This window comes from Parabacteroides sp. PFB2-10, assembly GCF_029893085.1.
In the GTDB taxonomy this organism is placed as follows: Bacteria; Bacteroidota; Bacteroidia; order Bacteroidales; family Tannerellaceae; genus QVMG01.
The window spans coordinates 1-115,343 of sequence record NZ_JARXWI010000002.1 but is presented as its reverse complement, the minus strand read 5'-3'; the positions used below and the strand labels follow the sequence as shown (position 1 = coordinate 115,343).

General features: G+C 45.2%; 88 protein-coding genes, 3 tRNA genes and 2 pseudogenes. 53 read left to right on the top strand and 40 right to left on the bottom strand.

The features are described 5' to 3' along the window. Positions 1–253: 253 nt before the first annotated feature. Genes M2137_RS02315 through M2137_RS02305 form a run of 3 tightly spaced genes read left to right on the top strand, consistent with a single transcriptional unit; the run spans position 254 to position 4,791 of the window. Positions 254–2,191 (top strand): glycogen debranching enzyme N-terminal domain-containing protein, encoded by a 1,938-nt coding sequence (locus M2137_RS02315; RefSeq protein WP_280764848.1) that lies wholly within the window; start codon positions 254–256, stop codon positions 2,189–2,191. A 16-nt stretch (positions 2,192–2,207) separates the two neighbouring features. Then, positions 2,208–3,473, top strand: a complete 1,266-nt coding sequence (locus M2137_RS02310) for a glycosyltransferase (RefSeq protein WP_280764847.1) — start codon at positions 2,208–2,210, stop codon at positions 3,471–3,473. A 22-nt stretch (positions 3,474–3,495) separates the two neighbouring features. After that, complete coding sequence (locus M2137_RS02305; protein ID WP_280764846.1) at positions 3,496–4,791, top strand: glycoside hydrolase family 57 protein; 1,296 nt, start codon at positions 3,496–3,498, stop codon at positions 4,789–4,791. 229 nt (positions 4,792–5,020) lie between these two features. Here M2137_RS02305 and rpmA read toward each other — a convergent pair whose 3' ends face one another. From rpmA to M2137_RS02265, 8 genes are all read right to left on the bottom strand, one after another. Continuing rightward, positions 5,021–5,287, bottom strand: coding sequence for a 50S ribosomal protein L27 (gene rpmA, locus M2137_RS02300; RefSeq protein WP_280764845.1), 267 nt, complete (start codon positions 5,285–5,287; stop codon positions 5,021–5,023). A 21-nt stretch (positions 5,288–5,308) separates the two neighbouring features. Beyond that, the gene (gene rplU / locus M2137_RS02295; RefSeq protein WP_280764844.1) at positions 5,309–5,626 is read right to left on the bottom strand and encodes a 50S ribosomal protein L21; all 318 of its coding nucleotides are present in this window, start codon (positions 5,624–5,626) and stop codon (positions 5,309–5,311) included. 143 nt (positions 5,627–5,769) lie between these two features. Next, positions 5,770–6,537 carry a DUF6599 family protein gene (locus M2137_RS02290; RefSeq protein WP_280764843.1) on the bottom strand — a complete coding sequence of 256 codons (768 nt, stop codon included), beginning with the start codon at positions 6,535–6,537 and terminating at the stop codon, positions 5,770–5,772. A 26-nt stretch (positions 6,538–6,563) separates the two neighbouring features. Continuing rightward, positions 6,564–7,718: a DUF362 domain-containing protein gene (locus M2137_RS02285; RefSeq protein ID WP_280764842.1), complete on the bottom strand. Its 1,155-nt coding sequence runs from the start codon at positions 7,716–7,718 to the stop codon at positions 6,564–6,566. A 130-nt stretch (positions 7,719–7,848) separates the two neighbouring features. Continuing rightward, the gene (locus tag M2137_RS02280) at positions 7,849–8,376 is read right to left on the bottom strand and encodes a DUF3868 domain-containing protein (protein WP_280764841.1); all 528 of its coding nucleotides are present in this window, start codon (positions 8,374–8,376) and stop codon (positions 7,849–7,851) included. 8 nt (positions 8,377–8,384) lie between these two features. Beyond that, a complete protein-coding gene (locus tag M2137_RS02275) occupies positions 8,385–8,948 on the bottom strand; it encodes a DUF3575 domain-containing protein (RefSeq protein ID WP_280764840.1) in 564 nt (187 codons plus the stop codon). 94 nt (positions 8,949–9,042) lie between these two features. Next, a complete protein-coding gene (lepA, locus tag M2137_RS02270; protein WP_280764839.1) occupies positions 9,043–10,830 on the bottom strand; it encodes a translation elongation factor 4 in 1,788 nt (595 codons plus the stop codon). A 105-nt stretch (positions 10,831–10,935) separates the two neighbouring features. Further along, the gene (locus M2137_RS02265) at positions 10,936–11,424 is read right to left on the bottom strand and encodes a helix-turn-helix transcriptional regulator (RefSeq protein WP_280764838.1); all 489 of its coding nucleotides are present in this window, start codon (positions 11,422–11,424) and stop codon (positions 10,936–10,938) included. 512 nt (positions 11,425–11,936) lie between these two features. On the opposite strand from M2137_RS02265, the gene rpsA reads away from it, so the two are divergent. Both rpsA and M2137_RS02255 read left to right on the top strand, forming a co-directional pair. Then, complete coding sequence (rpsA, locus tag M2137_RS02260) at positions 11,937–13,727, top strand: 30S ribosomal protein S1 (RefSeq protein WP_280764837.1); 1,791 nt, start codon at positions 11,937–11,939, stop codon at positions 13,725–13,727. A 137-nt stretch (positions 13,728–13,864) separates the two neighbouring features. Further along, a complete protein-coding gene (locus M2137_RS02255) occupies positions 13,865–14,266 on the top strand; it encodes a rhodanese-like domain-containing protein (RefSeq protein ID WP_280764836.1) in 402 nt (133 codons plus the stop codon). Between the two features lie 12 nt (positions 14,267–14,278). Here M2137_RS02255 and M2137_RS02250 read toward each other — a convergent pair whose 3' ends face one another. Both M2137_RS02250 and M2137_RS02245 read right to left on the bottom strand, forming a co-directional pair. Then, positions 14,279–14,860, bottom strand: coding sequence for a TlpA disulfide reductase family protein (locus M2137_RS02250; RefSeq protein ID WP_280764835.1), 582 nt, complete (start codon positions 14,858–14,860; stop codon positions 14,279–14,281). Positions 14,861–14,942: 82 nt separating this feature from the next. After that, the gene (locus M2137_RS02245; RefSeq protein WP_280764834.1) at positions 14,943–15,203 is read right to left on the bottom strand and encodes a hypothetical protein; all 261 of its coding nucleotides are present in this window, start codon (positions 15,201–15,203) and stop codon (positions 14,943–14,945) included. 147 nt (positions 15,204–15,350) lie between these two features. Between M2137_RS02245 and M2137_RS02240 the strand changes: the two genes are divergently transcribed. The 3 genes from M2137_RS02240 to M2137_RS02230 all read left to right on the top strand — a co-directional run bounded on the left by M2137_RS02240 (position 15,351) and on the right by M2137_RS02230 (position 17,944). After that, positions 15,351–16,001 (top strand): HAD family hydrolase, encoded by a 651-nt coding sequence (locus M2137_RS02240; protein WP_280764833.1) that lies wholly within the window; start codon positions 15,351–15,353, stop codon positions 15,999–16,001. Between the two features lie 394 nt (positions 16,002–16,395). Further along, on the top strand, positions 16,396–17,145 hold the full coding sequence (locus M2137_RS02235) for a nitroreductase family protein (RefSeq protein WP_280764832.1): 750 nt from the start codon (positions 16,396–16,398) through the stop codon (positions 17,143–17,145). Positions 17,146–17,155: 10 nt separating this feature from the next. Beyond that, the gene (locus M2137_RS02230) at positions 17,156–17,944 is read left to right on the top strand and encodes an EFR1 family ferrodoxin (RefSeq protein WP_280764831.1); all 789 of its coding nucleotides are present in this window, start codon (positions 17,156–17,158) and stop codon (positions 17,942–17,944) included. Here the strand turns inward: M2137_RS02230 and M2137_RS02225 are convergent. From M2137_RS02225 to M2137_RS02215, 3 genes are all read right to left on the bottom strand, one after another. Then, positions 17,931–20,246 carry an ABC transporter permease gene (locus M2137_RS02225; protein WP_280764830.1) on the bottom strand — a complete coding sequence of 772 codons (2,316 nt, stop codon included), beginning with the start codon at positions 20,244–20,246 and terminating at the stop codon, positions 17,931–17,933. The two genes, M2137_RS02230 and M2137_RS02225, sit on opposite strands and share 14 nt — an antisense overlap. Before the next feature lie 35 nt (positions 20,247–20,281). Beyond that, positions 20,282–22,627 carry an FtsX-like permease family protein gene (locus M2137_RS02220; protein WP_280764829.1) on the bottom strand — a complete coding sequence of 782 codons (2,346 nt, stop codon included), beginning with the start codon at positions 22,625–22,627 and terminating at the stop codon, positions 20,282–20,284. A 142-nt stretch (positions 22,628–22,769) separates the two neighbouring features. Then, a complete protein-coding gene (locus tag M2137_RS02215; RefSeq protein WP_280764828.1) occupies positions 22,770–23,261 on the bottom strand; it encodes a 3'-5' exonuclease in 492 nt (163 codons plus the stop codon). Positions 23,262–23,405: 144 nt separating this feature from the next. Here M2137_RS02215 and M2137_RS02210 point away from each other — a divergent pair, with 144 nt between their 5' ends. After that, positions 23,406–24,527 carry a DUF362 domain-containing protein gene (locus M2137_RS02210; protein ID WP_280764827.1) on the top strand — a complete coding sequence of 374 codons (1,122 nt, stop codon included), beginning with the start codon at positions 23,406–23,408 and terminating at the stop codon, positions 24,525–24,527. 57 nt (positions 24,528–24,584) lie between these two features. Here M2137_RS02210 and M2137_RS02205 read toward each other — a convergent pair whose 3' ends face one another. After that, on the bottom strand, positions 24,585–25,703 hold the full coding sequence (locus M2137_RS02205; RefSeq protein WP_280764826.1) for a peptidoglycan bridge formation glycyltransferase FemA/FemB family protein: 1,119 nt from the start codon (positions 25,701–25,703) through the stop codon (positions 24,585–24,587). Between the two features lie 278 nt (positions 25,704–25,981). Here M2137_RS02205 and M2137_RS02200 point away from each other — a divergent pair, with 278 nt between their 5' ends. Genes M2137_RS02200 through cls form a run of 3 tightly spaced genes read left to right on the top strand, consistent with a single transcriptional unit; the run spans position 25,982 to position 29,304 of the window. Next, the gene (locus M2137_RS02200; protein WP_280764825.1) at positions 25,982–26,809 is read left to right on the top strand and encodes a 1-acyl-sn-glycerol-3-phosphate acyltransferase; all 828 of its coding nucleotides are present in this window, start codon (positions 25,982–25,984) and stop codon (positions 26,807–26,809) included. A gap of 34 nt (positions 26,810–26,843) precedes the next feature. Then, the gene (locus tag M2137_RS02195) at positions 26,844–27,809 is read left to right on the top strand and encodes a GNAT family N-acetyltransferase (RefSeq protein ID WP_280765048.1); all 966 of its coding nucleotides are present in this window, start codon (positions 26,844–26,846) and stop codon (positions 27,807–27,809) included. A gap of 55 nt (positions 27,810–27,864) precedes the next feature. Then, on the top strand, positions 27,865–29,304 hold the full coding sequence (gene cls, locus M2137_RS02190; protein ID WP_280764824.1) for a cardiolipin synthase: 1,440 nt from the start codon (positions 27,865–27,867) through the stop codon (positions 29,302–29,304). Between the two features lie 87 nt (positions 29,305–29,391). On the opposite strand, the gene M2137_RS02185 is transcribed toward cls, so the two are convergent. From M2137_RS02185 to M2137_RS02170, 4 genes are read right to left on the bottom strand one after another with little or no spacing between them, the layout of a single operon-like run. After that, positions 29,392–30,972: a peptide chain release factor 3 gene (locus tag M2137_RS02185; RefSeq protein ID WP_280764823.1), complete on the bottom strand. Its 1,581-nt coding sequence runs from the start codon at positions 30,970–30,972 to the stop codon at positions 29,392–29,394. Then, the gene (gene rfbD / locus M2137_RS02180) at positions 30,948–31,820 is read right to left on the bottom strand and encodes a dTDP-4-dehydrorhamnose reductase (RefSeq protein WP_280764822.1); all 873 of its coding nucleotides are present in this window, start codon (positions 31,818–31,820) and stop codon (positions 30,948–30,950) included. The genes M2137_RS02185 and rfbD overlap by 25 nt, the downstream gene beginning before the upstream one ends. A gap of 3 nt (positions 31,821–31,823) precedes the next feature. Then, positions 31,824–32,375: a DUF4924 family protein gene (locus M2137_RS02175; RefSeq protein ID WP_280764821.1), complete on the bottom strand. Its 552-nt coding sequence runs from the start codon at positions 32,373–32,375 to the stop codon at positions 31,824–31,826. Then, positions 32,372–33,295: a Mur ligase family protein gene (locus M2137_RS02170; RefSeq protein WP_280764820.1), complete on the bottom strand. Its 924-nt coding sequence runs from the start codon at positions 33,293–33,295 to the stop codon at positions 32,372–32,374. The genes M2137_RS02175 and M2137_RS02170 overlap by 4 nt, the downstream gene beginning before the upstream one ends. A gap of 224 nt (positions 33,296–33,519) precedes the next feature. Between M2137_RS02170 and trmD the strand changes: the two genes are divergently transcribed. Further along, positions 33,520–34,194, top strand: a complete 675-nt coding sequence (trmD, locus tag M2137_RS02165; RefSeq protein ID WP_280764819.1) for a tRNA (guanosine(37)-N1)-methyltransferase TrmD — start codon at positions 33,520–33,522, stop codon at positions 34,192–34,194. Positions 34,195–34,271: 77 nt separating this feature from the next. Here trmD and M2137_RS02160 read toward each other — a convergent pair whose 3' ends face one another. From M2137_RS02160 to M2137_RS02120, 9 genes are all read right to left on the bottom strand, one after another. Then, the gene (locus M2137_RS02160) at positions 34,272–35,432 is read right to left on the bottom strand and encodes a sodium ion-translocating decarboxylase subunit beta (RefSeq protein WP_280764818.1); all 1,161 of its coding nucleotides are present in this window, start codon (positions 35,430–35,432) and stop codon (positions 34,272–34,274) included. Between the two features lie 4 nt (positions 35,433–35,436). Beyond that, positions 35,437–35,868: a biotin/lipoyl-containing protein gene (locus tag M2137_RS02155; protein WP_280764817.1), complete on the bottom strand. Its 432-nt coding sequence runs from the start codon at positions 35,866–35,868 to the stop codon at positions 35,437–35,439. A gap of 23 nt (positions 35,869–35,891) precedes the next feature. Beyond that, positions 35,892–36,743 (bottom strand): lamin tail domain-containing protein, encoded by an 852-nt coding sequence (locus tag M2137_RS02150; RefSeq protein WP_280765047.1) that lies wholly within the window; start codon positions 36,741–36,743, stop codon positions 35,892–35,894. A gap of 96 nt (positions 36,744–36,839) precedes the next feature. Beyond that, complete coding sequence (locus M2137_RS02145) at positions 36,840–38,393, bottom strand: acyl-CoA carboxylase subunit beta (protein ID WP_280764816.1); 1,554 nt, start codon at positions 38,391–38,393, stop codon at positions 36,840–36,842. A 32-nt stretch (positions 38,394–38,425) separates the two neighbouring features. Continuing rightward, the gene (gene mce, locus M2137_RS02140; protein WP_280764815.1) at positions 38,426–38,839 is read right to left on the bottom strand and encodes a methylmalonyl-CoA epimerase; all 414 of its coding nucleotides are present in this window, start codon (positions 38,837–38,839) and stop codon (positions 38,426–38,428) included. A gap of 215 nt (positions 38,840–39,054) precedes the next feature. Next, the gene (locus M2137_RS02135; RefSeq protein ID WP_280764814.1) at positions 39,055–40,056 is read right to left on the bottom strand and encodes an FAD:protein FMN transferase; all 1,002 of its coding nucleotides are present in this window, start codon (positions 40,054–40,056) and stop codon (positions 39,055–39,057) included. Position 40,057: 1 nt separating this feature from the next. After that, the gene (locus M2137_RS02130; RefSeq protein WP_280764813.1) at positions 40,058–41,011 is read right to left on the bottom strand and encodes a glycosyltransferase family 2 protein; all 954 of its coding nucleotides are present in this window, start codon (positions 41,009–41,011) and stop codon (positions 40,058–40,060) included. Between the two features lie 5 nt (positions 41,012–41,016). Then, the gene (locus tag M2137_RS02125; RefSeq protein WP_280764812.1) at positions 41,017–41,565 is read right to left on the bottom strand and encodes a DUF4199 domain-containing protein; all 549 of its coding nucleotides are present in this window, start codon (positions 41,563–41,565) and stop codon (positions 41,017–41,019) included. Between the two features lie 90 nt (positions 41,566–41,655). Further along, positions 41,656–41,729 (bottom strand) — tRNA-Thr (locus M2137_RS02120). Positions 41,730–42,279: 550 nt separating this feature from the next. Between M2137_RS02120 and M2137_RS02115 the strand changes: the two genes are divergently transcribed. The 4 genes from M2137_RS02115 to M2137_RS02100 all read left to right on the top strand — a co-directional run bounded on the left by M2137_RS02115 (position 42,280) and on the right by M2137_RS02100 (position 46,329). Next, the gene (locus tag M2137_RS02115; protein WP_280764811.1) at positions 42,280–43,419 is read left to right on the top strand and encodes an aldo/keto reductase; all 1,140 of its coding nucleotides are present in this window, start codon (positions 42,280–42,282) and stop codon (positions 43,417–43,419) included. Between the two features lie 43 nt (positions 43,420–43,462). After that, positions 43,463–44,293: an MBL fold metallo-hydrolase gene (locus tag M2137_RS02110; protein ID WP_280764810.1), complete on the top strand. Its 831-nt coding sequence runs from the start codon at positions 43,463–43,465 to the stop codon at positions 44,291–44,293. A gap of 164 nt (positions 44,294–44,457) precedes the next feature. Next, positions 44,458–45,753: a PQQ-binding-like beta-propeller repeat protein gene (locus M2137_RS02105; RefSeq protein WP_280764809.1), complete on the top strand. Its 1,296-nt coding sequence runs from the start codon at positions 44,458–44,460 to the stop codon at positions 45,751–45,753. 33 nt (positions 45,754–45,786) lie between these two features. Beyond that, positions 45,787–46,329 (top strand): flavodoxin, encoded by a 543-nt coding sequence (locus tag M2137_RS02100; protein WP_280764808.1) that lies wholly within the window; start codon positions 45,787–45,789, stop codon positions 46,327–46,329. A gap of 62 nt (positions 46,330–46,391) precedes the next feature. On the opposite strand, the gene M2137_RS02095 is transcribed toward M2137_RS02100, so the two are convergent. Further along, a complete protein-coding gene (locus M2137_RS02095; RefSeq protein WP_280764807.1) occupies positions 46,392–47,162 on the bottom strand; it encodes a LamG domain-containing protein in 771 nt (256 codons plus the stop codon). Between the two features lie 551 nt (positions 47,163–47,713). On the opposite strand from M2137_RS02095, the pseudogene M2137_RS02090 reads away from it, so the two are divergent. The 11 genes and pseudogenes from M2137_RS02090 to M2137_RS02040 all read left to right on the top strand — a co-directional run. After that, positions 47,714–47,895: pseudogene (locus M2137_RS02090) on the top strand (IS4 family transposase); the annotation flags it as partial. Positions 47,896–47,978: 83 nt separating this feature from the next. After that, complete coding sequence (locus M2137_RS02085; RefSeq protein WP_280764806.1) at positions 47,979–51,110, top strand: beta-L-arabinofuranosidase domain-containing protein; 3,132 nt, start codon at positions 47,979–47,981, stop codon at positions 51,108–51,110. A 53-nt stretch (positions 51,111–51,163) separates the two neighbouring features. Beyond that, a complete protein-coding gene (locus tag M2137_RS02080) occupies positions 51,164–54,367 on the top strand; it encodes a SusC/RagA family TonB-linked outer membrane protein (protein WP_280764805.1) in 3,204 nt (1,067 codons plus the stop codon). 12 nt (positions 54,368–54,379) lie between these two features. Next, positions 54,380–56,122: a RagB/SusD family nutrient uptake outer membrane protein gene (locus tag M2137_RS02075; protein WP_280764804.1), complete on the top strand. Its 1,743-nt coding sequence runs from the start codon at positions 54,380–54,382 to the stop codon at positions 56,120–56,122. A gap of 196 nt (positions 56,123–56,318) precedes the next feature. Beyond that, complete coding sequence (locus M2137_RS02070) at positions 56,319–57,029, top strand: hypothetical protein (RefSeq protein ID WP_280764803.1); 711 nt, start codon at positions 56,319–56,321, stop codon at positions 57,027–57,029. Positions 57,030–57,087: 58 nt separating this feature from the next. Further along, complete coding sequence (locus tag M2137_RS02065) at positions 57,088–59,874, top strand: DUF5695 domain-containing protein (protein WP_280764802.1); 2,787 nt, start codon at positions 57,088–57,090, stop codon at positions 59,872–59,874. Between the two features lie 25 nt (positions 59,875–59,899). After that, entirely contained in the window at positions 59,900–63,280 is a 3,381-nt protein-coding gene (locus M2137_RS02060; RefSeq protein WP_280764801.1) for a DUF5695 domain-containing protein, read from the top strand. Between the two features lie 923 nt (positions 63,281–64,203). Beyond that, entirely contained in the window at positions 64,204–64,818 is a 615-nt protein-coding gene (locus M2137_RS02055) for an outer membrane beta-barrel protein (RefSeq protein ID WP_280764800.1), read from the top strand. A gap of 305 nt (positions 64,819–65,123) precedes the next feature. Next, complete coding sequence (locus M2137_RS02050; RefSeq protein ID WP_280764799.1) at positions 65,124–66,692, top strand: alpha-L-arabinofuranosidase C-terminal domain-containing protein; 1,569 nt, start codon at positions 65,124–65,126, stop codon at positions 66,690–66,692. 23 nt (positions 66,693–66,715) lie between these two features. Then, positions 66,716–69,493: a DUF5695 domain-containing protein gene (locus tag M2137_RS02045; RefSeq protein WP_280764798.1), complete on the top strand. Its 2,778-nt coding sequence runs from the start codon at positions 66,716–66,718 to the stop codon at positions 69,491–69,493. A 1-nt stretch (position 69,494) separates the two neighbouring features. Beyond that, positions 69,495–72,290, top strand: coding sequence for a DUF5695 domain-containing protein (locus tag M2137_RS02040; RefSeq protein WP_280764797.1), 2,796 nt, complete (start codon positions 69,495–69,497; stop codon positions 72,288–72,290). A 229-nt stretch (positions 72,291–72,519) separates the two neighbouring features. Here M2137_RS02040 and M2137_RS02035 read toward each other — a convergent pair whose 3' ends face one another. The 4 genes from M2137_RS02035 to M2137_RS02020 all read right to left on the bottom strand — a co-directional run bounded on the left by M2137_RS02035 (position 72,520) and on the right by M2137_RS02020 (position 75,964). Beyond that, positions 72,520–73,269: a DUF5110 domain-containing protein gene (locus tag M2137_RS02035; protein WP_280764796.1), complete on the bottom strand. Its 750-nt coding sequence runs from the start codon at positions 73,267–73,269 to the stop codon at positions 72,520–72,522. Then, the gene (locus M2137_RS02030; protein ID WP_280764795.1) at positions 73,266–74,828 is read right to left on the bottom strand and encodes a TIM-barrel domain-containing protein; all 1,563 of its coding nucleotides are present in this window, start codon (positions 74,826–74,828) and stop codon (positions 73,266–73,268) included. Before M2137_RS02030 ends, M2137_RS02035 begins: the two co-directional genes overlap by 4 nt. Before the next feature lie 302 nt (positions 74,829–75,130). Then, on the bottom strand, positions 75,131–75,811 hold the full coding sequence (locus M2137_RS02025; protein ID WP_280764794.1) for an Arm DNA-binding domain-containing protein: 681 nt from the start codon (positions 75,809–75,811) through the stop codon (positions 75,131–75,133). 82 nt (positions 75,812–75,893) lie between these two features. After that, positions 75,894–75,964: transfer RNA gene (locus M2137_RS02020), tRNA-Gln, on the bottom strand. A gap of 178 nt (positions 75,965–76,142) precedes the next feature. Between M2137_RS02020 and rsfS the strand changes: the two genes are divergently transcribed. From rsfS to M2137_RS02005, 3 genes and pseudogenes are all read left to right on the top strand, one after another. Next, positions 76,143–76,502, top strand: coding sequence for a ribosome silencing factor (gene rsfS, locus M2137_RS02015; protein ID WP_280764793.1), 360 nt, complete (start codon positions 76,143–76,145; stop codon positions 76,500–76,502). Positions 76,503–76,534: 32 nt separating this feature from the next. Further along, positions 76,535–78,481, top strand: a pseudogene (ftsH, locus tag M2137_RS02010) (ATP-dependent zinc metalloprotease FtsH); the annotation flags it as partial. A 756-nt stretch (positions 78,482–79,237) separates the two neighbouring features. Next, positions 79,238–80,071, top strand: a complete 834-nt coding sequence (locus M2137_RS02005) for a phosphatidate cytidylyltransferase (RefSeq protein WP_280765046.1) — start codon at positions 79,238–79,240, stop codon at positions 80,069–80,071. On the opposite strand, the gene M2137_RS02000 is transcribed toward M2137_RS02005, so the two are convergent. After that, positions 80,058–80,762: a porin family protein gene (locus tag M2137_RS02000; RefSeq protein WP_280764792.1), complete on the bottom strand. Its 705-nt coding sequence runs from the start codon at positions 80,760–80,762 to the stop codon at positions 80,058–80,060. The genes M2137_RS02005 and M2137_RS02000 overlap by 14 nt on opposite strands. Positions 80,763–80,924: 162 nt before the next feature. Here M2137_RS02000 and M2137_RS01995 point away from each other — a divergent pair, with 162 nt between their 5' ends. Next, positions 80,925–81,092: a 4Fe-4S binding protein gene (locus tag M2137_RS01995; RefSeq protein ID WP_280764791.1), complete on the top strand. Its 168-nt coding sequence runs from the start codon at positions 80,925–80,927 to the stop codon at positions 81,090–81,092. A 92-nt stretch (positions 81,093–81,184) separates the two neighbouring features. Here the strand turns inward: M2137_RS01995 and M2137_RS01990 are convergent, their stop codons facing one another. Beyond that, a complete protein-coding gene (locus M2137_RS01990) occupies positions 81,185–81,544 on the bottom strand; it encodes a DUF3276 family protein (RefSeq protein WP_280764790.1) in 360 nt (119 codons plus the stop codon). A 175-nt stretch (positions 81,545–81,719) separates the two neighbouring features. Here M2137_RS01990 and M2137_RS01985 point away from each other — a divergent pair, with 175 nt between their 5' ends. Beyond that, positions 81,720–83,156: a DUF1593 domain-containing protein gene (locus M2137_RS01985; RefSeq protein ID WP_280764789.1), complete on the top strand. Its 1,437-nt coding sequence runs from the start codon at positions 81,720–81,722 to the stop codon at positions 83,154–83,156. Positions 83,157–83,351: 195 nt separating this feature from the next. Here the strand turns inward: M2137_RS01985 and creD are convergent, their stop codons facing one another. The 3 genes from creD to M2137_RS01970 all read right to left on the bottom strand — a co-directional run bounded on the left by creD (position 83,352) and on the right by M2137_RS01970 (position 85,631). Next, entirely contained in the window at positions 83,352–84,668 is a 1,317-nt protein-coding gene (gene creD / locus M2137_RS01980) for a cell envelope integrity protein CreD (RefSeq protein ID WP_280764788.1), read from the bottom strand. A gap of 67 nt (positions 84,669–84,735) precedes the next feature. After that, positions 84,736–85,026: a transcriptional regulator gene (locus M2137_RS01975; RefSeq protein ID WP_280764787.1), complete on the bottom strand. Its 291-nt coding sequence runs from the start codon at positions 85,024–85,026 to the stop codon at positions 84,736–84,738. Next, the gene (locus M2137_RS01970) at positions 85,023–85,631 is read right to left on the bottom strand and encodes a hypothetical protein (protein WP_280764786.1); all 609 of its coding nucleotides are present in this window, start codon (positions 85,629–85,631) and stop codon (positions 85,023–85,025) included. The genes M2137_RS01975 and M2137_RS01970 overlap by 4 nt, the downstream gene beginning before the upstream one ends. Before the next feature lie 194 nt (positions 85,632–85,825). On the opposite strand from M2137_RS01970, the gene M2137_RS01965 reads away from it, so the two are divergent. The 5 genes from M2137_RS01965 (at position 85,826) to M2137_RS01945 (ending at position 90,966) form a co-directional block, all read left to right on the top strand. After that, on the top strand, positions 85,826–86,122 hold the full coding sequence (locus M2137_RS01965; protein ID WP_280764785.1) for a DUF2089 family protein: 297 nt from the start codon (positions 85,826–85,828) through the stop codon (positions 86,120–86,122). After that, a complete protein-coding gene (locus M2137_RS01960; RefSeq protein ID WP_280764784.1) occupies positions 86,112–86,696 on the top strand; it encodes a YIP1 family protein in 585 nt (194 codons plus the stop codon). The genes M2137_RS01965 and M2137_RS01960 overlap by 11 nt, the downstream gene beginning before the upstream one ends. Before the next feature lie 21 nt (positions 86,697–86,717). Beyond that, the gene (locus M2137_RS01955; protein WP_280764783.1) at positions 86,718–88,061 is read left to right on the top strand and encodes an alpha/beta fold hydrolase; all 1,344 of its coding nucleotides are present in this window, start codon (positions 86,718–86,720) and stop codon (positions 88,059–88,061) included. A gap of 62 nt (positions 88,062–88,123) precedes the next feature. Next, entirely contained in the window at positions 88,124–89,455 is a 1,332-nt protein-coding gene (locus M2137_RS01950) for an MATE family efflux transporter (RefSeq protein WP_280764782.1), read from the top strand. An 11-nt stretch (positions 89,456–89,466) separates the two neighbouring features. Continuing rightward, the gene (locus M2137_RS01945; protein WP_280764781.1) at positions 89,467–90,966 is read left to right on the top strand and encodes a glutamine synthetase family protein; all 1,500 of its coding nucleotides are present in this window, start codon (positions 89,467–89,469) and stop codon (positions 90,964–90,966) included. 208 nt (positions 90,967–91,174) lie between these two features. Here the strand turns inward: M2137_RS01945 and speA are convergent, their stop codons facing one another. After that, entirely contained in the window at positions 91,175–93,067 is a 1,893-nt protein-coding gene (gene speA, locus M2137_RS01940) for a biosynthetic arginine decarboxylase (RefSeq protein ID WP_280764780.1), read from the bottom strand. A gap of 412 nt (positions 93,068–93,479) precedes the next feature. Here speA and nusB point away from each other — a divergent pair, with 412 nt between their 5' ends. The 5 genes from nusB to M2137_RS01915 all read left to right on the top strand — a co-directional run bounded on the left by nusB (position 93,480) and on the right by M2137_RS01915 (position 96,894). Continuing rightward, a complete protein-coding gene (gene nusB / locus M2137_RS01935) occupies positions 93,480–94,406 on the top strand; it encodes a transcription antitermination factor NusB (RefSeq protein WP_280764779.1) in 927 nt (308 codons plus the stop codon). A gap of 57 nt (positions 94,407–94,463) precedes the next feature. Next, positions 94,464–94,781 carry a preprotein translocase subunit YajC gene (gene yajC / locus M2137_RS01930; protein ID WP_280764778.1) on the top strand — a complete coding sequence of 106 codons (318 nt, stop codon included), beginning with the start codon at positions 94,464–94,466 and terminating at the stop codon, positions 94,779–94,781. Positions 94,782–94,796: 15 nt separating this feature from the next. Further along, on the top strand, positions 94,797–95,810 hold the full coding sequence (locus tag M2137_RS01925) for a YbbR-like domain-containing protein (RefSeq protein WP_280764777.1): 1,014 nt from the start codon (positions 94,797–94,799) through the stop codon (positions 95,808–95,810). Beyond that, positions 95,807–96,388: a dephospho-CoA kinase gene (gene coaE / locus M2137_RS01920; protein WP_280764776.1), complete on the top strand. Its 582-nt coding sequence runs from the start codon at positions 95,807–95,809 to the stop codon at positions 96,386–96,388. Before M2137_RS01925 ends, coaE begins: the two co-directional genes overlap by 4 nt. Positions 96,389–96,474: 86 nt before the next feature. Further along, positions 96,475–96,894, top strand: a complete 420-nt coding sequence (locus tag M2137_RS01915) for a DUF5606 domain-containing protein (RefSeq protein ID WP_280764775.1) — start codon at positions 96,475–96,477, stop codon at positions 96,892–96,894. Between the two features lie 137 nt (positions 96,895–97,031). Here M2137_RS01915 and carB read toward each other — a convergent pair whose 3' ends face one another. Then, a complete protein-coding gene (gene carB / locus M2137_RS01910) occupies positions 97,032–101,420 on the bottom strand; it encodes a carbamoyl-phosphate synthase (glutamine-hydrolyzing) large subunit (protein WP_348538023.1) in 4,389 nt (1,462 codons plus the stop codon). 79 nt (positions 101,421–101,499) lie between these two features. Further along, entirely contained in the window at positions 101,500–103,404 is a 1,905-nt protein-coding gene (locus tag M2137_RS01900) for an amidophosphoribosyltransferase (protein WP_280764774.1), read from the bottom strand. 393 nt (positions 103,405–103,797) lie between these two features. Between M2137_RS01900 and M2137_RS01895 the strand changes: the two genes are divergently transcribed. The 10 genes from M2137_RS01895 (at position 103,798) to M2137_RS01850 (ending at position 115,197) form a co-directional block, all read left to right on the top strand. Then, the gene (locus tag M2137_RS01895) at positions 103,798–104,964 is read left to right on the top strand and encodes a 6-bladed beta-propeller (RefSeq protein WP_280764773.1); all 1,167 of its coding nucleotides are present in this window, start codon (positions 103,798–103,800) and stop codon (positions 104,962–104,964) included. Positions 104,965–105,064: 100 nt separating this feature from the next. Beyond that, entirely contained in the window at positions 105,065–106,105 is a 1,041-nt protein-coding gene (locus tag M2137_RS01890; protein WP_280764772.1) for a virulence RhuM family protein, read from the top strand. A 77-nt stretch (positions 106,106–106,182) separates the two neighbouring features. Further along, positions 106,183–107,964, top strand: coding sequence for a dolichyl-phosphate-mannose--protein mannosyltransferase (locus M2137_RS01885; RefSeq protein ID WP_280764771.1), 1,782 nt, complete (start codon positions 106,183–106,185; stop codon positions 107,962–107,964). Between the two features lie 13 nt (positions 107,965–107,977). Further along, positions 107,978–109,429 carry a glycosyltransferase family A protein gene (locus M2137_RS01880; protein WP_280764770.1) on the top strand — a complete coding sequence of 484 codons (1,452 nt, stop codon included), beginning with the start codon at positions 107,978–107,980 and terminating at the stop codon, positions 109,427–109,429. Further along, entirely contained in the window at positions 109,426–110,409 is a 984-nt protein-coding gene (locus M2137_RS01875) for a DUF4922 domain-containing protein (RefSeq protein ID WP_280764769.1), read from the top strand. Before M2137_RS01880 ends, M2137_RS01875 begins: the two co-directional genes overlap by 4 nt. 93 nt (positions 110,410–110,502) lie before the next feature. Further along, positions 110,503–112,272: a signal peptide peptidase SppA gene (gene sppA / locus M2137_RS01870; protein ID WP_280764768.1), complete on the top strand. Its 1,770-nt coding sequence runs from the start codon at positions 110,503–110,505 to the stop codon at positions 112,270–112,272. Positions 112,273–112,278: 6 nt separating this feature from the next. Beyond that, on the top strand, positions 112,279–113,385 hold the full coding sequence (gene lpxK / locus M2137_RS01865) for a tetraacyldisaccharide 4'-kinase (protein ID WP_280764767.1): 1,107 nt from the start codon (positions 112,279–112,281) through the stop codon (positions 113,383–113,385). Between the two features lie 7 nt (positions 113,386–113,392). Beyond that, positions 113,393–114,421, top strand: a complete 1,029-nt coding sequence (gene thiL, locus M2137_RS01860; protein WP_280764766.1) for a thiamine-phosphate kinase — start codon at positions 113,393–113,395, stop codon at positions 114,419–114,421. Positions 114,422–114,510: 89 nt separating this feature from the next. Then, positions 114,511–114,583, top strand: a tRNA-Phe gene (locus M2137_RS01855). A gap of 389 nt (positions 114,584–114,972) precedes the next feature. After that, positions 114,973–115,197 (top strand): hypothetical protein, encoded by a 225-nt coding sequence (locus M2137_RS01850; protein ID WP_280764765.1) that lies wholly within the window; start codon positions 114,973–114,975, stop codon positions 115,195–115,197. The last annotated feature ends 146 nt before the right edge of the window (positions 115,198–115,343 follow it).

Genomic DNA, 115,343 nt, shown 5'->3' with positions numbered 1-115,343 from the left:
GCTTACAATCCATATTTTAACATTTCAAAATTTGAGGCGGTTCACTTTTTGTGTTAAAGAACAGGGGTATGTTTTATGCGCTTGGCAATAAAGCCCTTGTAAAAGAAGGTTTCAAAATAAAAGGAGTCAAAATAAATAAAATTGACCACACAAATTTGTTTTCTATCTTAGATTATGTATTTTTGGTTCATTAAAACATAGGAATAACAAGGTTTCTATGAAATAATATAACTTAAAACCTCTAATATATATTATGAGTTATCTCAAATTTGACAAACGATTAATGGTTAACCTGGAAGAGTCGCTGACTCGTGAAGTGCTCAGAACGAACAGAAAAGGAGCCTATCATTGCACGACTATTGTGGATTGTAATACCAGGAAATATCATGGGTTACTCGTAATGCCTGTACCCGGACTGGATGATAATAATCATGTGCTTTTATCCTCTTTGGACGAGACGGTTATTCAGCATAAAGCGGAATTCAACCTGGGACTGCATAAATACCAGGGAGGTAGTTTCAGTCCGAACGGGCATAAATATATCCGGGAATATACGTCGGACACCGTACCGCGTACGCTGTACCGGGTGGGTGGAGTGATTCTTTCGAAAGAGAAGGTTTTTTCTTCTTTTGAGAACCGGATCATGATCAAATACACACTGGAAGATGCTCATTCGGCAACAACCTTGCGCTTCCGCCCTTTCCTGGCATTCCGGAGCGTGAAGGAGTTGACCCATGAAAACGGATCGGTAAACCAATCGTACGAAGAGATTCCGAATGGCATAAAAACCTGTATGTATCCCGGATACCCGGAGCTTTATATGCAATTCAACAAGAAAGCGACCTTTGTGTTCCAACCCGACTGGTATCGGGCTATCGAGTATCCGAAAGAGCAGGAAAGAGGATATCCGTATCAGGAAGACCTCTATGTGCCCGGCTATTTTGAGGTGGCCATCAAGAAGGGGGAATCGGTCTATTTCTGTGCGGGAGACGAACCGATTGTCACCACACGCCTGAAATCGATGTATGAAACAGAAGTAAACTCACGTACGCCGCGTGACAACTTCTTTAACAGCCTGAAAAACTCGGTTCAACAATTCTATTATCGCCCGAATGAAACAGATGCCTATCTATTGGCAGGCTACCCCTGGTTCAAGGTGAGAGCACGCGACCTGTTCCTTTCCTTACCCGGTGCGACTCTTTCCATCGACGACCCGGTGCGGTTCGAGAAAATTATGCATACGGCCATTCCCGCCATACGCCAATTTATGGAAGAGGGCTCGGAAGACAATATGGTAATCCATGAGATCGGGCAGCCGGATGTGTTTCTTTGGGCTATCTGGGCCATTCAGCAATATTGCACCCATGTCGGCATAAAGAAGGCTTGTGAGCAATACATGGATATTGTCGGTGAGATGATCGATTACATCCTGGATCAGAAACATCCGGATATGCGAGTGATGGAAAATGGCTTATTGTATGCCGAAGGGAAAGACAAGGCTATCACCTGGATGAATTCCACGATAAACAGCAAACCGGTGGTTGTCCGTTCCGGATATATTGTTGAGTTTAACGCGCTTTGGTATAATGCGCTCTGTTTTTATAATGAGTTGACCAATGGGCCGCAGAACGATAAACTGGCGCCCCTGATCATGCGTATAAACATCTCGTTCCCGGAGACATTCGTAAACGGATATAATTATTTGTTCGATTCTGTTAGTGGCAGTCGGGTAGACTGGAGTGTGCGACCTAATATGATCTTTGCCGTGGCATTACCTTATTCTCCCCTGTCGCGTGTTCAGCGCCGGGCGGTATTGGATTATGTGACGAAGGAGCTGTTGATACCTAAAGGACTTCGTACGTTAAGTCCCAAGAGCGAAGGCTATCGTCCCTATTATGTCGGGCCGCAATATGATCGCGACCTGGCCTATCATCAGGGAGCTGCCTGGCCTTGGTTGTTAGGACCTTATCTGGAGGCTTACCTGCGTGTGTTCGGCAAATCGGGCGTTTCGTTTGTCGAACGGATGCTGATCAGCATAGAAGAAGAGATATCCCTGCACTGCATCGGTACTATTTCCGAATTGGTTGATGGGAATCCGCCGTTTACATCCAGGGGGGCAATTTCCTACGCACCCAGCGTGTCCGCTATTTTGCGCGTGTTGGATCTGTTGAAGAAATATGATGTAGAATAATCGAATACTATTATATATGAAAGCATTAATGTTTGGATGGGAATTCCCTCCGCATATTCTGGGAGGATTAGGTACGGCCAGCTACGGGCTGACGCGTGGCATGGCCATGCAGCCCGATATGGATATTACCTTTTGTATTCCCAAACCATGGGGGGATGAAGACCAAAGTTTCCTGAAAATCATAGGGGTCAACCACGTTCCCGTTGTCTGGCGCGATACAGACTGGGAGTATATACGGCAACGATTCGCCAAGGTCAATCTGGATCCGCAGGATTATTACGATTTCCGGGATCATATTTATGCCGATTTCAGTTATCGTTATGTGAATGATATCGGGTGTTTTGAATTTTCAGGTCGCTATCCGGATAACTTATTGGAAGAGATCAATAACTATTCCATCGTAGCCGGTGTGATTGCGCGAACGAAACCCTTTGATATCATCCACGCACACGACTGGCTGACCTATCCGGCGGGATTGCATGCAAAGAACGTAACCGGTAAACCGTTGGTTATTCATGTACACGCAACCGACTATGATCGTAGCCGCGGAAATGTGAACCCGGATGTGTATGGCATCGAGAAGAACGGCATGGACAATGCCGATCATATTATAACCGTTAGTAACCTGACCCGCCAGACGGTGATCGAGAAGTATCATCAGGATCCGGCAAAGGTAACAACCGTACATAATGCCGTTGAACCGTTGAGCCAGGAAATCCTGGCTATACCCGATAAGAAAGGGGTAAAAGATAAGGTGATTACTTTTTTGGGACGTATTACGATGCAGAAAGGTCCCGAATATTTTGTCGAAGCCGCGGCAAAAGTATTACAGAGAGCTCCGAATGCCCGTTTCGTGATGGCAGGGAGTGGCGATATGATGAATAAGATGATTCGCCTTGTGGCGCAAAGAAATATAGCAGACCGTTTCCACTTTACCGGTTTTATGAAAGGAAAACAAGTATATGAGGTATTGAAAGCAAGTGATGTCTATGTGATGCCTTCCGTATCCGAGCCTTTCGGCATCTCTCCTTTGGAGGCGATGCAGTGTGGTGTTCCTTCTATTATCTCCAAACAATCGGGATGTGCCGAGATTCTTGATTACGCCGTCAAGGTGGATTACTGGGATATCGAAGCCATGGCCGACGCGATGTATTCCATTATTACCTATCCGGCGATGCACGAATTCCTGAAAGTAGAAGGAAAGAATGAGGTGGATAACATCAAATGGGAGTATGCCGGCCAGAAGGTACGCCATATTTACGATCAATTACTGAACAGATAAAAAAATTAAAACAAGATAAAGTATGAAAACGATTTGTTTCTATTTTCAGATACACCAGCCGTTCCGTTTAAAAAGATATCGTTTTTTTGATATAGGGAATGACCACTATTACTACGATGACTTCCAGAACGAAGAGATCATGCATCGTATAGCCGAGCGTTGTTACATTCCGGCCAACCGCATGATGCTCGATATGATTAAAGCGAGCGGCGGGAAGTTTAAAGTGGCTTTCTCGATTTCCGGCACTGCTTTGGAGCAGATGGAAATCTATGCGCCTGAAGTAATCGATAGCTTTAAAGAACTGGCTGCGACGGGAAATGTAGAGTTTCTGGCCGAGACCTACGCCCATTCGCTCGCTTCACTGGGTGATCCTGAAGAGTTTAAACGCGAAATAACGCAGCATAAGAATAAGATTAACACCCTGTTTGGTGTGAAGCCGAAAGTCTTCCGCAATACGGAATTGATCTATTCGGATGACATTGCCGAGCTGGTTTATGACAATGGCTTTAAAGGGATGCTGACAGAAGGCGCCAAGCATGTGTTGGGATGGAAAAGTCCGAACTATATGTATTCCTCTTGTGTGTGCCCGCAATTGAAACTTCTCCTGAAGAACGACCGCTTCAGTGAAGACCTTTCCATGCGTTTTAATGATTATACCTGGAATGAATATCCGCTGACGGCAGACAAATTCATCTCTTGGATTGCCTCTACTCCGGAGTCGGAACAGATCATCAACCTGTTTATGAATTATGAAATCTTCGGGTCGTTGCATCCGGCCGAGTCGGGTATTTTTGATTTCTTCCGGGCCTTGCCAAGGTATGCCGCCGAACACAATATTTCGTTTTCAACCCCTTCCGATATATTCAACTTACTGAAACCGGTTGATTGTATTGGGGTGCCCTACCCTATGTCGTGGGTAGATGAAGAGAAAGATACCGGATCGTGGCTGGGTAATGTATTGCAGAAAGAGGCTTTCCAGAAGATCAATGAGATCAGCGAACGCGTGCGATTGGTGGAAGACCGGCGCATCCTGCAGGACTGGAATTACCTGCAAAGCAGCGACCACTATTATTATATGAACACCCGTCACCCGGGCGGCGGATTCAGTCCGTACGACAATCCATATGACGCGTTTAACAACTACATGAACGTATTGGCGGATTTCATCAATCGTGTCAATGCTCAGTTCCCGGAAACAATTGAGAATGAAGAGTTGAATGCCCTTCTTACGACGATTAAGAACCAGGGTGAAGAGATTGAACATCTGCAGAAAGAGATCGAAAAGCTAAAGAAGAAAGCGGCGAAAGCGAAGATCTAAGACGAGAATAGTCAAACAAGAAAGAGGATAGGAATAACCTCTATATAATTAGTAAAGGAGAAGTTGTTACGCAACCTCTCCTTTATTGAGGAATTACCAACCGTTTATGTTTCTGGGTTAACCCGGAAAACAAAAGCAGTTGTTCCAATTTTGTGTAGACTATAAAACAAAAACAGGCGGAGTTCATAACGAACTCCGCCTGTTCTCTTATCCTATCGAAAAGCTTTTGTTATGCTTTTGCTTCTGCTTCTGTGATGGAAACGTATGAACGATCACCTTTTCCTTTGTGGAACAATACAACACCATCAACTAACGCATACAATGTATGGTCTTTACCGATGCCTACATTCTTTCCCGGATGGTGAGCTGTGCCTCTCTGACGAATCAGAATGTTACCGGCTTTCGCTGTTTCTCCACCAAATAATTTCACGCCTAATCGTTTACTGTGCGATTCGCGTCCGTTCTTCGAACTACCTACACCTTTCTTATGTGCCATTTTCTTTTAATTCTTTAAACGTTAAGCAACAATTTCTTTAATACTTACCTCTGTGAACTGTTGACGGTGTCCGTTCAACTTACGGTATCCTTTTCTTCTTTTCTTGTGGAAGATCAATACCTTGTCACCTTTTACCAGCGGAGAAAGCACTTCGCAAACTACTTTCGCACCCTCAACCGTAGGCACACCTACAGTCACTTGTCCATTGTTGTCAACCAACAATACTTTGTCAAACTCAACAACAGCTCCACTTTCAACGTTAGGAATGTGGTGTACGAACATCTTTTTTCCTTGTTCTACCTTGAACTGTTGTCCGTTAATTTCTACAATTACGTACATCTGTCTTTTATACTTTAAACAGGTTATGTCCCGGGGGTGGGCGTCGTCTCCGAATCCTCTTGTCTACCCTCTGCGGAAAATCAGAGTGCAAAATTACTGTATCCGAATCTATTATCCAAATATTCCAATCTTTTTTTCTCCCTTTAGAAGCCGAAAGGACCGAAATCGGGCGTTTCTTCTTTGCTTTCTTTTCCTTTTATATAGATACAGGTATCTTGTGAGTCTATCACCATCGTCGGATCGAGCTTTGCCAGAATCGCTTCGCATTGTTCCCGATTGTCGCAACAAACAGATGCTTCATAGGAGTCTTCCTCCCCACCCTTCCGAAACCAAACGCCTTTATAGGCCAGCTCTTTCAAGCGCCCTGAAAGATCTTTGCTGATATTCGACAAAGAGATCGATCCTCGTGCATACTTCAATACGCCCGAGAAAGGAGACTCTGCCTGCCATTTCTCCGGAAAAGCCGGAAGATCGCTGTCCGTTTCCGGAAAATAGTGAGCAATTAACCCGCTAACTCCCTTTAGTGCCGCCTCCGAACCGGAAGGGAAAACCACCGATACGTAACGATTACCGATGACTCCAAGCCATTGATAAGGAGACAAACAGTTTATACCTCCTCCCTGATCGGCCTCTTGGCAACGAAACACCTGCATGGAATAGATACCAAAAGCATCTTCCGGCGTCGGCATCTCATAGATATCAATCGTATAAGACTCTCCATTCCACTCCACATCCCGATTAGTCAGCCTCTCCACACCGTATTCCAGAAACAGGTCTGCCCCGCCATTCATAAAGCCATACAAGCCCTGCCCCGTAAACACGCGCTCGCGGACAACAGACAATTGGCTATGGATAATGGATAATTGACTACAAGCAAAACATAAATATAAAACCCAGAAAACCTTCTTCACGTTAATATTGTCTTAATTATCAATTATCAACTATCCATTCTCAATTCTACAAGATCTATCTTGTCCAAATCACTTACCCCCAACTTCAATTCATCCGCCAGTTCCATAAACAGACGTGATCCTTTGCGATCCTCCTTTTGAATGCCCTCTTCAATTCGTTTCTTGATGATAACTTCATGCGCAATGCGGTCGACCGCTACCGGATCGGTTCCGGCCAGAATCGTTTTATACTGCGTAATAAATTGGGGATTCGCTCCCGGTCCTCCGTCGAAACAGCCGATCAAGCCATCGGCGATATTCAATACTACCTTATCGCGCAGGGGCGGAAATGCACAAACATACGCGCAGGTCTCATGCCACAGATCGGTATGCAACCGTTGCGTATTAGAGATGGAACCAAAACCCAGGTTCTTCATGCACACCGTGATGGAATAACCGGCGTTCTTCAATATGGGAACATTGATAATCTTGGTTACCTCTTCGGTACATATCTTCGTGAAATAAGAATTCTTACCACCATTCACCATATAGGGTATCGTATAGGCATCGTATTCTCCTTCGACATCGGCGTAGAGATAATGCGCCTTATCAATGCGGTCTTCGCTATAATAACGCCCTTCGGCATTGATATAACTCTTGTTTTCATCATAACATTCCGTAGAAGAGATCTTTATGCCCGGGTAGTTTGCTTCTGTAAAACCGGAATCTTCCAGGTTTTCCTGTCGGCGATCCCAGATGACCAAGCGTTCGCGAGGAATGCCGGCCTCTTCCAGTTGTTTGACGATCGCTTGGGTCACCGCATGCGAAGTCGACAACAATTTCCCACCTATCGGGTTCACTTTGATACCGATCACATCCTCCGGTCCGACAAACTGCCGCCAGGCTTTCTTCAGATCGGTCTCGCCGGTAAGCTTCAACAGGCACTCTTTCACCATATCATAAGCAACCGTTTCGGATGGCCTCCCGTCAACAATGCTACCGGCATGATCTACTTTGACCACTTTCCCGGGGTATTTGCCCGGCATCGACAGCGCCGTTCGCGGAATAGATTTCGCAACGTCAATATTGGTTTCTGGTTTCACCTTTTCCTGCATAAGGGAAGGAGCCGCTTTGATAATTGGAGTAACAGCAGCACCTACTCCACCAGCCATCAGTGCGCGGAAGAATTTACGTCTTTTCATAATATGTTGATTTAGTGTTGTTGGATCACAAACATACAAAAATAATCCACGAAAGAAGACTCTATCCTATACAAAAAAAGGAACTGTTTTCAGTTCCTCTTTTTCATTTATCCTCAAATTGCTTTATTTACTATTCTGCCAATAGAACAGAATAATGATCTGCTATATTTAAGAACGGTTCAAAAGAATATTTTTCTGCCTTCTTCCCATGGTAGCGGGTGTAGGTGCCTTTCAGCGCAAGCCGTGCATTCTTCATCCAAGGTCGTGCTTGCAGTGTTTCTTTATAATACACGACCTGCATCTTCTTCGGCTCATTCTTCAAGATCACGTAAGCCGGCCGAATGGCTTTTTCCCCTTTACTCAAGCGAGTCGCACGGCGGTAGTATTTATCTTTGTTTCCACCTTGCAACACAATCGGTGCCAACTCAAACGTTTCCGATCCAAAATAGAGAATAGGCGTAATAGTCAGCGTATGATATTTCACCAAAGGGATATCTGTCATACAGATAGTTGCCTGAAAGAAAGCCGAATCATTTTCCACAAACAATTCATAATCTTCCACAAAAGCTTTTCCTTTATAAACAGCCGTCTGTTGCGCCTGAACAGAAACCATAGAAGCTACCAACAGGCAAAGTGTAAATAGTATATTTGTTTTCATTGTCCTGATCATTTGATAAAGTAAGTAATAGATATACCGGCCTTCGTTATTCCCCAGTAATCGGTTTTATACAATCCCAGGTATTCCTGCTTGTCCTCTTTCATGACAAACTTGTCGTACTCAAAATAGCCATACCCGAAGCCTGCCGTAAACTCAAGACTCCAACGAGGTGACAGGTAAAGCTGGTAGCCGTATGAGATACCTCCTCCATAACCTACCCCATCGTAAGCATGATCTTTATTCATACCAAAAGGCAGATCCACTTTTTTGAAAACATAATCCATGTAATAGCCATGCAGACCTATGAAATGTCCGTTGAATCGTTCTACTGGCCAATAACGGAATTCCGGTTGCACCAACCAGTGTTTCAACGACTCCTTCTTCGTAATCTCAAAAGGAGCATAATTACCGGAAACATCCCCGGTAAAATGCCGTCCCAGAGAGAACTCGACTCCCAGGTTCGGACAGGTAAGGGCATCATACAGCCCATTCGTTTTAATAACAACATATTGAGCAGACGCACTCAAAATGGATACAAGGCAACAAAATACAATTAATCCAATTTTCTTCATATATACGTATTTATATATGTGTTACATGACGCAAAAAGCGCCTAAAGATACATATTTCTTTGATATTCTTTACGCTATGGCTTCTTTTCTCACGCTAATCCAGTTTCAATACAGCCAGGAACGCCTTTTGAGGCACCTCTACCGTACCGATCTGCTTCATGCGCTTTTTCCCTTCTTTCTGTTTTTCCAACAGTTTTCGTTTACGCGAGATATCCCCTCCGTAACATTTGGCCGTCACATCCTTACGCACTGCTTTGATTGTTTCACGGGCAATAATCTTCGAACCGATAGCCGCCTGGATAGCAATATCAAACTGCTGGCGGGGAATCAACTCTTTCAACTTCTCACACATACGGCGACCAAAAGGCACACTGTTGTCGAAGTGCGTGAGCGTTGACAAAGCATCCACCGGTTCCCCATTCAATAAGATATCCAGCTTCACCAATTTACTCGGACGGAAATCATGCAAATGATAATCGAACGAGGCATATCCTTTGGAGATACTCTTGAGCTTATCGTAGAAATCGATCACAATCTCTCCCAAAGGCATATCGTAATGGATCTCCATACGCTCGCCCGATATATATTCCTGTTTCAACAGAATACCGCGTTTCCCCAGACAAAGCGTCATGATGGGGCCTATAAACTGCGTGGTCGTAATCACCGAGGCACGAATATAGGGTTCGTCGATATGTTCGATTTGTGTCGGATCGGGCAGTCCACTTGGGTTATGCACCTCCATGCAGTTTCCTTTTTTGTCGTATACCTTATATGATACGTTGGGAACCGTCGTGATCACATCCATATTAAATTCGCGATCCAACCGCTCCTGTACGATTTCCATATGCAACAGTCCCAAGAAACCACAACGGAAACCGAAGCCTAAAGCCACCGAGCTTTCCGGCTGGAAGGTAAGCGAGGCATCGTTGAGTTGTAATTTTTCTAACGACGTACGCAGGTTTTCGAAATCCTCACTATCGATCGGATAGACACCGGCAAACACCATCGGCTTCACCTCTTCAAATCCGGCAATAGCCTCCGAGGCGCCATTCTTCACATGTGTGATCGTATCCCCTACCCGCACCTCTTTCGAGGTCTTGATTCCGGAGATGATATACCCCACATCTCCCGTGCGTATCTCATCCCGGGGCGACATAGAGAGCTTCAATATGCCCACTTCGTCCGCGTCGTATTCCTTTCCGGTAGCGATAAACTTCACATGATCGCCTTTGCGGATCACCCCGTTCACCACTTTGAAGTAGGCAATAATACCCCGAAAAGAGTTGAATACCGAGTCGAAGATCAAACATTGCAACGGAGCCTCCGGATCACCTTTGGGAGCAGGAACCCGCTCGATGATCGCATCCAGGATATCCATCACTCCTTCGCCGGTTTTTCCACTGGCACGAATGATATCTTCCGAAGCCACTCCTAAGAGTTCCACGATCTGATCCTCCACCTCTTCCGGCATTGCGTTTGGGAGGTCTATCTTATTGATAATCGGAATTATTTCCAGGTCATTCTCAATCGCCATATAGAGATTGGAGATTGTCTGAGCCTGTATCCCCTGTGCCGCATCGACAATCAACAACGCACCCTCACAGGCCGCGATCGAACGGGATACTTCATACGAAAAGTCAACGTGCCCCGGCGTGTCAATCAGGTTAAAGATATGCTTTTCTCCGTTTTTGACATATTCCATCTGGATAGCATGGCTCTTGATCGTGATACCTCGCTCACGCTCCAGATCCATATCGTCCAGCACTTGCGCTTGCATGTCTTTGCCTTCGACAGTTTTGGTATATTCAAGCAAACGGTCGGCCAGGGTACTCTTGCCATGGTCAATATGGGCAATAATACAGAAATTGCGAATATTCTTCATCTGCTAATTCTCATTTTGAGGTGCAAAGATAGTGAGAATCTCGCAAAGACAGACAAAATCAGGAAGTAAAAACAACCGGAATAGACGTTGCTTACTCTTGTCGTTTCAAATTTGACTTTCTTTTTTATCAGCTATTTGAGATGAGTTATTTTTAGTAAATTGTCTAAAAATCGAAAAAGCAAGTGGGATAATTATAGTCAACAAAATTTCTTTGACCTGAAAATTTAACTTAAATATCACTATGGCAAGTGCACAAATAAACCAAACAACCCCAGTAGCTAAAAAATAATCATAAAAAAAGTTTCTTGAATTTTTCATTATCTTACAATTTTGAATTTGATTTTTTACTTTGTCGAATGTAATTTTATAATACTCAAACACCTCAGACTTTTGATTTAATGACTCATCACTAATATCATAATCAAGCGCATTAAAAATGATCTTAACCGTAAAACATCGAGGGTTGACATCTCCCGATTCAATTCGTTGCAATGTTCTAACATTTATATTACATTTTTCTACCAACTCCTCTTGAGTCAAACCCTTGCTCTTTCTTAGTTCTAAAATTTTACGTCCTAATTCTGGTTGTTTCATTTTTTATTGAAATTTTCGACAAAGATATATTTTACCTCAAAATCAAAATAATTTTCAAAGGGTATTTTACCCGACATTTACCCGACATTCGAGTTATCAGGGGTTTAATTAGGAGCCTTGTTTAACAAATCATTTATAACCGCTTCGTATTCTTTGACTTGCTTTATTACATATTATTTTTCAGAGGATCCTCCTTCACGGGAAAAGCAAAATACCCCAAGCGACAACTTTAGCAACTACTCAGCCTCTTCCTCTACCATTCCTGCCGTCCATTCTTACCCCCCTGTTCCTCTTTATTTGATGAATAGCTGTTTTGCTTATATTTTGACAATTCGTTTTGAACCGTGATCAGGCTAATTTCGATTCATGACAATTCTAAAAATCAGCCTAATACTATCAAAAAAAAATTTGTGAATCAGAAAAAAACATTACCTTTGCGAGCAATTTTCGAGAGATGACAACATAATGTCTAACTTTTAGTTAAAAGTAACTTAGTATTAACAATTTAGAGAATGGAAAATTTAAAGAACATTCAGCCGGTTGAAGATTTCAACTGGGACGCCTACGAACAAGGCGAATCTTACGGTGAAGTAAGCAAGGACGATCTTGTAAAAACGTATGACGAAACCCTCAACAAGGTAAACGACAAAGACGTTGTGATGGGTAAAGTTACAGCTATGAACAAACGTGAAGTAGTTGTAAACATTGGATTCAAATCGGACGGCGTAGTACCTATGTCGGAATTCCGTTACAATCCGGAACTGAAAATTGGCGACGAAGTAGAAGTATACATCGAAAGCCAGGAAGACAAAAAAGGACAGCTTATCCTTTCACACAAAAAAGCACGCGCTTCACGCTCTTGGGAACGTGTTAACGAAGCGTTGGAAAAAGACGAAATCATCAAAGGTTTCATCAAATGCCGTACGAAGGGCGGTATGATCGTAGACGTATTCGGCATCGAAGCCTTCTTGCCGGGATCACAGATCGACGTAAAACCGATCCGCGACTACGACGTATTTGTAGGAAAGACTATGGAATTCAAGATCGTAAAGATCAACCAGGAATTCAAGAACGTGGTTGTTTCTCACAAAGCACTTATCGAAGCAGAACTCGAACAACAGAAGAAAGATATCATCTCGAAACTGGAAAAAGGACAGGTACTGGAAGGAACAGTCAAAAACATCACTTCATACGGCGTATTCATCGACCTGGGTGGCGTAGACGGCTTGATCCACATCACCGACCTTTCTTGGGGACGCGTATCTCATCCGGAAGAAATCGTTCAGCTGGATCAGAAAATCAATGTGGTTATCCTCGACTTCGACGACGAGAAGAAACGTATCGCATTGGGTCTGAAACAACTTACTCCGCACCCATGGGATGCTTTGAGCGAAGAGCTTAAGGTAGGCGACGTGGTGAAGGGTAAAGTAGTTGTGATGGCTGACTACGGTGCATTCATCGAAATCGCTGCCGGCGTAGAAGGTTTGATCCACGTATCTGAAATGTCATGGACACAACACCTGCGCTCTGCACAGGACTTCATGAAAGTAGGCGACGAAATCGAAGCGGTTGTATTGACACTGGATCGCGACGAACGCAAGATGTCTCTGGGTATCAAACAGCTGAAAGCCGACCCATGGGAAGATATCGAAAACCGTTTCCCGGTTGCTTCCAAACATACTGCCAAAGTGCGTAACTTCACGAACTTCGGTGTATTCGTTGAAATCGAAGAGGGCGTTGACGGCCTGATCCATATTTCCGACCTTTCCTGGACGAAGAAAATCAAACATCCGTCTGAATTCACTCAGATCGGTGCTGAGATCGAAGTACAGGTACTGGAAATCGACAAAGAAAACCGTCGCCTGAGCTTAGGACACAAACAATTGGAAGAAAACCCATGGGATGTGTTTGAAACAATCTTCACCGTTGGTTCAATCCACGAAGGAACCATCATCGAAGCCTTGGATAAAGGTGCTGTTATCTCCTTGCCTTACGGCGTAGAAGGTTTCGCCACTCCGAAGCACTTAGTGAAAGAAGACGGCTCACAGGCAACTGTTGACGAAAAAATGGAATTCAAAGTAATCGAATTCAACAAAGAAGCAAAACGCATCATTCTTTCTCACAGCCGCATCCACGAAGATGAACAAAAAGCTGCCAAGAAAGAAACAACAGGCGAAAAGAAAGCTTCTACCAAGAAAGCAAAAGAAGAACCAGCGATGCTAACCGGCTCGGTTGAAAAAACAACCTTAGGTGATATCGAAGAACTGGCTGCCCTGAAAGAAAAACTTTCAGGAGGTAAGTAAATCTCTTCTTATACACATAGAAAGAGGCCTTCCCAATCGGGGAGGCCTCTTTTTTATGCGGGGAATGCGCCGGAACTATCTGAAATTACTCGCACGGGTCATTTTTCTTTCCTATCTTTGTAGCAAAATAGTTACCTATGAAACGATTTATAACAAGTACTGCCATCATATTGTGTGCCCTATTCACTGCCTGCCAGGACAAACCCACCGAAATAGTTTCTCCCGATACGTTTGAAGCGCTGTTGATCACTACCTCCAACGCTGTTATTGTAGACGTTCGTACGGAAGAAGAGATGAAAGAAGGTTACATCGAAGGAGCCATTCTGGCCGATGTAAAACAAGAGGACTTCGCGAAAATCGTTAGCGGTTGGGATCCGGCCAAAACCTATTTCATCTATTGCCGAACCGGTAAAAGAAGCCGCAAAGCCTACGCCGCCATGGAGAAAGCCGGCATTGAGCATATATACGAGCTGAAAGGAGGCTTCAAGGCCTGGAAAGAGGCCGGGAAGCCTGTCTATCAAGAAGAGGAATCAAACTAACCGCTTCGCTCCTTAGAAGTTCGTTTCGAGGTAGTTGTCGATAAAGGCTACCATTGCATTAAACTCTTCCATCTCAAAAAGACGTGTCAACAGAACAATCTTACCCTCTTTATCAACGATGATATTGCGGGTTACGCCCGCTTTGGGTTCGGTGAAAAGCGCGAACTTCTCCCCTTCCCTATCCAAAGTCAATGGGTAGGTCACCTTCATATCGGCAGCAAATTTAGCGGTTGTTGCCTCATCCTCTTTCAAATCGATCCCGACAAGCGCAAAATTGGGATTATCCTTATGCTTTTGCCAGATCTCCGATTCAATATAAGGCATCTCCTTACGGCATACACCGCACCAACTGGCTGTGAACTGGATCATCACTAATTTGCCTTTCAGGTCGGAAAGATTGACCACACGTCCATCGAGGTATTCAATAGCGAACTCAGGCGCTTTGTCGCCCACGCTGACAATATAGCCCCGTTCGTCTGACACAACCTCTTGAACTTCGGCAGCAGAGGTCTTGTCGGATGTTTTACTTGTGTTTTTGCAGGCGGCCAAACAGATACAAATCAAAATAAATAATGACGTTTTAAGTGTTTTCATAAGAGTCTTGTTTAATGTTAAACATAAAAATAGCCCTAAAGCCGTTGCCGATCCATAGGGCTATCTGTATTTTTTTGTGTTTTTATTCTTCAGCTTCTATTGTTTCCCTTATTTGTTCTTCTTCTCCGCAGTATTCCGGATCTTCAACTATTTTTAGCAGTTTGTTCACTTCGTGCCTTTTCTCTAAATCTCTAAAATAAGTAATGACGACTTTGTAAATATTAAAACCTTCCATCGAACCGGCTGCCAAGCCCAAATCTTCTACCATTTTGCGGGCAGCCGCCTTAATCTCTGTCTCGCTTAGCAAATGAATTTCATTGCTGTGAATTAATCTTTTTCCCATGATCTTGTGATTTTAAGTTATACAATACTTGCAGGAAATCTTTTTCTCGTGTTTCCCTTTTCCAATCAAGGATGTCTGAAAGATACAAATTTCTTTTAAACTTCCTACATCTTTTCATTATTTTTGCGTTTCAATAACAAAAATAACATGATACAACTCGTTATCTTCGATCTGGACGGCACGCTCCTGAACACCATAGCAGACCTGGCCGACAGCACCAATTACGCTCTGAATCAACACCATTTCCCGCTTCACCCGACCGAATCCTACCGCTTTTTCGTAGGGAACGGCATCAATAAACTTTTTGAGCGCGCCCTGCCGGAAGGAGAAAAAACAATCGAGAACATCGCCAACATACGGAAATCCTTCCTCGCCTATTACAGCGAACACAATATGGACCGGAGCGAACCCTACCCGGGTATTCCCGTTTTGCTTCAGACGCTGCACGAAAAAGGGATCAAACTGGCCGTCGCCTCCAACAAATACCATGAGGCCACCTGTGAACTGATCAAACATTATTTCCCCCATATCCCCTTTGCCGCTGTTTTCGGCCAGCGCGAAGGCATCACACCCAAGCCGGATCCGACCATCGTACACGATATCCTGGCCATAACCCATACAGAACCCGGAAACACCCTCTATGTCGGCGACTCGGGCGTCGATATGCAAACGGCCAACAATAGCCGGGTCACCGCCTGTGGCGTCACCTGGGGCTTCCGCCCGCGCGCCGAACTCGAACAGTTCCATCCGCATCATATCGTCGACCATCCGGAGGATATCCTGCGCATTATCCGCTGAAAAACGGAAGTCTTCCGGCAAATGCCTGTTTTTTTATATGTATAATCAAGTGGCATCATATAGAAGGAGGCTAATCGTAGGAGCCATCTTATAACAATGTGAATAAACGTTAATTTGCCCATTTCCGACGAAATCGCCAATTTACGATTTGTAATTTCGGCGGGACTTTGCGCGCAAAAAGGCGGGACTTTGGAGGCAAACTCCCGGGAGAAACACTTTTTAACGTATGGATTTGTAAGCAAAACGACCGTTTTACTTACAATCGATATTTTAACATTTCTGTATTTGTCGTTTTGAAAACAGACGGCAAAGACTTCGAATCGTATAAAATAGAAGGGTATCGACCCCCGCTATATTTTTCTTACCTTTGCAAAAACTAAAAGAACAAAAAGCTATGCTATTAGAAAGTATGAAAAACCGGAGAAGCATCCGGAAATACAGCGATCAAGACATACCGGAATCCTTGTTGAATGAACTGTTTGAGGTGGCGGCACGCGCTTCCAACACAGGGAATATGCAGCTTTACAGCGTCATCGTTACCCGTGACCAGGCCGCCAAAGAGCGCCAGGCTCCTTTCCACTTCAACCAGAAGATGGCAACCGAAGCACCTGTTGTACTGACATTCTGTGCCGATGCCAACCGCTTTGTGCATTGGGCAGAGAACCGGAATGCCGTGGCCGGATTCGACAACCTGCAGACCTTTCTGGCCGCCACGATCGATGCCATGTTGTTTGCCCAGGCTTTCTGCGACGCGGCAGAGGCCAAAGGGTTAGGCATCTGTTTCCTGGGCACAACGGCTTACAATGCCGATAAGTTTATTGCCGAATACAAACTGCCGAAGTTGGTAGTGCCAATCGTAACGGTGACCGTGGGTTATCCTGCCGAGCCGCTACCGGAACAATCCGAGCGTCTGCCGTTGGAGGCCTTCGTTCATCACGAAGAATACACCGACTATACACCGGCTTCCATCGATGCTCTCTACAAAGCGAAGGAAGAATTGGAGGTAAATAAGGAATATACCCGCATCAACAACAAAGAGACCCTGGCGCAGGTATTCACCGATATCCGCTACACGAAGAAGAACAGCGAATATTTCTCGGAAGTGCTTCTGCGCGTATTGAAGGAGCAGGAGTTTCTTAAATAAATAACAAACTATGCAACTCAATCTTGTTTATTTCAGTGCGACTTACACCACCCAGCGGATCGTAAGACATATCGCCGCCCAATTTGGCACAGACGACATCCGGGAATACGACATCACGCAGTCGTTACCCAACGAAGATATCCTATTCGAAAAGGAAGAGTTATTGATCCTGGGCGCTCCTGTCTATTCGGGACGCATACCCGCCAAAGCGCGCGAAGCCTTTTTGCGTGTGAAAGGAAAAGGGGCTCCTGCCGTTATTGTTGGAGTCTACGGGAACCGCGAATACGAAGATGCCCTTGTGGAGATGCAGGACATATTGGAAGCCAACGGCTTTCAGGTGGTATCCGCCGCTGCGTTTATAGCTCAACATTCCATTTTTTCCCATACTGCCGAGGGACGTCCCGACGAAAAAGATATGCGGGAGATAGCCGTTTATGGCAAACAGTTGGCCGACCTGTTCGATAAAGTCGAAGCCCCCGCCCTACTCTCCCGCCCGGAGATCAAAGGCAACCGCCCTTATCGGGAGGTGGGCGAATCGCATCCGATACCTATTCAGGTGGAGGAGACATGCAACGAATGTGGCACCTGTATCGACCTCTGCCCCTACGAGGCCATCAGCGAAGCCGATCCCCGTGTGGTGGATTACGAGCGTTGCAAGAGCTGTGGGCGTTGCTTAGTCGTTTGTCCCTTGCAGATCCGCCACTTCAGTGGTCCCTTCTTCGAACAGGTAGGGCAGAAATTTGCCGTTGCACTGGCCGCCCGCAAGGAGCCGGATGTGTTCCTCCCTACTCCGTCTTAATAATCTCCGCGGGATTGACGCGTGTGATCTGACGAATATGCCAGCCGACGGTCACAAAGACAATTGCCGCCACAAACAGAACAATGGCGATCCAGAACAGGGGATTATGCAGGGCAGGGATTGTCCGGTCGATCATTGCCTGTAGAAATAAATAAACCAACGGAAGAGCAAACACCGCAGAGATAGCCATCAGCCGGATATAAAGCCTCCCAAAGAGACGTCTGATCTCTTTGGCTGTCGCTCCGTTGATCTTCCGGATAGCCACCTCCTTCTGACGCCCTCGGGTATCTAAGGCGATGGCGGAGTAAACGCCGAGTATAGTAATCAACAAAGCTATGCCGGCAAGCAACAGGAAAAGGTCACTTAGCATTTTAGCTCCGCCATACGATCTGAAATTTATTTCATATTGGGTATTCATCTCAAAAGGTATGGTCGGAGGTAGCCATTCGCGAACCACCGAAAGAATTGCCTTTTTAGCCTTCTTAGCCTGACCCGGAGCGCTTTTAACATAGAAGGTGTGTTTCTCGGAAGTTAACCCGGAAAGCATCGAATATTGGACAGAGCCGGGTTGAATAGTGGTGGGAGTAAATGGCCAAACATCAAACGTTCCGGTGATTTGATACATTGTATTGCCAATAGATATGGATGTGCCATTACTAAGACTATCTTTTTCGATCTCCTCCATTAATAAACGGGAAACGATAGCTTCATTCTCATTTTCCGGCATACGCCCCTGTATTGAAAATTGAAAGAGTCGATCCAGGTTGCCACCTGCCTGGTAATGCATGGATACAAGCTTTTTTGCTTCCGAGATTCTTAAATCAGCGGTGTATGAAGATGTAAAATATACCACCTCTTCCACCTCCGGAATGCTGCGAATACGGGCAACTACCTGCTCCTCCTGTCCGCGGAATTGCGGGTCTCTTAGTTCGATATACCATATCTCTTTACACTCTTTATTGCTTATTGGATAGTAACGTTCATTTTCCAAGAGATAGAAAAACATCGTCATGCCTATGCCTCCGCTAATAAACAGGAAGCAGATAAAGATCTGAAACCCCAGCATAAAATTACGGAATCTGTGCTTCCCGTGATTGGAACGTATTCCTTCGATCAGGCTGATATGTCTGATCCGATTGACGGCTACCCAGGCAATAAAGGCGCATAAGAATAACAAGCCGATAATACTATACAACAGCTGACGGTACAACACGGCAGCATCTATTGACCCGGTGAGGTGCATATCCGGTGGCAAATAAGAAAAAAACAGAGGCAGGAACAGCTCCGCAAAGCAATAGGTTGTAAGTCCGGATAATAATATCAATAGACAGATCTCTGCAAACAACATACAGAAGAGCCCTCCTTGTGAAGAGCCAACACTTTTGCGCAGGCTCAATTCGTGGGTGCGGCTGTAGAAAGACTGGATGCAGAACTTAAGCATATTGATCAACGCCGCAAGCAAAACCAAAGAGCCGAGGATCGGAACAAGTATCAATACAATAAGATTTCCACCTTCCTGCATTTGCATCGGCAACGTTTTCACCTCGAAGGTGCGCGGTTCCTCCTCCGTATTAAAAGAATTCAATACTTTAAGCTCTTCGCTGATATATTTTGCGGAAGCGCCTTTGGAGAGCAACAGGGTCACATTATTATAATAAAACTTATCCGGGTTAATATAATTCTCTCCGGCCGGCATCAATATATCGACTCTATCACCCCAAACAAGGTAAGCTGCTTCATAGAATACACCTGTAATGGTATAGTATGTAATCTCTGATCTGTCAGTCTCCGCCCTGTTATAGTAGAATGTTTTACCAATAGGATCATCCTGCTTAAATACCCGCTTGGCAACAGACTCAGAGATCATTACCTGGTTCGTATTCTTTACAGGTAATTTCCCGTTCTTTAACTCAATAGAATATACATCAACAAAGTTGTCATTTACACGGTACAGATTCTCTTTGTAGGCTATTTCATTCTTGTCATCCAATATATAGGTAAGATTTGCTCCATCTATACTTGTAATAACAGAGATCTTATCTATTCCTGCAACAGGATTGTTCAAAAGCGCCTGAAGATCTTTGCCTTGGATAAAACCGGTAGTATGTATTTTATCTATAGATACCGTCGCCATACGATCCGCATTGGGCCAGGCAGTATACCGGCTGAAATAGTTGTGCGTATAATAATTAGTCATGCTGAAACACAACAGACCCAAGGCAATACCAATAATAGATAAAAAGTACTGAACCTTATTTTTCCCGATTTGTCGGATAGCGATTTTCAGATAGTGATGAAACATAATAGCTTTATTATTTGTATGAAAAATACTTCCTTCTACTCAGTCTTAATGATCTCCGCGGGATTGATGCGTGTAATCTTGCGTATTTGCCAGGCGACGGTCACAAAAACAATCACTGCCACAAACAGAACGATGGCCAACCAATACAGGGGATTATTGAACCAGGCGATCTCTCGATTGACAGTTGCTCGCAGGAAGAGATAAACCAACGGAATGGCGACCACAGCAGCAATTACCACCAGACGGAGATAGAGGTTGCCAAAGAGACGGCTAATGTCTTTTGTGCCGGCTCCGTTGATCTTCCTTACAGCCACCTCTTTCTGACGGCCACGGGTATCTAAGGTGATGGCGGAGTAAATGCCAAGGATAGTGATCAGAATAGTGATTGCGGCAAGCAATAGGAAGAGTTGGCTAACCATCTTTCCTCCACCGTTCCAACTAAAGTTTTTATCATACAACGTCTCCATCTCAAAAGGAATAGTCGGCGGCAACCACTCCCTGATCACGGCAAGTATCTCTTCCTTTACTTTTTTACTTTGCCCTGCTGCGCATTTTACATAAAAGGGTAAATCCTGGTCGGCGGATATTCCGGTAAGCGCAATGAGGCGAAACTGGCTTGCCTCAGGACCGCCGCACTTTTCAGGGATAGGCAGGAAAGGCCAGTTGTCGAATGTCCCGGTGATTTGACACAGTTTATCTCCGATCAAAACAGAGGTGCCATTGTTTATACTGTCCTTTTCGATCTCCTCCATCAAGAAACGCGACACTAGGACTTCATTCTCGTTCTGCGGCATACGCCCACGGATGGGGAAGTTTAACAACTCCGCCAGATGAGCGTCCGACTGGTGTTGCAGTATCCTCAGTTGATTCGTTTCGGAAAGGGTTGCCGTATTGGTATAGACATATTCATAATAGACCACCTCTTCCACCTCCGGAATATTGCGGATGCGCGAAACAATCTGTTTCTCCTGCCCCCGGAATTGTACATCCCGCAATTGCACATACCAGATATCCTTACATTCTCTGTCATTCAACGTATAATAGCGTTCATCTTCCAGTTGCTGAAACAACAGGGTCATACCAATACCTCCCCCGATAAAGAGGAAGCAGATAAAGATCTGAAAACCCAACATGAAATTACGAAATCCATGTTTGGACTGATTGGTGCGTATCCCTTCGATCAGATTGATATGTTTGATGCGTTGGATGGCTATCCAGGCAATCAGGCTGCATAATAGAATCAGGCCGACGATATAATATAACATTTGCCGATATAAGGCTGCGGTTTCAATCAGCCCCATATTATTAGACATATCCGGCGGGAGGTAGGAATAGAACACCGGCAGAAACAATTCGGCCAGGCAATAGGTAGTCAGGGCGGAGATAAATAACAGGAGACTGATCTCGGTAAACAACAATAAGAACAGGCTCCTGGAAGTGGCGCCGATGCTTTTGCGCAGGCTTAATTCGTGCGTGCGGTTGTAAAAAGATTGAATGCAGAACTTAAGCATATTGATAAGTGCCGCCAACAATACCAATGAGCCAATTATCGGAATCAGGATAAGCATAACTATATTTTCCCCTTCTGTCATTTGCATCGGCAGGGTCTTCACTTTGAAGCTGCGTGGCTGCTCTTCCTCGGTAACGGGGAGTTGCGCAGTAAGCCTTTGCTCCGCTTCGGCAGGTGAAACACCTTGGGCAAGCATCAGGGTGACATTGTTGTAATAGTAAGAATTGGGGTCGATATAGTTTTCGCCGGCTGGCATCAGAATATCTACTGTCCAGTCATTGATTGGATAGGGAGTGTCGTGAAACACACCTGTGATCGTGTAGTAGGCGATGGCCGACTGGTCATTCTCGGCTCGGTTATAGTAGAGGGTTTTCCCAATAGGGTTACTGTCTTTAAAGACCTTTTGGGCAATAGATGCGGAGATCATCACCTGATTGGGGCTGCCGAAGGGGGATTTACCGCTTTTCAGGGTGATAGAATAGACATCGAGAAAGTCGGCATTGACACGGATTAGGTTGTCTTTGTAGGCGATCTCCTGCTTCTCGTCTATTATATAAGTGAGGTTGGCGCGATCCATGCGAGTAACCACAGCAACTTTCTCTATGCCAGCAACGGGATTCTCGATCAATGCCTGAAGCTCTTTGCCCGGGAAGTAATTGCTCAAAGAGCCTCTCTTTTCATAGGAGGTATGAACCGTCGCCATACGATCTGCATTGGGCCAGATAGTGTACTGGCTGAAATGCCTATGCATATAATAATTGGTCATGCTGAAACACAATAGACCCAGGGCAATGCCAATAATCGACAAGATGTATTGCACCTTGTTTTTTACAATTTGGCGGAAAGCTATTTTCAGATAGTGTTGAAACATACTCGTTTGTTTTTACTTGTTTATATAAAGACAAATCCCATGCCAAACACATATACAGCTAATTAACAAGCGATTACACAGATTGCTATTTTCACAAAGGTGTGCGAATAAGCACGAACCCTGTTCATTTTAGCACAAAACGCTACAAAATTTGCAAGGCAATATGGGCACAGGCTTCCGCATCGGCCAGGGCGTGGTGGTGGTTGGTCAGGTCGAAACCGCAGTAGGCCGATACGGTATGGAGCTTATGGTTGGGCAAATGTTTAAGTTGCCGGCGGGCGGCACTCAATGTGCAATGGAATGTATAGTTGGGATAATCCATCTGATACATGCGGAACACCGCTTTGAGACAGCCTTCATCGAAGCCTTTATTATGCGCCACCAAAGGTAACCCCTCGATCTGCGGTGCGATCTCCTTCCATACGTCGGAAAAGACCGGAGCCTCTTCCGTATCTGCCGGCGTAATACCATGTACACGCATATTCCAATAGGAATAGTAATTGGGCTCGGGTTGGATCAGGCGGTAGAACTTCTCTGTAATCATCCCGTCGCGGACAATCACGATCCCTATGCTGCAAACACTGGTACGCTGCTCATTGGCAGTCTCAAAATCGATAGCGGCGAAGTCTTTCATATTTATGGGGCAAATATAATCATTTCTTGCAAATCGTTCTAAAGGGCGCTGCACACCCCAACATGAGGTACACTTTTTTGCTTACTTGGATGAATAACTTTATATTTGCACATAATGAATCAGCCATTTTGATATACAATAATCATGAACACATCCAAAGTCTATTTCACCAATTTGCGCACCAATCCGTCTAATAATCTTTTGCAGAAGATGGAACGCCTTGTAAAAAAGGCAGGTATTGAATCGATCGATTTCAACAAACAATTCGTGGCTATTAAGATACATTTCGGCGAACCGGGCAATTTGGCCTATTTGCGTCCGAACTATGCGGCACGGATCGCCAACCTATTGCGCAACCTGGGTGGAAAGCCTTTCCTAACCGACTGCAACACGCTCTATTCGGGAGGTCGCTCTAACGCCGTGGATCACCTGAAAAGCGCTATGGAGAATGGCTATAATCCGATCTCTGCCCAATGTGATATCATTATTGCAGACGGATTGAAAGGCACCGACTACCGGGAAATACCCATCGATGGGGAATACTGCAAAGCACCGAAAATCGGTGCGGCCATAGCCGATGCGGATATTATCATCTCCATGAATCACTTCAAAGGACATGAGCAGGCTGGCTTTGGCGGCGCATTGAAAAACCTGGGTATGGGTTGTGCCAGTGTGGGAGGCAAACTGGAATTGCACGCAGCTTCCCAGCCGGTGATCGATACGGAAAACTGTATCGGTTGTAATATCTGCGTGAAACATTGCGCGCACGATGCGGTTCACCTGCATAACCGGAAAGCGGTAATCGATTACGATGCCTGTGTTGGTTGTGGCCAATGCGTAGCCCTCTGCCAGTACGACGCGGCGGTCCTGGGCGAAGGCGACACATCCGAGCGACTGAATTACAAGATAGCAGAATATACCAAAGCGGTCTTGCAAGACAAACCGCACTTCCATATCAGTTTCATTATGAATGTATCGCCGGAATGCGACTGCTGGAACCACAATGACGCGGCCATCGTTCCGGATCTGGGTATCGCCGCTTCGTTCGACCCGGTGGCTTTAGACAAGGCATGCGCCAACCTGGTGATGGGCGCTCCGGCACTATCAAACAACAGAGTCACCGACGCGCATCCACACGATCACCACACGCACGAAGGAGAAGATAAATTTTGTCTGATCCATCCCGACACGGAGTGGAAGAAAGGATTGGAGTATGCCGAAAAGATCGGACTGGGAAGACAGGAGTATGAGCTGATAAACGTTTAAAACAATTATGAATTATGAATTGAGCAAAAAAAATCATAATTCATAATTCATAATTTCTCATTGATAATACCCTTGCGCATTCATCTCACTGATCTGGAAAAGCCGATAGCTCTCTTTGTCTAACGGATAATCCCAGCAACCTAAGTGATGAAATAGCTCGCCGCCGAATCCGGTTTTGAAACGATACAACCCATACATCGGATGCGAGGCATCGGGACCGGGAGAAACACCGAACATATCATATTCCGTGCATCCGTAAGCCTTGGATATCTTAATCGCCTCCCATTGCATCGCATAGGTAGGCATGTAGTTTCGTTTTTCTGAAGAGGAAGCGCCGTAGAGATAGGTACCCCGGTGGCCACTCATCACCAAAAACATTGCTGCCAGCGGCTCACCATCATGTTCAGCCACCAGCAATTCGACAGTTGCCGGAGAGGCCGTATCATCGGCACGGGCGGAAAGCACCGATAAGAAGTAGTCCGGTCGGTTGACAAACAAGCCATTGCGTCGTGCCGTCTCCTGATATAGTTTATACCAAATCTCGATTTTATCGATACCCGTACGGTAAACACGCACCCCTTTTCGTTCCGCCAACAGAATATTGTAGCGGGTTTTCGGTTTCATCTGCTTCAACAGCGCCTCTTCATCGACAGACAGATCCAGAAAAACAGTGGTCGAGGGCAGAATATCCATATTGCTTTTGTGCAGATTCCAATTGATCGTATTGTAATTCAACTGAAACTCCTGGTATTGTTTATCGGGCGCTCCGTTCCAGATACCCTGCTCATCGAAATGATCCGCGTCGCACCAGTGGGAACGCCAGTTCAGGTCGTACCGGATACCGATGCAGCCTTTCGGCAGATAGGAACGTATAATCTCAGAAAGCTCTTCCAGGAAGACGCCCTGGTTCTCGCCCGAAGGTTCGATTTCCGGGCCATAGGGCACATAGGCCAGGCTTTGCCTGTTATTAAGTGGATGCTGCAACACCAAAAAGTCGGCATCCGTACAGGCAAATCCTCCCACCTGGCTATAGATATCCCGGTTTCTTACTTTAAAGTCGAAAGCCATGGTCTCCAAGCCCTGGCAGGTCTTCACCTCCGACCAGAACGCTGTCTGCTGAACGATCGGCGTATCATGTATATCCTTGATTTTCTTCTTACAAACATCTATTCTCATGGCACACGCTCTCAAAAAGCGGCAAATGTAACCCCAATTTTATGATAAAGCAATTTATTAACAGTATTATACAAAATATAGTGAGAATCAAACGTAATCCAAGCGTATTTGATTGCTGAGACGCATCCTATATAATGTAAACATCAAAAAAACCTTCCAACTATCCCATATCTGAACTCCCAAATATTCCTTTACCGGATGAATCGCGGTTATTTTACGACCAAAAAATATCCGAATTGGATTATAACCATTATATTTGTGTCTTCAAGCTTACAAGGATGCAACAACAAGAAACTACTAAATACATTGACGTTGAAGACATCTTAGAAAAGAAAGCACCGAAGCTGGCGCCAAAAGTTCCGCGCTTTCTTGTGAATTATCTCAAACGTATCGTCCATCAGGATGAGGTCAATCATGTCATATCCAAATACCATGACAAAGATGGGGTGGATTTTATGATAGAATTGATCGACTATTTCGATCTGCGTTTCGAGCTGGTAGGCGAGGAGAATATTCCCGCAGAAGGACGTTATATATTTGCTTCCAACCATCCGTTAGGTGGTATGGATGGCATTTGTCTGTCCGCCCTGTTGGGCGAACGCTACGGGGGTGCTATCCGTTATCCGGTGAACGATCTCTTGTATTTCATCCCTAATCTGCGCTCTATCTTTGTTCCGGTGAACAAACACGGGAAGCAATCCAAAGAAACAGCGAAAATGACCGACGAAGCATATTGTTCCGATAATCAGATCATCACATTCCCGGCAGGACTTTGCTCCCGCAAGATCAAAGGGCAGATTGTCGATCTGGATTGGAAGAAATCGTTTATTCAGAAAGCGATTGAATACCAACGTGACATCGTGCCGGTCTATTTCTCCGGGCGAAACTCTAATTTCTTTTATAACCTGGCAAACCTGCGTACTTCGCTGGGTATTAAGGTGAATATAGAAATGCTTTATCTTTCGGATGAGTTGTTTAAAAGCAAACATTCGCAATACAAAGTTTATTTCGGTAAACCGATCCCCTGGCAAACCTTCGACAGCAGCAAAAAGCCGGCTGAATGGGCTGCCTGGGTAAAAGAGCTCTCTTACCGATTGAAAGAATAGCACACACATACACACACGATACTGAACTATAATGATGCAAGAAGTTATTAAACCTATTGACCGTAACATTTTAAAAGCAGAGCTGACCAAAGACAAAATGCTCCGCACGACGAATAAGTCTCAGAATGAGATTTATATTGTTACGGCTGTCGACTCGCCCAACGTAATGCGAGAAATAGGGCGTTTGAGGGAAATTGCTTTCCGGGAGTATGGCGGAGGTACCGGAAATGAAGTCGATATCGACGAATTTGATACCATGGAAGATGCCTATCGCCAACTGATCGTATGGAGTCCGGAAGACGAACAGATCATGGGCGGATACCGCTTCCTTTGCGGAAGTGATGTGCGCTTTGATGCAGAAGGAAAACCACTATTGGCTACGGCTCACCTATTTCATTTTTCGGACGAGTTTATTAAAGACTACCTGCCCTACACCGTTGAACTGGGACGCTCCTTTGTTACACTGGAATATCAGGCCACACGCGAAGGATCCAAGAAAGGACTTTTCATCCTCGATAATCTCTGGGATGGATTGGGTGCGCTCTCTGTGGTCGATCCGACATTGAAGTATTATTTCGGCAAGGTAACGATGTATAACACATACGATACGGAGTCGCGCAATATGATACTGTATTTCCTGGGTTTGCATTTCCCGGATCCGGAACAGTTGATTACACCTGTTTATCCGCTTCAGACAGATACCGACATCGACAAGATGAAAGAGCTGTTTCATTATGATAATTTCAAAGATAATTATAAGATACTGAATCAGGAAGTGCGTAAACGGGGCATTAATGTTCCGCCATTGGTCAATGCGTATATGAGCCTTTCACCCAAGATGCGTGTTTTCGGTACGGCCGTTAACCACGAATTTGGGGAGGTGGAGGAGACTGGTATTCTGATTGCCATCGATGAGATCCTGGAAGACAAGAAGAAACGCCATGTGGAATCTTATCTGGAAGAAGAATATAAATCGACGGAATTGATCCGTAAGATATAACGGGGCACGCGCACGGGTTCCTGTGTTCGGGTCGTAACAGCTGAGCTCGAATGAAATGATTGCCGCAATACATATACAGGCGCTGGTCAGTACAATCATTGTGTTATTGTACTGTATCACCGTGTTGGGGCTGGTATTGGTCGTCATTGCCGAGAACCGTAACCCGCTGAAGACCATCTCCTGGGTGATCGTTCTATTGCTGACTCCGGGTATCGGACTTATTTTCTACTTCTTTTTTGGGCAGGACAACCGGAAACAGAAGATCATCTCCCGGCGCACCTATAAACGCATTATGAAGGGGGCGGCACGCGGGAAGCTGCCGCAAACGATCAACTACACCGTTCCCGATGAATACCTGCCTCTCTCTAACCTATTGTATCAGAACAACCAGTCAGTTCCCCTCTACGGAACGGATATCAAAGTCTATACCAACGGACAGGATAAATTCAACGATCTGTTGGATGAAATAGAGCGTGCCCAACACCATATCCATCTTCAGTACTATATATTTTGCGACGACGAGATCGGTAACAGGGTGAAAGCCGCTTTGATGAAGAAGGCCGGCGAGGGGGTTAAGGTGCGTGTTATGTACGATGATGTGGGGAGTTGGAACGTAAAACCGCGTTTTTTCAAAGAGATGGAAGCGGTTGGGATCGAGGTCTATCCCTTCCTGAAAGTGGTTTTCCCAATCTTTACCAGCAAGGTGAACTACCGAAACCACCGGAAGATCGTGGTGATCGACGGTAAGGTGGGCTTTATGGGCGGAATGAATATTGCCGATCGCTACTGGAAAGGCACCTCCTGGGGCACCTGGCGCGACTCACACTTCCGCTTTACCGGCAAGGGAGCGCAGGGGTTGCAGTCGATCTTCCTGATCGATTGGTATGTGGTCAGCAAACAACTGTTGCGCGATAAGAGCTATTATCCACCGGTGGAGATCCATAATAAGAATATCATGCAGATTGCCACCTCCGGTCCGACCGGGCAATGGCGGACGCTTCTGCAGGCGACGATCTACCTGATCGCCAATGCCAAAAAGTATGTCTACATACAAACGCCCTACTTCCTGCCAACCGAAGGATTGAACCAAGCGTTGCAGATTGCCGCCCTGGGGGGAGTCGATGTGCGGATCATGATACCCAGGCGTTCCGATACGCGGACAGCCAATATGGCCAGTCACTCTTACTTAGACGAAATGGTGAAAGCGGGTGTGAAGGTCTATTTCTATAAACCGGGATTCCTGCATGCTAAATTGATCGTGGTCGACGACAAGGTGTCGGCTATCGGCTCTGCAAACATGGATTTCCGCAGCTTTGAGCATAATTTCGAGATCAATGCATATGTCTACGATGAGGAGTTTGCCCGGGAAATGCACACTATATTCCGATACGATATGCAGCAGAGCGACCATATTCTGCCGGTTCGCTGGCTGAAACGCCCCATCAGCACCCGGCTGGCAGAGTCGTTTATGCGGCTGTTCTCACCGCTTTTGTAATGAAGAATGAGGATGAAGAGTGAAGAATTGCTTCGCTTCGTTAAGCGATCTTCGATTCTTCACTCTTCATTCCTCATTCTTCATTTATTAAAACTCCGACGTGAAATGGAATTTAATATCCGGGAAGTCCTGCTGCGCCATGGTTAATACGTAGGAAGAATCGGCCAGGTAGACGTCGCGTCCCTCCTTGTCGCGCGCCATATACTGCATTTTGCGCTTCTTGAAATTCTCGAGCATGACGGCATTGTCGCTCTCGATCCAGCAGGCTTTGTAGAGGCTGAGCGGTTCCCATTTACACTGCGCGCCGTATTCATGCAACAAACGATACTGGATAACCTCGAATTGAAGCTGACCGACGGTACCGATAATCTTGCGGTTGTTGAATTGGTTGACAAACAACTGGGCAACCCCTTCATCCATCAATTGCTCGATCCCTTTGGCCAATTGTTTCGCTTTCATCGGGTCGGCATTCTCGATATACTTGAACATCTCAGGTGAGAAACTGGGCAGTCCCTTGAAATGCAGCTCTTCGCCGGAGGTAAGCGTGTCGCCGATCTTGAAGTTTCCGGTGTCGGGCAAGCCGATAATGTCGCCGGCAAAGGCCTCGTCGACCGTCTCTTTCTTCTGCGCCATAAAGGCTGTCGGGCTGCTGAAGCGCATGCCTTTGTTGAAACGTACGTGTTTATAGTTGGCGTTGCGTTCGAAACGCCCCGAACAGATCTTCACAAAAGCGATACAGGAGCGGTGATTCGGGTCCATATTGGCATGGATCTTGAATACAAAACCGGTGAAATTGTCTTCATACGGATTAACAACGCGCTCAATAGCCTGCACCGCACGGGGCGAGGGAGCGATGCGAATGAAGCAATCCAACAACTCTCTTACGCCGAAATTATGTAATGCCGAGCCGAAGAATACCGGTGCAATGTCGCCTTTAAGGTAGGTTTCTACATCGAATTCGGGATAAACTCCTTCGATCAGTTCGATATCGGCACGCAGTTTCTGTGCCAGTGAGCTATCGATATGCTTCTCCAGTTCGGGGTTGTTGATGTCTTTAAACTCAACACTTTCCGTCACAAACTGCTTGCTGGGCGTGTAAAGGTCGAGCTTCTGCTCGAATATATTGTAAACCCCTTTGAAGCGTTGCCCCATATCGATGGGCCAGCTCAGCGGGCGTACGTTGATCTTCAGTTCCTCTTCAATCTCATCCAGGAGATCGAACGGGTCTTTCCCGTCGCGGTCCATCTTGTTGACAAACACGATCACGGGCGTTTTGCGCATACGACAAACCTCCATCAGCTTGCGGGTTTGCGTTTCCACCCCTTTGGCCACGTCGACAACAATGATTACACTATCGACCGCCGTCAGCGTGCGGAAGGTGTCTTCCGCGAAATCCTGGTGACCGGGTGTGTCGAGAATATTGATTTTATGGTCTTCGTAGTCGAACGCCATCACGGATGTGGCCACAGAGATACCACGTTGTTTCTCGATTTCCATCCAGTCGGAGGTGGCTGTTTTCTTGATTTTGTTCGATTTAACCGCACCGGCCACATGGATCGCCCCTCCGAAGAGCAGCAATTTCTCTGTCAATGTTGTCTTCCCCGCGTCGGGATGGCTAATGATGGCGAAGGTTCTTCGCTTGTCTATTTCTTTGGAATATTGAGACATGGGATACTTCTAAGACTCTCTTCCCAATGGGGAATGGTCAGATTATAGGTTGATTTTATTTTTGCTTTATTGAGAACACTGTAAAGCGGACGCTGGGCTTTTGTCGGGTAGTCCTTGGTCTCCACCGGAATGACCTTGCAAGGCAAATCGGCCAGTTCCATGATCTTCCGTGCGAAATCGTACCAACTGCAAACCCCTTCATTGGAATAATGGTAAATACCCGCTTCCCAGGCGCCTTTTTCCCAACGCATCAGTATCGCAATCAGGGCATAGGCCAGGTCGCCGGCGTAGGTAGGTGTTCCGATCTGATCGAACACAACGGAGAGTTCCTCCTTCTCTTTGCCCAGGCGAAGCATGGTGTTCAGGAAATTGTTGCCGAATTCGCTGTATAGCCAGGAGGTTCTAACGATCACTGCATCGGCCATGGCCTCTTGCAGAATGACCTCGCCCGCCAATTTGGTGCGCCCGTAGGTCGACAGTGGACGTGTCGCATCGGTCTCCAAATAGGGACGATGGTTGCTGCCGTCGAACACATAGTCGGTGGATACATGTATCACATGGCAACGGAAAGCGCTGGCCACTTCCGCCAGGTTGCGTATGGCTTCGGCATTGATCCGGTAAGCCATTTTCGTATCCGCTTCCGCTTGTTCAACGGCTGTGTAGGCCGCCAGGTTCAGGATACACTGGATACGGTTGGAGCGGACAAAGGCAAATAAGGCCTCTTTGTTGGTGATATCCAACGTGTCCATGTCCGTAAAGTAAAAATCCAATGCCGGATAATCGCCGGTTCGCGCTTGTAATGCCCTCCCCAGTTGTCCGTTTGCTCCTGTTACTAATATCTGTTTCATGTTTTATTCGTCTTCTAATTGCAACTCACCACTTTTTTCATCCCGGTATTTCGAAGCCAGAATAGCCAGAAAAGTGCTGATCTGTTTGACAGCCTCTGTCGTTTGCTGTGTTGTTTCTTCGCCTTTCATCCTGAGCATCAGGTAGCCATAGACAGCCGTAAAGCAGGTCTCGATCTCGGGCATCTCTTCTCCGCCCGACTTGGCTCGCAACTGCACGATATAGGGAAGCGTTTTATAATAGGTCGATTGGTAGGTCATTTCCCGTGGCGACTTCATCAATCGTACATGCAAATCAGTCAATTCCAGGATGATATTCCTGTTCAATTGGATATGCCCCGTCGCCCTGACGCCCTCCGTTAGCATCATATTTGCCAGCTCTTCATACCAGCGGGTTATCTCCTCGCGCACCTCCTCCGGCTGGTCGTATTTGGAGATGATCATCTGTCGTATGCGGTTCGCATCGAAATCGCAGGCACGTATCATATCTTCTACCTGCCACATATACAACAGGTATTCCGCTATGTTCTCTTTTCTTTTTTGATGAGCAACGATCATTTCTGCAAGGATAAGCTATATTCAGCAATGGCCTGGTAGAAATCCGCATCTTTAATCCCCAATTGACGGCACGCTAAACGGGCGGCATTCAGGTTATACAGGAAATAATCATCCGATATAAACACAGGGAAATCGCCATAACGCGTGGTCAGCGTACCTGTTTCGTTGTTGTAGGCCTGCTGGTCGTATGGCATCGAGGTGATATCCTCCCGTACGTTTGATGCCATATCTTGCAATACGCGATCCTGTTCAAAGTAAATCAGCTTGCCTTCTCTTTCGATCGAAGCCACGAAATTCTTATAGGATTGCAGGTATTCTTCCAATGACTGGTGGTCTTTTTCTTCCGACCACATCAGGTTGGTGATCACCGCGATATGCGGACGGTAAAATTCCAGGTGAAACTGTTTCCCTAAGGAGGAGGTCACCCCTTCATCCCCTTCGATCAGGGCAATGCGTTCCTCTTCTTCCAGAGACACCCTGTTCTTCAACAGATCGATATTGCTTGTCAATACATAATCGAAGCGCTGTTTGTATTTTTTCAATACATAGACCATCATGCCCAACACCGCGCTTTTACCACGGTCGCCGGCTACTACCACCCTTGTTTTTGATTTGGTATGATCGAATACAAATTCAGGAACCGATTGGGTCAATAATCCCAACTCCTTCGCCCGGATCAGTTCCGGATTATCGCGGTTGACGGTTGCTCCTAATATGATGATTTGAATATCTTTTGTCAGTTTTTCGGGAAACCACCCGTCTCCATGGCAAGTACATCCTGCTTCATGCAGCCTGGCGATGGTCTCTTCTGTCAAGCCATTCCCGGAAACACTTACCTCATACCCTTCATCCTCATGTATCGCTAATGCCAGATCATAAATCACAGGCTCGGTTACGGATATTAAATGTACTTTACGCATTGATTTAAATTTGATGCAAAAATAAGCTATTTTGCCTTTGTTTGTATCATATCACGGATCAAAAATCACCCCTCTCGCACGATTTTGGCAAAATGTCAATTCACTTCTCTTTCGGAAAGTAAACGTTGTTTCGCGAAGCGCTGCGCAAAACAGTTTGGCGCTGCGTTCGAGTTTCACTATCTTTGCACCTCATTGAAACAAAAACAGCTAATTATTACCGATTTATGCGTATAGATATACTCACCGTTCTGCCGGAGATGATCGATGGAATGATCAACTGCTCTATTGTAAAACGGGCACAAGACAAAGGACTTGTGGAAATACATTTGCATAACCTGCGCGATTACACGACGAATAAATGGCGGCGTGTCGACGATTATCCCTTTGGTGGGGAGGCAGGCATGGTGATGCAGATCGAACCGATCGACCGGGCTATCTCTTTGCTGAAAGAAGAAAGGCAATACGATGAGGTGATTTACACCTCCCCCGATGGCGAAACCTTCGATCAGCCGATGGCAAACGGTATGTCTCTATTGGAGAACATGATTATTCTTTGTGGGCATTACAAAGGGGTCGACTACCGCGTGCGGGAACATCTGATTACCAAAGAGATCTCTGTGGGCGATTATGTCCTGACCGGAGGCGAACTGGCGGCGGCTATTATTACCGATGCAGTGGTCAGGTTGATACCGGGTGCCATAGGCGATGAGCAGAGCGCTTTGTCGGATTCGTTTCAGGACAATCTGTTGGCCCCCCCGGTCTATACACGCCCGGCTGATTATAAAGGCTGGAAAGTGCCCGATATACTGCTTTCGGGACATGAACGTAACATTGCCGAATGGCGCTTGCAACAGGCACAGGAGCGAACAAAGCGCTTACGGCCTGATTTGCTGAAGTAAGATTCAAAAGCAACAAAATAGAAAAGCCGCCATCCGATTTCCGGATGGCGGCTTTCTTATCGTATAAGATTGTCTTCTTAGCTCAAGAATCCTAACAGGATACCGGCGGCAACAGCCGAACCGATTACACCTGCTACGTTCGGACCCATCGCGTGCATCAACAAATAGTTGGTCGGATCATATTCCAAACCTACTACCTGAGAGATACGTGCCGAGTCGGGAACGGCGGATACACCGGAGTTACCAATCAACGGATTGATCTTATTACCCTCTTTCAGGAAGAGGTTGAAGAACTTCACAAACAGGATACCGGCACAGGTAGCGATCACGAATGAAAGCGCTCCCAAGCCAAAGATCTTGATAGAGTTCCAGGTCAGGAACTGCGTAGCCTGCGTAGAAGCACCCACGGTGATACCCAACAGGATAGTGATCGTATCGATCAGCGGACCACGGGCTGTTTCTGCCAAACGACGGGTCACGCCACTCTCTTTGATCAGGTTACCGAAGAACAACATACCCAACAACGGAAGACCGGAAGGTACGAGGAAACAGGTCAGCAACAGACCTACGATCGGGAAAATGATCTTTTCGGTTGAAGATACCACGCGCGGCGGTTTCATACGGATCACACGTTCTTTCTTGGTCGTCAACAGACGCATAAACGGAGGTTGGATGATCGGCACTAACGCCATATAGGAGTAGGCCGATACCGCAATAGCCCCCATCAGGTTAGGCGCCAGTTTGGAAGAGAGGAAGATAGCCGTAGGACCGTCAGCCCCCCCGATAATACCGATAGCACCTGCCTGGTTGGGTTCGAAGCCCATCTGCAGGGCGATTACGTATGCACCGAAGATACCGAACTGTGCCGCAGCACCGATCAACATCAATTTAGGGTTGGAGATCAATGCCGAGAAGTCGGTCATCGCCCCAATGCCGAGGAATATCAATGGTGGATACCACCCCTGTACTACTCCTTGATAGAGAATATTCAGTACCGATCCCTCTTCATAGATACCCACCTGCAGGCCGGCATCTTTGAAAGGAATGTTACCGATAAGCATCCCGAATCCGATAGGAATCAGGAGCATAGGTTCAAATTCATATTTAATTGCCAGGAAAATAAAGAGCAAACCTATAAAGATCATAGCGACATGACCCGGCGTTGCGTTGTAGAATCCTGTATAGGTTAAGAACAATTGCAAGTTCTCACCCAGGAATGATAAAAAACTTTCTTGCATATTCTTATCCGATTACAACGAGTTCTGCGTTTTCCAATACAGAGTCGCCTTTGTTCACTTTTATTTCAATGATGCTACCGTCGCGGTCTGCATTGATGCTGTTCTCCATTTTCATGGCTTCCAGAATCAACAATGTCTGGCCTCTCTTAACAGTATCTCCCACTTTGCATTTCAAATCCAGGATAACTCCTGGCAGCGGAGAACGTACGGCGCCTGCTGTTGCTGTTGCTGCCGGACGGGAAACAACCGGAGCACCGCTTGATGTTGTCGGAGCCTGAGCCGGTCTTTTCAATGTAACCACCTGCTTCTTAGCCGGCTTTTCCATTTTTACTTTATAGGGCATACCGTTTACTTCCACTTCAGCCATATCTTCTACTACTGAATTGATATGTACTTTATAAACAGTACCATTGATTGTATATTTAAAACTTTTCATTCTTTTATGATATTAATAGGTAATTACTTTCTTGGCAATTCGCGTAATCCATAGATCTTGGAGCTCCAGGGTGAATAGGTACGTTTCACTTTCTGAATGGTCAATACCGTGCTTTCAATATCGTGCGCGTCTTCATTCAATTCGTAAAGCGCCATACCAATAGCCACCAAGATCTCCCCGGAGAGTTCTCCCGGTGCAGCCACAACCGTTTCTGCTCCGGTAGCCTTTTGTGCCCGGCGGGCACCAGCAGCGATAGATGCTTTACCAGTCATTTTGAATACCAAGAACAGAACGAGCAATCCAAGGAATACAACTGCCATAGCCGTCACAGTCATACCAAGTCCCAAGGAATCCTTCGTCTTGAAGTTCTCGATCTTCTCATTACTGTCCAATGTCAAGTTGTTGGTGCTTGGTGTAACTTTGGGCAGTAGAGCCCATTCGTCTTGCCCGTCTACTGCCCGTCCGTAGCTTACGTCTGCTTTTTGAGCTGCTGGTATCACTATTTCGTCTACCAATGTCTTACCATCCGTATCATAAAGAGCGATGTAGTTCTCCTTTGTCGGATCCAGCGTGAAGCTGGCATGGAACGTACCACGGCTCGCATTCCCGTCGGCCCAGAACAGTGTGTGTTGCCGGGGAGGGATCTTTGTCAATACGTCGCCTTTAGGAATAGGGTATTTCTTCGGGTCGTTTTTGTCGTTTGTCAAAAAACATCCACCGATGTTTACCGTACCGGCTGAACTGTTATACAGTTCAATCCAGCCACTTCGCTTACCATAGTCATCGACGAAATTGTCTTCATTGATGACCAGCACTTCATTTATTCGCATGGCGGTTACACGTTGCGCCTGCGCTCCAAAAGAAAAGAGCAACATGAACAACAATATAAATCCTGCGTTTCTTTTTATTCTATTATACATAGTCATTTATACTTCTTTAATCTTACTTCTTACTCGCGTCATCTGTAAGAATTACAGAGGCATATTGTCATGTTTCTTCGCCGGGTTCACCAGTTTCTTTGTCTGCAATTGCTGCAAAGCACGGATAACACGGAAACGGGTATTACGCGGTTCGATCACATCGTCGATATAACCATATTGAGCCGCATTGTATGGGTTGGCAAACGCTTTCTTGTATTCTGCTTCTTTTTCTGCCTGAAGTTTAGCAGGATCTTCGGCTGCCGCTACCTCTTTGGCAAAGATTACTTCTACAGCACCACTCGGTCCCATGACAGCGATCTCAGCCGTCGGCCATGCGTAGTTCATATCACCACGCAGGTGTTTAGAACTCATCACGCAATAAGCACCACCGTATGATTTACGCAGTGTAACCGTCACCTTAGGCACAGTGGCTTCGCCATAAGCATAAAGCAGCTTCGCACCATGCAGGATCACACCGTTGTACTCCTGGCCTGTTCCCGGAAGGAATCCCGGAACGTCAACCAAAGTAACCAAAGGAATATTGAAAGCATCGCAGAAACGTACGAAGCGTGCTCCTTTGCGCGAAGCGTTGCTATCGAGACATCCTGCCATGATCTTCGGTTGGTTGGCAATGATACCAACTGATTGTCCGTTGAAACGGGCAAAACCTACAATAATATTTTTAGCATAATCGGCATGTACTTCCAGGAACTCGCTACCATCAATGATCGTACCGATCACTTCATACATGTCATATGCCTGGTTCGGACTGTCTGGGATGATGTCATTCAATACATCGTCCAAACGGTCGATCGGATCGTTACATTCGATAACCGGTGTTTCTTCCAGGTTGTTTTGCGGAATGAAGCTGATCAAATGACGAATCAGTTGGAAGCCTTCTTCTTCTGTGTCAACAGCAAAGTGAGCAACCCCTGACTTGGTCGTGTGTACACTGGCACCTCCCAGTTCTTCCTGAGTTACGTCTTCACCTGTTACAGTTTTAACCACTTTCGGACCAGTCAGGAACATATAGCTTGTTCCGCGAGTCATAATGTTGAAGTCGGTCAATGCCGGAGAATAAACGGCACCACCGGCACAAGGACCAAAGATACCAGAGATCTGCGGAACAACACCGGAAGCCAGGATATTACGCTGGAAGATTTCAGCATATCCAGCCAACGCATTTACGCCTTCCTGAATACGTGCACCACCCGAGTCGTTCAATCCGATTACCGGGGCACCCATCTTCATGGCCTGATCCATTACTTTACAGATCTTCATGGCTAATGTTTCCGACAGCGCGCCACCAAAAACAGTGAAGTCCTGTGCGTAGATATAAACGACACGACCTTCGATTGTACCATAACCTGTCACAACACCGTCGCCCAGGAATTTGGTTTTCTCAATGCCAAAGTTTGTACTGCGGTGCTGCACAAACATGTCAAATTCTTCGAAGCTACCTTCGTCAAGCAACATGGCGATGCGTTCGCGTGCCGTGTACTTGCCTTTTTTGTGTTGAGCTTCGATTCTTTTTTCTCCACCACCCAAGCGGGCTTTCTCGCGGAGTTCGATAAGTTCTTTTACTTTTTCAAGCTGGTTGCTCATTGTATTGTATGATTTATTGTTAAAAATGAATCTTATTTATCCTGTCCTTCCATGCACAACTCGGTCAAAACACCGCAGGTTGATTTCGGATGTAAAAAGGCGATATCCAACCCTTCGGCACCGCCACGAGGGGCTTTGTCGATCAACTGTACGCCTTTTGCTGCCACCTCTTCCAATGCACTTTGTACATCAGGCACCGCAAAAGCAATGTGATGAATACCTTCTCCACGTTTCTCAATGAACTTGGCGATTGTGCTCTCCTCGCTGGTTGGTTCCAGCAATTCGATTTTAGTTTGGCCCACTTTAAAGAAAGCTGTTTTTACTTTTTGATCTTCCACTACTTCAATGTTGTAGCATTTCAATCCCAGAACACCTTCATAGTAGGGTAGACATGCTTCGATGCTTTTCACGGCGATACCCAAGTGTTCAATGTGCGTAAGTTCCATCTTTTTTGTTAAATTAATGATTTCGTAAAAGTTAATATGCAATAAAGCTGCAAAGGTACACTCTTTTTTTAGGAATATAGAAATATTTCCTTAATTTTATTTGGAAAGTTGTTCTGTTTTCCAGGCTTGTTTTTAAACGAAAAAGAGGGCGAAACTTATCTGTTGTTTCGCCCTCTCTTATACGTTTCTATTATATCGGATAAAATCGATGATAATTATCTGTTCGGAAGATACTTTGCCATCCCTTGAGAATAGCTAAACCTATAGGATCCATTCTCGTCTGACCAGATAAAGAAATACTCCAATCCGGGAATGGAATCGCCAACACGGCAAGCCTCTTCCAAGCCCATAGCGGTAAAGGCGGTTGCCCAACCGTCGGCTGTCATGCAATTTTCTGCGATGATCGTACTGCTTAAAATATTTTGTTCGGCCGGATAACCGGTCATTGGATTGATTGTATGCGCGTATTTCTTGCCCTCTTTCACGTAATAATTCTGGTAGTCGCCGGAAGTGGCCACACCTTTTTTATCGGTTAGATGCACCACCTCTTCGATGGCAATCGGGCGTCCTGCTCCGGCTTCTTCCGGTTTGCGAATACCTATCCGCCAGGGAATACCCTGGTTATTTACCCCTTTGGCCGTTACTTCACCGCCAATCTCGACCATATAGTTCCTGACACCATGTGCTTCCAGCATATCGGCCACCACATCGCATGTATATCCTTTGGCAATGGCAGAGGCATTCAGCATAATGCGCGGGTCGTCTTTTACCACCTGGTTGCCCTCAATACGTATTTTCTGATAGCCTACAAATGGTTTGATGCTGTCGATCATCTCCGGTGTTACCCGTTCTTCGTCTTTAAAGCCGAATCCCCATATATTGATAAACGGAGCGCAGGTAATATCAAACATCCCGCCCGATTTTTCGGATATCTCCATCGCTTTGTTGAAAACAATCCGGAAATGCTCGTCTATCTCTACCTTCTCATTGCGATTCACCTTCGCTATAATCGCATTCGGATTGAAGGGATTAAGCGACATGTTGACCGCTTGCAACTCGGCGTCGATCTCTTCGGTCATCAGTTTGGAGGCCTCATACTTAATAGAATATGATGTATGGAAAACCGATCCGGTCTCTTCAAAATATTCCTTTTTCTGCGTGCAAGAGATAGAAGAAAAAATAATCAGAGAGGCGAGAATCAAATTAATCTGTTTCATATTAAATCTCTTTATCAATATTGTAATTGTTGCGTTGGGATGAATCGCGTGCCACCAGTTCTCCCAGGAACCCGATAAGAAACAGCTGAGTCCCTATGATCATCGAGGTAAGGGAGATGTAGAAATAGGGCGAGCTGGTCACCAGCGGTCTTAGCGTTGAATCCGGAGATAGGATCGATGCCAGCTTCATGGATAACACAATGATGAGGGCGATAAACCCAATCAGAAACATCAATGTACCCAATAAGCCAAAGAAATGCATCGGTTTCTTCCCGAAGCGGGAGGTAAACCACAGCGTTAGCAAATCGAGGTAGCCATGGAAGAAGCGGCTGAGTCCGAACTTGCTACTGCCATATTTACGTGCCTGATGCTGCACCACCTTTTCGCCGATTTTATTGAATCCCGCGTTCTTTGCCAAATAGGGGATATAACGATGCATATCATTATATATCTCAATATTTTTTACCACTCTTTTGTCGTATGACTTCAATCCGCAATTGAAATCATGCAATTTGACACCGGAGAAACGACGGGCTGTCGCATTAAACAACTTCGTAGGGATCGTCTTCGAAAGCGGATCGTAACGTTTCTTTTTCCAGCCCGACACCAGGTCGTAGCCCTCCTCTTTGATCATACGGTAGAGTTCCGGAATCTCATCGGGGCTGTCCTGCAGGTCGGCATCCATGGTAATCACCACATCACCTTGCGCCCGCTTGAATCCGCAATGCAGTCCGGGCGATTTGCCGTAATTGCGGCGAAACCGGATGCCGCAGACACGGTCGTTCTTCTTTTTCAACGCTTCGATCACATCCCATGAGCCGTCATTGCTTCCGTCGTCCACATAAATAATCTCGTAGCTGAATCCATGCTCATCCATCACCCGTTCGATCCAGGCGTTGAGTTCGGGAAGCGATTCGGCTTCATTGTAAAGAGGTATAACAACTGATATATCCATAATTATTATTCGTTATCGTCTGTCGTGTTTTCATTATTAGGAAGAACCGGGGTTCTCAATCGCTTGACAAGGTAAGCAACAGGGATCGAAAAAAGGATGCCGTAGAAAACATTATTGAAGATACCCTGGATAGCCATCTGTATTGGAGTTACATTGACGCTCTCGATGGCTTCGATCATTTTGCTGTCTGCCTGAGCATTGTTCAACATATCGATGGTTTGTTGCAACGAATTAGCCAGAAAGCCCGGAGGCGCCAGGTAGCGGTAAAACGCGTAATGGAGTAAAGCAATCACCATAGCAGCAAAGAAATAAAGAAGTATCCCGAATTGCCAGCCGTGCATAAAGCCCAACTGTCCTCCGATATCCATTTTATATCGCCAGGTATAATACAAGCCTATAAAGGGAACAAAGAAGGTAAGAGTCATGTAGATGAAGCTAAAGAAGTTGGAACTGATGCCCAACATAAAGAAAATATACTTAAAACACCAAAACAGACCAAACGAGAGGCCGTAGGTCATAGCGCTTTTGAATAATATATTTTTATGTTCCAACATGAGCCTTTTAGTATCAGATGACAAAATTACTTCTTATAGCTGCAATACACAAATAAAAAAAGAGAAACCCGAAAAAGGTTTCTCTTTTTGAGCCTCTTGTCGGATTCGAACCAACGACCCCGAGATTACAAATCACGTGCTCTGGCCAACTGAGCTAAAGAGGCAGGTGGGTAAGCTGACTATATCGCGCCGCTACAACCAAGTACCCTTGCTGCGGTCAAGCCCTGGGGGAATTCCGAGGGAGCATGCCGTATAGGACTTACCCGGCTGCAAAAGTAGTTATTTTTTCTCTCCGTCCAACTGTTTTTGACAATCCGGGCAAAAAGAAGCTTCTAACTTGTTGGAATCCATGAAACTGGATTGTGTTAAAATATGTATATTCTTCATTTTTCATGACAAAAAACCGGATTCATCAGAGCATAGAAAGAATTTTTCGGCTGGATTTCAAAACATTTGACAATTGTCAACGCATTAATTGACAATTGTCAATCAATTAAACCACAATTGTCAAACAATTGATTGATAATTGTCAAATAGCAAAAAATCCGGCGATTTTGCAGGAAATCAATGCGTTTGCCCTGGTAACTTGTTTGGACCGCACAGTAAAACGTTTTGAGCTTTAAAACAAACAACCTGAGACGAAATCTTCTTACCTTTGTTTTTTTATGAATTCTCCTTCGGAAAAAGAATGCTTATATAAATAGAGATTAAATCATGGACTATCGGAAAATAGGGAAAACCGGCCTTTCGGCCAGCGTGATCGGATTGGGATCGGAGCATTTAGACAATAAACCTTATGCCGTGGTGGAAGAAACCATTCATGCGGCTTTGGATCAGGGCATAAATATCATGGATCTGTTTATGCCCGGCGACGAGGTGAGGCAGAATATAGGCAAAGCGCTTGGTAATCGTCGCAAAGAAATGATTATTCAAGGGCATATCGGCTCGGTGGATTTAAGTGAACAATACGATGTCAGCCGTGATTTGGCTACCTGTCAACATTATTTCGAAAAGCTATTGAAGAATCTCGATACCGATTATATAGATGTGGGTATGTTGTTTTTCATGGATTCCGATGAGGCGTTGGAGCAAATCTTCGCGAATGGCATTGTCGACTATGCCTTGGAGTTGAAACGAAAGGGCATTATCCGGGCGATTGGAACAAGCTCACACAACCCGGTTGTTGCCCGGAAGCTCCTGGAGACTGGCGTTGTGGATCTGATGATGTTCAGCATAAACCCTGCCTTCGATATGACACCTGCCGGAACGGATGTGTTAAGCACCATGGAAGAGTTATCCGAACAGCAATATGTCACCATTGATCCGGTGCGGGCGGAGCTTTACAAATACTGCGAACAACAGGAAATTGCCATTACGGTGATGAAGACATTGGGCGGTGGAAGGCTTTTGTCGGCCGAACACTCCCCGTTCAAAAAAGCGATGACTGTCGCGCAATGCGTCCATTACGCATTGACCCGCCCGGGAGTTGTCAGTACGATGATCGGCTGCCAGTCGGCCAAACAGGTGGAAGAGGCAGTTGGTTATCTGCATACGACCGAACAGCAACGCGATTATATGGAGATCATCCGCAATTACCAGGGAGAGGGTAGCGGTCAATGTGTCTATTGCAACCATTGCCAGCCTTGCCCGGTCGATATTGATATCGCCATGGTCAACAAATACCTTGATATTGCTCTGTTGGACACGGCGAATGTCCCGCCAAGCATCCGTCAGCACTACAACGCCTTACCGGCAACGGGTGCCGACTGTATTGCCTGTGGCAGTTGTGAAGACAAATGTCCCTTTTCCGTTCCCATCATCCGAAATATGGAACGCGCCAGGGATTTGTTTTAAGATAAATCACCGGCATTCCAACTCATTATAAAACAAATACAGTATGAAGAAGTTCTGTTTATTAGCCATAGTTATTTTTGTGCAGGTGGCAACTATTGTAGCACAAGAACCTACGTCGCAGTATAAAGAAAAAGAGGTATTCAGAAGCGAAGATGTGATCTTCCGTCAGATCGATGCTCACACCTGGGTAGGCAACGGACATCTGATAGCCAACGAGTCATTGTATCTGATCGAAGGCAACGAACGCGCTATCCTGATAGATGCAGGTAAGAAGATCGCTGATCTGGATAAAATCGTAGCCTCCATCACCGACAAACCGGTAACACTTGTGGCTACTCATGTACATTCCGACCATACGGGCGAGCCCATACACTATTTTCCGGTAATCTACCTGAACGCTGCCGATACGGTTAATGTTCCGGGCACCATGCCCAACTACAAAGGCGAGATCCGGTATCTGAAAGATGGGGAGATGATCGACCTGGGTGGCCGCCGGATCGAGGTGGTCTTCACACCGGGACATACGCCCGGCTCCACCACATTCATCGACAAAGAAAAGGGTTATGGCTTTAGCGGCGATGCTTTTGGATCCGGAAATCTCTTACTCGGAACGGATTTTTCAACGCTTTTGGCCACTTGTGAAAAGATGGAAGGACTGATGAAGAAATACAAACTCACCCATCTTTATCCGGGTCATTATATGGGTACAAACATAGAAACCCCGAAGCGCATAAGCGATATGCGGCAGATGTCGATCGATATGTTGGCAGGTAAGGTGAAAGGCGAAAAGACCGAGCGCGGCATGATGGGGCTCGATCATGTATTGAATATGCATGGCGTTCGCATCAACTACGGCGAAAAGCAACTGAAATAGAGATTTCTGAGGTTAAGGCTGATTGATTAGCTGATTTGGCATTCGCTTTCATCGTATTTTTTTTCGCTTTAAAGAAATAAGTCGCGCAAGGAGATATGGAATAATCTATTTTTACAACATGGAGTGTGTCCTTTGAGTTTCAAAATGTGTAATAAATAGATCCTATGAATAGAAAGTCTTTTCAGGTAGCCATAATCGTTAGTTTTCTTGTTTTGATTTGTCCGGCAATCGCCGCGCAGGACTGGCCACAGTTTCTTGGTCCCGACAGAAATCACACATCCCCTCAAAAGGGGTTGTTAAAGAGCTGGCCGGAGAGCGGTCCGGAAATACTATGGTCGGTCGATGTGGGTGCAGGATATGGCGGTCCTGTTGTGAAAGACGGCAAGGTCTATCTTCTTGACAGAGATGATGAGGTGGGCGATATCATGCGTTGTTTTCATCTGCAGACGGGAGAAGAGGTATGGAAATTTGTCTACAACTCACCCGGCGCAGTTCCGTTTCCCGGTTCACGAAGTGTCCCGATTATCGACGCCAATTATGTCTACTCCTGCGGGCTGAACGGCGATTTGTATTGCTTTGACACCACTACCCACCAACCGGTCTGGAAGAAAAATGTATGGAAAGACTTTGGTGGAGAGGCGATTCCCATGTGGGCTATATCTCAATGTCCGGTCATTTATAATGATCTGTTAATCGTTGCTTCGCAAGCACCGGATGCCGGTGTGGTCGCGTATAACAAACGCACCGGTGATGTGGTATGGAAAACACCAAAAATTGGCAATACCAGCTATGTGAGTCCGAAAATTCTAAAGATTCATGGCGAAGACCAGGTGGTGTGGGTTGCTTCATCCACAAACCCATATACAGACCGGGATGCACCTCTCACGAAAGGGCATGTGGTTGGGATCGATCCGAAAGACGGGAAGATATTATGGGATTATGCCAATTGGGAATGTGTCATTTCTGTTCCCTGTCCGGTGGATGCCGGCGACAACAAATTGTTGATTGTTGGCGGGTACGACCGGGGAGCTACGATGATACAGGTCAATAAGAAAGCAGACGGAACGTTTGACACCACGGAACTATTTACCACCCTGGAGTTTGGCGACCAAACGAAGCCGGCACTTCTTCTAAACGGCTATTTCTATGCTATGTATCGCACGAACCAGAAACGCGACGGCTTGATGTGTATGGATATGGAAGGGAATATCATGTGGAAGACTTCACGCAACCCCAATTTCGACCGTGGCAGTATGATCCTTGCCGACGGATTGCTTCTGGCAACCGACGGGCTCAATAGCCTTTACCTGATAGAGCCTGATCCGAAGGGCTTTAAACAACTCGCAAAAGCAGATATGTTTAAAGCAGGCACACAGAACTGGGCGCCCATGGCCTTGGCCGACGGCAAACTCTTAATCCGCGACCAATCCAAAATGCTTTGCATAAAGGTGGCAGAGTAATAGATAATTTTATCATAAAAAAAATATAAACAAATGAAACAGCTAATTTTAATCATTATGTGTGTATTATCTACTACATTGACATACGCTCAGGAGAAGAGAGTAATGGTAGCCTATTTCTCCTGTACAGGCAATACCGAAACGGTGGCTAAAGCCATCGCTCAGGCTACCGATGCCACCTTATACCGTATCCAGCCTCAAACAGTCTATTCGTCTGCCGACCTTGACTGGCGTGACAAAGAGAGCCGCAGCAGCAAAGAAATGGGCGACGCCGCATCACGTCCTGCATTGGCAGACAAAAATGCGAAGGCAGAGACTTATGATGTGATATTCCTTGGTTATCCGATATGGTGGAACCTGTGTCCGCGTATCATTAACACGTTTATCGAAAGCTATACCCTGGATGGAAAGACTGTCATACCGTTTGCCACCTCAGGCAGCAGTACCATAGAGAACAGTGTAAAAGAGTTGAAGGAGCAGTATGGCAAAATCAACTGGCACACAGGAAAACTATTCAATGATGGTAGTGCTGGTGTCAAGAAATGGGCAGAAGAGACGGTTGCAGCTCAAAACTAACAGTCGCGTTGAAATCACCTTGACTTTCAACCACTTCTATAGTCTTAAATCTACTCGCAGTATTATTTCGTTACCTCGTTCAATCCGTTGAGGTCTTTCATAAGTTTTTTGATCTCGTCCTGTGTGAGACCCTTATCATATATCCTGAAGTCATGGTACATGGCTTTCAGATAAACGTCGCGCGGGAAGGGAGGTCTACCCATCCAGTTGAACCTGGGAACCTCTTCAATGTCTTTGGGTTGGAGAATAGCGGGTCCCGTAGCCACAACTTCACCGTTGATATATAGTATCCCGGTCGTATCGCGTTGTGAATACGCCATGTGGTGCCACACACCTTTTTCTGCCGGTCTGTTAGGCATAATCCCCACCAGTTCCCGCTCGGGCAATCCTCCGCCGATCGACTGCTCCAACCGCTGTTGGTTGACGCGATACGCAACGAATTGCCCCGTCATGCCTCCGCACTGTTCAAGCGTGGAGAACGAAAACACGAAATTGCCGTTGGCTCTCACCCTGGCTGCCGTGTCTATGCGCAGGTAGGTGGCGATGGAGTAGTCTCCGAGTGTTTTGATCAGGTCGCCCATCCCAGGTCCCATATCGAGGTAACCGTCATCGTTGCCCAAATCCATCACATCGTACTGCCCGATTTTCTTCATGACCGCACCTTGTAATAGGGTCGCATCATAGCCGTTGCCCGTGGCATCCTTCACGACCGTACTGCCGGTATTTTCGAAAGTATAGTGTACTTTCAGGTTCTTATCCTTGCTCTCGCACGACGCCAGCATCCATATGGCAAAAGCGGAGAGAAGAAGTAAAATGGTAGCTTTTTTGTTCATATCAAGATATTTAAATTTCAGTGATTAAAGTCATTCCTATATAGAGCTTTCAGAGGCTGGTTTTACAGGCTGCCAAGCCTCAACCGCAATAAAGAATGCAATTCTGAAATAAGGAGGTCGAGTCTGAATACATGGATAAATCATTGGATACAAAAGACTAAACATCATGTAAAAAAATAAAAAAATGTCCGCAAAAATAGCAAATTAGTCCATATTTGTTACGTATCCAGCTAATTACATGATAGTTATAAGATCAAGGCAGACTTTAAATAGAAACACTATTATGGCATGGTATTGGATGATTTTTCTACGTAGTGGCCTCTTTTTCCTATTACATTTGAGCAATTTCTTATTTACAATAACCCATTTGCTGTCTTAGCAAAACCATACAACGTTCTTTGAAATATTTGAAATTTAGCCAGTTACAGAGATTTCTCGAAAAAAAACAGATTTCAATTCTACAAACCAGTCTCTTTTTTTACCGTGGCGACAACAACCTCAAGATAATTGTATCGTCACGGATTAAAGTCTATTTCGTTGTCAGAGCAAAACAGGTTTGTGCAGCTATATATCTTTACTGCTTAGCTGCAATCTTCAACATGATATGGAACTTAACAGAAACACCTACGAAGTTCTACAAACTTTACGCATCTCACTAACGGATAAAACACACTTGAAAGACCTCTTTAACAAAGCTAATTTTCAATATAAAAATGATGCGACTCTAATTTGATTTTTATAACGTTCCAGTTTTAATGGGACACTATGATATTAAACCTAATCAGAGAATAATAAAGCAGATAAATAAATTATGCCATGAGAAAAATTAATCGCCGCACATTTATTAAAACAGGCACTCTATTGGGAGTTGGAGTTGCCATGACGAATACACAATGTATTCCTGTATGGAGTTCTAATCAACCGCTTAAGGATTATTTACTCCATGCTGTTCCTCTATGTGATGTTGATGTAATAGACACATTCTGGTCGCCGCGTATTAAGAATACGAGAGACGTTACCCTACCCTATCTTCTGAACCGCATTAGCGGACCGAATTTAGAAGGCCGGATATTGGAAGGAGCTTCCTATTTTATTGCAAAAGAATACGATCCTGTATTACACGATAGGATAAAGGCCTCTTTTGAATCGATTAGCGAATCTATGCATACGCTTATGAATGATAAATGGCCGAACACAGGTGACGGTCCGTTTTTTAGAGTAGGGCATTTTATTGAAGGAGCCATTGCGTACAAAGAAGCAACAGGAGATGATTTATTTTTAAACCTTGCAAGGGAAGTTGCCGATGACCTGGATCAACAATACGGGTATGGTAAACGAACAGATATTTCAAACCATGAAGAAATTGAGTTAGCATTAGTTAAATTATATCGCATAACAGGTGAAGAACGTTATGCACGATTGGCTCAATTTTTAGTTGATGTCCGCGGAACAACCGAAGGCGGCAGAACCATGACCGGTTATTATGCTCAAGATGCTGTGCCGGTAAAGAAACAGCGTAGGGCTATCGGGCATAGTGTTCGCGCGACATACCTGTATTGTGCTGTTACTGACTTAGCAGCACTCTATCCGCAGGATTATTATCACAAGACCATTCAAACAATCTGGCAAGACGCCACATCCAAACGCACCTATTTGACCGGTGGCGTGGGTAGTTACAGACGTATGGAAGATTATGGCGACGACTATGACCTGCCAAACGCTGCTTGTTGGAATGAGATTTGTGCTTCTGTGGGAAATGCCCTCTGGAATCACAGAATGTCGTTATTGGAAGGACATGGGAAGTATGTCGATATGATGGAGCGTATCCTCTACAACGGTGTATTGGCCGGTGTATCGATTGACGGAAGTACATTCCTATATCAGGCACCACTGAAGGCTTGGCCGGAATTTCGCAGACAAACATCATTCGGTCCTAACTGCTGCCCACCCAATATTATGCGCTTAATGGCGGAGTTAGGCACAATGATTTATTCGCAGAAAGAAAGTGATTTATACGTTAACTTGTTTATCGGCAGTAATGCACGCTTCGAGGTTGCCGGTAAAACGGTTTCTCTCCGACAGGAAACTAATTATCCATGGGATCTTAGCTCACGCATTACCGTCGGCGTTTCCGAACAGTCCGAGTTTGATGTAAAAGTACGCATTCCGGGATGGGCATGCGGTGAATTTGATTCAGGCAACTTGTATAGATATAATACGGCTCCTACCGGGAAATATACACTTACCATTAACGGGCAAACGGAGTCTTATCAGGTAAAAGATGGTTTTGCCGTATTAAGACGCCAATGGAAAGACAATGATGTGATAGAGGTAGCTTTCCCTTCAGATGTTCGTTTAGTAAAATCAGACGACAGAGCGCTTGAGAATAAAGGAATGACTGCCATCACACGCGGACCGCTTGTTTTCTGCGTAGAAGGTTTGGACAACCATATTGACAACGCAAACAATGCGTTCAGCCTTATTGTACCGGAATCATCAAAATTGGAATATAACTTTGATTCTGCGCTATTAGGAGGTATTGGCACCATAGAAGGTAAAGTCGAGCGATTGCTTCGTGAAGGAGAGCATCGTGAGTTGAAGCGGCGTCCTACCACGCTGAAGGCCATTCCGTATTACGCATTCGGAAATCGTGAGGCAACGGAAATGGCTGTTTGGCTTGCTTCCGACGAAACACGCGCAGAAACGTTTCCTGCAGTGACATTGGCATCGACAAGCCTTGCCACCTCTTCCTGTGGTCATGGCTCCGTAGCCGAGAACTATCCGGGAAACAATCCCCCCACGGTAGCCAGAAGGATGTATCCGTGGTCGCAGGATGGTAGCGGTTCTATTTCGGCAATCTCAGATGGTCTTACCCCTGTAAACTCCGAAGACGGTTCATCTACTTTTCTCAGACTGCGTCCGCAATCCGGAAGCTCGGCTTGGGTGCAATACGATTTTACGGGACCGACACAAGTATCTTCTGTCAGCGTCTACTGGAAAGATGATAAGCAGTTCTGTGTTCTACCGGCAAGCTGGACTCTGCTGTATCGCGACGGCGATCAGTGGAAGCCCGTTCAGTCGCCGAGCGGCTACGGTATACAAAAAGATATGTATAACAAGACAAGTTTTACGCCTGTTTATACCGATGGATTAAGAATGGAGATCGAACTCGACAAACGGGTTTATAAAACAGGGGAATTGGGGCAACCGGATGCAAACTATCTGACCGAAGATCAGATATGGTATGAAGGCGGTATAATCGAATGGACAGTAGAAGGCGACGTACCTGCTCCCCCCACGGTATTCAACAGCTACCTGGCTGAGCAGGATCATGCCCTTGACCCTAATCCCGATTCCGATTTTTGGCGAGGAGTAAAAGGCGTCATTCTTGATCGCAATATACTTGGCGACCCTGATGCGGTCATACGCTCAGAAGCGCGTTCACGCTGGACAAAAAACAATTTGTATTTTCTATTCCAAGGACCATATCAGGCACTAAACCTGAAACCTGATCCTGTCACGACTAAAGAGACGGAAAAGTTATGGCTATTTGATGATTTCGAGCTGTATCTCGGCTGCAACTTTGAGAACATCAATCTATATGGAGAATACCAGATTTCACCGCAAGGCGAATATTTAGACAACGATATAGATGCTACCGTTCAGAGACCCGGATGGGGCGAAGAGCATCGATGGAATTCAGGCATGAAAGTCAAATCCATTATCGATGAAGAAAAAAAGATATGGTATGGAGAGATGTGTATTCCATTGGCAGCCATCGACAAGCGTACACCTGCCGAAGGGAATGAGTTTCGTGCCAATATTTATCGTCTTCAAACAGCAGGCGAAGGGAGGAAAAGACATTTTCTGGCTTGGCAACCCACAGGTGAATGGAATCCCCACAAACCACTGAAATTCGGAACTATGAAGCTTGTTTCGCAACCTTGATTCACTATTATGATTTTGTATAAATAATGTTTAATTCTAAAAACTATTGTGACATGAGAAAAATGAACCTATTGCATGCAAAAGCGTTAATGAAAAAGAAAACGCTTAAAATTGCTCTAATGGCATGTCTGTGTTCAGGTATTGGTATTACTACCGCACATGCCGTACCTGACGGAATTATCGACAAGTCTGCTATTACGCAACAATCTATCAGAATTTCCGGTACTGTTAAGGATAATACAGGCGAGCCTGTTATTGGAGCTAACATTGTAGAAAAAGGAACTACCAATGGGACATCGACAGACATAGATGGTAAATTTACCCTGTCAGTACGAAATGCACAGTCTGTTATAGTGGTTTCTTATATTGGCTACAACAGTCAGGAAGCAATCGTTGGAAACAGAACAAACATTGATATTGTACTGGCAGAGAACTCAATGGTGATGGATGAAGTAGTTGTAATAGGCTACGGAACACAGCGCAAAGGAGATGTATCAAGTGCTATTGTCAGTGTCAAAGCTGATGATTTCGCAGTCGGAAGGATTGGCGATGCGGCTGAATTAGTGAAAGGGAAAATTGCCGGTATGACCATTGTGAACATAACCGGTGACCCGAATGCCGTATCGAACATCAGGCTTCGCGGTATTTCATCCCTGCGTGGAAACTCAGATCCTTTAGTTTTGATTGATGGCGTCGAAGGCGAATTGAATCATGTCGCCCCGGAGAATATCGAATCGATAGACGTACTAAAAGATGCTTCTGCAGCTTCCATCTATGGTACACGTGGTGCTAACGGTGTTATATTGATTACCACCCGATCAGGGCGTCGTGCAAGTCGCGCGGAAGTGACTCTTACGACCTATTTTTCTACCGGAAACTGGACTAAGAAAATGGACTTCATGACCGCACAAGATGTTCGGGATGCAGCAGGTGATTATACAAAAACCACATTTTCGGATATGGGAGCCGATACGGATTGGTTAGAGGAAATAAGCCGGGATCACAGTTCAACCCAGAATTACTCGGTTAATATAAGAGGCGGTGCCGAAAAGTCTGCTTATTCGGGTACGTTCACCTACAAGGATGATAAGGGTATGTTAAACCGGACTTACCGGAAAACGATGACTACTCAATTGGACTTCTCCCAGTTTGCCATGAACGATATGTTGAAATTTCATATTAATTTATTGGTTCTCAGCTATGATCGTTCAAACGATGGTTCAGGAAACAGAGACGGAGATGGCTATCAAAACTCTCAACAAGCCTATCGACAGGCTGTGATTCGAAATCCGACTCAACCTATTTATAATGACGATGGAAGTTATAACGAAGAATTGACCCGTTTCCAATATTACAATCCTGTAGCTATCAACAGGGAATGGGATGGAAATATACGCAACAATCAACTCCGTGTTACAGGGGATGTTACAATTGAACCGATTAAGAATTGGCAAACCATGTTGCAGTTGACCCGGCGTCAAACGATGCAAGTCAATCAGTTATATTTGAAGAGTCAACACTTTAGTATGCATACGTCGGGCACCAATGGACGGGCATCAAAATCCAACAGCAATTCGATTCAGGATCAGTTGGAATTGACTTCAAGATACAGTCTAAACATAGGCAAACACCGTGCGGAAGGGTTAGTAGGTTATAGTTATATCTATAATATGAGTGATGGTTTTAGCGCCAATAACTCCAATTTCCCTACAGACTTTTTCTCATACAACAACATGAGTATCGGTTCTTTCAGAACGGATCCTACCAAAACAATATCTGTAAGTTCCGATAAAAGCGACAATAAATTGATCGCGTTTTTCGGACGTCTCCAGTATAACTATGATAATCGCTTCTCGGCAATTGCATCCATTCGTCGCGAAGGTTCATCCCGTTTCGGGGATAATCATAAATGGGGTAATTTCCCGGCGATTTCCGGTGCGTGGAATATACAGAATGAAGAATTCATGAGAGGCATCAGTTGGTTGGACGAATTGAAATTACGTGTCGGATATGGTGTTTCGGGGAATAATGCCGGAGCTAACTATGCAACACTTACGCGATATTCATACCAAAGTGCAACCTACCTGTCAAAAGATGGAACTTGGTCGAACCCCCTGCAAGCCTCTAACAATCCGAATCCCAACCTGAGATGGGAAAAAACGAAAGAATTGAATATTGGTATAGACTGGCGCGGTTTCAATGACCGTTTAGGCCTCAACATTGACTTGTACAATAAAAATACAGAAGATTTATTATACAATTATAGCGTACCTGTGCCACCAAACATCAACTCCAGTATGTTGGCAAATGTAGGAAAAATGCAGAATCGAGGTGTCGAAGTGACAATCACTGCAACTCCGGTAACAACGAAAGATTTTGAATGGAAAACGACACTTGTCGCATCCCATAACAAAAACAAATTGGTAAGCCTGACAAATGATGTGTATACATTATCGTCCACATTCTCTGAATTTAGTGCCGGAATAGGCGACCCGCTTAGCGGGGCGGTTACCCACTATTGGGATGTAGGCCACAGCCTTGGCGGTTACTCCATGCATAAACAAGTTGGCTGGAACGAAGAAGGATTCCCCTTGTATGAATTAAAGAATGCTGAAACCGGCGAGTGGTATGTAGCTCCTTGGCAAAGAAATATGCCAGCGGCCAGTCGTCAACAGACTTTCGGCTTAGGCTCTCCCAAGTTGATTATGGGATGGAACAATACGTTAAATTACAAAGGATTTGATTTGAACATGCAATTTACAGGGCAGTTCTTCTATAAAATTCTGAATACGCAACGGGTATTTTATGAAAACAATTCGATTGCTTACAATCGTTTGAGATCATCACAGGATCTGCATCCTGTTGTAGAATTAGATGAGAATCAGAATCTGGTTCCGGTTATTGATCCGGCAACCGGCCAACAGAAGATGGTACGAATGCACCCTTCCGTAACTCAACATGTATCAAGTATGTATTTAGAAAATGGTAATTTTTTCAAACTATCTAATTTCACAGTAGGATACACCTTACCCATTAAGACTAATAAATATGTAAAGGCTGCTCGCGTCTATTTCTCCGGGCAAAATGTATTTACCCTTACCAGCTATTCAGGTATCGACCCGGAAGTTAATATAGGAGATGGTGCAGAGGATAGCCGTGGTGGCGGAGGTTCTCCCGGCACAAGACCGGGTGCTGATAACCGAGACAAATATCCGACAGTTCGGACATTTACAGTTGGATTAAATGTTAATTTTTAAAAACAAGAAGTCATGAATATATTTAAAAATATAATTAGCGGATTGGTGATCGGCACTTTGATAATGTTCGGTTCATGCACCAATCTGGATGAAAATCCTTACACTACGATTGTTGATGGTAACATTGATGTAAATGATCCGTCTATTCTCGCAGACTTTATGGGAAAAGCCTATATTCAATTGCAGGATTTTTACTGGCCATGGGACAGCTATTGGGATGCCAGTGAAGAAGGAGGTGATTTACTATGTACGCCTGTTCGTCTCGGTGTTGGATGGGGAGGCGGATACGTATTACATCACAAACATACTTGGGAGACAATGGCACCCGGAGTCAACAATGCCTATAGCAGATGTATCACAGGGATTCTGTATGCCAATAAATGTTTGGACATCTTGCCTGAAAGCGAAACGGGGAAACGGGCTGAAATGCGCTTCTTGCGTGCGTTTTTCTATTATATCGCTTTTGATTTTTTCCGTAATCCGCCGTTTATTGATACGATGGAATTTGAAGACCAGTGGTTACCCAGCCAATTAGGGCCGGAAGAGATGTTTAACTGGATCGTTAAGGAACTCGTTGAAATAAAAGATGCATTAGGTACTGAAAAGAGATATGGTTATCCAAACCGTTACGTTGCTGACATGGTATTGGCAAAACTGTATCTGAATCGTAATGCATACTTTCGAGGCATAGCGCCTGCTGACAACAGTTGGTATGAAAAGGCACTGGCTGAGGTGAATGACGTGATTGATAATGGAGGTTACACATTGGCTACTCATTATTTGGATAATAACAAAGATGACCACAGTTCAAACCCCGAATGTATCATGGGAATTCCCGTCAACCCTCTTGCCAGGATCTATGGCAATTATAACGATAGGAAAGCCCACCATTCAGCGGCAAAGGCAGTTTACGGCTTTACCGGTGCTGCGCCTTATAACGGAAGCGGAGCCCTTCCTCAATTTATCATGAGCTATTCACCCGATGATAAACGATTAGGATGGACTTGGGCCGGCGGTGTTCAGCATGAAGCTACCGTAGTGAATGGAGAAACCGTTCCAAATTCCGGAGCTCCTATCAAACCGGCGTCGGGAACATTTGCGGACGATTGGACAGGCGAAAACGTTTTGAATTACAATATAGAGATGCATTCAATTGATAATCCGGGTAGTTACCAGATGGAAGGATACCGTTATCAAAAAGATTATATTGTTCCCGGATCAAGAGGAACAGCAAGTAATGATATAAACTTTTTCCGTCTTGGCGATGCCATGTTTATCAAAGCGGAATGTTTGCTTCGTTTAGGTCGCGACAAACAGACCGCAGCCGATTTGATAACAGCGGTTCGTATGCGTTCGTTCGATGATCCGGAAAAAGCCAAACGTACTGTCGCTGATTTGGAAGGTCCAAGCGTTTATCCGTATGGAGTTCGTGAATGTACGAGTGTTGGATTTAACAACTGGGAAACTTGGATTGATATTCCCGAAGGAGGAGACGATATCATTTTGGGCGGACTGTTAGACGATTTGGCTTGGGAGTTTGTTGGCGAACATCATCGCCGTCAAGACTTGATTCGTTTCGAACTGACCGATGGCAGAAGTGTCTGGATTGGAAAATCAAGGTTCAGTATGCGGGCGCATAATGAACAAAGACGTGAATACTATGGGTTTAGTGCATCCATTTTACGAAACAACTTGAACTTAAAACAAACTAAGGGATACCCTGATCAAGATGGAAACATCGCAAGCAGCTGGTAATCACACAATAAAACAACAACCATAAAAACATTTTTTATGGTTGTTGTCTAACAGAAAAGCCGGGAAAACCGGCTTTTCTGTTAGATTATTAGGATTTTTTTAACCGCCTGTATATATAATCACACCATACAAAAACGCATTCCGTAACCTTTAAGTTAATTGTACAAGTTATTAATTTTATATCATTCATAATAATATGAAATTAAATATTAAATACATTTCAACAATATCTTTACTATGGATATTATCCATGATAGCTAAAGCTGATGACAACTCAAAAAGCGCTATGCTTTTCGAGCAATTTGAAGACGGATACGTGATCACGAAATCCTCTAACTCTGCCGCTAAGGTACAGGCAAAACTTAATTACAATGTATTTACCGAGAAAGTAATATTTATAGAAGACAGCATAGCGTATGAATTGGATCCACAAACGGTCATCGCTGCATTTATTAACAATCGAATGTTCATCCCTGTAGGAAACAGTTTTTATTACGAAAGAGTCACCGTAGGAAATAATGAGTATTTCATCAGACATAAATCAAAGATTATCTCAAAAGGGAAAAATGCCGGATATGGAACTTATTCCGAATCATCGGCTATTGTCTCAGCATCATCGCTCAGTGCTTTAGATGGTTTTGTAGGAAATTCAGCTTCTTCCGAGCAAAACAGTTTTGCAGGTCAGGATTATACGTTTAATACGAGTGATCATGTTTACCGCAAAGACGAAACCGTATTATATGTCACATCCGGGAAAAAATATATACCTATAACCTCCTTGAAAAGATTAAGAAAAGTATTCAAATCACATCAATCAGCTATTACATCTTTTGCAGAAAACGCTAAAACAGACTTTTCTAAATTAGAAGATGTAAGAGCGATCGTAGAATATGCTTTTTCGCTTTAGGCGAAAAAGCAGAATAACCATTCCCATTTTTTATTATTGACTAAAAAACAATTATGCCATGAAACGTTATTTTATCAGTTTATTATTCATCATTTCAGTTTTAGCAGCTTCTGCTCAACAACAGCGATCGCAACAACCTGAGCCATTAGATACGTTGCGAATGGAAAATGCTTATTGGAAAATCGGCTACAACATCCGGGGCATTAATGTCATGGAGAATGTATCGGACACTTATCATGCAAACCTATTGAATGGCGAGATAGGCGATGTGCTTCTTTCGTATAAAGTAAAGGATGCATTTTGGCAAAAAGCTAATCCCCGAAACAGAACCATGGAAGCGGATGCTGCAAATGGAATAATTACATACCATGATGCCGGTTTCGGCAATGCGATTGAAATGACACAGGTATTCCGGTTAGAAGGAGAGGTCATACATTGGAGCATTGATATTGTAAACAACAGTAAATTACCAATAGAAATAGGTGATCTGGCTATTGCATTCCCATGGCGCGGACCATCAGGCGGTAATCCGATACCAATCTATGAACAAGCTTTTGCTAAACATGCCCACATATCCGGAGATGCTTCATTTCTCTATTTCACACGTAATAATGGAGAAGCTCCCTATTATTTAGTGACAGTTAATCCCGGCACCAAGTTAGAATATTTCGATATTTCAGCAACAGACCGGAAGTATCGCACATATATTTATTCCGGAAAAACCGGAACAGCCGAAACCCGCGGAACATGGCGTCAGGAACATACCCGTGGCTTATTGCAACCTGCCGGAACGGGTCAAAACAAAATGTCATTTGGCTTCACAATTCATGCTGCCGATTCCTATCCTAAGATGAAAGAATTAATAGTCGCTGACCGTTCAATTGATGTGGAGGTAACGCCCGGCATGACGCTTCCGGTTTCCCAAAAAGCAAAATTCGCTTTACGCACACTTTGCTCCATTGATTCAATTGCAGCTGAGTTTCCGACAAAGACTGCTCTGAAATATATCGGCACAAAAGGGGCAAACACGCACATTTACGAAGTAGCATTCAGCAAGTTGGGAGAAAACAAACTGACCGTTTACTTTGATGGCGGGCGTAAAACCTATCTTGAGTTTTTCTCGTGCGAATCACCTGAAACGATTACAAAGAAAAGAAGTTCATTTCTGGTCAATAGCCAGCAGTTTCGCGATCCGTCCAAATGGTACGATGGTTTATATGGTCCGTACGACATGAAAAACGGAATATTACGCAGTCCGGAAGATCCGGATGTTTTTGCAGAAGAGCGTACCTACTTTATAGCCAGCGATGACCCCATGTTAGGAAAAGCACCTTATATTGCTTCCGTCAATGTTGTTTTCCCAAACGATGAAGAAATAGCCTCCTTGGAATACCATTTGGAACACTTTGTTTGGGGAAAATTCCAACGCACAGATCAGGAAACACCTTTCCCTTATGGCGTATATGGTATTCCACACTGGTATATCCACCGGAATGAAGATCTACGGGTAACTCAAACATCCACCCCGGTGCGTGTATGGCGTACCTACGATTATGCGCATATGGTTATGTTATGGTGGCATATGTATCAGATTGCCAAATTGTATCCCGAAAAGAGTAAGTTTATGACAGCCGACCAATATTTGGAGATTGCATACGGAACGGCAAAAGCATACTATGAATACCCTGTTGAATTACTCGGGGAATACTATGAACCTTTCAAATGGGGTTGCTACAACGAATTGGTTATCGTAGACCTGATCGATGAATTAGAAGCTAAAGGTTTCCCGGAAAAGGCTGCCGAGTTACGTTTACAATGGGAGAAAAAGGCAAAATATTTTATTTACGACGACCGCTATCCCTATCGTTCGGAATATGCTTTAGACAGAACAGCCTTTGAATCCACCTATTTCTTAGCGAAATATGGCGCTTTAAACAACATGAAGCCGGATGAAAACCTTTGGTTTGACCACAATACAGAAAAATGGTATTCACACCCGGTCGTAACGAAAGCTGCTGCACTTGACTTCATGGAACGCCAGCATTATGCCGGAGTAGCTTGTCGCGGATACCTCGAAAAACAATATTCGATCTATGGAGGTTCTTTCAACCGCTCTTCCGACGGAAGTATTCATTGCTATATGGCACGCATGGGCGGTACCAGTATTTTGGATTATGGCTACCGGTTCGCTGATGATCCATACGAATGGCTACGTCTTGGTTATGCCAGTTATTTAGGTCCCTATTGTGTGGTAAATACAGGAACACCGGAATCGAACTACGGTTATTGGTATCCCGGAAAAGAAAAAGACGGTGCTATGGGGCAAGCATTCACTTCTGTAAAATTCGGACGCCCCTGGATAGGCACCGAAGAGTCACGCGGCCCGTGGCGTTATTGTGGTGAAGGTGACTTAGGTATGTGCGCCATCACACGTACGGCAGTTGCCATGTTGGTGGACGATCCTATTTTCGGATGGTCTATTATGGGCGGAAACCTGACTGAAGATTCAAAACAGTTTAGCGTTTATCCCGATGACGGTACCCGTACCCGTTTTCGGATTATTAATGACAAAATCCGCCTGGGACTGGAATTAAACAGAGACAACTGGTCGGCTACCAAACCAATAATTGTCAATAAGAATCTGCGAAATATGGAACTGACACTTGAAAATGGTACCGGAAATAAACATACAACCACCCTGTTAGTTGAAACAAAAGGGGCAAGCAACCCGCGTCTGAGTGTGGATGGGAAAAATATTTCTGCCAAGCGCGACCGTTATGGAAATTATGTTTTTGAATTTGCAATGGAACAAAAGGAAAGCAGCTTGAAACTTACCTGGAGATGATTTTCAAAAAAATAAAATAGATCACATGAAACGATTATTTTTTTTATTATTCATTCTCACGATAGTTATTTCTGCGAGTGTACCCGTTATTGCAACAGGGCAAATAACCTTACACTCGCAGGCTGCTGATCATGTCATGATCGGACTATCCGGTAGCGATAAAGCAACGATTGACTGGGGAGACGGATCGCCCGTCGAAACTCTTCCCCTAAAGTTTAGTATAACAGCATTCAAACATACCTATTCAAATGCAGCTCAGCGTACTATAACTATAAACGGCAACATACGCGGATTAGTTTGTACGGATATGCAATTAACAGGTCTGGATGTAAGTAAAAGCACCGGATTGAGCATTCTGGACTGCAGCAGAAACAAATTGACAACGATTGACGTAAACAACAATTTGGCGTTACGACATTTGACGTGTACCGATAATCAACTAACAAACTTAGATGTTAGTAAGATCACCTGGTTAGCACTTATCCGATGCAGTAACAACCAATTGACAAGCTTGGATTTGAGTAAAAATATAGGATTAAAATATATCTATTGCGATAATAACAAACTAAATACAACCGGCATGGAGAACTTCTTCAGGTCATTGCATACGAATGTTATTAATGGAGGAAAAGCAATATGGATAGCCAACAACCCCGGATCGAATGCAAATACAGGTATTGCAAGAGAAAGAGGGTGGACTATCACTCAACAAGCGCAGGCGCAGGCACAACCCCAGGAGGCACAGGTAATGGAAAATAGCTATTGGAAAGTGGGTTATACAACCCATGGCATCCATGCTCTTGAGGGCGTAAAAGACAACTATCATGCTAATTTACTAAACGGGAATTTGGCTGGTACCTTATTGGCTTATAAGGTAAAAGATGGTGTTTGGCTCAAACTCAATCCGAACAAGCGAGAAATGAAGGCAGACGAAAATGCCGGTACTATTTCTTTCCGCGACGTTGGCATTGGAAATACCATTGAGATGACCCAGACTTTCAAATTTGAAGGAGAGATGTTGCGTTGGAATATTGATATTGTAAACAACTCTAAATTTCCGATTGAAATAGGCGATCTGGCTATTCCCTTCCCCGTACGCAGCCGGATTGGAGGGCTTGATCCTACACCTATATTTCAGCAATCTTTTTCCAGACACGCCTTTGTTTCCGGTGATGCTTCTTTCCTTTATTTCACACGAATAAACGGAGAAGCGCCTTTCTATTTAATGACGGTCGAACCCGGTACTAAGTTGGAATATACCGACAATTCGTTGATGTATATCTATTCCGGCAAAACGGGAACTGCTGAGACACGCGGAACATGGCGACAGGAACATACACGCGGATGGTTGCAACCGAAAGGGGCAAACGGCGATAAGATGTCGTTCGGCTTTACGCTTCATATCGCCGACTCCTATCCGGAGATGAAAGAAAAAATAGTTGCCAATCGTTCGATAGATATTGATGTATTGCCCGGCATGACGCTTCCTATCATGCAAAAAGCTAAATTCTCGTTGAAAACGGTATGCAACATCGATTCAATCAGGGCGGAGTTTCCTGAAAAGACAGTCATAAAGTATCTCGGCAAAAAAGGAACTGACACCCATATTTATGAAGTAGCCTTCAATAAACTCGGAGAAAATCTGCTGACAGTTCACTTTGACGGCGGGCGTAAAACCTACCTTGAGTTTTTCTCGTGCGAATCGCCTGAAACAATCACTAAGAAAAGAAGTTCGTTTTTGGTTAATAGCCAGCAGTTTCGCGACCCGACCAAATGGTACGATGGCTTGTATGGTGTTTACGACATGAAAAACGGACAATTGCGCGGTCCCGATAATCCGGATATATATGATGAATCGCTCACCTATTTTCTGGCCAGCGACGATCCGGCTTTGGGGAAAGCACCATTTTTAGCTTCAAAAAATGTGGTATTCCCTAATGATGAAGAAATCGCTTCCATTGAATATCATATTAAAAACTTTATATGGGGAGGACTCCAACGTACCGATAAGGAAACGCCTTATCCGTACGGTATATACGGAACCCCCAACTGGTTTATCAACAGGGATCATGATTTACGAATCACTTATACGGAACAGAAGTTAGTGAATCCGCGTATGTGGCGCTCGTTCGACTACGCTCATCTGGCTATGCTTTACTGGCACATGTATCAGATTGCCACCCTGTATCCCGAGAAGAGTAAATTTATGACTGCCGATCAGTACCTGGAAATGGCTTATAGGACAGCCGTTGCCTTCTTTGTTTATCCGGTTGAATTTCTGGGTGAATACTACGAACCCTATAAGTGGGGTTGCTACAACGAGTTGGTTATGGTAGATATAATAAATGAACTCGAAATAAGAGGATTCTCCGACAAAGCGGCTGAATTGCGTTTCGACTGGGAGAAAAAATCAAAATACTTTATCTACGACGACCCATTCCCCTATAGCTCGGAATATATCACAGACAGAACAGCCTTTGAATCCACCTATTTTCTGGCAAAATATGGAGTCATGCATCCTATGAAACCGGATGAAAACCTTTGGTATGACCAGAACAAAGCAAAATGGTATTCACATCCGACAGTGACGAAAGATAAAGCGCGTGATTTTATGGAACGTCAGCATATTGCCGGACTTTCATACCGCGGTTATCTGGCCAAACAATGGTACCGATTAGGAGGCGATGCCAGCTTCAGCTATATGGCACGCATGGGAGCATCGGCTATTTTGGATTACGGGTATCGTTTTTCCGATAATCCTTATGAGTGGATACGTCTGGGTTATGCCGGATATTTAGGCCCTTATGGCATGGTGAACACAGGAACGGCGGAATCGAATTGGGGCTACTGGTACCCCGGCAAGGAAAAAGACGGCGCCATAGGACAAGCCTTTACCTCTGTTAAGTTTGGCAGCAACTGGATACTGACCGAAGAGTCGCGTGGTCCGTGGCGCTATTGTGGCGAAGCTGATTTGGGCATGTGCGCTATTACGCGCACAGCGGCTACGATGTTAGTCGATGATCCTATTTTCGGTTGGTCGGTGTTTGGCGGGAATATGACTGAAGAACAAAAACAATTTGCCGTCTATCCCGATGATGGAGCGCGTATTCGTTTTCGCATTGTGAACGACAAAATACGTATCGGCCTGGAACTAAACAGAGATAACTGGTCGGCAACACAACCTATCGTCGTCAACAAAAACATGAAAAGTGTGGAGCTAAAGCTCGAAAACGGCACCGGCAATAAGCATACCACTCGTTTGACGGTTGAAGCGAAAGGAACAGGTTCACCCAGACTAACTGCAGATAATAAAACCATTCACTCCAAACAAGACCGTTACGGAAATTATGTTTTCGAAATACCGGTAGAAGGAGAAGGTTGTACGTTGAAAGTAACCTGGAGATAATGCATTAATCTAATTCCCTGTTTTAGGAAAGTGAAGGTGTATCAAAAGCTATACGCCTTCACTTTTTTTTAAAAAAAAGCCTATTATCTCACCTCTATTGGGTAGCAAATCTTAAAATACAAACTTTAAGCAAAAAGCCCCTTTTGCTTACAACTCCATACGTTAAAAAATGTTTCTCCCGGGAGTTTGTCTCCGAAGTCCCGCCTTTTTGCGCGCAAACTCCTGCGAAAATTACAAATCGTAAGTTGGGGGTGAGGAGAAAAAGGGGAGTAAGTTACATTTTGTTACATTTGAAAAAATATCAGATAGGGTAATATGTGAAGATGCAGCCCCTCCAAACCTCCCCCAAGGGGAGGCTTAAGATCAATATGGGAAAGTTTGAAGATAGGAAGGGTACGCCCACAGGCGTTGAACTCCTAATAACCCCCAGTGAAGAGAGCGAAGCGAACGACTGGGGGTAGGCATAAAAGGATCTAACATCTCATGAACCCGAAAAGGGTTCAATTGTTTAATTCAACACCTTTCGGCGTTGGTTTGTTTCTACATTCGCTATCACCCCCCAGTCGTTCGCTTCGCTCTCTTCACTGGGGGTTATTAGGAATTAAATCCCTTTCGGGATTTTCCTGAAACATCAAATCCTCTCCAATTTGCAAGTGCTATTTAAACAGCATTGACAATACTAAATAATATACACCCAGGCCTGACAAAAAGAAACAACCCTCTACCAAAACTAAAAGAAAGATGAGGATGGTCGGATCAATGGCTCAGAGAAATGTTAAATATGGAACTTTGACAAGTATTTATTATGCTACCCACTGATTTTCAGGAGAAAAAGCTTGGAAGATTAAAAATAATGTACTATATTTATACACCAATATCCGACTTGCAACGGTGCAAGTAGTGATCTAAATAGACCAACCAATATGAAATCAATTTTTACAAAAGTTGCGATTATTGTATTTGCCATATCGATAATGTGCGTAGAAACTTCTGCACAGGAAAAAGGCAAGTTTCGTGTCGGACTTGATCTTGGTTTAAATATGGCTACCGGTGGTCCCTCATTGGGTATGAACATCATTAACCTCGGATATAATATACAGGACAATATGAATGTCGGCATCAAATGGGGATATGCCATGCTTGCTAAAGAAGAAGACTTTTTCGATGTGATTGATGTGTATGAACAAAAATATTTAGGGACATTTAATTATTATTTTCTCAATTCAAAAATTCCTCTTTTTGTCGGAGGGGGGCTTGGAGTTAGCCGCTTAAAAAAGCATCATGATGATGTTCACATTTCTATAGATGAGGGAAGTTCCTTTTGTGGCCTGCTGACCGCAGGATTAGAATACAGAAAATTCAGGTTAGCAGTAGAATATAATATGATTCCCCGATCAGATTATACAGAAGTTGTATTTCCTCAAAACCCCGATCAACCTGAAACAATAATCTCCGGAAAAATGAGAAACAGTTCTATTGCGATCACCGTTGGCTTTTTCTTAGGAGGAGGGAAATGGAAAAAGAGGACGTTGGATTAGTAGAAAAGGAACCATATCATTATAATATATGACCCAAAACCACCCCGGACGTGCCGCAGGTATGCATCGATTGCGTACCTGCGGCACGCATAAAAAGATGCCCCATACAAAATAACCGAAAAATAGATTATTCTACCATAAAAATGCATTTTTCTTTTATTTAATGCACTGAATTTATGGTAGTTTAGTGCAGTTTTAAGAAAGTAACTCTAAACTCCAAAGGTATGGCTAATGAACCACATATGCCCATTCGGATTAACCTTATACTTCGAAATTTCATTTAACACTTAAATATATATATTATCATGAAAAAAATGCTTTTTACAATCGTCCTGTTGTTACCATTCGTTGTTATGGCGCAAAAGGCAGTTATTCGTGTAGACACTGAACGAGTAATTGGTGAAATAGATCCGAATATCTATGGTGTTTTTATGGAACCGATCGGACGCAACCACAGTACATCAAACATTGTTGTTGGTCCACTCTACAACCATGCATCTCCGTTGGCAAACAAAGACGGATGGAACACATACGTTATTGACGCGATGAAAGAACTTAAAATCACAAATATGCGTTGGCCGGGCGGAAACTATATGTCGAGTTATGATTGGCGGGATGGTATCGGTCCCCAAGAACAGCGCCCGGTTCGGAAAGATCTTGCCTGGGGAGGCTTTGACACCAATGTGGTAGGCACCGACGAGTGGATCGCCCTCAACCGTGCCATAGGCATAGAAAACGTTATTGCCGTAAATCTTGGCCTGGGAGACATCAACGGCGCCCGCTTCTGGGTGGAATACTGTAATCTTCCTGTGGGCACCTACTATTCCGACCTGCGCGCAAAATATGGCAACCGGGAACCTTTCAATGTGAAATACTGGTGTATCGGCAACGAGCTGGACGGTTATGACTGGATAGATGGTTATAAAAACGCAGAAGACTATTGCAAGATAGGGTTGGAAGCACTCAAAGCGATGAAGAAGGTTGACAATACGATTAAAACGGTAGTCTGTGGAGCCTCTTTCTACTATGTACCGCCCCACTCCCGTTTTCTGAAGACCAACAGTTGGTATGATTATACACACGATGTAGCCGGTCACCGAGATTGGATTGAATGGAATGATAAAATAATCAAAGCTTTTACCGGATTTGCCGATTACCTCTCTGTTCACCGTTATTGGGGAGAAAATATTCCGCTGGAGTATTACGAATATGTAGGCGACGCGCAAATTGATTTCGAAGAGAAAATAAATGTGCCGAGAGCGCAAATAGAAGCCATGAAGGCATATCTTCCCGGAAAAACACCGCTTATGATTTCTGTTGATGAATGGGCAGCACGCGGCCAGAATATGCGGGCACTGATGGCCAATGCCATGTGCCTCAATTCATTCATACGCAATGCCGACATAGTTAAGATGGCTAACCTTACCATGATGACTTCGCTCTTGTCTAACGATCGGTTAGGTAATTTCTACAAATCGCCCTGGTTTCAAATGTTCAAACTGTTTTCGACCAATTGCCTGGGCGTTTCGATTGACACATACGTTCAGGGAGAAACGTTCGATACACAGACCAATAAAGGAATTCCCTACTTAGATGTAACATCGGTTTATAATAAAGAGAGAGGGTCGGTTTTAGTAAATGTAGTAAACCGTCATGCAGACAAAGCCATCACTGCCGATATATCTAACGTGGCTACATCGTTTGCAGGGAAAGCACAAGTAAGCTCGATCGAAGGCGATTTGTCGGAAACTTTTACGCATGAAAAAGAAGAGTCATATGTACCGAAAGTGAAGCAGATCGACATCAAAAACGGGATCGTAACCTATTCATTCCCGGCACATTCCATAACTCAAATCGAAATAAAACTTAGATGATATTAATTCCAAATTATACTGATATGAAACACTATATATTACTCGGTTTATTGGCTATTTTAGCCTATTCGAATGCGGATGCTCAACAACAACGACAAGCTCAACAGCCGTTGGAAACATTTACGATGGGAAATGCTTACTGGAAAGTAGGATATAATACGAATGGAGTATGTGCTCTCGAGAGTACAACTGATTCGTATCAGGCAAACCTTCTTAACGGAGAGTTAGGAGATGTTTATCTGGCATATAAAGTAAAAGACGGCGTTTGGATGCGAATCAATACCCCATATAATCGTTTTACACCCGTCAGGGAGATGAAGGCGGATAATCAAGCCGGAACCATTTCATATCACGATATCGGTATGGGTGATATTATTGAAATGACCCAAAACTTCCGTCTCGAAGGCGAATTATTGCATTGGAACATTGAGATTGTAAACAACTCGAAATTCCCGATAGAAATCGGTGATCTGGCATTTACCTTTCCGGCGCGTAGCGGTAGAGGAGGCTCAGACAGAATGGCTATCTTCGAAAAAAACTATAACCGGCATACTTTTATATCGGGTGATGCTTCCTTTATGTATTTTACGCGTATAAATGGAAAAGCACCCTATTATCTGATGACTGTCGACCCTGGAACAAAGCTGGAATATGTCGATAATACACGTTTTTATATTTATTCCGGCAAATCGGGAACAGCCGAAACACGCGGCACTTGGCGACAGGAGCATACACGTGCATGGCTGCAACCTGCCGGTACAAACCAAAATAAAATGTCGTTCGGTTTCACCTTACATTATGCCGACTCATACCCCGAGTTGAAAGAAAAAATAATCGCTTCACGCCTTATAGATATTGACGTTGTGCCCGGCATGACGCTTCCTGTTTCACAAAAAGCAAAATTTTCTTTGAACACCCTCTGTCCGATAGATTCTATTGCAGCCGAATTTCCTGCCATGACCGAATTGAAGTATCTTGGTAAAAAGGGAGCAAATACACATATATATGAAGTGGGATTCCGTAAGTTGGGAGAGAACTTATTGACTGTTCATTTTGATAACGGACGTAAAACATACCTTGAATTTTTCTCTTGCGAATCGCCGGAGACGATCACCAAGAAAAGAAGTTCGTTTATTGTAAACAGCCAGCAATTCCGTGATCCTACTAAATGGTATAATGGTTTATACGGTGTCTATGACATGAATAAGGGAGACCTGCTCGGACCCGATAATCCGTATATATTTGATGATGTATTAACCTATTTTTTAGCAAGCGACGACCCGGCTTTAGGCAAAGCGCCATTCATTGCATCTAAAAATGTAGTGTTTCCGGATGATGCTGAAATTGCTTCATTAGAATACCATATTAAACATTTTGTATGGGGAGGCCTTCAACGCACCGATAAGGAGACCCCCTACCCTTACGGTATTTACGGCACACCGAACTGGTTTATAAACAGAGACCATGACCTACGTGTACACTATACCGCGTATAGCTTAGATAAACTACGCTTGTGGCGTACGTTTGATTATGCGCACATGGCTATGATGTACTGGCATATGTATCAGATAGCCACGCTTTATCCGGAAAAGTGTAATTATATGAGTGCTGAGCAGTATTTGGAAATAGCATACCAAACGGCTAAAGCATTCTATATCTACCCTGCCGAATTAGACGGAGGTTATTATGAACCCTATAAATGGGGCTGTTATAACGAATTAATAAAAGTGAATATAATTGATGAATTAGAAGCAAAAGGGTTTGCTGAAAAGGCAGCCGATTTACGTGCCGAGTGGGAAAAAAAGGCGAAATGGTTTATCTATGACGAACCGTATCCTTACAGTTCGGAGTATGTCACCGACAGAACGGCTTTTGAATCGACCTATTTTCTGGCGAAATACGGTGTACAGAATGATATGAAACCGGATGAGAATCTTTGGTACGACCCCAATGCAAAAAAATGGTATTCGCACCCGGTAGTCACAAAAGAAAAAGCACGCGATTTTATGGATCGCCAGTTATACGCTGCTCTGTCATGTCGCGGATATCTTGAAAAGCAGTGGTTTAAATTGGGAGGCGATTTCAGCTTCAGCTATATGGCGCGTATGGGATCCACTCCTATTCTTGATTATGGTTATCGTTTTGCGGATAATCCTTATGAATGGTTGCGCCTTGGCTATGCAGGCTATTTGGGGCCTTTTGCCATGGTTAATACCGGAACGCCGGAATCAAACTATGGGTATTGGCATCCCGGCAAAGAAAAAGACGGTGCTATGGGACAATCTTTCATATCCACTAAATATGGACGTAGTTGGGTAGGCATAGATGAACCACGCGGACCTCTACGCTTATGTGGCGAAGCCGATCTGGGTATGTGCGCCATTACGCGCACGGCAGTTAGTATGCTGGTGAACGATCCTATCTTCGGATGGACGGTGTTTGGCGGAAATATGTCTGAAGAACAAAAACAATTTGCCATCTATCCTGACGATGGTGCGCGTATTCGTTTTCGTGTGATAAACGACAAAATCCGCTTAGGCCTTGAGTTAGATCGTGATAATTGGTCGGCAACAAGTCCGATTATGGTGAATAAAGACATGAAAAGTATGGAGCTTAAGCTCGAAAACGGTACCGGCAATAAACATACGACCCGCTTGACGGTTGAAGCAAAAGGCGCTCGCTCGCCAAAACTCACGATGAATGGGAAAAACATCACCTCTAAGCAGGATCGCTACGGCAATTACATTTTTGAGTTTCCGGTAGAACAACAGGTAAACACATTAAAATTGGCATGGAGGTAATATGAAACGCTTATTAATCATAAGTATATCAATTACCATCCTCTGTTGGCAAGCTATAGCTCAACGACCACGTGAAGCCCAACCTCCGGCTGAGACACACTGGATGGAAAATGCTCATTGGAAAATAGGCTATACTGCTACCGGGGTAAATACTATTGAGGACATAACGGATGTTTATCATGCCAATCTGCTGAACGGAGAGTTGGCAGATGTCTTGCTGGCATATAAAGTGAAAGATGGTGTTTGGTTAAAAATCAATCCCAACAGAAGAGAAATGCAAGCGGACAAAGAGGCGGGAGTCATTACGTATCAAGACAAAGGCACAGGGAATGCGATTGAAATGATACAGCGATTCCGCCTTGATGGCGACTTATTACATTGGAACATAGATGTTGTGAACCACTCTAAATTTCCGATTGAGATAGGTGATCTGGCCATTGCGTTCCCTTGGAGCAGTGGGTCTGGTGAAGACCCCATTCCCATATTCGAAAGATCTTTTACCAAACATGCATTTATTTCGGGCGATGCGTCCTTTTTGTATTTTACCCGTTATAATGGCGAAGCACCCTATTTCTTATTGACAGTAGACCCCGGTACCAAGTTGGAATATTTTGACGTATCACAAACTGACCGTAAGTATCGTGCTTATATTTATTCCGGCAAAACAGGAACGGCCGAGACACGTGGCACATGGCGACAGGAGCATACACGGTCATGGTTGCAACCGGCAGGAGAGGCACAAGATAAAATGTCATTCGGATTTACCATGCATATAGCAAGTTCCTATCCGCAGATGAAAAGGCAAATAATATCCGAACGTTCTATTGATATTGACGTGACACCCGGCATGACGCTTCCCGTAAAGCAAAAAGCCATGTTCGCATTAAACACCCTTTGTACGATAGATTCCGTTGTAGCCGAGTTTCCTGCAAGTACAACACTTAAATACATTGGCAAAAAAGGAGAGAATACCCATATCTACGAAGTGATGTTCAGCAAGTTGGGAGAAAATATGTTGACTGTTTATTTTGACGATAGCCGTAAAACATACCTTGAGTTTTTCTCTTGTGAATCGCCCGAAACAATTACAAAAAAACGAAGCTCTTTTTTGGTCAATCACCAACAATTCCGCGATTCAACAAAATGGTATAACGGCCTGTATGGTGTTTATGACATGAAAAACGGAGAGTTGCGCGGTCCTGATAATCCGGATATTTATGACGAAGTGATTCCTTATTATCTGGCAAGTGATGATCCTATTCTGGGGAAAGCTCCTTTTATCGCTTCAAAAAATGTGGTATTTCCCGACGATGACGAAATTGCATCATTAGAGTACCACATACAGAACTTCGTTTGGGGAGGTCTTCAACGCACAGATCAGGAAACACCCTACCCTTATGCTGTGTATGGCGTACCGAACTGGTTTATCCACAGGGATGAAGACTTACGCAAGACCATAGCGCCTTATCCGGGAGAGGTCATACGTGCATGGCGTACGTTTGACTATGCTCACATGGTTATGCTTTACTGGCATACCTATCAGATAGCCAAACTGTACCCCGAAAAATGTAAATTTATGACTGCCGATCAGTATTTAGAAATTGCTTATCAGACGGCAAACGCATTTTTCACCTATTCCGACAAATTGGTAGGCACTAATTATGAGGCTATTAAGTGGAGCTCATACAACGAATTGGTGATAGTAGACCTTATTGATGAGTTAGAAGCCAAAGGATTAAGGGAAAAAGCTGCGATTTTGCGGTTCGAATGGGAGAAAAAGGCAAAATACTTTATTTATGATGACAAATACCCTTTTCGGTCGGAATATGCTTTAGACAGAACAGCTTTCGAATCCTCCTATTTCCTGGCTAAATATGGTATGCAGAATGACATGAAAGCAGACGAAAATCTTTGGTACGACAGTCTTTTGCATAAATGGTATTCACACCCTGTAGTTAATAAAGAAAAGGCGCGCGATTTTATGGAGCGTCAGCATTTTGCCGGAGTATCATGTCGCGGATATCTTGAAAAACAATATTCCATCTTGGGCGGTTCTTTCAACCGGTCGTCCGACGGCAGCGTACATTGTTACATGGCACGAATGGGAGGTTCCAGTATCCTGGATTATGGTTATCGTTTTGCCAATGACCCGTATGAGTGGCTGCGTCTTGGTTATGCAAGTTATTTAGGACCCTATTGTGTGGTAAATACCGGAACGCCGGAATCTAATTATGGCTATTGGTATCCCGGCAAGGAAAAAGACGGAGCTATGGGACAAGCCTTCACGTCGGTCAAATTTGGCCGTCCCTGGATACGTACCGAAGAATCACGAGGTCCGTGGCGATATTGCGGCGAAGGCGATCTGGGCATGTGTGCCATTACGCGTACGGCTGTTTCGATGCTGGTGGAAGACCCTATCTTCGGATGGACAGTATTTGGCGGAAATATGACTGAAGAAAAAAAGCATTTTTCCGTTTATCCCGATGATGGAGCACGTATTCGTTTCCGTTTAATCAATGACAAAATACGCTTAGGTCTTGAGTTAGATCGCGATAATTGGTCGGCAACAAGTCCGATTATGGTGAATAAAAACATGAAAAGTATGGAGCTAAAGCTTGAAAACGGTACCGGCAATAAGCATACAACTCGTTTGACGGTTGAGACTAAGGGCGCTCGCTCGCCCAAACTTAGTGCCAACGGCAAAAATCTTGTATCTATGCAAGACCGCTATGGTAACTATTTTTTTGATATTCCCGTTGAAGGAGAATCAATTGATTTGAAATTATCATGGAATTAAATGCCTAAACATCTCTTTCATTTGTTAAAATACGGTTTGTAAGCAAAACGGCTGTTTTGCTTACAAATTCATACGTTAAAAAATGTTTCTCCCGGGAGTTTGTCTCCGAATCCCGTGCAATTCGGCGATAAACTCCCGCGAAAATATCAAATCGTAAGTTGGAGGTTTTGAAGAAAAGAGGCGTATTAACATTTGTTCACACACCCTATACCTTCATTCAGTCGGAGAATTAAAATGATACCGAAACCGGTGTATTACTAAAATTGATTTCTTTTTTCACATTATCCGGAAGAAGTTCTACAATAAACGTCCTTGTCGCTTGCATTGTATTTCCTTTAGCGGGAGTCAAACTTAATTGCTTACTTTTTTGATCCCACTTCATATCAATAATACAGCAACCTTTTCCGGTCAGATAATCCTGTGAAATACCATCGTCATCATAGAGAGTAAAATTTCCGTCAGCGCCTGCATATACTCTTAGGGTTGTAGGTTCACTGATCGGTTGAGCGGCATATTGGCGTACCGGATCAATGGGTATGATAGCACCGGCCGGCACAAACATCGGCAGGATGGATAAGTCAACTATTTTGGTTATTGTTTTCCCACCGCGGTGCGATTCGTTTGTCCACCAGTCATACCATACGCCTTCGGGCAAATACACTTCGCGTTGCGTAGCGCCTTTTTCATAAACCGGCGCAATGAGCAGATTTTTTCCCCATAGGTATTGGTTACCTATACGTTTGCTTATAGGGTCTTTCGGATAATGCATCCACATCGCACGCTGTAAAGGCATTCCGGTATTATGCGCTTCCCACGAAATGGTGTAGTTGTAGGGCAACAATTGATAGCGAAGTTCAAAATATTTTTTTACAATTGGTTCTATTGCTTTATTAAACAATTCTTTTTCATCCAATTTGCCTCCGCCGCCTTCCAAAGGCCCGAAATAACTTCCGCCCCACGCCCAAGGCAGGCGCATCATCCACGGCCATGTCCCCTGAAAGAAGCTGTGAAAGCGGCGAATTGTATCCAGCGGGTATATAATTCACCTGTTAAATCAGACGTTACGGAAAATCCTGCAATATCGGTACCCCAAAACGGGCCAATACTCATGGAATGGTTGAGACCGACAGCAATTTGTACCTCCAGTGTTTTCCATGTCGAAGCAGGATCGCCCGACCACATCCATGCGCCCCACTGCGCCATGCCCGGATAGCCGTTTCGATGCAATGCCCACGGACGAACATTCGGATAGGTAGAAAGATGTCCATAATAATAAAGCTGATGCCTTTTATCACGCTCAAACAAATTGTACCAGTCACCTTCATCCGCCCAAAAACCGGCTACTCCCAGTTGCACTAAAGGCTCGTGCTGCTTCCATAAGGTTTGCATGTGTGATTCATCAACTACTTCTCCCACTTTGGCAGGAATAGAACCTTGTATGGTAGGAAGCCTGTGCCGACCTGGAGGAAGAATATGTAGCACTACTTTTGTATTTTGTTCGTTCATTTTTTTGATAAAAGCAGTCTGATCGGGAATAATTTCTTTATCAAACTGCCATGTATCTTGACGCGTATTCCAACCATAATGAGCGAATCCATTGCCGAGATAAATGACGGCATCTAACGGAATTTGTTTTTCCCGAAAAGTGCTTACTATACTATGCATTTGTTTTTCACTTTCTAAGGTACGATGTGATTGCATATAACCCAATGCCCATTTCGGTGGCATAGAAGCCTTACCGGTAATGGTGTAGTAGTCTGACATCAAAGTAGCCGGATCGCGGGCATCAAATACGAAAAAGTCAAAAAGCCCATCAACCTTTGCCTCCAAGGGAGGGATTCCTTGATTGAAAGCTCCTGCCCGTATGTCACGCGGCACACGGGTCTTTTCCTCTTCCGTGGGGTTCCATGGAACAAAATACCCCCGGTCATTAGCCGTCAGATCCACTTCAGTCCAAGGAGTGGGAATGTAAATAGCCCAATTTCCCGGTTCGATCAACATAGATACCGGACTACGGGAACCATACGCATCAGTTTGCCAACGAGGTCGCATGCTGTCGTACAGACCGCGCCGATCGTACTCTATGGGAAGTTCTCTCCAATTTACTGTGCTGTCGGGCAAAGAGCCTCCTCCACCCATTCCCAGAACAGGCTCATTGCCGTTGAGCATAAAAGAGAGGCGCCCGTCATCCTGAAAAACAATATATTGAATAAGTTCACCCTTGGGGGTCGTTACCCGAATACTCAACGGATTAGACTTGACCTCTACCCGCAAGTTGCCAATAGTTTTTTTAACGGTTCCGTTAATCGTTTTTAAACTGATTACCGGAGCAGGATAATCCCTTTTGGCTATACCCGGCGAGAATGGAAAATTTTCAGTAAAACTCAACGGTTTTAACGTTACTCGGATAGCATTTTGCCCCGCAACTCGAATATCCAATTGACCCGGTTCGCCGTTTACTATTATTTCGGCAGCAAAAGTTTGGATACAAAAACCTACTGCAATGATAGGCAACAAAAAATATCGAATAATTCTCATGTTTTTCCTTTTTATATCTGATTTGATACTCAAAAAGAGTCATCAGAAGGTTAGTATTTGTCTTTTAAGTCAGTTCTTTTTTTTACACTAAGTAGCTATTTGTCTTGTAGATACAAAGATAATTAAATTCATAATGTAAACAAATAATCAGGATGCGCAAGCAGGAGAACAACCTCACCTCTGGAATTAACATAATATTAATCCTTTTCCGGCAATAAGTTCCAATTTTTCTCTGTTTTAAGGAAGAATTCAAAGTCTCTGACAAATTTCCCATTAATCTCACTCAAGCCCATGTCGGCTTTTTAATAAAATATTTTCATAAATTCTTGTAAATGAGACAGGGATGTTTCAAACTTTTTTACAGTAGCTGCCGTAAAATCTACACCGATCAACTTGCCACATTGATTATTATGCTCGGTGAATATCTCTACAATAGTCCTGGAATCCTCTCTTTTTCCATTATAGTAATCCACAATTCGTCGGGCACTAACAACCTGATCACCATTTTCAAGCAACCTTTGGATTTCGAAGATCCGAGCTTTTACCGTGTCAAGATAACGATTCAACTCTTTATCTTTATCTTTATGACTCCTACCATTGCTGCATTCCTTTGCCTGATTCCAAAGGCTTACAAGAATACTTCTTTTCATAGTAATTTCGGCATATTTACCTTTCATAGTCACCCGAAGCATGATTGGGGCTTCTCCGGTTTTCAACAATTTGTTTTTTTGATGTAGTACATCAAACTGAAAGTGTTTCTTTTCATCTTTTCCATCTGAATAAAATTTTAATGTAAAACTATAAATCCAGATTCCTTGACGAGTTATGCAAATGATTGAAAAACAGTAAAAAAGATTCGTTTTTGTTGTACATTTTCTACCATATCTGTTGTACTTTTCTGTTTGAAAAAAAGTACAACGATTTAGCCGGTGACAATTGCGTTTTTCTAACTCCACAACTTTACGGGGTGATCCGTGATCCATAAGGATTCATACAGATAAAGGTAGGCTATCAAAGAAAAACCCGCTTACTATCTCCTCGATAATAAGCGGGCGGCTTTCGTTGTTGTTCTACCAGGACTCGAACCTGGACAAACAGGACCAGAATCTGTTGTGCTACCATTACACCATAGAACAATTACCTGTTTTCGGCTGCAAATATAGGCAGTTTTTGAAAAGTAACAAAAAAACCGAAAGAGTTTTTTCCTTCGTCAACTTTTCAAACAGCCGGATTGTTTCATTATTAGAAATGGAGTAGCTCCTTTTATGAAAAGAATAAAGTATATTTGCACCTCTAAAATAGAAGGTTAATTACATGAAAGAAACAAAAGCATTAGTAGAAACAATTGTTTCCGGTTTACAGGAAAAAAAGGGGAAAAACATAGTAACAGTTGATCTAACAAAAATAACAGGCACCATTTGCCAATATATGGTTATCTGTGAAGGAAATACTCCGTCGCAGGTATCAGCCCTATCTGATTCCGTATGGGAGTTTGCCCGGAAGGAAGCGCAAGAAAAGCCCCTCTCGGTAGCAGGATATCAGGCTGCGCAGTGGATAGGCATGGATTATGGCACGGTTCTTGTCCATATCTTTTTACCAGAGTTACGCGCCTTTTATAATTTGGATCACCTTTGGGCAGATGCCAAATTAACAGCCGTTCCTGATTTGGATTAAGCTGTATTACAAAAAATAGTCAAGTCAAAAAGATGGAGAACAACAACAATTTACCGAATAAGAATCCGAAGAGCAACAAGCCAAAGTTCATGCGTTTCAACCTGTATTGGATGTACGCACTTATCTTTATTGTTCTCATCGGTTTGTTGATGACCAACGACTCGTCGACCAGCCGGGAGTTGGATTGGACGGAGTTTCAACGGCTCACGAAAGAAGACGCTTTCGAGAAGATCGTCGTTTTCAATAAGAAAAACATGGTGGAGGCAACCGTCAGAGGGAATAAACTACACCAGGTATTCAAAGGTGAGACCTCTGATCTGGGAGCCAATCCCAAAGCATATATAAAGATACCGTCTGCCGACAAATTTACCGATTTCTACGACAGCGTCGTGGCAGAATATGACATAAAAACACCTGTCCGGTTTGAAGAAGGAGAGAATATATTCTGGAATTCCCTCTTGTCTCTTATACCTTTTATATTACTCATCGCGCTTTGGATCTTCTTCATGCGAAGGATGTCGGGAGGCGCCGGAGGAGGTGCCGGAGGTGTTTTCAGCGTAGGCAAAGCCAAAGCGCAATTGTTCGACAAGGATAACGACAAAAAGGTAACCTTCCGTGACGTAGCGGGACTGGCCGAGGCCAAACAAGAGGTGGAAGAGATCGTATCATTCCTCAAAGACCCGGGCAAATACACCGAACTGGGTGGTAAAATACCGAAAGGTGCTCTGTTAGTAGGCCCTCCGGGAACCGGTAAGACCCTGCTTGCCAAGGCGGTGGCCGGCGAAGCCAATGTGCCGTTCTTCTCTTTGTCGGGTTCCGACTTCGTCGAGATGTTTGTCGGTGTAGGGGCATCGCGTGTACGCGACCTCTTCCGTCAGGCCAAAGAGAAAGCGCCCTGTATCGTTTTCATTGACGAGATCGATGCGGTAGGGCGTGCCCGTGGCAAAAATGCCAATATGAATAGCAACGATGAACGCGAGAACACGTTGAATCAGCTCCTGACAGAGATGGATGGATTCGGATCGAACAGCGGAGTCATTATTCTGGCGGCGACGAACCGTGCGGATATTTTGGACAAAGCCCTCTTGCGCGCCGGACGTTTTGACCGTCAGATCCATGTGGAACTGCCCGATCTGAACGAACGCAAAGAGATATTCAGCGTACATCTGCGCCCGATCAAGATAGATAATTCTGTTGATTCTGACTTTTTGGCACGCCAGACACCGGGCTTCTCGGGAGCTGACATTGCCAATGTATGTAACGAAGCAGCCCTGATCGCTGCACGTAGTGGCAAGAAATTCGTACAGAAAGAGGACTTTATGAACGCAGTCGACCGGATTATCGGCGGACTGGAGAAACGTTCACGTATCACCACAGCCGACGAACGCCGTAGCATTGCCATTCACGAAGCCGGCCACGCGACACTGAGCTGGATGCTGGAGCATGCCAACCCATTGGTGAAGGTAACCATCGTACCGCGTGGTAAGGCATTGGGCGCTGCCTGGTACCTGCCCGAAGAGCGGCAAATCACTAACCGCGAACAGCTACTGGATGAGATGTGTGCCACCCTGGGAGGCCGTGCCGCGGAAGAACTCTTTATCGGAAAGATATCGACCGGAGCCTCCAACGACCTGGAGCGTGTCACCAAACAGGCATACGCCATGGTTGTTTATTTCGGGATGAGCGACAAATTGCCCAACCTGAACTATTACGATTCAACAGGTCAGGATTGGGGATTCACCAAGCCTTATAGCGAAGACACGGCCAAACTGATCGACAAGGAGGTGCAACGCATCATCAACGAACAATACGAACGCGCCAAACAGATCCTATCGGACAACAGCGAAGGACATAATAAACTGTCGCAGGTTCTGCTCGAACGGGAGGTGATCTATACGGAAGACGTAGAACATATCTTCGGGAAACGCGCCTGGGTGTCGCGTTCGCAGGAGATTATGGCTTTGCAGGAAGAGGCGAATAAAAAGAAAGCCGAAGAAGAGGCTGAGCTGAACGCCCAAAAAGAAGAAACAAAAGAGGCTACAGCTGTTGTTGAACCTCAGGAAACACCCGTAGAAGAGCAACCGGCCACCGAAACAGAAAAGGCGGACGAACTTCATGAACCCGAGGTGAAAGAGACGGTAGAAAAACCGGAACCTGAAAAGGAAGAACCGGTTATAGAACCGGAGACAATCACGGAAACCAATATCCATCTGGAGCAAGAGGAGATAACAGAAGTAGAAGAGCCCCTTGTTGAGGAAGAGGAGTTTGCTGATTTTGTCGTGAAATTCAATGCAGACCCGACTCCTGATCCCGAACCGGAGACCACTCCGGAGCCTGTTATTAAAAAGAGAGCTCCGCGGAAAAAGAAAGAAGAGCCGATCGTGGAGGAAGAGATCGTAACGGAACCAATGCCCGAACCGGAAGAACCCGTTATCGAACAACCGGAAGAAGTCCAGGAAGAAGAAACGGTTGCCCCGGCAGAACAACCTTTGGAGTTGAAATTGGAATTGGAACCGGAACCCGAAGTAAAGGAACCGGAACCTGAGGCAAAGGAGAAAAAGACCCCTCCCCCCTCCTATCCTTCCCTATTCGATTAATAGAATCTTAACATAGAAAAGGCACCCCTTCGGCGGTGTCTTTTTTGTTTTTAGAGGTAATAAAGATTTTAACAGGTTGCCTTTTGAATTAATTCTCTATATTTGCATGAAAATAAATTCACTATTGGAACGATCGTGCTGAAAGACCTGATTAAAAGAGCCCTGACAGGTATTGTTTTTGTTGCCATCATCATTGGAGGCATATGCTGTCACCCCTATACTTTCCTTCTCTTATTCTGTGGTATTACAGGTTTCACCCTATGGGAATTCTATGGTTTGACCGAGCATTACGAGGCCTCTCCCATCAAGCGTCTTTTCTATACCCTGGGAGGTGTCTATCTTTTTGCCGCCACCTTTGCCTACGCCCAGGGGATTTTCGGGAAAATAGTCTTCCTTCCATATATTGCTTTTCTGGTGTTCGTGCTTATTTTCGAACTCTATTATAAAGATACCAACCCGCTAAAGAATTGGTCGATCTCCTTCTTTGCCCAGGCCTACTGTGCCGGATCGCTTTCGTTATTGAATTTCTTAGTGGCTTTGCCCAATACATCCGGAGAGCTTTCTCATATTCCTCTGTTCGTATTGGCCATATTTGTCTTTATCTGGCTCAACGACACCGGCGCCTACCTGATCGGCACGATGTTCGGAAAACATCGATTGTTCGAGCGTATCTCGCCAAAGAAATCATGGGAAGGTTTCTGGGGAGGCTGTGTGACTGCCGTTCTTTCTTCCCTGGCCTTTGCCTGGTTTGTTCCTGAAATGCCCTGGTATTTCTGGGTGGGATTTGCGATTATTGTCAGTGTATTCGGCACCTGGGGCGACCTGATAGAATCGTTATTGAAGAGAACCCTTGCCGTGAAAGATTCCGGTAACGTATTGCCCGGTCACGGAGGTATGCTGGATCGCTTCGACAGTCTCCTGCTGGCCATCCCCGCCGCCTATATCTACATCGTGCTGTTTATTCGAAATTAAAGGTAAGCACCACCATCCGGGAGCTTACCCTGGAGAGCGCGTTGGTGTACTTCATCAGACTTGGATCATTTTGCAGGTCGCTACGCTTTTTATCCAGCATATCGCCTAATCCGAAACAAAACTTAATCTCCGGACACAGTTTAAAGAAGGGCAGATAAATATCACATCCAACCCCGAACTCCACCCCAAAATCGAATGCCTTCATCAACAGGGGATTCCCCTTCTTACGACCGATATCCATTTGCCCGTATACCCCTCCGATCAGATAGGGACGGTAATTATTCAGGCGCAAGGCACTATATTTAATGTTGATTGGAATGGTCAGGTAGTTGGCACGTATATCCGTCCGGAACTCTTCGCCGGTCTCTTTTTCACGAAACATAAACGTCTTGTCGCCAAAATGCACCGTCGGTATAACACGCAGGTTGAAGTAAGGGCTCAGATACATATCGCCGATCACGCCGACACTAAAGCCCGGATTGTAGGAAGGAAGCTCCGCGAACCACGTTTCGCCATTCTCCGTCAGGCCGCTATGGGTCAATATCATATCCTGCGCGTGAAGCCCTATATGGAAACCGAGATGATACAACTTCATATCGGCATAGGGTTGGTTCTTCACCCGCTCGGTCTGTGCGTTCGCTACCCCGGCAGCAAACAGGAAAAGCAATATAATAAAGACATCTTTTCTCACCTGTTCAACAGTTTATTAGTAGTAACGTAAAACTCGAAAAGTTATTGCAAAGAGGGGATGAAATAAGAAATTTACCTCTTACTATTTTTATATCTCCCAAGAAAGCCATATTTTTGTTGCACGATTAATAGTAATTATAGTATCAATTTAAAGTTAAAAAAAATGGCTTACGTAATTAGCGACGATTGTATTGCATGTGGTAGTTGTATTGACGAATGTCCGGTAGGCGCTATTTCTGAGGGTGATATCTATGCTATCGACCCGGAATTATGCACCGATTGCGGAACTTGCGCAGACGCCTGTCCGACTGAAGCAATCCACCCGGCTTAAACACCATGCAAAAGAAATAGGTAACCAATACCTATAAAAACGGGCTATACATCTGATCATGTATAGCCCGTTTCCTTTTTGGCTGTTTATTTTTAGAATTCTATATCGATCTGAATATCATCGGAAGCCCCTTCATCTCCTTTTTCTTCAGCGAGGGGGAGTTGCTCCTTTTCCGCGTTCCGTTGTTTGATGTAGTTGATTACTTCACCCATTCCATCCATAAACTTTTCAAAATCTTCTTTGTATAAAAAGATCTTGTGTTTTTCAAAGGTTACCTGTACTCCGTCTTTCGATTGTACCTTCTTGCTTTCCGTTATCGCCAGAAACAGATCATCTTTCAGGTTCTTCTTAACATCCAAGTAATAAATACGTTTTCCGGCTTTAATGGCTTTCGAATACAAGATCTCTTTGTCGCCACCTTCAACATGTGATTTTTTGTTCAAGTCTTCCATGACAGCTAACATTTATTATTTCCCACCCTAATTCATAACTCGCTCAAATATGTGAATTTTTTTTTAAATAACAACTATTTTACATAAGAAAACAAAGAAACAAAGCCCAATTCAAGTTGTTTTAATCCGAAAGCAGGCTTACATTTGTACAAATTATATCTAATAAAATAATATCATGAAAATCAAATGCTCCTTTATTATCTGCCTGCAAGCCATACTCTTGCTGTTATCGTGTGCTACAACAGATAACAAGCTTGTTTTCGGCAGCGACTCATTAAAACCCCGTATTGTTGTATTGACCGATATCGCGCCGGCCGATATAGAGCCCGATGATATGGAATCGATGATCCGCCTGTTGGTTCATGCCGATTTGTATGAAATCGAAGCGTTGATCGTGTCTGGCGGATGGAACAGCAGTGGCCGAGCTTATCCAAAGAGTTGGAAAGACAGCCTGACGACGGTGATCGACACCTACGAAAAGGACTTGCCCAACCTGATGAAACGTTCGAAGCAGACCTCGTTTCTTCCGGTCGAAAAAGAAGCGGATAAGCAGATGATAGGCTATTGGCCGAGTCCCGACTACCTTAGAAGCCGTGCCATGTACGGCAGCCTCAAACTGGGCGTTGCCCAATTGGGTAACGAGAATCATTCGGATGGAAGCGATTTTATTATCCGATTAGTCGACGAAGCCGACGACCGTCCCCTTTGGGTATTGGCATGGGGAGGAGCCAACACCCTGGCGCAAGCTCTTTGGAAAGTGAAACAAGAACGCAGCGAGGCTGAAGTGAAGGCTTTCGCGCATAAATTGCGTGTCTACACCATCACCGACCAGGATGTACCTTATGGCGATGCTAAGAATTTCGCATTCAGCTCGCACCAGTGGATGCGTAAGGAGTTTGGTAAGGATCTACACTTTATCTGGGACGAAAGCGCCTGGTTGAATCAGAACGACCTCGGCTCGAAAAGCTGGAATGAATATGCTACACACATTCAAAAACATGGAAACTTAGGCCACATTTACCCGAAGAACAAATGGGGTGTAGAGGGCGATACACCCTCCTTCCTCCATGTATTACCCAATGGACTGCACGACCCAAGCGAAAGTAGAGAAACCGGTTGGGGAGGCTATTTCGAATGGGGCATGAGCCGCGACAGCATCACCTCTTGTTATACCAATGTAGACAAACGCGCCAAGGAGATCTCCAACCGCTACGAGCATTATTTCTACCCCGCTACCTTTGCCAATTTTGCGGCACGCATGGATTGGGCAAACGAGGGGAAAGGCAATCGCAACCCGGTGGTTGTCGTGAACAAAGAAAAAGGACTCGAAGCTATCCACTTCGCTATCCAAACAGGTAAAACGGTAACGCTGGATGCCTCAAAGTCGTATGATCCGGATGGCGACAACCTTCGTTTCCATTGGTGGGTCATGCCGGAGTCAGGAACCTATAACGGCCAAATCGAGATAGAAAATGCTAACAGCGCTTCTGCCACCCTGGCCATACCGGCCGACGCCGCGGGCAAAACCATGCATGTAATTTGTGAAGTAACCGACGATGGGCAGCATCAATTAAAGAGCTACCGGAGAATCATCATCGAAGCCAGCAAATAAGATTAGTGTAAACCTTTTCAGTCAAAACAACAGGGAGAATTCTATCGTCGATGGGCATCGACAGTACTGTCGAAGCGCATGGACAGAACTGTCGATGGGCATGGACAGTACTGTCGATGCCCATCGACGATAGAATTCTTCCTATATTTTCCGCAGAATCCAAACAAACAAGAGGATTTCGACGGCCACTTATCTCTATTTTGCCTCTTCTTTATACCAATTCACCTTACGGGAACAGTACATTATAACTGCCAGAACGAGAAACAACCCAATGCTTCCGATAAGAAGAGCCACCTCTTCTAACTGCAAAATAACATAGAGGAACACATATAACAGACAGAGCGTGGCTATGAGTATGCCGGTTTGTTTCCGGTTTTTGAATATACTTTGTGCATAAAGGGCGATCATGCCAATGGTCGCCACGCTGGCAATAACGTATGCGATAGCGAAACTCAGTTGTTCTGATATGGAAAGCAGAAGCGCATAAAAAAGAATCAACGCCAATCCGACCAAGAGATACTGAATAGGATGTATCCGCTTTTTTGTCAGGATCTCAACAAAGAAGAAGATCACAAAGGTTAAGGCAATGAAGAGGATGGCATATTTGGCCGATCGCATATTTTGCTGATAATGATCGACGGTGTCTACTAAGCTCACGCCGAATGAGGATTCGGTAAAAGGCTGTACCCCGTTGTCAATCCAGCTGTCCGGTATGCTACGGTTGAAATGCAGAATCTTCCATGTCGCATCAAAGCCAGTCTCTGTAATGGTATGTTCCGGACTAAAATTCCCGATGAATCCCGGCGCATTCCACGCACCAGCAATATGCACCTGGGTGGTTTTACCGATCGGAATAAAATGAATACTGCTGCTACCATTCAGATCAATCGTACAATCAAAGTCGATTGCCTCTTTTGCTTCGAGTTTCAGATCGTCGTTTAGATTGACCACCAACTCGTTTCCGGCAAACCAGGCTCTACGGCTGCCTGCTGTGGCTGCATACGTATGGCCTTTCAGGTTGAAGTCGATATGGCTGGTCACGCCCCGCAGGTCAGAAATGCCGATATGAACGAAGGCTTTGTCCCAGTGGTACGTGCAACCGGCCTCTTCAATATCCGGTATTTCAAAGCCGCCTTTGAGCCGAACCTCGCTCCTATAGAGTATCGTTTTATAGATACCATAATACTTCTCTTCGGGAAATAGCTTGACATCGATAGTAAGATGTTCGGGCGTTAAGTGCAAGAGATGTTGTTCGTTTACGAGTTTTCCATCTGTGTTTGCATAAGAAATCGTATACGGGATCGATAAGACAGGGGCACAAAGGGTTTGTGCCTGACTCCATTTGTTATTGATTTTCTCAATGGTCTCCTGACTTCGGAATTTTCGCTCCGATATCAACTCTTGCATCATTACACTCGGTATGAGCAATAAAATGATAAGAAAACCAACAACTAATGCCTTCACTGTGATCGATTGGGAGAGCTTTTCCAGTCTCTTTTCTTGTGTTTCCATATATAAATAAGTATTTAATGTGATAAAAGAAAGTACTTTGTATTTCAAAGTTAATAACGAAAAAAAATTATTTAAGAAGAGCTTCAAGAGCATTCAGATGCTCTTGAAAACATTGCTTCCCGGTTTCCGTCATACGATATTGCGTATTGGGCTTTCGACCGATAAACTGTTTCGCGGATTGGATATAAGCCAAACCTTCCAACGCCTTCAGATGACTGGCGAGATTCCCGTCGGTCACCTCGAGCAACTGCTTCATGGTATTGAAGTCAGCCGTTTCATTCACCGAAAGGATAGACATGATTCCCAAACGGATCCGGCTTTCAAAGGCTTTATTTAAGTTGGCGATGATGCTTTTCATCGTTTCTTCAAATCATATTTTTTATACATAATGAATCCGTACAAGATATGGCAAACACCGAAGCCCAAGGTCCAGAACAATAAGCCATATTGTTGGAAAACAGCAGCTATCACGCCGAGAACTATCTCGATGATTCCCAGGTAATGCACCTCTTCAAAAGTGTATTTGGAGGCATTGATAAGCGCGATGCCATAAAACACTAAGGTACCGGCTATGGCCATATACATATCGCCTTGAAGCAACAGGAGTAAACAGAACAGACCGCCACCCACCAAAGGGAGCGCCAGGTTATACACCGTGCGCATCGCCACCTTATTAAGAAGGGATTGATTGTTTTTCTTTGCCTTACGCCAAGAAAAATAAATAGCAAAGCTGACCGACAGAAACAAGACAATTAAGGCATCGGCCAGCAAAATCAATAACTCCTGCGTTTGATTGTAATCGGTCAGCGACGGGTCGCGCAATAGGTAAAAGTAGGCGAATGCCGCTCCGGCAATAGCTGTCACACCAGCCAGTATACCCGACAACCCACTAAGTGATAAGAACTTGGATGACTTCTCCATCATCTCTCTTATGGCTTTTATATCTTCTAATTGCTTGTTCATGGCGGTAATAAAAGTACTTTGTGTGGCAAAGTTAATAGTATTTTCATTTGATGCAACTGATTTCCCTCTTTTCTTCTGCATTTTAAAGAAATTTGACACATAAAATTCACTTTGTTTATATGAAAATACATTTTATTTATATTTCTATTGTTTTTGTTAAACCAAATCGTATATTTGTAAAAAAATCAACTGATATGAGTGAAATAGAAAAGAAATTACCATTAAAGTGTCCGAGTTGCGAATCGGCTCTTCATGTACGAAAACTGCATTGCAGCCATTGTGATACCGAGGTGACCGGCAGCTTTGCCCTCCCGCTGCTTGCCCGGCTGTCGGAAAAGGAACAAGCTTTTGTATTAGATTTTGTGAAAAGCAGCGGAAGCCTGAAAGACATGGCGAAGAATATGGGGATCAGCTACCCGACGGTACGGAATCTATTAGATGATTTAATTGCAAACTTAAAAAAGAGGGAGGAACCGAGTGATGGACAATAAATTGAATCTATGTTTGAATCCTTTTGTGAAAATAGCCGGAGGGAAAGCCTTATTATGGGGTGTCTTAGGCATAGTTGTGGCGACAGCTACTTCCTGGTATTCAGGCTTTCATTATCATGGACTATTGCATTTTGGCCCTGCCCCCAATGATGCCTGGTGGTGCTACGTCGTAGAGCATCTGGTCGTATGGCTTGTGCCGGCTCTTCTTTTCTTTATCGGAGGACTTCTGTTGTCTACCTCGCGTATACGGATCGTGGATGTATTCGGGACCGTTGCTTTCGCGCAACTGCCTTTCATTCTGATGAATCTGTTTACGCTCCTGCCACCGATGCAACGGTTGAACACACTCGACTTCGATCTGCCGCCCAGCCAGCTATTGAACCAGCCGGGCTTATTAGTCACCCTCTGGTTTTCGCTTATTTCAATTGTTTTCCTGGTATGGATCCTGGTGTGGATGTATAATGCCCTAAAGGTTTCGTGCAATCTGAAGGGAACAAAATTGGGGGTGTTATATACTATTGTTATCATAGGCAGTGATGCACTTTGCCGTATACTCATTCGTTTGTGTTATTAATCAATCTAAAATAGATTCAATATGAAAAAAATTTATGTATGGCTATTTTGCAGCCTCTTCATCATGGCTTCCGTTTCCGCGCAGGATATCACCGGCAACTGGTATGGCCGCGCCGATGTCGGCGCCATGAAGCTAAGGATGAACCTCACCATCGAGAAATCAGGAGATACATACTCCGGTTATATGGTATCACCCGATCAGAGTTCCGCAAAGATACCTTTCAATAAAATCACCTTTGAAGCGAACCAACTAAGTTTGGAAATCGCACAGATAGGATTCAAGTATCAAGGTGTATGGAAAGAAGATAACACCATCGAAGGTTCATTCACGCAGATGGGCGCTCAATTTCCGATCAAGTTTTCCCGGGAAGAAACAGTGGCTAACCGTCCACAGCATCCCGTGCCTCCCTACCCTTACCAGACAGAAGAGATAAGCTTCCGCAATGAGAAGGCGAATGTCCGGCTGGCGGGAACCCTCACCCTGCCTGAGAAAGAGGGCAAGTATCCGGCAGTAGTATTAGTCACTGGTAGTGGGCCGCAAAACAGGAACGAAGAGCTGATGGGACATAAGCCATTTTGGGTGATTGCAGACTACCTGACCCGCCAGGGCATAGTTGTACTTCGCTATGATGAACGCGGCGTTGGCGAATCGGAAGGTAAATACAACGAGTGTGGCATACCCGACTTCGCGGAGGATGCTGCTGCGGCTATTGCCTATTTAAAGAATCGCAAAAAGGTTGATTCGCAGAAGATCGGTATTATTGGGCATAGCGAAGGTGGCTCCGTAGCTACCTTATTGGCAGCACAGCAGGTTCCGGCCTTTATCGTTTCACTGGCAGGCCCCGGAGAAAACGGCCGGGATCTAATGCAAAAACAGCGGATAGCGCTTTTCAAAACATCCGGCGCTACCGATGAGTACATTAATAGCTATAATGAAACGATGACTAAGTTGGAAGACTACATCTTGGCGACAGACAAGAATACAGTGAAAAAGGAGTCGATCTCGGCTATTATCGCCGGAACCCCATTGGCGGGACAGGAACAAACCATTATCGCTCAAATGACTTCAGCCTCTATGCTCACTCTATTGCGCTTCGACCCACTTGATTACTTCAAAAAGATCACCTGCCCTGTATTGGCACTGAATGGCGACAAAGACCTACAGGTAATTGCCAAACCCAACCTGGAAGGCTTCAAACAAATCACAGCGAATGGCAACAGCCGGGTAACCATCAAAGAATACCCCGGCCTAAATCATCTTTTCCAACATGCCACCACCGGACTACCGGCAGAATATAGTCAGATAGAAGAGACCATCAGCCCGGAAGTATTGAAAGATATGGGCGAGTGGATTCTTAAACAATAGGAGGAAAAACAGGTTTACCACCTAAAAGATTATGCGTATTTTTGCAAGCTAAAAAAGTATGCATGAATCGCCATTTCCAACGCTATAAGAGCCATTATAAATCCCTCATCTATCTGGGGGTTCCCATTGTGATCGGGCAGGTAGGACAAATCATCCTTTCCTTTGCCGACACATTGATGATCGGGCAGCATAGTACCGACGAACTGGGTGCTGCCTCTTTCGTAAACAGCATGTTCAACCTGGCTATTATCTTCAGCACAGGCTTCTCGTACGGGCTGACGCCTGTGGTGGGCACCCTGTTTGGCAACAAAGAACCGGAGGCTATTGGGCGGACATTGAAGAACAGCTTGTTAGCAAATGCGCTGGTGGCCTTGTTACTGACAGTCATTATGGGCGCCCTCTATTTCAATATAGAACGCTTGGGGCAGCCTGCTGAATTGATTCCGCTGATCAAACCCTACTACCTGATCTTGCTTGTGTCGCTGTTGTTTATCCTGTTATTCAACGCGTTCAAGCAATTTGCCGATGGGATCACCGATCCGAAGACCGCTATGTGGATCCTATTGGGGGGCAACCTGTTGAATATCGTAGGCAATTATGTGTTGATTTATGGGGAATGCGGATTCCCGGAGATGGGATTGGTCGGAGCCGGTATCAGTACATTGTTCTCACGCATCGTCATGCTTATCGTCTTTGTCGTGATCTTCCTGAAAGCCAAACGTTACCGGATCTATGTGGAAGGCTTCCGAAAGGGTCCTTTCAACAAGCGCGACTTCCGCTTATTAAACAATATGGGATGGCCGGTAGGCCTGCAAATGGGGATGGAGACAGCCTCTTTTAGCCTGAGCGCGATTATGATCGGATGGCTTGGAACAGTAGCATTGGCCAGCCACCAGATTATGCTATCGGTCTCTCAGGTCGGCTTTATGATGTATTATGGTATGGGAGCCGCTGTGGCAGTGTTGGTGAGCAACTACCGCGGTAAAGGCGACACCGTGAATGCACGACGATCGGCATCCGCCGGATTTCATATTATTATGTTGATGGCCGTGGTGGTATCCATTCCGCTCTATCTGTTGCGCCATCAGATCGGTGGGTGGTTTACCGACAGTGAACCGGTAGCCGCCATGGTGGCCAGCCTGGTTCTTCCGTTTATTATTTACCAGTTTGGCGACGGCTTGCAGATCACCTACGCCAACGCCCTGCGCGGCATTGGTGACGTAAAACCCATGATGCTGATCGCCTTTATCGCCTATTTCGTTATCTCCCTGCCGTTAGGCTATTTCTTTGCTTTCACCCTGGGATGGGGCGCATTCGGTATCTGGATGGCCTTCCCGTTCGGATTGACCAGTGCCGGAATTATGCTATATTTACGCTTCCTTAAATTCAAATAATTATAATATCTATGACAAACCTGGAAATGAATGCGAACATGCTGGTTGATTACCTGCAGAAACCTACAACAGATTTTACAAAAGAGGATATCATCCGTTTTATCCGCGAGAAGCAGATCCGCATGGTGGATTTTATGTATCCCGCCGCGGACGGACGATTGAAAACACTTAACTTCGTTATTAATGATGCTACTTACTTAGATACCATCCTGACCTGTGGGGAACGTGTCGACGGCTCCAGCCTTTTCCCTTTTATCGAAGCGGGCAGCAGCGACCTCTATGTGGTGCCCCGTTTTCGCACCGCCTTTGTCGATCCCTTCGCCGAGATACCGACCCTGACCATGCTTTGTTCTTTCTTCAATAAAGACGGAGAGCCATTGGAAAGCGCTCCGGAATATACGCTTCACAAAGCCTGCGAGGCCTTCCGTAACGTTACCGGTATGGAATTTGAAGCCATGGGCGAATTGGAATATTATGTGATCGCACCGGAGACCGGGCTGTTTCCGGCAACCGACCAACGCGGCTATCACGAATCAGCGCCCTTTGCCAAGTTCAATGACTTCCGGGTAAAATGTATGCATTATATCGCGATGGCAGGTGGCATGATCAAATACGGTCATTCGGAGGTGGGCAACTTCACCCGGGACGGGAAGATTTACGAACAGAATGAGATAGAATTCCTGCCGACCCGTGCCGAAGATGCTGCCGACCAGTTGTTGGTAGCTAAATGGATCATCCGCAACCTGGCCAGTCAATATGGATACGATATAACCTTTGCCCCCAAGATCACCGTCGGAAAGGCGGGATCGGGATTGCATGTACACATGCGCATTATGAAAGAGGGAAAGAACCAGATGCTTGCCGACGGACAACTCTCAGAGACTGCCCGCAAAGCTATTGCCGGTATGATGGAACTGGCACCTTCTATCACGGCTTTTGGCAATATCAACCCAACCTCTTACTTCCGCTTGGTACCTCATCAGGAAGCACCGACCAATATCTGCTGGGGCGATCGCAATCGCTCGGTATTGGTACGTGTTCCCTTAGGATGGACCGGAAAGAGCGATATGAGCGTGATCGCCAACCCGCTGGAGCCAAAGAATGCGTACGACACCACCCAAAAACAAACCGTCGAGATGCGTTCACCGGATGGATCTGCCAATATCTATCAATTGATGGCCGGACTGGCCGTTGCCTGTCGTCATGGCTTTGAAATGGAAGAGGCGTTGAAGGTTGCCGAAGAGACCTATGTCAATGTGAATATCCATAAAGAAGAACACAAAGAGAAACTGAACAGACTCCGCCAACTGCCCGATAGTTGTGCCGCCTCCGCCGCCTGCCTGCAAGAGCAACGCGCGGCGTTTGAGAAACACAATGTATTCAGCTCCAAAGCAATCGATGGCATCATTCAATATCTACAATCCTTCAACGATGCCTCCCTGCGTCAGGAATTGGAAAATAATCCGCAAGGCATGGCAGAATTGGTGGAACGGTATTTCTATTGTGGGTAACCTCCAAAGCTGCGGTCCCTCCAATTGCTTTATGCTAACGCTAAGCGACCTTCGGTTCTCCCCCAAGGGGAGGCTTAAGATAGGATACTAAAAAAAGGAACCCCGCTATCATAAACAGATAGTCGGGGTTTCTTTTGTCTTTAAGCCTCCCCTTGGGGGAGAACCGAAGGTCGCTTAGCGTTAGCATAAAGCAATTGGAGGGGCTTCCTTACTCCAAATAACAATACCCATACAAGCCGGAGCGGTAGTTAGACAGGAATTCTTTTCCCTCTTCTACCGTGATCTTTCCGGATTTCACCGAAGAGGTCACCCAGGTTTCGAGTGTGCGTACCATTTTCTTGGGGTTGTATTGTACGTAGTCTAACACTTCGGCTACCGTTTCCCCGTCGATAATCTGATCGATAGTGTAACCCTTTTCGTCTACGCTGACATGCACCGCATTCGTATCGCCGAACAGGTTGTGCAGGTCACCCAGTATCTCCTGATAGGCGCCCACCAAAAAGACTCCGATATAATAGGATTCCTTTGTCTTGAAAGGATGCACCGGCAGGTAATAGGAATAGTTCTTGGTAGATATGAAGTTGACGATCTTCCCATCCGAGTCGCAGGTCACATCCTGCAAGGTCGCTGTGCGCGACGGACGTTCGTCGAGGCGATGTATCGGCATGATCGGGAACACCTGGTCGATGGCCCAGGAGTCGGGCAGCGACTGGAAGAGCGAGAAGTTACAGAAATACTTATCAGGCAATATCTTCGCCAACTGCTTCAGTTCCTCCGGAGCATGGCGCATCTGGCTGGTCAGGGCATATACCTCGCGGGCTATCGTCCAGTAGAGGCGTTCGATCTGTCCTCGTGTGCGCAGATCGAGCATACCCAAGCCAAAACGGTCGAGGCCCTCTTCACGTATCTGTTGCGCATCGTGCCAGGATTCCAGGATACGCTGCTGGTTCAGGTTTTGCATGATCTGATAGAGTTCATGCACCAGTTCGTGATCCTCTTCCGACACCATATCCTCCGGGTTCCATTCGGGCAGGGTGGTTGTTTCCAATACCTCGAAAATCAATACGGAGTGATGAGCCGTAAGCGAACGGCCTGATTCGGTAATGATATTCGGATGAGGGATATTATTCTTGTCGCTGGCATCTACCATGGTCGCGATCGAGTCGTTCACATACTCCTGAATGGTATAGTTGATGCTGCTTTCGCTATTGGATGAATGCGAGCCGTCGTAGTCGACACCCAGACCACCTCCTATATCGACAAATTCGATATTGAAGCCCATCGTACGCAGTTGCACATAGAACTGCGATGCTTCGCGCAGCGCGTTTTTGATGCGGCGTATCTTGGTCACCTGGCTGCCGATATGGAAATGGATCAGGCGCAGGCAGTCTTCCATCTTATTCTTTTCGATAAATTCGAGTGCTTCGAGCAATTCACTCGAGTTGAGGCCAAACTTGCTACCGTCGCCTCCCGAATCTTCCCATTTGCCACTGCCGGAGCTCGACAGCTTGATGCGTATACCGATGTTCGGACGGATATTCAGTTGCTTGGCTATCTTGGTGATCAGCTTCAGTTCATTCAACTTCTCTACCACAAGGAAAATGCGTTTTCCCATCTTCTGAGCCAACAAAGCCAACTCTATATAGCTTTCATCTTTGTAGCCGTTGCAGATAATCAATGACTCCGAATCGGGATACATGGCAATCACCGCATGCAATTCAGGCTTCGATCCTGCCTCCAGTCCGATATTGAATTTCTTTCCGTGGCTGATGATCTCTTCCACCACAGGTCGCATTTGGTTCACCTTGATGGGATAGATGATAAAGTTCTCCGCTTCGTATTTATACTCTTCCGCAGCGATCTTGAAACATTTGGAAATCTGTTCGATCCGGTTGTCCAGAATATCCGGAAAACGGATCAGCGTAGGGGTGGAAATGTCTTTGATCTGCAGTTCGTCGATCAGCTCTTTCAAATCAACGCCGGCATATTCCTTCTTGGGAGTAACCACTACATTTCCTTTTTCATTGACAGAAAAATAGTTAATACCCCATCCGGGGATGTTATACAATTCTTCCGAATCCTCAATGCGCCACTTTCTCATTTTCTGTTCCTTGCACTAAAATGGTTTATACTAAAAAATAAAAGGACAAAATTAAGCAATAAAACAACGAGAATAGCACTTCCACACTTAAAAATGATCTATCCAAAGGCATTTATATTATTGATAAGTGTCAAGGAGATGCTTTTCCGCCGAAATCCGAATTGACCATTATCGCAAAATAGCGATTGTAAGCAAAAAGGCCGTTTTGCTTACAAATCCATACGTTAAAAAGTGTTTCTCCCGGGAGTTTGTCAAAATACTCCCGCCTTTTTGGCGAAAAAGTCCTGCGGAAATTACAAATCGTAAGTTTGGGGGTCTGGCAAGAAGAGCTATTTTTTACCTGCATATCGAATAATATCGGGGAATTCATTACCTTTGTCGGCGATAACAACAAAAGAAGTTCCTTCAAACGATGATTAACAGAATTCTTATCCGCATCAAAGTTTTGCAAATAGTCTATTCCTTTTGCCAAAACGGAAACGGAGACCTCAAAGTGGCTGAAAAAGAGTTGCTCTTCAGCCTCCAAAAGTCGTATGACTTATACCATTGTTTTCTACTCCTCATCACTGAAATCACCTATCTGCACCAACGTATTCTCGACAACCGCAAGCACAAATTGCGTCCGACGGAAGCGGATCTGCATCCCAACATGAAGCTCGCCGACAACCGATTCGCGGCTCAGCTGGCCAGAAACAAAGAGTTGTTGGCCTACGTCGAAGAGCATAAATTGTCTTGGAGCAACGATGCTGATTTCATCAAAAACCTGTTAGATATCCTGCTGGCATCTGATCTCTACGCTACCTATCTCAACGATGAAAACGATTCGTATGAGGCCGACCAGGAGTTTTGGCGCGCCTTCTTCAAACGCCATATCTGCGGTAATGAAATGGTGGAAGAATACCTGGAAGAGAAGAGCATCTACTGGAACGACGACATCGATATTGTCGCCACCTTCACCTTGAAAACGATCAAGCGGTTTGAAGAACAAGCCGGCGAAAACCAAGCTCTTCTCCCGATGTTTAAGGATATGGAAGATCGTGATTTTGCCGTGCGCCTTTTCCGTCAGTCGCTTCTTCACGGGAAAGAATACCGTGAGCGCATCGAAAAGCACCTGAAAAACTGGGAGACAGAACGCATCGCGCAAATGGATCTCATCATTATGCAGGTGGCTATGGCGGAAATCATGCATTTCCCAACTATTCCGGTCAGTGTCACCCTCAATGAATACATCGATGCAGCTAAATATTACAGCACCCCCAAAAGTGGCACCTTTATCAACGGAGTGCTTGATTCTATTATCGGCGAGTTAAAAAAAGAAAAGGTTTTGTTCAAAGATTAAGAATAATACGTACATTTGTAAATATCCGCATGGAATTAACATAAAAATCAAACGAATATGAATTTACTGAGCATTTTATTACAGGCGCCTGCCACCGGAGGAGCAAACCCATGGTCAGGTTTGTTGATGATGGTTGCGATCATCGCCATCTTCTATTTTCTGATGATTCGTCCGCAACAGAAAAGACAAAAAGACGTACAAAAAGCACGCGAAGCATTGGCTGTAGGCGATAAAGTTGTGACCGCCGGAGGTATCTACGGTAAGATCAAAGAGATTGGCGATGTGTATATGCTGATCGAAATAGCTGAAGGAGTTCGTATCCGTATCGACAAAACCTCCGTATTTGCCTCTACGGAAGACGCAAAACAGAAATAATTAAAAACAGTTTATATGGCACGGCTTGAGGAGAATAAAAAACCATTCAAGTCTGTTCAGCGAAAGATCAGGGTCATTTTTCATCGTCAGAAATGGAAAGAGACTTTGATCTTCCTGGCTTTTGTCCTGCTATCGTTCGGATTCTGGTATCTGCAGAGCCTACAGCAGGATTATGAGATAGAGATCACACTCCCTATCCGCTACAAAGATGCGCCCGCCGAGATTGCCTTCAGCGACACGGTGCCCGAAAAGGTCATAGCCCGGATCAGGGACAAGGGAAGCGTATTACTTAACTATTCGTTTGGTAGAAGTTTCAATCCGGTAGAACTCAATCTGAAAGATTTGGCTGTCGAAAAAGGTCAACTCACCATCGAACGGAAAGAGATAGAAGCCGACATTTATAAACAACTATTGGCCAGCACCTCACTGATCGGATTCGAACCGGGATCGTTCGAGATCCATTATAGCCGCATGAAAGAGAAAAAAGTGCCCGTCGTTTTCAATGGCAGGGTTCAGCCGTCTGCCGGTTTCCACCGCTCGGGCGAAGTGATCATATCTCCAAGAACAGTGGAGATCTATGCCGCTGAAACCATTCTCGACTCCATCACAGAAGTAAAGACGGCCTATACGGAGATAAGCAAAGTCAACAAAACAACCACCCGCCAGGTAAAACTGGAGAAACAAACCGGTGTTTCTTTTGATCAGGAGATGGTCACCATCACAGTGCCTGTCGAAGAGTTTACAGAAAAGACATTGGAAATACCAATCACTGTCACCGGCCTACCGGCCGATTTCACCGTGCGCCTGTTTCCGCCTACAGCAAAAGTGGTATCCAGTGTGCCGATGAGCCGTTTCCGCGACCTGACCGAAAATGATTTTCGAATCCTACTCCCCTTCTCGGAGCTGGAACAAAACCTGACCGGAGTCACCTCTATCACCTTATCCACACAACCGAGTTGGATACGCTCGGCATCGATCACTCCGGAGCAGATCGAATTTATCCTGGAACAAGATCGTCGGACAGAATGAAAACGATCGGCATCACAGGCGGTATCGGAAGTGGGAAAACAGTTGTTGCCTCCTTGTTGGGCGTGATGGGCATTCCTGTCTATATAGCCGATGAAGAAAGCAAAAAACTGACCGACTCTTCTCCTATCATCCGGCAACAACTCACCGCCCTTTTCGGCAGCGACCTATATACCTCGAAAGGGCTCGACCGCCCGTTATTGGCTTCGTATATATTCGGACATCCGGAACGGCTGGAAAAGGTAAACGACATTATCCACCCGGAGGTCAACCGTCATTTCCTTCAATGGGTAAAACAACAGGAGAGCGATCTGGCTGCCATCGAATCGGCCATACTATTCGAATCGGGATTCGACCGGATCGTGGATGTCAGCCTGATGGTGTATGCCCCGCGGGCGCTGCGCATCCAAAGAGCCAGTAAGCGCGGAACAGCCTCCCGCGAGGAGGTGGAACGCCGCATACAAAGCCAACTTTCCGATGAAATAAAAAAAGAAAGAGCCAACTACGTCATTTACAACGACGATATCCGGGCCATTATCCCGCAGACCGAAGCTGTCATAGCCGCCATACGCCGGGGATAAGCCGTTTTTCCTCCTCCGGTTTATTGATATATCCAACAGTTATACTACATTTGCAGCTTCAAAGTTAAACACAAAAGAAACCGATTATGTTGAAAGAAATTTTATCCGTTTCCGGCAGACCCGGATTATACAAACTTGTATCACAAGGAAAAAACATGTTGATCATCGAATCATTAATCGACAAAAAAAGAATACCAGCCTACGCAACCGATAAGATCATCTCTTTGGGAGATATCGCCATATATACGATAGAGGAAGAGAAACCGCTGTACGAAGTGTTGACCCTCGTCAAAGAAAAGGAAAACGGACAGAAGCTGAGCTTTGCGCCTTCAAAGGCCAAACCGGACGAACTGAGAGCCTATATGCTGGAAGTATTGCCCGATCACGACCGCGCCCGCGTATATCCCAACGATATCAAGAAACTATTGAACTGGTACAATCTACTGATTGAAAATGGTATAACCGACTTCTCTCCGGCTAAGAAGGAAGAGGAGGAAGGTAAGTAGTTAGAGTAGTCAGAGTAGTTATCAGTCGCTTTGCGACTGAGTAGTCAAGTAAGACTATAAATATACCTATTCTGACTACTCTAACTACTTTGACTACTTTGACTACTTTAACTACTTAACTACTCTGACTACTTCAACTATTTATATTCCTGCCAACTCTTGATCTGAATATCTTCCGGGCTCAATGTGCAGAACGCCTCGATAAAGGCGCTTGCCAGGCGGGCATTTGTAATCAATGGCACGTTCAGGTCGATAGCGGCGCGGCGCACCTGGTATCCGTTGCTCAATTCGCGTGCGGTCAGGTCACGCGGGATATTCACTACCATATCGATCTTCTTCTCACGCAACAGATCCAAGGCCTGTGGATGTCCTTCTTCGCTTGGCCAGTAGACCTTCGTATTCACGATACCGTTCTCTTCGAGGAAGCGATGGGTTCCTCCGGTCGCATAGATATTATAGCCTTTTGCCTTCAACATCCTGGCGGCATCGAGCATAGATACTTTCTGTTTGGCCGAGCCGGTCGACAGAAGGATATTCTTTTCCGGGATGCGTTGCCCGACAGATAGCATACTGGTCAATACCGCTTCCGAGACATCATCACCCAGGCAACCCACCTCACCGGTGGAAGCCATATCGACACCCAACACCGGGTCGGCCTTTTGCAGGCGGTTGAAGGAGAACTGCGAGGCTTTGATCCCTACATACTCCAGGTCGAACTCATTCTTCGCCGGCTTCTCTACCGGCAGTCCGAGCATAATCCGCGTAGCCAGTTCGATGAAGTTTATCTTCAACACCTTGCTCACAAACGGGAAGCTCCGCGATGCCCGCAGGTTACATTCAATCACTTTGATCTCGTTCCCTTTGGCCAGGTACTGGATATTGAATGGACCGGATATGTTTAGTTCGCGGGCGATCTGCTTACTGATGCGTTTGATCCGGCGCACGGTTTCTACATAGAGCTTCTGTGCCGGGAACTGTATGGTGGCATCTCCGGAGTGAACCCCGGCAAATTCGATGTGTTCCGAGATGGCATACATCACAATGTCGCCCCTGTCAGCCACCGCATCCACCTCGATCTCCTTGGCGTTTTCGATAAACTGGCTGACCACCACCGGATGCTTCTTGCTCACATTGGCTGCCAATCGCAGGAATCGCTCCAACTCTTCGGGGTTAGAACAAACATTCATGGCGGCTCCACTCAACACATAACTCGGTCTGACTAATACCGGAAAGCCAACCTCTTCGACAAAACTATTGATATCCTCCATCGAAGATAATTCTTTCCAGCGGGGCTGATCCACGCCTATGCGATCGAGCATGGCAGAGAACTTCTCACGGTCCTCCGCGTTATCGATATTTTGAGCGGAGGTTCCCAGGATATTCACCTGTTGTTCGTCTAAACGTATTGCCAGGTTATTGGGTATCTGTCCGCCGGTCGATACGATCACCCCGTGCGGATTTTCCAACTCATGGATGTCCATTACCCGTTCGAAGGTCAGTTCATCGAAGTAGAGGCGGTCGCACATATCGTAGTCGGTCGATACGGTTTCCGGATTGTAATTGATCATCACCGAACGCCATCCCTCCTTGCGTATCGTATTCAATGCCTGCACTCCGCACCAGTCGAACTCGACCGAGCTGCCGATACGGTAAGCGCCCGAACCTAATACAACGATTGAACGGTGGTCGCCCAGATATTTCACATCGTTTTCTTCCCCACTATAAGTCATATAGAGGTAGTTGGTCTGCGCCGGATATTCAGCCGCCAGCGTATCGATCTGCTTCACAACCGGCCGTATTCCTCTCTTTTTTCTCTCCTGACGCACCCGCAGGCTTGCCTTTTCCGGATCGGTCTCTTCTTTGAAGACAGCGCGTCCGATCTGGAAATCGGAGAAGCCTTGTTGTTTGGCATGGCGAAGTAAAAGATCGGGCACCTCCGACAGTTGCTTGAAGGCTTCCAGTTCTTCCGCCGTTTCAATGATTCCCATCAGCTTTTGCAGGAACCATTTGTCGATCTTCGTCAGGTCATGGATCTGATCGATGGTGTATCCGGCACGGAAAGCTTTGCTGATCACAAAGATCCTCCGGTCGGTCGGTTCGCGCAAGGCCCGGTCGATATCATCAATGACCAGTTCTTTGTTTTCCACAAAGCCGTGCATTCCCTGTCCGATCATACGCAACCCTTTCTGAAGCGACTCTTCAAAGGTGCGCCCGATGGCCATCACCTCGCCGACCGACTTCATGCTCGAGCCCAGTTCACGGTCCACACCATGGAACTTACCCAGGTCCCAACGTGGTATCTTACACACCACATAGTCGAGCGCCGGTTCAAAGAAGGCAGTCGTTGTCTTCGTAACCGAGTTCTTCAAATCAAACAATCCATAGCCCAACCCTAACTTAGCCGCCACAAAAGCCAATGGATAACCGGTCGCTTTCGAGGCCAACGCCGACGAACGACTTAAGCGGGCATTCACCTCGATCACCCGATAGTCCTCGCTTTCCGGGTCGTAGGCATACTGCACATTACATTCTCCCACGATACCGATATGGCGGATAATCTTGATCGCCAGTTCGCGCAGCTTATGGTAATCGGTATTCGACAAGGTTTGCGAAGGGGCAATTACAATACTTTCTCCCGTATGGATACCCAGCGGGTCGAAGTTTTCCATATTACACACCGTGATGCAGTTATCGAACCGGTCGCGTACCACCTCATATTCCACCTCTTTCCAACCCTTCAGGCTCTTCTCTACCAATACCTGTGGAGAGAAAGAGAATGCTTTTTCCGCCAGTACATCCAGCTCTTCCTCCGTATCACAGAAGCCCGAGCCAAGACCTCCCAGGGCGTATGCCGCGCGGATAATCACCGGATAGCCCAGTTCATTGGCAGCCCGGCGGGCATCTTCTATGTTTTCTACCGCTTCACTTTTGATGGTCTTCACACCGATCTCATCCAGTTTGCGGACAAAAAGCTCACGGTCTTCCGTATCGATAATAGCCTGCACCGGTGTTCCCAATACTTGTACCTTATATTTTTCAAATACTCCATTCTGATAAAGAGCCACCCCACAGTTCAATGCCGTCTGTCCACCGAATGCCAATAAGACACCTTCCGGCCGTTCCTTTTCGATCACCTTCTCTACGAAGTAGGGCGTCACCGGCAGGAAGTAAACCCGGTCGGCCACCCCTTCCGAGGTTTGTACCGTGGCAATATTGGGATTGATCAGGATCGTTTCGATTCCTTCTTCGCGAAGCGCCTTCAATGCCTGCGAACCGGAATAGTCGAACTCTCCCGCCTCCCCGATCTTCAAAGCACCGGAACCCAAAACCAAAACTTTCTTTAATGGATAATGGATAGTTGATAATGGATAATTATTCGTTATCAATTCTCCATTATCAATTATCAATTCCCCGGTTTGCAGAGAGTCAACAAACAAGTCGAATATAAACTCCGTATCTGTCGGGCCGCTACAGGCTTCGGGATGGAACTGGGAAGAGAAGAAAGGTTTGGTCTTGTGTCGGATTCCCTCATTGGTCCCGTCATTCATATTAACAAAGAGCGGTTCCCAATCGTTGCCCAAGGTGTCGTTATCCACAGCATACCCATGATTCTGCGATGTTACAAAACAACGGTTCGTGCCTACCATCCGCACCGGTTGGTTATGACTGCGATGGCCATACTTCAGCTTAAAGATAGAAGCGCCACCGGCTTTTGCCAACAATTGGTTTCCCATGCAGATACCGCAGATCGGCTTATTGCCTTCCAGTGCTTTGCGTATGTTGTCGACCGCTTCCGAACAGGTATCCGGATCGCCCGGCCCGTTACTCAGAAACAGACCATCCCATTCCAGTTGGTTAAAGTCATAGTTCCAAGGCACACGCACGACCGTCACATCGCGGTTGACTAAGCTGCGGATGATATTATGCTTCACCCCGCAATCAACCAATACCACCCGCTTCTTTCCCGGGCCTTCATTATAGGTTATCACCTCTTTAGTAGAAACCTGATCAACGTAGTTGATGTCGCCGTAGGCAGCCCCCTTCAATTCCCCCAAAGGGGGAACGGCTTCCCCCTTTGGGGGGGATTGAGAGGGGCAGATCCATCCTTTCATCACTCCGCTTTCCCGCAGCTTCTTCGTCAACGCACGGGTGTCGATGCCATAGATACCCGGCACCTTCTCCGCTTTCAGCCAATCACCCAGGCTCTCCACCGCGTTCCAGTGGCTGAAGTCATGACTGTAATCACTTATAATAATCGCTTGCGCATGTATCTTTTCGCTCTCCATCAGGGTGGCGATGCCATTATCACCAAAGGTTCGCGGAGGCACACCGTAGTTGCCCACCAATGGATAGGTCAACACAATCATCTGCCCGGCATACGAAGGGTCGGTCAGACTCTCCGGATATCCGGTCATGGCCGTATTAAACACTACCTCTCCACTCACCGGAGCCTCATACCCAAAAGAATAACCTTGATAGACACTGCCATCATCTAAAACGAGGGTTGCTACTTTGTCTTTTTGCATTTTTCTCTATTTGTTAAAGTCTCTACTAAATATCATTATGCACAAAAAAAAGACAAGGATTAACTTGTCTTTCTAAATATCAAATATGTAAAGGAACACTCCTATGTAAATACTCATCTTCCATAAATTGGATAAAAGCCCTGTTGACCCGCATCGCACCGCCGGGAGTTGGATAGTTGCCTGAGAAATACCAATCGCCCGGATGATCGGGACAGGAGGTATGAAGCCCTTCCAATGTCTGATAAACAATCTCTATACTCGCCTTCACATCCGGCGGAGTAAGCAGTTCGACCATCTTGGCCGAGATCTCTTCATCCGAAAACGGCGCATAGATCTCTTTCACATAATTCACCACTTCATGGGTCGGCAGGCGATCCTGCAACTTCGCTTTATGATATACATCTTTTATCACCTGCGTCAGTCCCCTTTCTTCCAACAAGGCTATCGCCGCTTTGAAAGCGATAAACTCGCTCATGCGCGACATATCGATCCCATAATAATCGGGATAACGCACCTGGGGAGAGGAAGAGACAATGATAATCTTCTTCGGGTGCAACCGATCCAGGATACTGATAATGCTTTGCCGGAGGGTCGTTCCCCGCACAATGCTATCATCTATTACAACCAGATTATCGACAAAAGGTTCAAGACTTCCGTAGGTTATATCATAGACATGCGCCGCCAGGTCGTTCCGGCTGTTTCCTTCGGCAATGAAGGTGCGCAGTTTAATATCTTTAATCGCCACTTTCTCCGTACGCACCCGCATAGAAAGAATGTGTTCCAATTCCTCCTCCTGCAACAAAGGGCTATGATTGGCGATCCACTCCTTCTTTAACTTGTTCAGGTACTCGTCCAATCCCTCCTGCATACCAAAATAGGCCACTTCCGCCGTGTTGGGGATAAAAGAGAAGACCGTATGGTCGATATCGTAATCGATCGCCTTCAAAATCGGATCGACCAGGTTATACCCCAATCGCTTTCTCTCTTTATAGATATCGACATCGCTGCCCCGGGAGAAATAGATCCGTTCAAAAGAGCAGGCCTTATTGGCGTGCGGCTCGACTATCTGTGCCATCCGCACCTCACCTGCTTTGTTGACAATAAGCGACTCGCCCCGTTTGAGCTCATTCACCTCCGTAGACTGCACATTCATCACCGTCTGAATAACCGGACGTTCCGATGCAAGCACCACGATCTCATCATCCACATAATAGAAGGCCGGGCGTATACCCCAGGGGTCGCGTACGCTGAACGACTCGCCGCTACCGGTCAATCCGCAGATCACAAAACCTCCGTCCCAGCCCGGCACACAACGCTTCAACACATTCGACATATCCATCCGCCCTTCAATCGCATGCGTAATGTCCATACCGGTCAACCCTTCGGCTTCACCTTGCTGATACAAGCGTTCCACTTCGCGATCCAATCGGTGCCCCATCTGCTCGAGCATAATATAGGTATCCGAATATTGCCGCGGATGTTGCCCGATAGAGGTGATCTCCTCGAAGACATTTTCGACATTGGTCAGGTTGAAGTTGCCGCATAAGGCCAGGTTCTTGGCGCGCCAGTTGTTGCGTCTGAGGAAAGGATGGATATAAGAGATGCCCGACTTGCCGGTCGTGCTGTAACGGAGATGCCCCATATAAAGCTCTCCGGCAAAAGGAAGATATGTCTTGGCAAAAAGAGGATCGTTCAACTGTTCTTCCGTATAGTCTTTGTAATGGTTATGAACTGCCGCAAATATTTCCGGGATAGCCCCTGTGCCGATAGCACGTTCGCGAAACATATATTCTTCACCGGCATTTGCCTCCAGCTTCACACAGGCCAAACCGGCGCCTTCCTGTCCGCGGTTGTGCTGCTTCTCCATGAGCAGGTAGAGCTTATTGAGTCCATACATCCAGGTACCATACTTCTCGTGATAATACTCCAAAGGTTTCAGTAAACGGACCATGGCCACACCGCACTCATGCTTCAATTCTTCCATGTTGAACAGTCTTGTTTTGTTTCCGAACACAAAGGTAGGGAATAATTCATAAAATACGGCATTATTTATATCGTAATACCTTATCGATGTACCTCGATACCCCGAAATGTTAAAATAGCGATTGTAAGCAAAACGGCCGTTTTACTTACAAATCCATACGTTAAAAAGTGTTTCTCCCGGGAGTTTGTCTCCGAAGTCCCGCCTTTTTGCGCGCAAAGTCGAGCCGAAATTACAAATCGTAAATTGAGGGTTTTGCCGAAAACGAACGATTTAACATTTGTTTACGTTCCGACTAAGAGGGCATAGTATATATTTTTTGCTTTTGTTTGTTTTTTAAGCGGCTTATTCGCAACTTGTCGTCGAAAACAAGATACCCCCCTATCTCCAACAGATATGAAAAAGACAAGTCTTATTATTCTTATCCTCGCTTTATTGACGGCAGGATGCAAAAAGAACATTCAGTCGGCCGATCAGCTTATCACGGTGGACGTAACGACTCATTACCCGAAAAAGGAACTGGTTCTTCAGGATTTTATGGAGGTGGAATATCTCGCATTGGAAACCACGGATGAATTTCTGACCCAAGGCGCGGTTATGGCTATCGGCAAAGAAATCATCGTCGTGAAAAACTGGGTCAATGATGGAGATATTTTTCTTTTCGACAGACAAACCGGGAAAGGCATACGAAAAATAAACCGGAAAGGACAAAGCGGCGAGGAGTATTCCTATATTAATGGAGTTGTATTGGATGAAGAAAATGATGAATTGTTTATCAACTGTTCTTCAACGAATAAGATTTTCGTATACGATCTACAAGGTCACTTCAAGCGAAGTTTTGGACGAACTGAAGACATTACATATTTAGATATTTTCTCATACGATAAGGATCATCTGATTTGTTATGATATTTCCGGATATTACAGAGACGGGGAAGAGCGAGGCGATCAATCCTTCCATTCGATTATCTCAAAACAAGACGGAAATATCACCCAGGAGATCTATATTCCTTTTAAGGTAATCAATTCACCAGGCGTAAGGGATGGAGATGGATTTGCTGTCACGTCCATTCCTCCCATCATCCCCAACTACGATAATTGGCTATTTGTAGAAACATCTTCGGACACCATATATCAATATCTATCCAAAGAGAATCAATTAGTACCCCTTATTGTAAGAACCCCTTCCACTCAGACGATGGATCCGGAAATACTACTGACCATGGGGGTCGTTACCGATCGCTATTATTTCATGAGAACCGTAACGAAAGTATTCAATTTTGCCACAGGGAAAGGTTTTGACATAGGCACATTGATGTATGACAAGCAGGAAAATGCCTTGTACGATCATAGCATTCTCAACGGTGATTACCAGAGAAAACAATGGGTAGATTTGACGTCACAAGCGATTAGCGGCGAAATCGCAACCTATCAAGTCTTAGCCGCCCATCAGCTTGTCGAGGATTACGAAAACGACCAATTGCAAGGCAAATTAAAAGAAATCGCTGCCGACTTAGACGAAGAGGCCAATCCGGTCGTTATGTTGGTAAAGCCTTCCCGGTAGAACGCATGACTTTTTTCTGTGGAAATAAGGTTTTAATCGGTAAAAATCCGTTCTTTTGTAAAACAGCAAGGAAATAACCCCTTAACTCAAAATATATCATATGTACGACGACAACACACAACCGGTAAATAGCCATTTCATCCTGTATCAGGATGACAATGGCGTTACAAACGTTAATGTGCGCTTTGACGGCAAAGATGTTTGGCTTTCGCAACAACAGATTGCCATGTTGTTTGATACTACACAACAGAATATAAGCCTGCATATTAACAGCATTATAGAAGAGGGGGAATTGACAAAGGGAGCAACTCACAAGTATTTCTTGTTAGTTCGTCAGGAAGGCAATCGATCTGTAAAAAGACAGATTGAGCATTATAATTTAGATATGATTATCGCCGTCGGTTATCGGGTTAAATCACAGGTAGCAACCCGATTCCGGCAATGGGCAACACAGCGGCTACACGAATATATTCAAAAAGGATTTACCATCGACGATGAACGCCTTAAAGGGAATGGGAACCGCTATTTTCGCGAGTTATTACAACGAGTCAGGGACATTCGTTCAAGCGAACGCAACTTATACCAACAAGTTACCGACATTTATGCCACAGCAATCGATTATGATCCGCGAAGCGATATAACTCGTCAGTTCTTTGCTACAATACAGAACAAAATGCATTATGCCGCCCATCAACATACAGCCGCAGAGGTAATCTATCACAGGGTTGATTCCGAAAAGCCAATGGTAGGCATGACTAATTTTAAAGGGAATTATATAACCCGTGATGATGTTAAGATAGCTAAGAACTACCTTTCTGAGAAAGAATTACAAATATTAAACCTATTAGTTTCTCAATATCTTGACTTTGCCGAATTACAAGCTATCGAACAGCATACTATGACCATGCAGCAATGGATAGTAAAACTGGATGATGTACTATCGGTTGGCAATCGCCCATTGCTTAATAACACAGGGACAGTATCTCACAAACAGGCTATTGAAAAAGCAACACACGAATTCGAAATATATCGTCGTAAAGAAATGCTACAATATGAAAGTGACTTTGACAGGGCGATTAGAGAACTAAAATCTCAAACGGATAGAGATGCGCCCAATTTGCAAGAAAATTCGAATGTATAAGACTTTAATCGGTAAAAATCCGTTCTTTTGTGTAGGGAAACTAAAGTTAATCAAAAGAATATAGATAAAATAGGATTATGCGTACTTCTTCTCTTCAGGATCTTTATTTGCAAAGACCTGTTACACTGACCATTCTTATTTGTATGTTGTCGGTTTTACCCTGGATTGCGATGAACGACTTCGCCACCAAAGGGGAGCCACGCGAAGCGGCTGTAGCCATCTCCATGCTGGAGACAGGGAATTTCATTCTTCCAACCACATACGCCGATGAATTTGCCTATAAGCCTCCGATGGCACACTGGCTGATGGCCCTCTGCTCTTTGCCGCAGGGTTATGTTTCCGAATTTACTTCGCGCCTGCCATCGGCCATTGCGTTTACCTGCATGATCGGCTTCCTGTTAGGTTTCTTTGGCAAACGAAGGGAAAAATCACAAGAGGTATTTCTGACGATAGCCATCCTAATCACCTGTATAGAGATACACCGGGGCGCTATGACGACGCGCGTCGATATGCTTCTGACTACCTTTATGGTGATCGGACTTATACAGCTTTTCCGATGGGAAGAGAAACAACAGCTCAAAGGGCTTCCGGTAGCTATTCCCATTCTATTGGGGTGCGCCATGCTGACCAAAGGACCGGTCGGCATCGTTTTGCCTTTGTTTATCTTCTTTGTCTACCTTCTCATGTTAAACAAATACCGCTTCCTGACCGTCATTAAAGCGATGGTCTATATAGGCATCTCTTCGCTTTTCCTGCCTATGTTATGGTATGTAGCTGCCTGGAGGCAGGGAGGCGATGACTTCCTGAATGTGGTACTGGCGGAGAACTTCGGGCGTTTCTTCCATCTGAACACACCGAATATCAATTATGAACTGGGGCATGAAAATGGTGCCTGGTATAACCTTGTCACCTTGCTTGCCGGCTTTGTTCCCTGGACCATACTGGCCTTTTTTGCTTTGTTCGGCATGAAAATCCGTTTTCCCCGGAAATCCCTTTTACAGATCTGCCTCGATATTTGGAAAAAGATCCGTTCGATGGACAGGATCCGCCTGTTTAGCCTGGTAGCTTTGGTGTGTGTGGTGTTCTTCTATTCGATCCCTTCCAGCAAACGCAGCGTCTACCTGATGCCAGCCTATCCTTTTATCGCTCTTTTCCTGGCGCAGTTTATGCTTTATTTGGCTGAATATCGAACCAAAGTAACCCGTGTGTTTGCCCATTTTATGGCGGCCTTGACAGCGGTTGTGACCCTGGTATTGTTGTTGACCACCTGCCGGATGATCGATCCGATGGAAATAGTCTCCTCATTCACCCAAAATGCCTCTACGCTGGCCACCACAGAAGCGATTACGCAACTACTTATTCACCCGAATATCATCACGATCCTGATCCTGCTGGCCCAGATCGCCTCGTTAGGCATTGTCTATTATCAGCTTTCCCGCAAAATAAATATCAAGATACTGTATGCCACCTTCGGTCTGATGTTCTGCATCAACCTGTTGGTAGATGGTGTGATTATGAAAGGAGAAAAGGCCAGCGGATCGGCTAAGCCCTTTGCCCGCCAGATCATGCATGACTACCCATTGCAGAAAGACAATATCTATGTAATGAACAACTTGTTGGAATACCGCAACCTGTACGGACTGAACTTCTACATGGGCAATCTATTCCATAATTTCGAAAACGACAAGCCCCAAACGGGATTCTTCCTCTCGGCTGAGCCGGATATGGAAAAGGTGCAGGAAAAGTATGCTGGCCAGTACCGGTTCCAACTGCTTACAACCAGCCCGAACGTGATCAAAGATGTGCGCCGGAAAGTTGTTTTATATAGCTTTGAACGGATAGCCGGTTCTACTCCCTAAAAAATAAAACAGGATGAAAATAAATTGTTTCCTCGTATATCGGGATAAAGCCTCTGCCCGGGACACCGTAGAGAATCTTCGCCGGTCGCCACTGGTGGAAGGAATCTATCTGTTGACCGACAACACACGGGCAGAAGAGATTGAACAGGCTGTTGTACTTCATATAAACGACCTGAAAAGCACCACGACGCTGCGCACCATCGCCCGTTACGCGACAACAGAGTTTACCCTCCTGTATACAATGCCCCATGTGTTGGAGATGGGTATGTTTGCCTTGGAGCGTTTTATGGGTATTGCCATGGATACCGCGGCAGGCATGCTCTATTCGGATTACTACACGGAAGAGAACGGAGCACGAAAGAACTGCCCGACAATCGCTTATCAGGCAGGAAGCTTGCGCGATGATTTTCAGTTCGGTTCTGTTTTATTCTATCGCTCCGACGCTCTGCAAAAAGCGGTGCAACGCATGGAACTCAACTACCAGTACGCCGGGCTCTACGACCTGCGCCTGAAGGTGTCGCAACAACATAAGATCTTACGTATTCCTGAATATCTATATACCGTAAAAACTGATACAACCCAATCGCCTGCGGAAAATCAATTCTCATACGTCGACCCACGCAACCGGGAGGCACAGATAGAGATGGAGACTGCTTGCACGGATCACCTGAAACAGATCGGCGCTTTTCTACCGGCCTCTTTCCAGCGTATCGATTTCGAACAGGAGATCTTCCTGACGGAGGCTTCGGTCATTATCCCCGTGCGCAACCGAGTGCGCACCATCGAAGATGCGATCCAATCGGTATTAAGGCAAAAAACATCTTTCCGCTTCAACCTGATCATCGTCGATAATCACTCGACAGACGGGACAACGGAAATTATCGAACGTTACGCGGATGATGAGCGGCTGATCCATATCCGCCCCGTGCGCACCGACCTGGGCATTGGTGGATGCTGGAACCTGGGCGTACACCATGGAGCCTGCGGACGCTTTGCCGTGCAGCTCGACAGCGATGATGTCTATAGCGGCGACGACACCTTGCAGAAAATAGTGGATGCGTTCTACGAACAACAATGCGCCATGGTTATCGGTAGCTATCGTATGACCGATTTTCAGATGCAAACGATCCCGCCGGGTGTTATCGATCACCGGGAATGGACACCGGAAAACGGACGTAACAACGCGCTTCGCATCAATGGGCTGGGTGCTCCACGTGCCTTCTTCACACCCCTGCTCCGGTCGCTCAACCTGCCCAATACCAGCTATGGCGAGGACTATGCCATCGGCCTGCGCATCAGCCGCGAATACCAGATAGGGCGTATATACGACGTACTCTATCTGTGCCGCCGCTGGGAAGACAATTCGGATGCGTCGTTGGATGTAGAAAAGGCGAACAGCTACAACTACTACAAAGACTGGATCCGCACCTGTGAACTGGATATACGCCGGGAGATTATGTCATGACAGATGCGGTTATTACCCTCTCTTCGGAAGAAGCCGGCCGGCTGTTGCAGGAACAGCTAAAGCGGTGGCCCTTGGCAGCGGCGAACTACCATGCGCTGCGATTGGTCGAGACACGTTCCTATGACCTGGGAGGGTTTACTATTCGCACACAATACAACCCCGCACGCATCGTGTCGAGCGGTGCCAAAACAGATGCAAAAAGCATCGAAAAAAGACCTTGCTTCCTATGCCTGCATCACCTGCCGAAAGAACAAATCAAACTCTCCTTCCGATTCGGGGAGGAATATCTTTTACTCTGCAACCCCTACCCTATCTTCTCGGAACATTTCACCATTCCTTCTGTGGCACATCAGCCGCAGGAGATAACCTCGCGCTTGGAAGATTTCCTGCGTATAAGCCGGGCTTTAGACAAATACACCCTGTTCTACAACGGTCCAAAGAGCGGCGCCTCGGCTCCCGATCATGCCCATTTCCAGGCTGTCTCCAGCTATGAGATGCCCTTAGATGGAGAGATCGATACCATACAGACCTCCCGGGAAAGGATACTGATTGACACAGAAGAGGGCTCCCTTTCATTACTGACACATTATGTCCGAAACGGATTTGTGATACGAACCAAATCGTTAGAGCAGGCCAAACGGTTCTTTTACCTCCTCTGCAACGTGGCAGGCAAAGGCGAAGAGCCGGATATGAACCTGTTTTGCCGTTATAGAAACGAAATGTGGCAAATCGTTCTGATCCTTCGGAAGGCACATCGCCCCTGGCAATACGCTGCCCAGGGTGAAGAACAGATCCTTACCAGCCCCGGGGCGGCGGATGTCGGGGGCTTGTTTATCACCCCCCGCCGGGAAGATTTCGATAAGATCACCGTTGCTGTTTTAAGGGATATTTATGGACAGGTTTGTTACAATGATGCAGAAATAGCAGAATTTCGGGATAAAATCATGGCTAATTGGCATAATATCAAAAATAAACCCTAAAAAGCTTTATCTATTTATAAATATGTTAATTATCTTTGTCTTTTGAATAAACAACAAAAATTGGCACAAGTAAATTAGCCATCGTATTAGCGTATGAAACAATTTTTTAAAATGATGTTTGCTTCGGCACTGGGAGTGTTCGTTGCATTAGCTCTTGTTATATTCATCTCAATCTTTACAATGATTGCTGTGATTGGCAGTATGAGCAGTAGTGAATCTGTGTATGTTGCTAAACCGCAGACCGTTTTTAAACTTTCATTGAACGGATCCATTACAGACAGTGAGTCGACTGAAAATCCTTTCACTTCACTCTTGGGAGACGACAACAAATCCTATTCCCTGATGACCTTACAGGAAAGTATCCGCAAAGCAAAAGAAGACAAAAACATTGTTGGCATTTACCTGGAAGCCGGCTCTCTCTCGACAGCGTCTGCCAATCTGGAAGCCTTGCGTCGTTCGTTGATCGACTTTAAAGAAAGTGGCAAATTTATTGTTGCCTATGGCGATAATTACACACAAGGTAATTACTTTTTATGCTCTGTTGCCGACAAAATGTATATGAACCCCCAAGGGATGGTGAATATTATCGGGCTGGCTTCTCAAAACATCTTTATCAAAGGATTGGCTGAAAAGGTCGGTTTGGAATATGAAGTGTTTAAAGTAGGAACCTACAAAGGAGCCGTTGAACCGTATATCCTCGACAAATTAAGCGACGCGAACCGGGAACAAATCGAATCATACATCGCCTCTACCTGGAAAAATCTCTCCAACGGCATGGCGGAAAGCCGTGGTGTTTCGGTAGCTGATATCAACCATTTTGCTAACCAGGGTTTGGTGTTCGCCGATCCGTCGAAGGCAGTAGAATGTAGCCTGATCGATGAGTTGATGTATAAAAGTCAGGCTGAAGAGCTGGTGAAAGAGCTGGCCGGACAAACCGGAAAGAAGTTGAAGACAGTAGGCGTTGACAAGATTAAAAACATAAAAGAAGCCAAAAAGAAAAAGGGTGAAAAGATTGCGATCCTATATGCAGAAGGACAGATCATGGAAAGCAGCTCTTCTCCTTTCAATACTGAATCATTGATTACCCAGAAAATCGGTGACGAATTAGCTAAACTGAAAAACGACGACGATATCAAAGCGGTAGTATTCCGCGTAAACTCTCCGGGTGGTAGCGCTTTCATCTCCGAACAGATCTGGCACCAGGTGGTTGAACTGAAGAAAGAAAAACCGGTTGTTGTTTCTATGGGAAGCATGGCTGCATCGGGAGGTTATTATATCTCCTGCGCCGCAGACAAAATTGTAGCTGAACCGACCACACTGACCGGCTCTATCGGAATCTTCGGATTATTCCGCAAACCGGTAGGAACATTAAAGAAAGTGGGCGTAACAACAGAGGTAGTAAAAACAAACAAATTTGCCGACTTCGGTGATTTCTCACGCACATTCAATGAAGACGAACAACATATCCTGCAAGGATACATTGAAAGAGGCTACGATCTGTTTATCAGCCGTTGCGCAGAAGGTCGCGGTATGACAAAAGAAGAGATCGACGCCATTGGCCAGGGACGTGTATGGACCGGCGAACAGGCATTGGAACATCGCCTGGTAGACGAGTTGGGAGGTATCGATAAAGCGATTGAAATAGCAGCAGAACTGGCTGAAATACCCGACTATCAGATAGTAAAAGTAGACGGATCGAAAGATTTCTTCAGCACCCTATTGGAAAAACAACTGGAAGATATCAAATTCTCCATCCTGAAAAGCGCATGGGGAGAAGATATGGACTATTTGAATACGCTCCGGATCATCCGTTCAACCGATGGAATACAAGCGCGACTTCCGTATGATATGCAACCTCTCTAATGATTGATGCCGACAGACAATGACATAAAGATTAATTACGCATTAACACCTCTCTCCTTTTTCTATGGATTAGGAGTAGGGTTTAGGAATCAACTGTTCGATTGGGGAATACTCCGATCCGAACAGTTTCCGATTCCTGTTATTTGTGTGGGCAATCTGGCAGTCGGCGGCACAGGCAAAACACCTCATATTGAGTATATCATTCGTTTGTTACAACAAAAAAACTATCGCGTGGCAGTATTGAGCCGCGGGTATAAACGGAAAACCTCCGGGTTCTTATTGGCGGATTCGTCGAGTACCAGCGAGGAGATTGGTGACGAACCCTACCAGATCATGCAGAAATTTCCGGATCTGCTTCTGGCCGTAGATGCAGACAGACGCGAAGGGGTACGCAAACTATTGGCGTTGGAAGAAAACAGACGTCCCCAGGTAGTTTTACTGGATGATGGTTTTCAGCATCGGTATATCAAACCTTCTTTTTCTATTATCCTGACAGACTACAACAGGCTGTATTACCACGACAAGCTATTGCCGGCAGGACTTTTGCGGGAAAAGATTCGGGCAACCAGAAGGACGGATGTGGTCGTTGTAACCAAATGCCCGAAAGACATGAAGCCGATCGATTACAGGATCATAGAAGATCACACCCAATTATTGGCTCATCAGAAGGTCTTTTTCACCCGTATGGTATATAATGACCTGCAACCTGTTTTTGAAAAGGCTAAACCTCGCATGCTAAGAGATATCCGCCGGGATGATGAGGTGTTGGCTATTTCCGGTATTGCCAACCCGACACTGTTCGAACAGGAAATACAGAAATACTCTCAACGTGTTATTGCACAGCACTTCCCGGATCATCATGATTTCACAAAGAGCGATTTCAAGAAATTGAATACGTTGTTTGAAAATATGTCTTCAAAAGAGAAGCTGATTATCGTGACAGAAAAGGATGCTGCCCGGATGCGTCATAATATGTATCTGCCGGAAGAATGGAAACAATCGCTCTATTCGTTGCCAATATCCGTCCTCTTTACCGGGAGAAGAGAAACTCTTTTCGACCAAATCCTATTAAAACATATTGAAACCGTTCTCAAAAACGGTCTACCTGATTAAATGAAGTATGAGTACCAGAACAGAAATTGCATCATTAGGCGAATTTGGTTTGATTCGCCATCTTACTGATCGTTTAGAAATCAAAAATAATAGTACAATCACAGGGGTTGGCGACGACGCCGCCGTTCTTGAATACAAAGAGAAGCAGGTGTTGGTCACAACGGATCTCCTATTGGAAGGGATTCATTTCGACCTGATGTATGTTCCCTTGAAACACTTAGGATATAAATCGGCGATCATCAACTTTTCCGATATATACGCCATGAATGGATATCCTAAACAAATCACTGTTTCTTTAGGTATCTCGCAACGTTTCTCCGTAGAGGATCTGGATGAGTTCTACAGCGGACTGAAACTGGCTTGCGATATTTACGGTGTGGATATTGTTGGAGGTGACACCTCCTCGTCGCGTACCGGCTTGACCATCAGCATCACCTGCATCGGAGAAGGCGAAAAAGACAGAATTGCTTATCGCACAGGGGCAAAAGAGACAGATCTGATATGTGTTTCCGGTGATTTGGGTGCTTCCTATATGGGGCTTCAATTGTTGGAGCGCGAGAAGAAGGTATTTGGAGATCAACATGATTTCACGCCGGACTTTTCTGGCAAAGAATACCTACTGGAACGGCAACTAAAACCGGAGGCCCGTAAGGACATTGTTGATATGCTTGCTCAGATCGGGATTGTTCCGACCTCCATGATTGACATTTCAGACGGATTATCCTCTGAACTCTTACATATCTCGAAAGAGAGCCAGGTGGGATGTCGTATTTACGAAGAGAGAATCCCGATTGATTATCAAACAGCTGCCATGGCTGAGCAAATGAATTTGAACATATACACAGTAGCCTTAAATGGAGGGGAAGACTACGAACTTCTGTTCACGGTGCCCCTCACCGCCCACGACCTGATTGTTGAGCAAAGTGGTATTCGTGTGATTGGTTATATCACCAAACCCGAATTAGGTAATCACATCATTGGCCGTGACGGTGGCGAGGTAGAACTCAAAGCCCAAGGCTGGAACTCCTTTAAATGATTAGAAATATCCACCTCCCCATTTTGCATATTCTGAATAAATACCTATCTTTGCACCCGTCTTGAAAACGCAACAAACCGCGCAACAACGGTGCCATAGCTCAGTTGGTAGAGCAAAGGACTGAAAATCCTTGTGTCCCCGGTTCGATTCCTGGTGGCACCACTTTTAGAAGAATTTAGATTTGGTAAATCCCTGAAAATAAAACATTTCAGGGATTTTCTTTTTCCAAGAAATCCTCCATTTTTAGCAAAACTAAGCAGTTCCTTCGGGCTAAATCGTGGACAATTTTATCCACGTAAAAAAGTATCCACGAATTGCGTCTTAAGTCACTGATTGTCTTCTCATTTGAGGCTCTCTATGAAGCATGGTTCAAGTATCTTTAAACGAGCATATGCGAATATCCGGGCACAAAAGCCCTGCAGCATTTATGCGATATATTAAGGTTGATAATATGCAGGCGGCGAACAGATTGAAAGCATTGAGAAACAGTCTGAATAAGCAATCGTAATCGACAGGGATTCATTACCTTTACAGCATAATTCAAATTTCTAATGATAGTAAAACATCAAAAACCGACTCAAAGCATAGATGTTATTCGTGATCCGTACTTCTTGGAATTTCTTGGATTGGAAGAACGGTCAGAATATAGCGAGTCAGAGTTGAAACAAGCTATTTGTTTCCAAATGCTTAGTTCAATTGCCAGACAAGAAAGTCTTGGAGGATTTTATCAAAAAGGAGATTGGAGAGTGAATATTAACCATAAAACTTCTTTTTGAATTTAACAATTAAACAAGAGGTATATGAACATCCTAAATTTTTTCAAACCGATCAATCCTAATATGGGAATAAACGAAGAAGCATACGATAATTTGGACGTATGTGTTTCGATGATTGATGCTTTATCCCGTACCACAAATCAGAG

Coding starts and splice junctions, on each gene's coding strand:
- M2137_RS02315 (WP_280764848.1), top strand. CDS start 254: ATGAGTTATCTCAAATTTGACAAACGATTAATGGTTAACCTGGAAGAG.
- M2137_RS02310 (WP_280764847.1), top strand. CDS start 2,208: ATGAAAGCATTAATGTTTGGATGGGAATTCCCTCCGCATATTCTGGGA.
- M2137_RS02305 (WP_280764846.1), top strand. CDS start 3,496: ATGAAAACGATTTGTTTCTATTTTCAGATACACCAGCCGTTCCGTTTA.
- rpmA (WP_280764845.1), bottom strand. CDS start 5,287: ATGGCACATAAGAAAGGTGTAGGTAGTTCGAAGAACGGACGCGAATCG.
- rplU (WP_280764844.1), bottom strand. CDS start 5,626: ATGTACGTAATTGTAGAAATTAACGGACAACAGTTCAAGGTAGAACAA.
- M2137_RS02285 (WP_280764842.1), bottom strand. CDS start 7,718: ATGAAAAGACGTAAATTCTTCCGCGCACTGATGGCTGGTGGAGTAGGT.
- M2137_RS02280 (WP_280764841.1), bottom strand. CDS start 8,376: ATGAAAACAAATATACTATTTACACTTTGCCTGTTGGTAGCTTCTATG.
- M2137_RS02275 (WP_280764840.1), bottom strand. CDS start 8,948: ATGAAGAAAATTGGATTAATTGTATTTTGTTGCCTTGTATCCATTTTG.
- lepA (WP_280764839.1), bottom strand. CDS start 10,830: ATGAAGAATATTCGCAATTTCTGTATTATTGCCCATATTGACCATGGC.
- M2137_RS02265 (WP_280764838.1), bottom strand. CDS start 11,424: ATGAAACAACCAGAATTAGGACGTAAAATTTTAGAACTAAGAAAGAGC.
- rpsA (WP_280764837.1), top strand. CDS start 11,937: ATGGAAAATTTAAAGAACATTCAGCCGGTTGAAGATTTCAACTGGGAC.
- M2137_RS02255 (WP_280764836.1), top strand. CDS start 13,865: ATGAAACGATTTATAACAAGTACTGCCATCATATTGTGTGCCCTATTC.
- M2137_RS02250 (WP_280764835.1), bottom strand. CDS start 14,860: ATGAAAACACTTAAAACGTCATTATTTATTTTGATTTGTATCTGTTTG.
- M2137_RS02245 (WP_280764834.1), bottom strand. CDS start 15,203: ATGGGAAAAAGATTAATTCACAGCAATGAAATTCATTTGCTAAGCGAG.
- M2137_RS02240 (WP_280764833.1), top strand. CDS start 15,351: ATGATACAACTCGTTATCTTCGATCTGGACGGCACGCTCCTGAACACC.
- M2137_RS02235 (WP_280764832.1), top strand. CDS start 16,396: ATGCTATTAGAAAGTATGAAAAACCGGAGAAGCATCCGGAAATACAGC.
- M2137_RS02230 (WP_280764831.1), top strand. CDS start 17,156: ATGCAACTCAATCTTGTTTATTTCAGTGCGACTTACACCACCCAGCGG.
- M2137_RS02225 (WP_280764830.1), bottom strand. CDS start 20,246: ATGTTTCATCACTATCTGAAAATCGCTATCCGACAAATCGGGAAAAAT.
- M2137_RS02220 (WP_280764829.1), bottom strand. CDS start 22,627: ATGTTTCAACACTATCTGAAAATAGCTTTCCGCCAAATTGTAAAAAAC.
- M2137_RS02215 (WP_280764828.1), bottom strand. CDS start 23,261: ATGAAAGACTTCGCCGCTATCGATTTTGAGACTGCCAATGAGCAGCGT.
- M2137_RS02210 (WP_280764827.1), top strand. CDS start 23,406: ATGAACACATCCAAAGTCTATTTCACCAATTTGCGCACCAATCCGTCT.
- M2137_RS02205 (WP_280764826.1), bottom strand. CDS start 25,703: ATGAGAATAGATGTTTGTAAGAAGAAAATCAAGGATATACATGATACG.
- M2137_RS02200 (WP_280764825.1), top strand. CDS start 25,982: ATGCAACAACAAGAAACTACTAAATACATTGACGTTGAAGACATCTTA.
- M2137_RS02195 (WP_280765048.1), top strand. CDS start 26,844: ATGCAAGAAGTTATTAAACCTATTGACCGTAACATTTTAAAAGCAGAG.
- cls (WP_280764824.1), top strand. CDS start 27,865: ATGATTGCCGCAATACATATACAGGCGCTGGTCAGTACAATCATTGTG.
- M2137_RS02185 (WP_280764823.1), bottom strand. CDS start 30,972: ATGTCTCAATATTCCAAAGAAATAGACAAGCGAAGAACCTTCGCCATC.
- rfbD (WP_280764822.1), bottom strand. CDS start 31,820: ATGAAACAGATATTAGTAACAGGAGCAAACGGACAACTGGGGAGGGCA.
- M2137_RS02175 (WP_280764821.1), bottom strand. CDS start 32,375: ATGATCGTTGCTCATCAAAAAAGAAAAGAGAACATAGCGGAATACCTG.
- M2137_RS02170 (WP_280764820.1), bottom strand. CDS start 33,295: ATGCGTAAAGTACATTTAATATCCGTAACCGAGCCTGTGATTTATGAT.
- trmD (WP_280764819.1), top strand. CDS start 33,520: ATGCGTATAGATATACTCACCGTTCTGCCGGAGATGATCGATGGAATG.
- M2137_RS02160 (WP_280764818.1), bottom strand. CDS start 35,432: ATGCAAGAAAGTTTTTTATCATTCCTGGGTGAGAACTTGCAATTGTTC.
- M2137_RS02155 (WP_280764817.1), bottom strand. CDS start 35,868: ATGAAAAGTTTTAAATATACAATCAATGGTACTGTTTATAAAGTACAT.
- M2137_RS02150 (WP_280765047.1), bottom strand. CDS start 36,743: ATGTTGCTCTTTTCTTTTGGAGCGCAGGCGCAACGTGTAACCGCCATG.
- M2137_RS02145 (WP_280764816.1), bottom strand. CDS start 38,393: ATGAGCAACCAGCTTGAAAAAGTAAAAGAACTTATCGAACTCCGCGAG.
- mce (WP_280764815.1), bottom strand. CDS start 38,839: ATGGAACTTACGCACATTGAACACTTGGGTATCGCCGTGAAAAGCATC.
- M2137_RS02135 (WP_280764814.1), bottom strand. CDS start 40,056: ATGAAACAGATTAATTTGATTCTCGCCTCTCTGATTATTTTTTCTTCT.
- M2137_RS02130 (WP_280764813.1), bottom strand. CDS start 41,011: ATGGATATATCAGTTGTTATACCTCTTTACAATGAAGCCGAATCGCTT.
- M2137_RS02125 (WP_280764812.1), bottom strand. CDS start 41,565: ATGTTGGAACATAAAAATATATTATTCAAAAGCGCTATGACCTACGGC.
- M2137_RS02115 (WP_280764811.1), top strand. CDS start 42,280: ATGGACTATCGGAAAATAGGGAAAACCGGCCTTTCGGCCAGCGTGATC.
- M2137_RS02110 (WP_280764810.1), top strand. CDS start 43,463: ATGAAGAAGTTCTGTTTATTAGCCATAGTTATTTTTGTGCAGGTGGCA.
- M2137_RS02105 (WP_280764809.1), top strand. CDS start 44,458: ATGAATAGAAAGTCTTTTCAGGTAGCCATAATCGTTAGTTTTCTTGTT.
- M2137_RS02100 (WP_280764808.1), top strand. CDS start 45,787: ATGAAACAGCTAATTTTAATCATTATGTGTGTATTATCTACTACATTG.
- M2137_RS02095 (WP_280764807.1), bottom strand. CDS start 47,162: ATGAACAAAAAAGCTACCATTTTACTTCTTCTCTCCGCTTTTGCCATA.
- M2137_RS02085 (WP_280764806.1), top strand. CDS start 47,979: ATGAGAAAAATTAATCGCCGCACATTTATTAAAACAGGCACTCTATTG.
- M2137_RS02080 (WP_280764805.1), top strand. CDS start 51,164: ATGAGAAAAATGAACCTATTGCATGCAAAAGCGTTAATGAAAAAGAAA.
- M2137_RS02075 (WP_280764804.1), top strand. CDS start 54,380: ATGAATATATTTAAAAATATAATTAGCGGATTGGTGATCGGCACTTTG.
- M2137_RS02070 (WP_280764803.1), top strand. CDS start 56,319: ATGAAATTAAATATTAAATACATTTCAACAATATCTTTACTATGGATA.
- M2137_RS02065 (WP_280764802.1), top strand. CDS start 57,088: ATGAAACGTTATTTTATCAGTTTATTATTCATCATTTCAGTTTTAGCA.
- M2137_RS02060 (WP_280764801.1), top strand. CDS start 59,900: ATGAAACGATTATTTTTTTTATTATTCATTCTCACGATAGTTATTTCT.
- M2137_RS02055 (WP_280764800.1), top strand. CDS start 64,204: ATGAAATCAATTTTTACAAAAGTTGCGATTATTGTATTTGCCATATCG.
- M2137_RS02050 (WP_280764799.1), top strand. CDS start 65,124: ATGAAAAAAATGCTTTTTACAATCGTCCTGTTGTTACCATTCGTTGTT.
- M2137_RS02045 (WP_280764798.1), top strand. CDS start 66,716: ATGAAACACTATATATTACTCGGTTTATTGGCTATTTTAGCCTATTCG.
- M2137_RS02040 (WP_280764797.1), top strand. CDS start 69,495: ATGAAACGCTTATTAATCATAAGTATATCAATTACCATCCTCTGTTGG.
- M2137_RS02035 (WP_280764796.1), bottom strand. CDS start 73,269: ATGATGCGCCTGCCTTGGGCGTGGGGCGGAAGTTATTTCGGGCCTTTG.
- M2137_RS02030 (WP_280764795.1), bottom strand. CDS start 74,828: ATGAGAATTATTCGATATTTTTTGTTGCCTATCATTGCAGTAGGTTTT.
- M2137_RS02025 (WP_280764794.1), bottom strand. CDS start 75,811: ATGGATCACGGATCACCCCGTAAAGTTGTGGAGTTAGAAAAACGCAAT.
- rsfS (WP_280764793.1), top strand. CDS start 76,143: ATGAAAGAAACAAAAGCATTAGTAGAAACAATTGTTTCCGGTTTACAG.
- M2137_RS01995 (WP_280764791.1), top strand. CDS start 80,925: ATGGCTTACGTAATTAGCGACGATTGTATTGCATGTGGTAGTTGTATT.
- M2137_RS01990 (WP_280764790.1), bottom strand. CDS start 81,544: ATGGAAGACTTGAACAAAAAATCACATGTTGAAGGTGGCGACAAAGAG.
- M2137_RS01985 (WP_280764789.1), top strand. CDS start 81,720: ATGAAAATCAAATGCTCCTTTATTATCTGCCTGCAAGCCATACTCTTG.
- creD (WP_280764788.1), bottom strand. CDS start 84,668: ATGGAAACACAAGAAAAGAGACTGGAAAAGCTCTCCCAATCGATCACA.
- M2137_RS01975 (WP_280764787.1), bottom strand. CDS start 85,026: ATGAAAAGCATCATCGCCAACTTAAATAAAGCCTTTGAAAGCCGGATC.
- M2137_RS01970 (WP_280764786.1), bottom strand. CDS start 85,631: ATGAACAAGCAATTAGAAGATATAAAAGCCATAAGAGAGATGATGGAG.
- M2137_RS01965 (WP_280764785.1), top strand. CDS start 85,826: ATGAGTGAAATAGAAAAGAAATTACCATTAAAGTGTCCGAGTTGCGAA.
- M2137_RS01960 (WP_280764784.1), top strand. CDS start 86,112: ATGGACAATAAATTGAATCTATGTTTGAATCCTTTTGTGAAAATAGCC.
- M2137_RS01955 (WP_280764783.1), top strand. CDS start 86,718: ATGAAAAAAATTTATGTATGGCTATTTTGCAGCCTCTTCATCATGGCT.
- M2137_RS01950 (WP_280764782.1), top strand. CDS start 88,124: ATGAATCGCCATTTCCAACGCTATAAGAGCCATTATAAATCCCTCATC.
- M2137_RS01945 (WP_280764781.1), top strand. CDS start 89,467: ATGACAAACCTGGAAATGAATGCGAACATGCTGGTTGATTACCTGCAG.
- speA (WP_280764780.1), bottom strand. CDS start 93,067: ATGAGAAAGTGGCGCATTGAGGATTCGGAAGAATTGTATAACATCCCC.
- nusB (WP_280764779.1), top strand. CDS start 93,480: ATGATTAACAGAATTCTTATCCGCATCAAAGTTTTGCAAATAGTCTAT.
- yajC (WP_280764778.1), top strand. CDS start 94,464: ATGAATTTACTGAGCATTTTATTACAGGCGCCTGCCACCGGAGGAGCA.
- M2137_RS01925 (WP_280764777.1), top strand. CDS start 94,797: ATGGCACGGCTTGAGGAGAATAAAAAACCATTCAAGTCTGTTCAGCGA.
- coaE (WP_280764776.1), top strand. CDS start 95,807: ATGAAAACGATCGGCATCACAGGCGGTATCGGAAGTGGGAAAACAGTT.
- M2137_RS01915 (WP_280764775.1), top strand. CDS start 96,475: ATGTTGAAAGAAATTTTATCCGTTTCCGGCAGACCCGGATTATACAAA.
- carB (WP_348538023.1), bottom strand. CDS start 101,420: ATGCAAAAAGACAAAGTAGCAACCCTCGTTTTAGATGATGGCAGTGTC.
- M2137_RS01900 (WP_280764774.1), bottom strand. CDS start 103,404: ATGGAAGAATTGAAGCATGAGTGCGGTGTGGCCATGGTCCGTTTACTG.
- M2137_RS01895 (WP_280764773.1), top strand. CDS start 103,798: ATGAAAAAGACAAGTCTTATTATTCTTATCCTCGCTTTATTGACGGCA.
- M2137_RS01890 (WP_280764772.1), top strand. CDS start 105,065: ATGTACGACGACAACACACAACCGGTAAATAGCCATTTCATCCTGTAT.
- M2137_RS01885 (WP_280764771.1), top strand. CDS start 106,183: ATGCGTACTTCTTCTCTTCAGGATCTTTATTTGCAAAGACCTGTTACA.
- M2137_RS01880 (WP_280764770.1), top strand. CDS start 107,978: ATGAAAATAAATTGTTTCCTCGTATATCGGGATAAAGCCTCTGCCCGG.
- M2137_RS01875 (WP_280764769.1), top strand. CDS start 109,426: ATGACAGATGCGGTTATTACCCTCTCTTCGGAAGAAGCCGGCCGGCTG.
- sppA (WP_280764768.1), top strand. CDS start 110,503: ATGAAACAATTTTTTAAAATGATGTTTGCTTCGGCACTGGGAGTGTTC.
- lpxK (WP_280764767.1), top strand. CDS start 112,279: ATGCCGACAGACAATGACATAAAGATTAATTACGCATTAACACCTCTC.
- thiL (WP_280764766.1), top strand. CDS start 113,393: ATGAGTACCAGAACAGAAATTGCATCATTAGGCGAATTTGGTTTGATT.
- M2137_RS01850 (WP_280764765.1), top strand. CDS start 114,973: ATGATAGTAAAACATCAAAAACCGACTCAAAGCATAGATGTTATTCGT.